Consider the following 111647-nt stretch of genomic DNA (forward strand, 5'->3'; position numbering starts at 1 on the left):
GTTCTACACCGAGGAGGGCAACTGGGATCTCGTCGGCAACAACACCCCGGTGTTCTTCATGCGCGACCCGTTGCGCTTCCCCGACCTCAACCACGCCGTCAAACGCGACCCGCGCAGCAACCTGCGCAGCGCACAGAACAACTGGGACTTCTGGACCCTGCTGCCGGAGGCCCTGCACCAGGTCACCATCGTGATGAGCGACCGCGGCTTGCCGGACGGCTACCGCTTCATGCACGGCTTCGGCAGCCACACCTTCAGCCTCATCAACGCCGCCAGCGAACGGCACTGGGTGAAGTTCACGCTGAAGTGCCGCCAGGGCATCCGCAACCTCAGCGACAGCGAGGCCGCCACCATCGTCGCCAGCGACCGCGAAAGCGCCCAGCGTGACCTGTTCGGTGCCATCGAGCGCGGTGAATTCCCGGCCTGGACGCTGTACATCCAGGTGCTGAGCGAAGCGCAGGCGAAGGCGCTGCCCTACAACCCCTTCGATCTCACCAAGGTGTGGCTGCACAAGGACGCCCCGCTGATCGAAGTCGGCGTCATGGAGCTGAACCGCAACCCCGACAACTACTTCGCCGAAGTGGAGCAGGCCGCCTTCTCGCCCGCCAACATCGTGCCGGGCATCGGCTTCTCGCCGGACAAGATGCTGCAGGCCCGCCTGTTCAGCTACGGCGACACGCAGCGCTACCGCCTGGGCGTGAACTTCAACCAGATCCCGGTCAATGCACCACGCTGCCCCTTCCACAGCTACCACCGCGACGGCGCCATGCGCGTGGACGCGAATGCCGGCGCGCTGCCCGCCATCGTGCCCAACAGCCGCGGCGAGTGGCAGGACCACCCGGAACTCGCCGAGCCGCCCCTGGCCATCGAGGGCGCCGCCGACCACTGGGACCACCGCGCCGACGAGGACTACTTCACCCAGCCCGGCCTGCTCTTCCGCCTCATGTCCGACGCCCAGCGCCAGGCCCTGTTCGACAACACTGCCCGCGCGCTGGGGGATGCGTCCGCCGAGGTGAAGTCGCGGCACGTCGCCAACTGCAGCAAGGCCGATCCGGCTTATGGCGAAGGGGTGAAGCAGGCGTTGATGCGGCTGGAGTGAAGGACTCACCGGTCTGTCTCGACAAGAGAAGGGGCTGCGCAATGCGCAGCCCCTTCTGCATTCTTGCCGTGTCAGCCACCGCCAGTTCTCAAGTCCCGAGCGTGTGGCTCTTGCGCAGTGCGCCCTCCAACCGACAGGTCTTCGGCCAAAGCAGCCTTTCGCGACATCAGAATGCCTGTCTGCCTGGTGGTTGAAAGCGGCTTGCGCGGCCAGAACCGCCGGGCCAGGTACGTCTCGATACTCCGCTCAAAGAAAAAGCCGCAGATGCGGCTTTTCTCTCGTACGAACAGACGACGTCAGAACTCGTATCGCAATCTGAAGTCGGCTGTGTGGGAGGTGTAACCATTGGCAGCGTTCAAGGTGTAGTTCGCAGCCAGCGTCAGATTCTGGCTGCGCGCCAGCGTGGCACCCAATACCAGTACTCCGGTATCTGTCTGACCTGTCGAACCTCGCGTCGTGAAACTGGTTGCGCCGCTGGTATCCGCCGCGAAATTGGCGACCGACTGCACGCTGGTATCGCGGAACTCGTGCCGCCAGATCAACTGCAGCTGTGGCGTGATCTCGCCATATGAGGTCTTCACGGTATGTTCCAGCTTCGCGCCCAGGGCACTCATCAGGGAAGTGGCACTCGTGGCGTCGACACGCAGGGCGGTGGTGCCGCCGGTTTCCGTATAGGCATCCTGGCGTAGATGGCTATAGGTCAGGCCCGTGATCGGCGTGAGTGTCGTCATGGCGGCGAGCTTGACCGGAAAGCCAGCCAGCGCCGATGCAATATATTGCGAGCCCTCGAACCTGGCCGTCGCGTTGTCGCTGAAGCCGGTATAGCTGACGCTGCGCAGCGTATTGTATTTTTGCTGCACGACGCCGCCTGACAGGTTCAGGTACCAGCGTTCCGCCGTATAGCCGCCGTAGCCGAGCAGGCCGTACCCCTTGATGTCCGCCGAGCTGCCGGTATTGTCGCCGGTGGAGTCGACCGAAGTATTCGCATAGTTGACCAGGCCGCCGATGGTCCACTGACGGTTGAGTTCGGTGTCGACGCCAATCAGCAGGCCACTGTAGTCCGCACGATAGCCACTGACGTCGCTACGGTCGTCCTGACGTGCGCGGCCTCCGAATACCTGACCCCACAAGGCAGTATTGCTGCCTTGTTCGCCGGTCGACACACCGCTGCCGGTGGCCTGCGCGGTGCGCAAGAGATCGGTACGGGACGATGCAACGTCGACCACCGCTTGCGTGGGTGCCTGTGCTGACTGAACAGTCGAAGCCGTACTTGCGGCGGGGCTCAGTTGCGCCCCGGCGCGGTTGGCTTCCGCTGTGGAGCCAAGAGCCGCTGCGGCATTGAACATGTGGAGCATGGTCGCATTGGTACCGCCATAGCGGAACAGACCGGACAAGGACGAGATGGCGTCCGGCGTGGTTGCCGCAATATTCGGTGTCGTTGCGATGGGTGCCGGTGTGGGAGTCGGCGTTGGAGTCGGGGTGGGCGTAGGTGCAGGAATCGGCGTGCCTAATGTGACGACCAGATCAGTCTTGGTGTTGTCGTCGCTGTCAGTGACGCTCGTGCCGATGAAGCCGCCACTGTAACCATCCGCCGAATAATTCAGCGCACCGGCGTTGAAGTCTGCATTGCCATTGCTTGCCTGCGCCACGACAAATCTCTGGCCTTGTGCGAAGGCATAGCTGCCGAGTTTCTTGAGCGCGACAGAGGCGCCTGCATTGAATGTCGCGACGCCCGATATCACGAGTCGCCCATAGCCACTGTCGGCGCTGACGACACCGGTCGCCGCGGCCCCGTTCGCTACGCCGATGTTCAGGGTTGAGCCGGCGTTCTGGGTGTAGTTGCCGGTGATGTTGATCGTGTTATTGACTTGCAGCGTTCCGCCGGAATGGGTCACCGTGTTGCTGCCGACATTGATATGGTCGTTCAGGATCAGGTTGCCTGAACTGAAGACCAGATTCGATGAAGTACTGGTGATGGTGCCGATGCTGCTGCCTGAGCCAGTCAGCGTGCCGAAGGTCGATCCCGTACCGCCAGTGATGGTCAGGGGCGAACCGGATGTGCCCTGGATGTTGCCGGCAATGGTGCCGCCATTGTTGGCGATCGTGCCAAACACCCCCTTGAGGGCAAAGCTGCTGCCGCTGATGAGCCCTGTGTTCGTCAGCGTGCCGATCGTGCCCGCGCTGCTGAGGATCGCGGTCGCGCCGCTAATGGTGCCACCGGCATTGTTGATCAGCGAGGTGATGCTGGCCCCGGAGACAAGCTTGATCCCCAGGGTGGCTCCGGTGATATGGCCGGTGTTCGTCAGCGTGCCGATTGTGCTGTTGCTGGCCGAGATCGCGGTCTGACCATTGATGGTGCCGCCTGTGTTGTTGAGCAGCGAGGTAAGGTTGGCCCCGGAGAGGAGGCTGATCCCCGACGTAGTTCCGCTGATCATGCCGGTATTCGACAGTGAGCCGATCGTACCGGCGTTGCTGAGGATCGCGGTCGGGCCGCTGATGGTGCCGCCGGCACTGTTGATCAGAGAGGTAATGCTGGCCCCGGAGACGAGCTTGATCCCCAAGGTGGTTCCATTGATCTGGCCGGTATTCGTCAGCGTGCCGATTGTGCTGTTGCTGGCCGAGATCGCTGTCTGACCATTGATGGTGCCGCCAGTGTTGTTGAGCAGCGCGGTGAGGTTGGCCCCGGAGAGCAGGCTGATCCCCAGGGTCGTTCCGCTGATCAAGCCGGTATTCGACAGCGAGCCGATCGTACCTCCGCTGCTCAGGATAGCGGTCTGGCCACTGATGGTGCCTGTGAGGGTGCCGCTGACGTTATTGAACAGCGAGGTGATGCGGGCTCCTGAGCCAAGACTGATGCCCGATGTCGCTCCCGTGATCCTGCCCGTATTTGTCAGCGTGCCGATGGAGCTCCCTGCACCACCGGACAGTGCCACCCCTGTGCCGGTGATTCTGCCGCCGTTATTGTTCACTGTCGAAATGGTGCCGCTATTCAGGACGCCGATGCTTCCACCACTGATCAACCCGCGGTTGGTCAAGGTGCCTGCGAGCGACCCGGTTGCCTGCACTTGCGGACTCGAAGGGCCGTTGAGGGTCCCGTTATTGGTCAGACTCAGATTTCCACCGGCCCAGGTCAGGCAAGTTGAGGTCGGGCCGGTCACCGTGGCGTTGCTGCTCAGGGTTATGCATGCTGCCCTTACTTCGGCAGATGCCATCATCGCCAGCGCTGAGGTCAGAGCCACGCTCATCAAGGAGCGTTGGAAAGGGAGAGCTTGCCTTGGCTGGATTCTTGTATGCATGTGTTTCTATGAGCTCTTGATTGGTTGCGGGCACCTGCGTCTTCACGTCTATCGACCTCGCCGCCGCATTCTGAAGACCGTTTTTGATGCAAAACAAGGACTGCGCATGGAGACTGTGGTAATGCCGGGATTTGGCGCCTTTTTCGAGCTTTGCACGGATGGCTGCTCTGCCCGCACACCCACTAGACTCTTCGGCTTGCGTGTCTTGACCGCTGTGGAGCACCTTTGAGCAAGACTAACTATCCTGTCGCCTCGCCCCTCACGGTCGACGAGGCGCTCAATCAGGCTTACGCGCACTGGAATGCCGGCCAGGCGCAGCAGGCCGAGTATCGTTGCCTGCAAGTGCTGCAGGTCATTCCGCATCATCCTGATGCGCTGCACCTGCTGGGCTTGATCGCACACGCCTATGGCAAGCTCGACCTCGCCATTGAATATCTGCGCAAGGCTTGCCTGTCCCCCGTCGTACCTGCCACGTATTGCAGCAACCTGGCAGAAATGTGTCGCCAGAAGGGCTTGCTGACAGAAGCGGAACAGGCCGCTCGTCGAGCAGTGGAACGAGAGCCGCAACTGGTTGCAGCCTGGAACAACCTGGGCATCATCCTGCAGGAAAGCGGCAAGTTCGAAGCGAGCCTGGAATGCCTGCAACGTGTCGTGTCGCTACAGCCGGACAACGCAGAGGCGTACAACAACCTTGCCAATACTTACAAGCGCATGGGGCAGCTGGAACTGGCACAGACGGCCTACCAGCGTGCGCTAGTTCTGCGCCCCGACTATGCCGAGGTGTACAGCAACCTCGCATATCTGCTGAACGATCGTGGTCAATTCGATGATGCCGTCGCGGCTGCGCAGCGCGCCATCGATATCAACCCGCAACTGGCGGATGCGTACTTCAATCTGGCCCAGATCGAAATGTCGCGCATGCGTTATGCCGATGCCCGCCGCTGGATCGATGCCCTCATTGCATTTGCGCCACAGCATGCTGGTGCGCTGACCGCACGTGCCCAACTACTGCTGAAAAGTGACCAGCTTCAGGAAGCGCTTGCGTACGCGCGCCAGGCCCTGAGCATCGCACCTGACAATGCCAATGGCCACAATGTGCTGGGGCAGGTCTTGCAGGCACTGGGTCAGCACGACGAGGCCGGAGTCTCTTTCGAGCGCGCTGCCGCGTTGCCGGGGACGATCGCCGAAGAAGCCCTGGTCGGGCGTGCGTTGCTGTTCATGGAAGCCGGACGTAATGACGATGCAATAGCTGCTTTTGAACTTGCGCTGGAGCGTTTTCCCGGTTCGGCGCGCGCCCTCGCCGCGAGCTCCGATACCAAGACCTACCGCAGTGATGATCCGGATATTGCTGCCATGGAAGCCGCGCTTGTTCGTGAGCTGACGCCGACGATCAGTGAGCAGATGAGTCTGCATTTCGCGCTTGGTAAAGCCTATCTGGATACCGGCAATTCGGAACGCGCTTTCTTCCATCTGAACAAGGGCAACGCCATGAAGCGCGCCACGTTCAACTACGACGCGGCGCAGACCAGCGCCTGGATGCACAAGATTGCTGCGGCTTTCACCCCGGCACTGATGGAAAAGTTCAGGAATGCTGGCGTGGCCTCCCAGCGGCCGGTGTTCATCGTCGGCATGCCTCGTTCCGGCACGACCCTGGTGGAACAGATCCTGGCATCACACCCCGGTATTCACGGCGCGGGAGAACTGGGCGCCTTGCGCCAGGCCGTTGAACGAGCCGGCGCGTTTCCCGATGCGTTGGCACACTGGGACAGCGAGGCCTTTGCGCGAATCGGGCGCGACTACCTGACACATACAGACGGCCTGGCGCCTGATGCCCTGCGCCTGGTCGACAAGATGCCGGGCAATTTCCTGTACGCCGGATTGATACCGCTGATTCTCTCCGGCGCACGCATCATCCATTGTCGCCGCGACCCGGTGGATACCTGCCTGTCCTGCTACAGCAAGCATTTCATGGGCGAACAGTTTTTTGCCTATCGCCTCGATGAACTGGGCGCCTTCCATCGCGACTATCAGGTTTTCATGGAGAGCTTGCGCAAGGTCCTGCCGCCAGAGCGTTTCCTTGAAGTCGACTACGAAAGCGTGGTGGACGATCTGGAGGGCGAAGCGCGACGCCTCATCGCTTTCGTCGACATGCCATGGGATGACGCTTGCCTGAGCTTCTACAAGACGCGCCGCGTGGTGCGTACCGCCAGCGTGAGCCAGGTGCGGAAACCGATTTATGCGACCTCGAAGGGCCGCTGGCATCGCCATGCTTCGCAGCTTGGCCCCTTGCTGGCGGCGTTGGGGGTAGCTCAGCCTGCTGAAGAGGCGCGATGAGCGCGCAGGCGGGAGCCACATTCGACTACGACGCGATCTTTCAGCAAGCAGCTGCCTTGCTCAAGGAAGCGCGTTTCGAGGAAGCCGAGGCACTGCTGCGACCGGTATTGGCAGGCGGATCGGGCCCTATCCCGCTGTGGAAGCAATTGGTCTATGCCATTCGCCCGCAAGGCAGGTTCGAGGAAAGCCGGCAGATACTGGAAATGGTCGTACAGACCACGCCAGGGGACATGGGCGCCCGGTTCGACTTCTCGGAAATCCTGCTCTTGCAGGGCGAGTTCACTCGCGGTTGGCGTGAATACCGTTTCCGCTACAGGCTTGACCATACGCTCATGATCGAGCGGCACATGCAGAAGCCGCGCTGGGAAGGCCAGCTCATCAGCGGCAAGACCTTGCTGATTCACGATGAGCAGGGTTTCGGCGACACCTTCCAGTTCCTGCGTCTGGTGGCCCGGGCGCGCGAGCGTAGCGGCGCCCGTGTGATTCTGGAGGTCAATGCCGAGAGCCTTGCGTTGGCCAGACGCTGTGCGGGCTATGACGAAATCATCGCGCGAGGCACGATTCCGCCGGCGTTCGATTTCCACTGTGAGCTGATGAGCCTGCCCATGGCCCTGGGCCTGCAATTGAGTGACCTTCCAGTGAGCGCGGGCTATCTGAGTGCCGATCCTGCGCGCGTCGAGGAATGGCGTACACGCCTGGCCGCCTTGCGACGTCCCCTGGTCGGCCTGGTGTGGGCGGGACGGCCAGCGCACGGCAATGACGCACGACGTTCCATGACGCTGGCCGACTTTGCGCCACTGGCCCAGGAAGGAATCAGCTTCGTTTCGCTGCAGAAAGGCCCGGCGGCAGCGCAAAGTGCGAACCCGCCAGAGGGAATGGCGCTGGTTTCGCTGAGCGAGGAGATCCGGGATTTCGATGACACGGCAGCCATCATGACACTGCTCGACGTCGTGGTATCCGTAGATTCCTCGCCCGTGCATCTGGCGGGCGCCCTGGGCTGCCCCGCGTGGGTGTTGTTGCCCTTCCTGCCGGACTGGCGCTGGTTGTTGCAGCGTGAGGACACCCCCTGGTATCCGTCAGTACGCCTGTTCCGGCAGCAAAGACGCGGGGAGTGGGGGCCTGTACTGCAATCCGTTTCCGCTGCGCTAGGCGGATTGCGAGACGGTGTGGCATAAATCGCCTGACTGATGATGCTAAAGGCATGCAAGAGTGTCTCTTGATTTCCGCAACCTGACCGCCACTGCGCATGCTTTGACTGCCGCTGACCGTCGTGCCCATTACGGTCACGACGGGGCCGTGCTCTGGCTCACCGGCCTGTCCGCATCAGGCAAGTCCAGTCTGGCGATGGCTCTGGAGCAGGCGCTCACCAGACTGGGCTACTCCTGCTACGTGCTCGATGGCGACAATATCCGCAGCGGCCTGAACGCCAACCTCGGCTTCAGCGCAGAAGACCGAAGCGAGAATGTCCGTCGTGTCGGCGAGGTCGCGGCCTTGTTCGCTGACGCCGGCTTGATCTGCATCACGGCGTTCATCTCCCCGTATAGCGCAGATCGCGCCCGGGCGAGAGCGCGTTGCAAGCAGGCGTTCCATGAAATCCATATCGCAGCGGATCTGGCAACCTGTGAGGCACGAGATCCCAAAGGGCTGTACAGGAAGGCGCGCCTTGGCGAGATTGATGACTTCACCGGAATCAGCGCGCCATACGAGGCGCCTGAACATGCAGAGTATGTAGTCGCCAGTGGCGCTGAACCATTCGATGAAAGCCTGGAGAAGCTGCTTGCCTATGTGAAGGCGGCACTGCCTCTCGGGCGGTGAAGCGCTCATGAAGCTACAGGAAACGTCTGTATTGGCATTCTGTGCCGCGATGTGCGCACTGATATCCGCTTGTACGACGGATCCACGTACGCACGCGAATGCGATCGCCCAGGCAGCCGATTTGCGTCGTGAGCAGATAGCGGCCGGGGCATTTCTGCTTACGACTTATGTGCGTCTTTCTGATGTCGGCCTTCCGCTCACCGTGTACATCGAAGGTGATGGTCTGGCCTGGCAAACGCGAAATCAGCCCTCGGATGATCCGACCCCGCGCAAGCCGATGGGGTTAAGACTGGCCGCTGCCGATCGCAGTGCAAATGTCATCTACCTGGCGCGGCCGTGCCAATACACCCCACTTGGTGACAGTCCGTATTGCAACGTCACGTACTGGACCGGCAAGCGTTTTGCCCCGGAAGTCGTCGCTGCGATGGATGAGGCCATCACGCACTACATGGCTCGAATGCCCGGGCAGCGCGCGAACCTCGTCGGCTACTCCGGAGGTGCTGCAATTGCCGTCCTGCTCGCGGCCCGGCGCCATGATGTAGCGTCGTTGCGCACGGTGGCGGGCAATCTCGATCATGATGCCGTCAATCGTTTTCATCATGTCGCCCTCATGCCGGATTCGCTCAATCCTGCCGACGTTGCGACAAGCGTGGCGAACATTCCACAGATCCATTTCGCCGGCTCGGACGACACCATCATCCCGCCGATGATCGTGCATGGTTTCGCCAGCAAAGTTGGCGCGTGCGCGCAAGACAGGGTGATCGAGGGCTTGTCGCACGAAGGCGCATGGGATGTGCTCTGGCCGCAATTGTTGGCTTTGCGGCCCCGCTGCGCTCCGGAAGAGGCGTCGCGATGACAGCATTCCGTTACAGCCGGAGTCCGGGATTGTCCAGCTCATCCTCCCGCGTGCTCCTTGTCCTCAAGTGCTGGCCGCTTTTAGCTATCAAGGAGAAGTACATTCCTGATAGCGCGAAGGGATGCTCAGGCTGACTTCGCAGACGCGGCGGCTACGCCGCTGAGCAGGCCGCAACCGCCCTGCGCAAGCCTTCAGGACATCGCGGAATGGCTTGCACCCAGGCCCGCCAGCCGCTCGGAGATCCTGACCAGATCCGCCAGCGAACTGGCCTCCATCTTCCTCATGACGGAAGCACGATGAAGCTTGATGGTGATCTCGCTGAGGCCGAGCTCGTAGGCGACCTGCTTGTTGAGGCGACCCGCCGTCACCAGCTTCATGACCTGGCGCTCCCTGTCGGTCAGTGCCTGGAAGCGCTCCACGATGGCCGAGAAACCGTACTCCGCGTGGCGTCTTGCGGCATCCCGCTGCAGGGCGGAGTTCACCGCATCCAGCAGGTCCTGGTCACGGAACGGTTTCGGCAGGAAGTCTATCGCCCCGGCCTTCATGGCCTGGACGCTCATGGAGATGTCCCCATAGCCGGTCATGAAGACCACCGGCATGTGGATGGCGTGGGAGGCGAGCTGGGACTGGAATTCGAGGCCGCTCATGCCGGGCAGGCGTACGTCGAGCAACAGGCAACTCTGGACGTCGGGTTTCGCGCTGCCGAGAAATTCGGTGCACGACTCGTAGGTTCGCGAGTCGAGATTGACCGAGCGCAGCAGGCCGGCCAGCGCCCCTCTGAGGGAGGGGTCGTCGTCAATGATGTGAACCATCGCGCATGCCATGGCACTCACTCCTGGCCACGCCCTGCAGGGGCCGTGGCCTTTTCGATCCAGAACAGCAGGTCCGCCGCGTTGAAGGGCTTGGACAGGAAGCAGACCGCACCACGCGCCATGGCCCGTTGGCGCAGGGCATCTTCCGGGAACGCCGTCATGAACAGCACCGGAAGGTCGGGTTGCCGGTCCTTCAGGGTCTCCTGCAGATCCAGCCCGCTCATGCCTGGCATCTGGATGTCGGTGATCGCGGCATCGGCCTTGCGCGCCACGCCCTCGTTCAGGAAGGACTCCGCGTTCTCGTAGAGGCGGACGTCCAGCCCCGCTGAACGCAACAGGCTGGACACACCATTGCGGATGGCCCGGTCATCGTCGATTACGGCAATTATCTTTCGCATGCTTCTTCAGGGGGTGCCCACAGGCAAGGTGATCTTGAACTCGGTGCCCACCCCGACTTCGCTTCTGACTTCGACCCATCCGCCATGTGCCTCGATGCAGGACCGCGCGATCGCGAGCCCGAGTCCCATGCCGTCGCCCTTCGTCGAGAAGAAGGGGTCGAAGATCTCTTCCAGGACTGCCGGCGGAATGCCGGGCCCGGTGTCCGTGACGGTGACGGCGGCGCCCTTGCGGTCGCGACCGGCATGGATGGTCAGGAGGCGGGGATGGCCCGATTCGCTCATGGCCTGGATGGAGTTGATGCAGAGGTTCACCAGCGCTTGCTGGATCTGGATCGGATTGCAGCGGGCCCTGATCTCGTGGTCGACCAGCAAGGTGACCGCGACGCCATGGCGGATGGCCTCGTTCTCGAACAGGACGGCGGTGTCGTTGATCAGGCTGCGCAGATCGATTTCCGACGACACGCCCTTGGCACGCGTGAAGTAGGACTTGGTGTGCGCCACGACTGTCTGCGTCCTCTCGATGGCATTCACCGCCGCCTGTGCGGCGTCACGCGCCTCGCGAAGGTCGGGCGGATCCCGGTCGAGCCAGCGCAGGCAGGCTGCCGAGTTCGCCGCCACGGCCGCCAGGGGGGAGTTGATCTCGTGCGCCAGGGTGGCCGCCAGCGTCCCTGCCGTGACGATACGCTGCGCCCGGGACAGGTCTTCCTGGGCCTTGGCCAGCTTCTGGGCATCACGCTTGTACTCGGTGATCTCCAGCATGCTCACCATGATCTGGCGATAGCCTTCCTGGTCCGACGGAATGGCCGCCGTCACGTAGCAATCGAAGGCCTCTCCGTCCAGCCGCCTGACGCGGTTCTCGCCGACATACACCCTGTCTTCCGAGCAGAACGCCGCCAGCCACCGGGGGAACGACGCGAAGCTGCCCGGCACGACCTCGTGCAGCTTGCCGATCAGCCGCGACGGATTGTCCGCACGCATGAGGTAGCAACCATGCAGGTTGACGTCGGTGATGAGTACCTGGGCGTGCAAGGCACGCGCTTCGTCCGGGCGGTCCCGGTACCAGCCGACGATGTCCTCGACGCCGTTCTTCCGCAGCGCCTGGATCGCCTCGGCGACCGCTGACCAGTCCTCCTGCCAGATCGATACGCCAGCCCGACCGAACATGTCCTGGTAGCGGCGTTGCATCTCCACCATGTCACGACGCATCTGCGCGTCGATCCGCCATCCCTTGATGACGAACGCGGTGGCGATCACGAAGGCGATGAGGGACAGGAGCGTGATCTCCGACCGGAAGCCATCGTGTTCGGCGAACCAGGTGGTCGACGCGCCCAGCGTCGCGAGCAGCAGCAAGGTGCAGCCAACCAGCCACACATGCTCCGGCCCCCACACCATGCGCTTCGGCATGGGCCCCAGCTGCGGCGGCTGGGCCAGGGAGTCGCTGCGAATCGCCTTCGCCAGTGGGGGATTGCTCATCGAGCCTGCCGTCCTGTGGATCGTTGCAAACCAGTAGTGGGAACAGCAAGCGAGCCGCGGCCCCCTGCACACGAATGCGACGTCGGGCCTGCTTCATCATGGGAGGCCCGACCGGGCCGGACAACTATACTTTGGTTCAGCCCGGCCCCGCCTCCACCCTCGCACGTCCCCCCGCCTGATCGCAGGCTCCGCGGACGCTCTCCTCCCCCGACTCGCGTGACCCCCTCGCACCTATACCAACGTATAGGTGTTGTGATCTCTTGGGTGGTTGAAGCTGCAATCCGCCACGGCAATACTCCAGCAGCCGGAATGCCATCCATGCAGGAGCGCTTCCTCTCTGCGCAACCCTCGGTGTTGGCGGGATTCGCGACAGACCGGTGCAGCGGCCACGAAGCTTCATCGGTCCGGATTGATCGCACGGCTTCAGATGACAACGTTGGGGGGTGCGGACCATGACGTCGGGGAACACACGGGACCATGCGGAAGGATGCGCTGGGAGTCCGGACGACGCCATGATCCATGCGCGGATCTGGCGACCGCGTGCGGCGCCCCGCGCAATCGTCGCCATCTGCCAGGTGCCCGGCCAGCGTGCGGAGCGGTGCGCCTGGCTGGCGGAGCAGCTCGCCTCCCGCAGGTTCTCCGTCTACACCCTGGGCCCGGCGGAGAGCGGTGAGCACGCCGTGCCCGGCCTCGCCGGAATGACTACCCATGAGCACGTGACCAACATGGCCACGCTGCTCCAGCAGGCCAAGGCCCTCGAAGGGCAGCTGCCCGTCTATCTGCTCGGTGACCGGCCCGGCGGAGCCGTGTCCAGCGTCTTCGCGCTGGACACCTTCATCAGGGGATTGAGCCATGCCTCGCCGCAGGCAGCGCCACCCCGGCGGGACGATGATGGCCCGGCGCAGACGATGGCTGCTTCGACCCCCGACCAGGACCGGTGGAAGTGCCAGTTCAGTCACGTCACCCTGCCGGTGCCGGTTGCGCGGGGCACCGGCACTCATCCGGGGCGATCACGTGGTGACGATCCGGCTGAAAAGACAGCGGTATATGGCGACAAGACGCTTCGCCTCTACCACGGGCTGTTCCGCGACCTGCTCGGCCCCCACGAGCAGGGCAGAACCCTTTCCGAAGTCCGGCAATGGATCGAGGAGCGGTTGCCGCTGGCCTCCGGGTCTTCGGACGAGATTACCGGCAGGCCGGGAATGGCGATCCCGCTGGGTGGCCGGTAGCTGATGGCTCAGGGATGCAGCGTCCGCAGATCCTTGCCTTTCGTCTCCGACAGCAGCAGGGCCGCGGCAATCACCATGCCGTAGGCCACCACGGCGAACAGGGCAATCGCGTTGGTGACGCCGAAGGTAGTCGCGGCCCATCCGATCACGGCCGGTGAGAAACCCGCCAGACCGCGCCCGCAGTTGTAGCAGAAGCCATGACCGGCGCCGCGGGCCTCGGTGGGAAACAGCTCGGCCAGCGTGCTGCCGATGATGCCGTACATGCCGGTGGTGACGAAGCCGAGCGGAAGGCTGAGCAGCAGGAAGGACATGCTGGCCAGTGGAAGCTGGGCATAGACCAGCACCAGCACGATTCCGCTGAAGGCAAACAGGCCGAGCGTGATGCGACGACCGGCCCTGTCGCCCAGGCAGGCCCCGGCGACGTAGCCCAGGAACGAGCCTGCAATGAGGGCGGCAAGGTAGGGAAGGCTGCCGACCAGGGTCAGGCCCCGCTCCGCCAGCAGCACGGACGGCCACCAGGTGGCGATGCCCCAGTAGCCGCCATGCACGCCGATGGCGAGGACGGTCCCCTTCATCGTCGCCGCGAGATTCCTGCCGGAGAAGATGGCGGTCCACCGCAGCTTCGTCTGCGGGGCCCGGAACATGGCTGGTTCGACAAGGCGGCCACGCAACAGGTAGATCGCTGCCGCGGGCAGCAGCCCGACGAAGAAGAGCAGGCGCCACGCCTGTTCATGCGGCAGGAGCGACAGCATCACCGACGATGCCGCGGCGGCAATCGCCCATCCGAGCGACCAGCCGCTCTGCGCCAGCCCGACCAGCCGGCCCCTCGACCTCGCGGACGCCACCTCGCCGAGAAACACCGCGCAGACCGCGAGCTCGCCGCCAAGGCCGATCCCCTGCAGGACGCGTGCGGCGAACAGCTGTTCGAAGTTGCTGGCCAGCCCACAGAGACAGCTTGCCGCGGCAAACCACAGGACAGTCAGCTTCATCACCCTGACGCGCCCGAATCGATCCGCGAAGTAGCCGGCACTCCAGCCACCGAGCGCGGACCCGACGAGCACGGCAGTGGCCAGCATGCCGCCCTGTGCATGGCTGAGGCCCCACAAGGCCATCAGCACCGGAAGCACGAACGCGTACACCTGGATGCTGAGGGCATCCACGGCGATGCCACCGTACACCGTCCAGAACGCACGGCGCTCGTACCCTGTGCTGAACAGACTCCACTGCGATCCCTGTGCTTCCAAGCTGCCTCCCGGGGCTGGTTTCCCTTGTTGTTGTCCTGGTGGCCAGCACGTGAAGCTCGATGCTCGGCTCTTCCGTGCTTGCCACGGCGGGAGTGTGCCTGAGCTTGTGCCGGACAAGCGGCGCAGGACGCGGATCGGTCAGCGGGGAGGGATACAACAGGAGGATTGCGGCACCGGCGGTGCCACAGGCGCCAGTGCCTTGCCTACGGATTGCCAGAAACCGGCGAGCGGACGGCAGCACTGCGGACGTGCGGGCATGTGCCTGTCGCGACGGAGCGCGGGCCGTGAGGCGACGACTCCGCGACGACCGCGTCAGGAAAGGCCCGCGCCGACCCAGGAAACGATGCCGAGGGTGCGAGGTGTCAGGCAGACTTCGACGGCGCCACCGGCTTCGTCACGGCGCGCGCCGATTCGCCGACCGGCAGATGGCCGAAGATCGAGGGCACGCATTCGCGCCTGAGCCAGGAGACGTTGAGTGGCTCCGGCGACAGCACGCGCTTGACCAGCGGCACCGCCTGCTCGCCCAGCAGGATGCCGAGCAGGCCCACCAGCGCGATGACCGGCGGCGCGGGCGAGCGCACGTTGAGCACGCCGTAGATGACGCCGACCAGCACACCGGCGCCCAGTGACAGCAGGTACATCTTCATGACGGATCTCCTGGCAGACCGGGGCGCCGGATGGCGCGCGGTCGGATCGGGCGAGAGTCTGGTATCCGTCGTTGTCCGCAATGTGGCAGGGCGGTGCGCGCACATGTCAGATGCAATGCAGCCTGCTGCGGTCGCGCCTCTCGCGGGAGTACGTCTGGCGGGCGCAGGTGTGGCGGAACTCAGCCCTCGCGATCCAGCGCTTCCGCCAGGCTGTGCGCCAGGTCGGCCAGCGCGAGGGGCTTTTTGAGGATGCGGTCGGGCGGGAAGTCCTCCGACTGCCGCGCGGCCAGGTCGCCGATGTAGCCGCTCATCAGCAGCACCGGGATTTCCGGCCGCATGCGGCGCACCTGCTCGATCAGCGCGGTGCCGGTCATGCCCGGCATGCGCTCGTCGGTCAGCACGGCATCGAAGCCGGCCGGGTCCTGGCGGAAGGCCTCCAGCGCGATCAGGCTGCTGCCGAAGGACGAGGGGGCGTAGCCGAGCTCCTGCAGGGTTTCCTCGGTGAGGCGCAGCAGGGCTTCCTCGTCGTCGACCAGCAACACCCGCTCGCCACGGCCCTGCGGCAACAGCTCGCGCGTGTCGACGCTGCCGGCTTCGGCTTCACCGCACCACGGCAGGTACACCGCGAAGGTGCTGCCCATGTCCGGCACGGTGCGCACGTCGATGCCGCCACCCACGTTCAGCACGATGCCATGCACCAGCGACAGGCCGAGGCCGCAGCCGACACCGACCTCCTTGGTGGTGAAGAAGGGGTCGAAGATGCGCTCCAGCACCTCCGGCGCGATGCCGCTGCCGGTGTCGGCGACCTGCAGCACGATGTAGCGGCCGGGGGGCAGCACACCCGTGGTGATGATGAGCGCGGCGCTGGCGTCGCTCACCCCCAGCGTGACGTCGATGGTGCCGCCGGCAGGCATGGCCTGCATGGCGTTGGTGACGAGGTTCATCACCACCTGGTGGATCTGCGTGGGGTCGCCCTGCATGGCGGCCACGCCGGCGTCCAGCGCGGGGTGGATGCGGATGTGGCGCGGGCGGGTGGCCTCCAGCAGGTCCAGCGACTCCTGCACCACGGCTTCGACGTGCACCGCCACGCGTTCGATGCTGCCGCTGCGGCTGAAGGCGAGGATGCGGTCCACCAGCGAGCGGCCGCGCTCGCCGGCGCTCATGATGTTGTCCAGGTCGCGGCGCAGGCGGCTGCCGCTGGCGGCGCCGCGCAAGGCCATCTCGCCGTAGCCGAGGATGACGCCGAGAATGTTGTTGAAGTCGTGCGCGATGCCGCCGGCCAGCGTGCCCATCGCCTCCAGCCGGCGCGCCTGCTGCAGCGCGGACTCCGTGCGCTTCTGCACGTTGATGTCGCTGATCGACCCGATCATGCGGGTCGCCGCGCCGCTGGCATCGCGCAGGCAACGGCCGCGCAGGCGCACCCAGCGCGTGGTGCCGTCGTCGTTCATCAGGCGCCAGTCGCCGCCGAAATCCGGCACCTTGCCGGCGAGGTAGCGCGCCTGCAGGTCCTGGTAGGCCTCGAAGTCTTCCGGATGCATGCGGTACACCTGCCGCCAGGCTTCGCGCGGCCGCGTCGTCTCGCCGACCGGGATGCCGAAGATGACCTGCGCCTGCTCCGACATGAAAACCGTGCCGCGCTGGATGTCCCAGTCCCAGATGCCATCGGAGGAGGCGGACACCGCCAGCGCGAAACGCTCCTGCGATTCCTGCAGCGCCTCCTCGGCCAGTTTGCGCTGGGTGACGTCGGTGGAGATGCCGCTGACACGATGGGGAGAGGCGTCGCCGTTGGCGATGAAGGCCGCGCGCTCGTTGATCCAGCGGATGCTGCCGTCGGCGCGCTGCAGGCGGAACTCGATGTTGTAGGCGCTGCTGCCCTTGCCGTGGATGCCGCGGGTGAAGGTCTCCACCACCATTCCGATGTCATCGCGATGGATGACGGACGTCCACAGCCGCGCGTCGCGGTACAGCTCCTCGACGGTGTGGCCCCACAACTGCTCGAAGCTGGGGCTGCAGTACAGCACGCGCTCCGGGTGCAGGTCGGTGATCCAGATGACGTCGGGCGTGGTTTCCGCCATGCGCCGGAAACGCTCCTCGCTGTCGGCCAGCGCGCGGTCCATATGCTTGCGCTCGATGGCCAGCGCGGCGAGATGGGTGAAGTGCTCGACGATGGAGCTCTGGTAGGGCGTCGGCTCGCCGACCTCGCGCGACTGCAGCACGAACATGCCGAGCATCTCGTCCTGCGAGGAGGTGATCGGCGCGCAGACCACCGCCTTGAAGCCGAAGGGGATGGCCACCTCGCAGTACTCCAGCCAGCCCTTGCTGTGGGTGATGTCCGGAATGACGATGGTCTTGCGCTTCTGGATGGCGGTGGCGCAGGGGCCGGCGTACAGGCTCATCTTGCCGTTGCCGGTGGCCGCGATCAGCGCGTTGAGATCGTCGATGAAGGCGCGCGGCAGGCCCGGCGCCATGAAGTCCGACACCGTGCTGCCGTCCTCGTCGAGCAGCCACACGGAGGCCGTGCAGCCCTGCAGCATCGCGTCCACCCTGCGGCAGGTGGCGTCCAGCGTGGCTTCGAGCGAAGCGCTGCGCGCCAGCATCTCCAGCACGGTGCGCTCGGCGGCCAGCAGGTCCTCGGCACGCTTCAGGTCCTCGATGTCGATGCTCTGGCCGTACCACTTGACCAGGCGTCCCTCCGCATCATGGAAGGGCATGGCGCGGAACAGGAACCAGCGGTAGCTGCCGTCATGGCGACGCAGGCGCGCCTTGGCCTCGCCCGCCCGGGCGGAGCTGAGCACGCGCTGCCACGCGCCGACCAGCGTGGAGCGGTCGTCCGGGTGGATGGTGACCTGCCAGCCCCAACCGGCGCTGTCCTCCATGCGCGTGCCGGTGTACTCCAGCCAGCGCTGGTTGAGGAAGTCCACGAAGCCGTTGGGCAACGCGCTCCACAGCAGGCCCGGCGCCTGGTCGACGGTGAGGTGGAACTGCTTGGCCTCGGCACGCGCCTTCTGCAGCTCGGCGGCGCCCTGCACCAGCGGGTTGCCGGCATCCATCACTTCGTTGATGAGGCCGACGTGCTCGACGCAGCCGCTCTCCGCGGTGACCGGCTGGGCGCTCACGCGCACCACCTTGACCGCCTCGTCGCGCATGAGGAAGCGCCACTCGTAATCGAAGCCGGTGTGGTCGCGGGTGGCCGTCGCCAGCACGGTGCCGATCTCCGCCTGGTCGAAGGGCAGTGCGCGCTGGAACAGGTAGGCCAGCGTGGTCGGCGGTGCGGCCGGCGGCAAGTCCATGAGCGTCCACGCCTCGTCCGACACGAACACCCGGCCCGTGGCGGAATTCCAGCGAAACGCGACGATCCCTTTCATTCGAAGCTCCAGCCGACGGCTACATCCCGATGGTTCATTCCCCCGCGCTGCCCGGTTCTGTCGCCGGATCTAGCGCACCGTCTCCGTTCGCTCCACGAACACGTAGCCCGCGCCGCGCTCGGTGCGGATGAGTTCGCCGTACTCCTTGCCGGGGCGCAGCTTGCGCCGCAGGCGGCCGACCTGCACGTCGATGGCGCGGTCATACACTTCGTCGTTGTGCAGCCGTGACAGCTCCAGCAACTGCTCGCGGCTCAGCACGCGCTGCGGCGCCGCCAGGAAGGCGGCCAGCAGGTTGAACTCGGCATTGGTGAGCGGCACGGTGTCGCCCATCGGCGTGGTCAGCCTGCGCATGCGCACGTTGAGTTCCCAGCCTGCGAAGCGGTAGGCGCGGATGCGCGCCAGTCCGTCCGCCACCGACTCCTGTCCCCGTGTCCGGCGCAGCAGCGCACGTACCCGCGCCAGCAACTCGCGCGGCGAGAAGGGCTTGGTGAGGTAGTCGTCGGCGCCCAGCTCCAGGCCCAGCACCCGGTCGGCCTCTTCAGTCTTGCCGGTCAGCATGATGATGGGCACGTCGGAGTCGTCGCGCAGGCGGCGGGTGATCTGCATGCCGTCCTCGCCGGGCAGGCGGATGTCGACGATCAGCAGGTCGACGTGGCGGTTGGCCAGCACGTGTTCGATGTCGCGACCGTCGGGCAGCGCGGTGACGCTGATCCCGTTGTCCTCCATGTAGTCGACGATGAGCTGACGGATCTGGGCGTCGTCGTCGATGGCGAGGATGTGGATGGGGCTGGCGGGTGATGGCAGCTTCATGGGTCCATTGCCCGGGCTGGAGGGGGTTGCGACGCTGCAATGGAATCACACATCAGGTAAGCGGTAAACGTGACCAGATGTCATCTGACACACTGCCGGCGGCCACGCCACTTTCGGCGCCCGGGTGATCCACGCCCGTACCGCATCCGTACACCAGGAAACACATGATGGCGGAGGGTGACGATGGCCATGGCGCGCGCAGTGAATTGGGTGGAACAGGGCCTCGTGCCCGACAGCGTCGTCCGCATGGGCATCCGCCGCCTGCTGCGGGAGCGGTTGGCGGAGGTCCGTGCCGACGACGCGGAAGCGGCTGCTGCCCTGGGCGAAGTCTTCTTTGCCGACCTGTCGCAGGCACCGCTGGCGCCACTGCCGGAGAAAGCTAATGCCCAGCATTACGAGGTGCCGGCGGCCTTTTTCGCCGCCGTGCTCGGCTGGCACCGCAAGTACAGCTGCTGCTTGTGGGACGCCTCCACCCGCACGCTCGACGACGCCGAGGCTGCCGCCCTGCGCGCAACCTGTGAGCGGGCCGGGCTGGCGGACGGCCAGCGCGTCCTGGAACTCGGTTGCGGCTGGGGCTCGCTGAGCCTGTGGATGGCGGAGAACTACCCGCATTCGCAGATCACCGCCGTGTCCAACAGCGTGTCGCAGCGCCTCGCCATCGAGGAACTGGCGCGCCATCGCGGGCTCAGCAACCTGCAGGTCATCACGCAGGACTTCAACCACTTCGACACGCCGGAGCGCTTCGACCGCGTCGTTTCAGTGGAGATGTTCGAGCATCTTCGCAACTGGCCGACTGCATTCCGGCGCGTCGCCGGCTGGCTGGTACCGGGTGGCCACTTCTTCATGCACGTGTTCGCGCACGGTGGCGCACCGTACGCATTCGTCGAGCGTGATGCCAGCGACTGGATGAGCAGCCATTTCTTCTCGGGCGGCATGATGCCGAGCGACGACCTGGCGCTGCGTTGCCAGGACGACCTGCGTCTGCTGCAGCGCTGGCGCTGGGATGGCCGTCACTACCAGCAGACCGCCGAGGCCTGGCTGACGCGCATGGATGAGCGGCGCGACGAGATGGCGCCGCTGTTCGCCGCCACCTACGGACAGGACGCCGAACGCTGGTGGATGCGCTGGCGCCTGTTCTTCATGTCGGTGGCCGAGCTGTTCGGCTTTGACGAAGGGCAGCGCTGGTGGGTCAGTCACTACCTGTTCGAGAAGCGACCCTGAGGCACGCTGCCATGCATGACATCAGCTCCTTGTGGAACAGCGCCGCCATGGCGCTGGCTGGCATGTTGGTGCTGACGGTGATGGGCTGGGTGTGCAGCCTGGCACGGCACGATGCGAGCCTGGCAGACCGCATCTGGCCGCTGTTTTTCGCGCTCGCCGCAACGACCGCAACGGTCGTCCACCTGCCGCTCACCACGCGCGGCGTCTGCCTGCTCGCGTTGGTGACGGCCTGGGCCCTGCGGCTCGGCGTCTACATCACCTGGCGGAACTGGGGGCACGGCGAAGACCGTCGCTACGTACAGATGCGCGAACGTCATGGCAAGGCCTTCACGTGGCGTAGCCTCTACCTGGTGTTCGGCCTGCAGGCGGTGCTCGCCTGGGTGATCAGCGCGCCGCTGCTGACCGGCATCGCCAGTCGCGCACCGCTGACCACCGTGGACATGTTTGGCATGGCGCTGGCCGTCTTCGGCATCCTCTTCGAGACGGTGGCCGATGCACAGCTCTCGACTTTCAAGCGCGATCCCGCGCATCGTGGCCAGGTGATGCAGGGCGGTCTGTGGGCCTACAGCCGGCACCCCAACTATTTCGGCGAGGCCTGCACCTGGTGGGGCTTCGGCCTGGTCGCCTGCGCGACCGGGTACTACTGGACGCTGCTGTCCCCGCTGCTGATGACGGTGCTGCTGCTACGCGTGTCCGGGGTCAGCCTGCTGGAGCAGGACATCACCGAGAGGCGGCCGGCCTATCGCGAGTACATGGCACGTACCAACGCCTTCATTCCGGGGCCGCGCCGTAGCGGGACCTCGCGCGGCAGATCGACATGAGCCGCGGCGCGTGCTGCCTGCTCGCACTGGCCAGCGTGTTCCATGCGCCGGCCAGCCGGTGCGAGGAGTCACCCCTCCAGCCGCGGCAATGGGACTTCGCGGTGATGCTCGACGGCAAACCCATCGGGCGCCATCGCTTCCTGCTGTCCAGCCTGGACAACGAGCCCGGCGGATGGCAGCTGAGCAGCCGGGCCGAGTATGACGTGCGTATTCTCGGCATCACCGTCTACCGCTATCAGCACGAAGCCCGCGAGCGCTGGCGCGAGGGCTGTCTGAGCGCACTGTCGTCGACGACGGATGACGACGGGACGGTCTCGGTCGTTGACGGCCGGCAGGACGGCACGGCCCTGCGCATCACCATGCAACGCGACAGGGAACGGCAGATTTCGACGGTGGCGGGCTGCGCGTTCAGCTATGCCTACTGGCACCCCGCTCTGCGCAGACAGTCAAGGCTGCTCAATCCACAGACCGGCAAACTCGACACCGTGAGCATTACGACCGGGCGTAGCACCGCGCTGACCGTCGCCGGGCAGCCGGTACCGGCGACGGGTTGGCAACTGCAGGGGCCGGAGGGGCCGCTGGAAGTCTGGTACGACAACCGCGGCGAGTGGATCGGGCTGGATGCCCTCGTGTCCGGCAAGCACGCGCTGAGCTACCGACTTCAACCCTGAAACCACCACGATGAGCCGACAGCCATGACATCCCTGCGCCCCTACATGATCGCCTTCGCCGCCACCGCCGCCGTGTTCCTGCCCCTTGATGCCGCCTGGCTCGGATTCATGGGCAGCCGGCTCTACCAGCCGGCACTCGGCCTCCTGCTGGCCCCCGAGCCGGACATGCTGGCAGCGGCATGCTTCTATCCGCTGTACCTGATGGGGGTCGTGGTGTTCGCGGTGCGGCCGACCGTGCGCGACGAAGCAGCGGCTGTGAGTGCCCTGCGCGCTGCCTTCTTCGGACTGGTGGCCTATGGCACTTACGACCTCACCAACCAGGCCACGCTGCAAGGCTGGCCGTGGCGGCTCACGGCGATCGACCTGGTGTGGGGAAGTTGCCTCACTGCGCTGAGCGCGATGGTGGCGCGGCACGCGGTGCGCTGAACCTGATTGACGGCGCCGCTGCTACCTAGATGCCCATCCACGCGCCGAGTGCGCGCGCGATTAGGCCGTCGAAGCGGGTGCGGCCGCCGGTCAGTGCCACCAGGCAGATGCATTCGCTGTCTGCCGTGACCACCGGGCGGTGATGGACGTCCCCGTCCGTCTCGTCCAGATCACCGGCACGCCACACATCACGGCCGTCATCGAAGGCGCCGTACAGCACCTGCGTCAACTCGCGGCCGCCGTGGGTATGTGCAGCCAGCTGCATGCCGGCCGCCATGCGCAACAGGAAGGCGTTGGCCTGCGGGTCACCCGGCACCGTGATGCGGCTCCAGCGCATGCCCGGGCCGAGGCGCTTCCACGGCGTGATGTCGCAACCCTCCAGGCTGCGCGGCCAGTGCATGCCGGCTGGCAGGTCCGGGCGCGGCCGTGCAGAGGCCGCCGGTGCCGTGGGGAGGGCTGGCAGCGGATCGAGACGTTCCAGCGTACGGCTGAAGGCGCCGACCTCCATCTCCACCGGCTCGATGTCCGCCAGCATCTCGCCGCCCACTGCCTCCAGCAACTCCAGCCTCTGGCAGCAGTCGGTGCAGCCTTCCAGGTGCGCAGCGATGACAATGGCACTGGCGCGGTCCAGCGAGCCGACCGCGAGCGACAGCAGGAGATCGTCGTCGGGATGATGCATGCTCATGATTTCAGGTGCTCCAGCCGCTGGCGCAACTGGCCGACGGCAAGACGGATGCGCGATTTCACGGTGCCCAGCGGAATGCCCAGGGCTTCGGCAATGGCGACGTGCGGCTGTTCCTCGTAAAAGGAAAGCTGCAACACACGCGCCTGCTCCGGCGGCAGGCTGTCGATGGCGGCGCGCACGCCCTGCCCGATCTGCGCGCTGGCCGCGTGGTCGCAAGGCAGCGCGCCGGTGTCGACGATGTCCTGCACCTCGTCGGCGTCATCCCCCGGCAGGGTGGCGGACGGCACCGCGTCCCGCTCGTGGCGCAGCTGGTCGATGCGCAGGTTGCGCGCGATCGTGAAGATCCAGGTCGAAGCTGCGGCGCGGCTGCGGTCGAACGAGGCAGCCTTGCGCCAGACGTTCACCATCGCTTCCTGCGCCAGGTCCTCGGCCTGCCCGGGCGCGACGCCACCGCGGATCAGGTAGGCCTTGATGCGCGGCGCGAAATGGCGGAACAGCGCAGCGAACGCGGCGTGGTCGCGCGAGGCGCTCACCGCGTACAGCAGGTCGGCCAGGGCGTCCGGCGTGGGCACGGCTTCCCGGCGGTCGGTGGGCGTCAGCATCGTCAGATGGCTCGGCCGCGGCCGGCCGGAGGCGGACGCGGGCAGTTCGCGAGGCGGGATTCCTGGCTGCGGATGGTTCATGGCGATTGTACGTAAAGCCCGCCCGCGCGGATCACCGTGCATGCCAGTGATCCAAGCGCCGGCCTTGCGCGTAGAAGGGCCACAAGGCATGCGGACGACCGCGCGCGAGACACACACCACGGGGAAGGCCCAGCTTGAATGCGCCGATGACACTGTTGCGGGAGGGAGGGAGAGCCGACGCGGTCCAGGACATTGCGGTCATTGGCAGTGGCATCTCCGGCCTGTCCGCGGCCTGGCTGCTGTCCCGCCGTCATCGGGTGACGCTGTTCGAAGCCGCCTGGCGCGCCGGCGGTCACAGCAATACCGTGGTGGTACGTGATCCCCGCCAGGCGGAAGTGCCGGTGGATACAGGCTTCATCGTCTACAACGAGGCGACCTACCCGAACCTGCACGCGCTGTTCAGCCACCTCGGCGTGCAGACGCGCGCGACCGACATGAGCTTCGCGGTCAGCCTCGGCGACGGCGCGCTGGAGTATGCGGGTACCGACCTCAACGGCCTGTTCGCCCAGCGTCGCAACCTGTTCAGCCCCCGCTTCTGGTCAATGCTGGTGGAATTGGTCCGCTTCTATCGGCAGGCACCGGGCGAAGCTACACAGTGCGGGCACCTGTCGCTGGACGAATACCTGGACCAGCGCGGTTATGGCGCCGCCTTCCGCCATGATCACCTGTACCCGATGGCGGCGGCCATCTGGTCGGCGCCGGCCACGGACATCGGACGCTATCCGGTGGCCGCCTTCGTCCGCTTCTGCGAGAACCACAACCTGCTGAAGCTGAGCGGGCGCCCGCCCTGGCGCACCGTCGTCGGTGGCAGCCGCGAATACGTGCAGCGCATGAGCTCGGCATTGGGCGATGGCGTGCGCCTGTGCGAGCGTGTGTTGTCGGTGCAGCGCGATCCGCGGGGCGTCAGCGTCGCCACCGCCGCCGGTACGCAGCGCTTCGACCACGCCGTGGTCGCCACGCATGCCGACGAAGCCTTGCGCCTGCTCGACCAGCCCACGACAGAAGAGCGCGCGTTGCTGGGTGCCTTCGCCTACAGCGACAACCGGGCGGTGCTGCATTCCGATCCTGCCCTCATGCCGCGGCGTCGCCAGGTGTGGTCGAGCTGGAACTACCTCTCCAGCCGGCGCGACGCCGGCCAGGACGACGACCTGTGTGTCACCTACTGGATGAACCTCCTGCAGGGCCTGCCTCAGCAGCAGCCCTTCTTCGTCACCCTGAACCCGGTGCGCGAGCCCGCGGCGGAACGCGTCTGGCACAGGGAGCACTACACACATCCACTATTTGACACCACCGCGCTGGACGCGCAGCAGCAGCTATGGTCGTTGCAGGGACGCCAGCGCACCTGGTTCTGTGGCGCTTACTTCGGCGCCGGCTTCCACGAAGATGGCCTGCAGGCGGGTCTGGCCGTTGCCGAAGCCCTGGGCGGCGTGCGCCGTCCGTGGTCCGTCGCCAACGAATCCGGTCGCATCCCCTTGCCGGTTGCGGCCATGGCACAACCATGACACAGGCCTCTGCCCTCTACGCCGGCTCGCTGATGCATCTGCGCCTGCGGCCAAGGCGCCACCTGTTGCGCTATCGCATGTACTCCGTGCTGTTGGACCTTGACGCACTACCGGCCACGGCGGCACCGCTGCGTCTGTTCTCGCTCAACCGCTTCAACCTGTTCAGTTTTCACGAGCGGGACCACGGAGCGGGCGACAACACAGGCCTGAGCGACTGGGTGCGCGGCCGTCTGCGCGAAGCCGGTCTGCCGCATGACGGGCGCATTCTGCTGTTCGCCATGCCGCGCGTGATGGGTTACGTCTTTAATCCCCTCAGCGTGTACTTCTGCCACGACACGGAAGGCGCGCTGCGGGCAATCCTGTACGAGGTGAACAACACGTTTGGCGAACGGCACGGGTACCTGCTGGAAGTCGCCCAGGGCCAGCGCGGCGGCCAGGCCGTGCGCCAGCACAGCGCCAAGCGCTTCCATGTCTCACCCTTCCTCCAGCTGGACATGGAGTACCGCTTCCGCGTGCTGCCGCCCACGCCAACGCGCCCACTGATGAAGCTGCTGGTGGACGTCCACGATGCCGACGGCCGCACGCTGGTGGCGGAGTACGGGGCCACACGCCGCACGCTCGACGACGCCAACCTGCTGCGTCTCTTCTTCAGCCATCCGCTGCTCACCTTCAAGGTGATCGCCGGCATCCACTGGGAAGCACTGCGTCTGTGGCTGAAGGGCGTGAAAGTCATCAATCGGCCGGCGGAAGCGCCGGTCGCCATCACCGTGCTACGGGCGGAACCCGAGGGGAACTGATCACATGGATTCTGGAACACGCGCCCTGCCGCACGACGGCCTCACGTTCGATGCGGAGTCCGCATCGCGCGCCCCCCGTGTACCGCGCAGTCTGCTGGGCCGCTCGCTCACGCGTCTGGCAAGGGAGTTGCTAGACCACGTGCAGGCCGGCCGCATCGAACTGCGCCTGCCCGACGGCCAACGCCTGCACGGCGAAGGCGCGACGCACGGCCCGGAGGCGGCGATCCACCTGCATCGCTGGCGCCCGCTGTGGCGCATGCTGCTGCGCGGCGACATCGGCCTTGCCGAGTCCTATCGCGATGGCGACTGGAGCACGCCGGATCTCACCGCGCTGCTGGAAGCAGGCATCCGCAACGACGCCACCTGGGACAACCGGCTTGCTGCTGCGTGGCCGCTGCGCCTGCTGCTGCGGCTGATGCACCTGCGTCGCGACAACACCCGGCGCGGCAGCCGGCGCAACATCGCCTTCCACTACGATCTGGGCAACGACTTCTACCGGCAATGGCTGGACGCCGATCTCATTTATTCCAGCGGCATCTACCGTCGCACGGACGACACGCTGGAGCAGGCGCAGGCAGAGAAGCTGCGCCGCATCGTCGAGCTGCTCCGCCTGCCGGCCGGCGACGCGCCGGTCGACGTGCTGGAGATCGGCTGCGGCTGGGGCGCGCTGGCCTGCAGTCTGGCGCAGACCAGTGGTGCTCGCGTCACCGGGCTGACCTTGTCCTCCGAACAGCTCGTACATGCGCAACAGCGCGTTGAGCGCGAGGGCCTGGCAGGGCGCGTCGACCTTCGCCTGCAGGATTACCGCGCGGTGGATGGCCAGTACGACCGCATCGTGTCGATCGAGATGATCGAGGCAGTTGGCGAACGCCACTGGCCGACCTACTTCCGCACGATGTACGAGCGCCTGAAACCGGGCGGCATCGCCGTCATCCAGGCCATCACCATCGACGACGAGCGCTTCGAGCACTATCGCCAGAACGTGGACTTCATCCAGCGCTTCATCTTTCCCGGCGGCATGCTGCCGTCACCTGGAGCGCTACATCGCGAGACAACGTGCGCTGGCCTGGAACTGGAGGCCAGCGAGACCTTCGGGGCCAGCTATGCGGCGACCCTGGTCGAATGGCGTCGCCGTTTCCGCACTGCGTGGCCGCAGATCGCCGCCCTTGGTTTCGATGCTGCGTTCGCACGCCTGTGGGAGTACTACCTGTGCTACTGCGAAGCGGGCTTCCGCAGCCGGCGCGTCGACGTCGGCCTGTATGTGATGCGGCGTCCGGCATGAACCGGCCCTGTGCGGGCGCTCAACCCCGCACGCGCACCGCGCGGCCGATGTAGAGGATGGGCCCGGTCGGGCGGCCGATCGGCGAACCGTTTTCCGGCTCCAGGGTGAGTTCGAACAACTGGTTGTGCTGCAGCGGCGGCAGGCGGTCGATGGGGACGCGCATCGGCTCCCCGGGCTGCACCAGGCCGAGCGACACCGGTCCGCTCCAGTCGTCGGCCTTGGTCCAGAACTGCAGCGAGCGCGCCGCGGGCACCGGCGTCATGCCCAGCGGGATGAGGCTCAGTTCGCGCGGGCTGCTGGCCTGTATCACCCAGCCGGGCGCCTTGTCCTGCGGGGCGACCAGCACCACCATGTACTGCGGCCCGGCCGGCGCGCCTAAACGGAAGCCGAGCGCCACCGCCAGCAGCAAGGCAACGGCCACTGCGCCGGTGGCGAGGCCGCGCCATAGCGCGAGGCTGTTCCACCAGCGCTGCCAGCCATCCGCCCTCGCCGCGGGCTTCGCGGCGGGGCCGGCGGCGCGGGCGCCAGCGATGTGCAGGCTGCGCGCAATGCGCGGCCACAGGTCCGCCGACGGTTCGTCCGCCGGGGCCAGTGCGGTGAGCGGCAGCAGGCGCGCTTCCCATGCGTCGACGGCCGCGCGCAGCGGCACGTCATGCGCCAGGCGCGCCTCGACCTGTGCGCGGGCCTCGGCCGACAGCGTGCCCAGTACGTACTCGCCGGCGAGCAGCTCGTCCGGGCTGCCGTCGTGGTGCATGTCATCGCGGGGCGGGTTCTGTGGCGTCATCCCATGCACTCCCGCAAGGCGCGCAGGCTGCGCTGTATCCAGGCCTTGACGGTGCCCAGCGGGGTGCGGGTCCGTTCGGCAATCTCGCCATGGCTGCAGCCTTCCACGTAGGCCAGGAGCACGCAGTCGCGCCGCGCAGGCTCCAGCGCCGACAGGCAGTCGCCCAGCCTGCCCAGCATGGCGCGATGCACGAACGGGTCGTCCGTCATGGCGTCACCTGCAGGCAGGCCGCCCTCGCCATCGGACGGCACCTCGTCATCGTCGAGGCTCACTTCGCGCGAGGCGCTGCGCATGCGGTTGAGTGCCGCATGCCGCACCACCGTGAACATCCAGCCACGGCCGGCGCCACGCGCCGGGTCGAAGCTCGCGGCGCGCTGCCAGATGCTGACGAAGGCATCGTGCAGCACGTCCTCGGCGACCTGCCGCTGGCGCACGATGCGCAAGGCGACGCCGAACAGGTAGCGATGCTCGCGCTCGTACAGTCGCTGCAAGGCCTGCTGGTCACCGCGGGCACAGGCCTGCAACGCGGCGTCGTGATCGAAGGCGTCGGCGTGGAAATCAGACAAGGACGGGGCGTGCGGCGCGGGGTGGTGGAGCACGCATCCTACCCCGCGCGGTGAGCGCCCGTACCAGGCCCGGGATCAGGAAGCCTTCCAGAAGATGTAGTCGGCCTGGTACTTCACGACCTGCTTCTGCCCCTTGTTGGCGGCGGTGCAGGCCATCGCCGGCGCGACGCCACCCTGCAGGGCCACGCGCTGGATGTAGGTCACGCCTTCGAGGGCGCCCTTGCCCATCGCCGGGTTGGCCTTCACCAGCTGGTACGGCAGCGCGCTGGGGCTGGACGGTGCCACGGCCAGCTGCGTGCCGGTGAGCTTCGATCCGTCCATGGCCTCCCAGGTGGCGGGCGGGCCGTAGTACTTGCCGACCTGCTTGCCGTGGCGGTCCATCAGCCTGGCGTCCGGCCCGACGAACACCCATTCGGTCTGGCCGGGGGCGTTGGCCTTGTCGCGACACTCGTAGGTGATGTCGCCGGCGCCCACGGTTTCCCAGGCCACGCGGTTACCCGCCGGCACCTGGATCGTGGCCGGCAGGCCGGACTGGGAAAACGCCGGCATGGCGTGCGGGCCGGACATGCTGCTGCAGGCGCCCAGCAGGGCGATGGCCGGTACGGCCAGAAGGAGCGGGAGGACGTTGGTGTTGCGGATGGCGGTGGTCGACATGGTTTTTCTCCTGTATGGAAGAGTCGGTCGCGAAGGGAACAACCGCGATGGCTGCGCAGCGAAGAGGGCTGCTACGTGCTCTACCCGCCACGGCGCCGACTGGATGCAGGCTGGCAGAAATTTTTCTGCGTCGACGCGCCGGTGCGCTGCGCACGTCGTGGGGAGCGCGACCAAGGCCGATCGAGGCTATAGTCGCTCGCGCTCCGCCATGCCGCGATCATCCTGTCCGGGAACACGTCCATGCGCCTCATCTCTTTCGCCCTTCCGCCACGCCTCGTCACGGTGCTCTCGTCCGCACTCCTCCTTGCCCTGCAGCCGCTGCCGGTGTCTGCCGCGCCGCGCGTCTCCTGCACGCTGGAAGAGAAAGGCAGCGAGAAGCGCATGTCGGTCGCTACAGGCATTGACGCATTGCAGGGCGAATGGACCGGGATGGGCGTGTTCAGGGTGCGCACCCTGCTGGCGGCCCCTCCAGGGCGTGAGCCCTGGTTGCTGGTCGAGGTGTATGCCGAGGCCGCGGATGGCGACTACCGCATCCTCTCCTCGCAGAAGGTGGGCGCGCCCTTTGCCACGGGCAACATGGAGGTCGTGGAGCCAGGCCTGGGCCGCAGCTTCCACTACGCCTGCGGAGCAGCAAAGTGATGGCCCGCACCCACTGGCGGACGCGGCGATGCGTGCTCGGCGCAGTGCTCCTGCTCACCGCCATCGCGACCGCGCAGGCAGCAGAATCCGAAGGCGCAGGCAGGCTCGTCATCGTCGGTGACGTCATGCTCGCGGAGTCCGAGGGCACCGGCCGCTTCATCGCCAGCGGGGGCGACCCGTTTGCCGGCGTGCGCAAGATGCTGGCCGACGCGGACCTGCGGGTCGCCAACTTCGAATCCTCCGCCGGCACGACGGGCAAGGCGGACCCGGACAAGCCGTACTCTTTCAGGACCCGTCAGGCCGCGCTGCCCGCCTATGCGGCCCTGTTCGAAGCGACCAGCCTGGCCAACAACCACGCCGGTGACTTCGGCCGGCAGGAGTTGCTGGAAACGCGCGCGGCGCTTGAGAAGGCGGGCAGCCGGACGTTCGGCGCCGGCGCCACGCCGGGTGAGGCGCACAAGGCCGCCATCATCGAGCGCAAGGGCGTGAAGATCGCCCTGCTCGGCTACCTGGATTTCTTTCCACGCTGGTTCAGCGTGGCGCCCGGCCTGCCCGGCGTCGCCTGGCTGGACGAGCAGCAGGCCGCGCTGGACATCGCAGCAGCCAGGGCGGACGGCGCGGACATCGTGATCGTCATACCGCACTGGGGCGTGGAGTTCGAGCCACGGGCCAGCGACCGCCAGCGCAGGCTGGCGCGGGCGCTGCTCGACGCGGGTGCCCACGCGGTGATCGGCGGGCATCCGCATGTCGTGCAGGACTTCGAGGTCTACAAGGGCAAACCCATCATCTACTCGGTGGGCAACTTCGTCTTCGATGGCTTCGATGATGAAGACTCGTTGACCGGTTGGGCTGTCTTCGCCGACTTCGATAGACAGGGCATCGCGGCGATCAGCACACGCGCAGTGAGAATCGACAGCCATGGCTCGCCAGTGCCGCACCCGAACCGCGATGGGCCGTGCTGGAAGCGTGGCACGCCGGAGATGGTCCCGTGCGCGCGTGCCCGCGGTGGCTAAGCAGACAAGGCGAAGAAAATAAAAAGGGCGACCACGCGGTCGCCCTTTGCTTTCGTCGCGACAGACTCAGCGCAGCTTGCCCAGGCGCAGGAACTGCGTCTCGCCGCTGGCCTTGTCGACACCGTCGTTGTCGGTGACGGCGAAGGCGTTGCCGGCGGCGTCCAGGGTGAAGCCTTCCAGCTTGTCCAGCACGTAGCCCTTGGGCGCGGCCAGCGCGGGTTCGAGGTCGCGTACCAGCTGCTTCTTCACCACCGGCACGTTGCCGATGCCGGGAATGACCGGCACCTGCCCGCGGACGGAGAAGCTGTACAGGCGCTTGAAGGTGCCGGCGCCGAACTGGTTGTCGCGCTCGATGACGATGAAGTTGTCGTCACCCGCGTAGGTCAGCTCGGACAGGCCCATCCAGGCGTCCTTGCCGCGGGCGGCGTCCAGCGGGTAGTGCAGCACGCCCCAGCTCTTCAGCGCCGGGCGATACACGAGGATCTTGGCATGGCCCTTGGGGTCGTCCTTCCACTCGCGCTGCACGGCCAGCCACACGGCCTCGTCGTCACCGCTGCCGGTCACCGCGACGCCTTCGAAACCGAAGCGCACGGCATGGCGGGCGATGTTGTCCGGCAGGGCGATCTCGTCCTGCACGGCACCGTCGGCGTTGGTGCGGATCAGCAGGTTGACCGTCGGCTCCTTCAGTTCCGGGTTGCCTTCGGAGGCCAGCCAGAAGCCGCCGTCGGCGCGACGGGCAATCCCTTCCAGGTCATAGCCGAAGGGCTTGCCGGCCTTGGTGACGGCGATGCTGCGATTGATGCGGGCCGGCGTCGCGCTGGCGTCGATGGCGTAGATGCGCGACTGGCTGTAGGCGCTGTCGCTGATGCCGAAGAGCTGGTTGGGTGCGGCGCCGGCAGTCAGGCCGGACAGCGCGCTCCAGGTGACCGGCAGGCCCTGCGCGTCACGCACGGACTCGATGGTCGGATAGCTCGGCAGGCCTTCGTCGCGGCGGTAGATGGTCACCATCGAACGTACCAGGCCGGGGCCGAGGTCGGATTCGCTGGCGGTCACGAACAGGCCGCGCGAGGGGATGGCCAGCAGGCCTTCCGGCGCGATGGGGCCGGGCAGCGCCTGCAGGAACAACGGCGCCTTGCCGGCGCCCTGGTCGCGGAACACGAAGACCAGCGAGGCGCGCTCGGCGCCGACGAAGATCAGCGTCTCGTCGCCGAAGCGGGCGACTTCCACACCCTCCGGCTCCACGCCCTTGGCGGCGGAACGCGCTTCCGGGTAGTGGCCCAGCTGCATGGCGATGTGGTCGAGCAGGCTGCCGGAGTCGTACTCCACGCTGCCGTCCACGTTGAAGATGCTGAAGCTGCGCGAGCCGCCTTGGTAGTCACCTTCGTTGGCGCTGACGAAACGCTTGTCGTCCAGCCAGGCGACCGCGTCCGGCTCGCGCTTCACCGCGTCGAGGTTGTCGGTGGGCGAAATGACGCCGTCGCGCTTGCTGTCGACGTTCTTCAGGTCCACGGTGCCGGCGCTGAAGTGGCGCGTCACCTTGCCGCTGCGGGTGTCGACCAGCGCGAAGTGGTTGTTCTCCTGCAGGGACACCACGGCCAGGCCCTTGCTGTTGATCTTCACGAACTCCGGCTCGGCGTCGTCGGCAGCGATGCCGGCGAGGCCCGCCAGCGTGACGTCCTTGCGGGTCTTGCAGTCCGGCGCGCCGTCCTTCACGCGGAAGGTCGTCAGCCAGCCGCTGGGCTGCTGCGGAATGGCGCCCTTGTTCAGCTTCTCGTCGCGCTCGTTCTCGATCACCACGGCCAGCGTGCCCTTGGTGTGATCCAGCGTCACCGAGTCCGGCTGGCCGCCGAGTTCGCACTTGGCAACCACCTTGCGGCTCTGCAGGTCCACCACGGCCACATGGCCGGAGGGCTTCACGAAGCTCTCCGACGTGACGACCGCCACCAGCGCATGCGTACGCGTCAGCGCCACCGAGGTGCTTTCACCCTCCAGCGCGACGAAGCCGGCGGCCTGCGGGCGCACCGGGTTCAGGATGTCGATGAAGCCGATGCCTTTCTGCTCCGCGTCCGTGTAGACCAGCAGGCGGCCATCCTCGCTGGCGGCGATGATCTCGGCCACGGTGGCCTTGGACGGGTCGCGGTCGGCCGGCAGGTTCTGCAGGACCGGAAAGGTCGCGATGCGCTGGAAGTTGGGTGCAGCCGTTGCGGCACCGGCCAGGGCAGCGAGCACGGCACCGAGCAGGATCTTCTTTTTGTTCATGACGGGTAGCGATATGACAGTTGACGGTGACAGGTAACAGAACCGTCACAGTCTCGCTGCCGTCGATGACAGGGGTGTTACATCGCGGGTCGCCCGCCGGACCCGGCAAGCCCGGTCAGATCAGGCACATGCCGAGCAAGAGCGTCGAGGAATCGGCGGATTCGTCCAGCATCCGTTGCGAGATCGACCCGCCACCCGGGTGCTCATCCATCTCGCACACCTCCGCCAGGAAACCCACGCGCTCCTGCAAGGCGTCGCCATACAGCGGACGCTGGCCGTGCTGCATCGAAAAGCTGTCGTAGAGGTACATCTGGAACCTCGCTGGAACAGGGGCGTTCCGGGGTACGCCCCCAAAGTCATCCATCCGGCTACCGCAGCAGCCCCGCATTTCTTCGAGGTGTTTGTTCCAGCCTACGCGCTGTGGCGCCAGACTCAAGAAGCAATGGGTCGTGTATTTCCCCAATTGCCGCCAATTTGCGTGCTGCGGCGCAACGCGAGATTGGCGGAATTAAACCGGATTAAATACGCCCATAAAGAAAGCCCATCTTTCGATGGGCTATTGATAACCGGGGAGGAGGGTCCGGTTATTTTGCTACCGTGCTACGCTCAGACGCCCGAGAAGCTCAGGAAGCTGCCGGAAACCGAGCCGGACGAGTTGCTGATCCACGCGTCGTTCGCGGCTTCGCGAGCGGAAATGTGGGTGATTTCAGCCAGCAGGGCCTCATGTTCGCGTTCGGCCGGGCTGGCGTAGGCGCGATGGCTGGAATAGCTGTTGATAAAGGCAAGGATCGCGTTCATGGCAGTTCTCTCTCGTGTTCGTCTCGGGGTTTGTTGCATTGCCGCTGGGGCATGGAACGAACTTTATTGAAACGCGATTTGGTTGACCAATCGCAATTTCCGATCAATCCATAAATTTACTTATGGTGCGTCGCACCATCTAAATACGGCGAATAGGCCGATAAATTTCATGGATTGCCGGCGCGCGATTTCTTCAATTGCCCCGGCAGGAAGCCGGTGGCCAGCGCGGTGCCCAGCAACACGACCGCCGTTCCGGCAAAGGTGTGCGGGCCGAGCGGCTCGCCGAGTACCGCGTGCCCCCACAGCACGCCGAATACCGGCACCAGGAAGGTGACCGTCAGGGCGCGCATGGCGCCGGCGCGCTCCACGAGGCGGAAGTACATGACGTAGGCCACGCCGGTACACAGCAGGCCCAGCACCAGTACGCCGAGCAAGGCCCAGATGCCCGGCATCGAACGCGGCGGCGCGACCCCCAGCCAGGGCAGGATGGCGATGGCCGCCCACCACATGCTGCCGTGGGCAAGCTGGAAGGGCGCCACGCCCTTGCCGTACCAGCGGATCAGCTGACTGGACAGGCCATAGCTGAACGTGGCCGCCAGCGCGGCGCCGACCGCCAGACCGCTGCCGGGCGCGCTCAGCACCCCGTCCAGTCCCACCACCAGACCGACTCCCAGCATGCCCAGCGCCAGCCCGCAGCCGACCCGCCAGGGCGGCAGGCGGCGCGCATGCAGGCTGCCGATGAGCGCGCCCCAGATCGGCGCGGTGGCGTTGAGGATGGACAGCATCGAGGCGGTCAGACTCTGCGCCGCGAACGCCAGCAGGAAGAACGGCAGCGCGGTGTTGAGCACGCCGATCGTGAGCAGGAAGCGCGTCGGCCGCAGCGGGTTGCCATGCTGCCGGTACAGCCGCGCCAGCGCAGCCAGCAATGCGGCGGCAAGCAACACACGCAGGGCGATCAGGGCCACGGGGCCCAGGGCGGGCACGGCGACGCGGGTGAACAGGTGTGACGCGCCCCAGATCGCGCCCAGCGCGATCAGCAGGCCGGTGCTCTGGCGATCCATGATGGCGGGATTGTGCCTGCCGCAGTCGCCTTCAGCTATCCGGTGCGTGCGTCTGCCGTGCGGCCGGCGCATGCACCGACCACTCGATGAGGTGGTGCTGACGTGGCGTCAGCGGCCACAGGGCGTACTGTGCCGTGCCCGCCATCAGGCGGTAGGTGTGGTGGTCGACGAGGGGCAGTTCACCGCCGCGCCAGAAGCGTGCGAGCAGGGACTCCAGCGGCAGGTCCTGGCTGAGACGCGCGGTGAGCTGCTGGTCGGGCTTGCGGGCGGTGGACACCACGTCGTGCCAGCTGGCCCAGTGATGATCGGCAAGCTGGTCGCGCAGGTTGCCACGCAGCTCATCGGCATTCGTGTCGTCCGTGCGCTGGCCGATGACGTTGGCAAACAGCAGGGCGGCGTCCGGGTAGCGCCAGGCGAGGGCTTTCAAGCCGCCGGGCGCGAAGCAGTCGAGGTCGTCGAAACGCCAGCGCACCCCGCGGAAGCGGCGCGGCAACAGGCTGCGCGCCAGGCGGTCGGGTTCCAGTGCCACCACTTCCTCGAAGCGCGTGAGCAGGGCCGCCGACAGGCAGTAGCCGGCACTCGGGCCGATCACCACCAGGCGTTGTAGTGGCGGGTGCCAGGACTCCTGCCAGGCGCCCAGGCTGTCGATGAAATCCCGCCACAGCCGGCCCCGGTAGCGCAGCGCACGCAGGTGGTAGCGCAGGCCGCCGCTGTCGTGCATCCACCAGCTGGGCAGCCGCGGGCTCACGCTGACGGCTGCCGCCGCGCGGCGATCCAGCGGAACAGCCAGCTACGGGCCGGCTCGATGCCGGTGCGCACGAAGCCGAGCGGGCTGGGGTCGAGCAGGAAGCGGCGTTGCAGGGCTTCGACCCCCGATGCGCCCGCCATCAGGATCTGGTCGCCGGCGTGCAGCTGCATGCCGGTCTCCGGCAGCACGAATTCCTCATTGCCGCGCAACACCATCAGCGGCACGGCGCGCAGCTTCTCCGGTGGCGACAGCGGGTTCACGAGCAGGTCGGCCAGGCTCAGGGGCGGCTGCGTGTCGGGGCCGAGCACGTCGCGCAGGCCCGGCTGGCTGACGTCGCAATCGAAGGTCCACACGCTGGGCACGCGTTCGTCCAGCTTGGTCAGCAGGCTGACGATGAGTTGTTCCGCACAGTCCTTGCCGCGTTCGCGCACACGCATCAGGAAGCGGTTGAGCAGCGGCGTCACCAGCAACTGCAGGCACTCATGCACCATCACGTCGGCCTTCACGAACTGCATGTCGGCACGGGCGGCCTCAATCAGCGCGCGGTCGGCCACGTGGTTCTGGCGGATCGCGACGAACAGGCTGGGCTTCAGGCGCCGCGCCCGCGACACGATGGCGAGATTGATCGCGTCGCGGTTGGTGCAGGCGACGATGCCGACGGCATTCTCGATGCCGGCCTCGACCAGTGCCCGCTCGGAGTTGTCGTCCTTGTGCAGATGGCTGTCCTGGGCTGCATGCCGGTCGGAATCCACCGCCGTCCAGGTTGCGCCGGCACGTTCCAGCGCATGGCCCACCGAGTGGCCGAAGCGACCATAGCCGAGCACCACCCAGTGGCCCTCCGGCACGTTCAGCGCATGCGGGCAGGCGCCCCCCGGCACGCCGGTCAGCCATTCCTCGGCCCACAGCACGGCGGGCGAAGCGAGCGCCAGGGCAAGGTTGGTGGCGAAGGTCTCGAAGGGATCGATGACCGTGATATGGGGGAAGGGGTCGAGGTTGGTACAGGCTTCCTCGCTGTGCACGCGTGCCAGCGTGTAGCGGCCGGGCTGCAGCACCGACACGCCGATGGCGATGGCCTGCGCCACCTCGTCGTCGCCGACCTGGATCACCACGGCCTTGCAGTGCGGGCCGCGCACGCCGGCGTCCTGCAGCACGTCGGGCCAGCGGGCGTCGCCGACCAGCACCAGCGGTGGCTGCTGGAAGCCTTCGATCTCGATGTGGCGGGCGCGGTCCGGGCGGGTCTCCACCACCACCGTGCGGAAGCCGAGATCGTCCAGTGCATGCGCAAGTGCGGCATTGCTCTGGCCGTAGCCCAGCAGCAGGAAGTAGGCCTCCTCCAGCCGTTCCACGCGGTTGCGGAAGCGGCTGCGCGCGAAGGCGGCGCGGAAGGCTTGGTCCTGCGCGAGTGCGATGACGCTGCCCAGCGTGAACGCCCAGCAGGTCACCGACAGGTAGATGCTGAAGGTGACCCAGGCGCGTTGCGCATCGGTGAAGGCGAAGGGAATCTCGCCGAAGCCGATGGTGGTGGCGGTGTAGCTGACGACGTAGAAGGCGTGGAAGAAGCCGAGGTGGTACGGATTGCCGGCGGGGTCCGCGCCCGGAATCGCCACCAGGCCGACGACGGAGAAGGCGTACGCCAGGATCAGCGCGATGAGCGGCGTGCGCAGGCGCCGCAGTGCGAGGAAGAGGACGTCACCCACGGGGCGTGCTCGCGCAGTGGCCTGTCAACGCGTGTGGCGCAGGGTTTCGCCGATGAGCAGGATGACCGACACGACGTTGGCGAGGAGTGCGCCGGCCGCCAGCGACACGATGACCGACATGCTGCTGGCATCGAGGTCGGGCTGCTGGGCGATGTAGACATGCCACATCCACACCAGCGATGCGCCGATGAGCTGCAGCATGGCGACCAGGCTGGTGGCCAGGTGGGTGGCGCCGATGTGGGTGCGGTCGCCGAACTTCAGCACGGTGGCGATCAGGTTCACGACGACCGCCATGAACAGCTCGGAAGGATGGTGAAGCTCGGGCCGGCTGATGTCGCCGATGACGAAGCCGAAGTTCAGGGTGCAGGACAGGATGATGAAGAAGCCGAAAACAACCTTTTCGAGGTTCATGCCTTGTCTCCGCCAAGTTCTTCCACGCGCGCCTGCAGCGCCAGCAGCTGCTCGCGCAGCATCGTCACCTCGGCACGCAGGGCGGCGATCTCGTCGGCCTCGCGCGGGTCGTGCGGGGTGGCGCTGGCCATCACCGGCTCACCGCACAGGAGGTGCGCCCAGCGATGCTCGCGGCTGCCGGCGGCCTTGGGCAGCATGACCACCAGGGCGCCGGTCGCGCGCTGCGCCAGCTCTTCGAGGAAGGCCTCCACCGAGGACTGGTCGGCGAACTTGTACAGGCGCTCGCTGTTGTTGCGCAGCTCGGCGGCGGTCTGCGGGCCGCGCAGCATCAGGGTGGCGAGCAGCGCCACCGAGGGCGTCGGCAGGTTGAGCACGCGGCCGATGTTGTGGGAATAGCGGCTGACCCGGCTGCCGGAACTCTCCACCACCCAGTCGCTGCTGCGCAGGTTGTCCAGCGCGGTCAGCACGTAGGACTCGCTCAGCTCCATGACCGGTTCGCGGCTGGTCTTCTGGTTGCAGCCGGCCAGCAGCGCGTTGACGGACAGCGGGTAGGTGTCGGGCACGGTGTGCTGCTTCTCGACCAGCACGCCGAGTACGCGGGCTTCGGCGGCGGCAAGGGGAAGGCGGGAGTCGCTCATGAGGGCAGATGGGAATGTGGGTGGGAGTGCGGTAGCCCTGCGGCGAGGCGGGCTGCTCATCGCAGCTTAGCTCAGTCCGCCGGCAACCAGACCTCGATCTGCCCGGGAGGGGCAGGCAGCTTCAGCAGCCGCGGCGCGGCGGCCATCGGCATGGTGTTGAACGGTGCGGTGGCGGACAGCAGCCTCAGGGTTTCATTGGCGGCGGCCTCGTCGGCCGGGCTGAAGTAGCGCACCTGCAACTGGGCCGGCGCCTTGCCGCCGATGTTCTCGGCCGCTGGCACGATCCAGCCGCGGGCCGAGTAGAGGCTGCGCAGCTCCGACACCATCTGGCGCTGGGCCTCGCTGGCGTACTGGATGTAGATGCGCTTGGGCAGGGCCTGCGCCAGCGCCTGCTGGGCGGCCGACGGCGGCGGTGCAGTGGGGGGCGTGGTGTCGGGGCCGGCCAGCGCGACCTGTGCGATATCCGGACGGCGGTCCAGCTCCGCGACGCTGCGTACATCCAGCCCGCCCTTCGCGGCGCAACTGCCGGTCTCCTGGGCCAGGCCCTGGCCCAGGGTCTCGTTGATGGCGCCGGTGGCGATCATGTGGAACAGCACGCGACAGGCGAGGCCGCGCTCCGGCGAATCCGGAATGGCCAGCAGCGGCAGGAAGGGCGATACGTTCTGCACGTCGGCCAGCGCCTGCAGGCGCGCACGCTCGGCATCGCGCGCGGCCTTGTTGAAGTGGTCATCCAGCGTGGTGAAAGCCCAGGTGCCCACGCTGACCAGCAGGGCCGCCACGGTGCCAATGCCGACGTTGGTGTTGAGCAGCGCCAGCAGCTTGTCGAATCGGCTCCTCGGCGGCGTTGGTGCCGCCAGGCTCGCGCGGACCTCCTGGCGCAACAGCTCTTCCTTGCGCAGGCGGGCAAGCAGTTCAGCGTCGGCCGGATCGGGCAGGCTCATCGTGCGGGTCCTTGCGGGCAGTTGCGGGATGGGCCTTGATGGTCGTCAAGGCGGCGCTGGAATGGCCGCCCATACTGCCAGCATGGGCGCAAGCCTGCCACCGGAGCCGGCAATGGAGCTGCAGCAGCTTTTCGTCGAAGACCACCGCCATTGCGAAGCGCTGCTGGACGCCCTGCGTGACCACGTGCGCCGCGGACACATCGTGGACGCCTGGCGTGGATGCGTGAGCCTGCGGCTGACGCTGGAGAACCACCTGGAGGCCGAGGAGGAAGAGCTGTTCCCCTGCTTCGAACGGGTAACCGGCATCACGCATGGCACCACCGACCTGATGCTGGCCGAGCACGGCCGGATGCGCGAACTGATGAACCAGATGGCCGGGGCGCTCGGCGCCGGTGACTGCGAGGCAGCCATGGACCGGATCGCCTCGCTGGAAGCCCTGCTGGCCCAGCATTCCCGCAAGGAGGAGTACCTGGTCTACACCGTCTGTGCCTCGCCGGAAGCGGATCTCGGAGCGCTGGAGCGGGCGCTGCGCCATCACTGGCATCGCACGCCCACGCAGGGGCCGGATAGTCCCAGACAATAAAAACGAGATTTATTATCAATTGGAACGATCGCGGCGCGCTCCGTAAGCTGGTGATACGCAATCCACAGCAAGGAGCCGCACCATGGCCCACACCAAGACCTTCACCTTCGCCGCCGTCCACTTCAGCGTGGCTTTCTCGGTGGCCTACCTGCTTACAGGCAGTCTCGCGGTGAGTAGCGCCCTCGCACTGGTGGAACCCCTGTGCAACACGGTGGCCTATTATTTCCACGAGCGCATCTGGGAGCGCTGGCGCAACCGGGCCGGCGCGGAGGCGCGTAACATTGCCCCTGCATAGTCATCCACCTTGATGGGAGAGCAGCATGAAGATTGACATCGGCATCAGCGAACAGGATCGCAACGAGATCGCGCAGGGACTGTCGCGCCTGCTGGCGGACACCTACACCCTGTACCTGAAGACGCACAACTACCACTGGAACGTCACCGGGCCGATGTTCAACACGCTGCACCTCATGTTCGAGACGCAGTACACCGAACTGGCACTGGCAGTGGACCTGGTGGCCGAGCGCATCCGCGCACTGGGCCATGTGGCACCAGGCACCTACGGCGCCTACGCGAAGCTCAGTTCGATCAAGGAAAACGAAGGCATCCCCAAGGCCACCGACATGATCCGCGAGCTGGTGGAAGGCCAGGAAGCCGTGGTGCGCACCGCGCGCTCCATCTTCCCCGCTGCCGAACGCGCCAGTGACGAGGCCACGGCCGACCTGCTGACCCAGCGCATCCAGTTGCATGAGAAGACGGCGTGGATGCTGCGCAGCCTGCTGGAAGACTGAGCAAGCAACAGCCAGCATCAGGCGGCAGCAACAAACGAAAGGCGCACCCGCGGGTGCGCCTTTTCTGTTTTCGTCGGTAGCGAAGACCCGCTCAGTGCGTGGGCATCAACTGCGGTAGCAGCTTGCGCGCCCACACCCATGCCAGGAACCCGCCGACCACCAGCGACGACAGGAAGGGCCAGGCGCCCCACGCCTTCAGGTAGCCGGACAACATGAGCAATACCACGGTGGCGATCTGCGTGAGCCCGCTGTGTTCGCCGGCCGCCTGCCAGGCCTGGGCCAGCAGCGCGGGTGCCTGCGGGTTGAACAGCGCATTGAGCACGCTGCCCAGCGCCAGCAGGCCGAACACCGACAGCAGGTGCGGCACCACGCCAAGATCCCAGTCCAGCCAGCCGCGCAGCAGGGCGATGCCGTACAGCGTGACAGCGGCACACAACGGCGCCGTGAGCAGGATCAGCCGGCCCATCGACAGCACGCCCTCGCCGTCCAGCATGCCGCCCGCGAGCACCTTGTTGAGCAGGGCCGGTGCGGCCAGCGTGGGCAGGCTCATGAAGAGCATCACCCAGAAACCGACGCGGCGGATGTCACCCAGCGTCGCGTTCCATCCCGGCGTGGTGGCCGGCTTCGGCAAGGGATAGCCGCAATGGGGGCAGGCGGCCGCCAGGCTGCTGATCTGGCCGCTGCATTCAGGACAGGGAACGAGCGCCAAGGCCGGCGCTCAGATCGACATCTCGCCGGAGATGTAACCCGACAGCGCCTTGATGGTCTCGGCCTGCTGGTCGATGACGGTCTTCACCGCGTCGCCGATGGTCACGATGCCCATCAGCACGCCCTTCTCCACCACCGGCAGGTGACGGAAGCGGTTGTCCGTCATGATCTGCATGACGTCGTCGACGGTATGGCTGGGCGACACGGTGAGCAGGTTCTGCGTCATCAGTTCGCCGACCTTGGTGTCCTTCGAGGTGCGGCCCTTCAGCACCACCTTCCGCGCGTAGTCGCGCTCGGTGAAGATGCCGACCAGGCGTTCGCCCTCGGTGACCAGTACGGCGCTGATGTCTTTCTCGGCCATCAGGCCCAGCGCTTCGAGAATGCTCTGCTCGGGGCTGACGGTGATGATCTTCTGGATGTTCTTCTTCTGCAGGATCTGGCGGACAGTGGTGGTCATGCGTGCCTCCTGTGGTGGGCGCGGTGTTGGCCTGGCGGTCATGCGTCGCACATAGCTTGGCGCAGCGCGCCGCACGGCGCAATAGCCGGAAGCCCGGCGTCCCGCGCAGGGTTCAGCGACGGCCGAGCACCAGCAGATTGCGCTCCGCGGTCAGACCGGGCACCTGCAGATGGTGCGTGCGCAGCACCTCGACGCCGGCCGGCAGCGCGGCCACCTCGGCAAGCGGATCGACGCCCTTCATGGCAAGCCAGTGGCCGCCGGGCGCCAGCAGGTGGTCGGTCAGCGACACGAAGTCCGCGAGGCTGGAAAACGCGCGCGAAACGATGGCCGGAAACGACCGCTCGACCTGGAGCTGCTCGACGCGGGTGTTGTGCACGCTGACGCGGTCCAGCTTCAGTTCGATCTTCGCCTGCTGCAGGAAGCTGGCCTTCTTGCCGACCGTCTCCACCAGCGCGACCTCCAGCTCCGGCCGGCAGATCGCCAGCGGAATCCCCGGCAGGCCGCCGCCAGCGCCGATGTCGGCGATGCGGTCCATGGTCACATACGGCAACACGGTGAGCGAATCCAGCAGGTGCAGGTCGATGAGCGCCTGCTCGTCGCGGATCGCCGTCAAGTTGTAGACCTTGTTCCACTTCATCAGGAGCCCGCCGTAGGCGAGCAGGCGCTGCTGGGTGGCTGCGTCGATGTCGAGACCGAGTGCCTTGATGCCGTCGGCCAGACGTGCGGCCGCGCTCACGCCGCGCGCTCCGTGGCCTTCTGCGCGAGCTCGCGCTTCTTCAGGTGCACCAGCAGCAGCGAGATGGCCGCCGGCGTCATGCCCTGGATGCGCGAAGCCTGGCCCAGCGTCTCGGGGCGCTGCGTGCTCAGCTTGGTCTGCAGCTCGCGCGACAGGCCGCTGATCACGGTGTAGTCGATGTCGTCCGGCAGGCGGGTGTTCTCTTGCGTGGACAGGCGCGCCACTTCGTCCTGCTGGCGGTCGATGTAGCCCTGGTACTTGGCGGAGATCTCGATCTGCTCGACGACTTGTGGATCGGTCTCGCGGCCTTCCGGCGCGGTCGACAGCGACATGAGCCCGTCATAGCCGATATTGGGGCGGCGCAGCAGGTCGAAGAAGCGGTATTCACGTTCCAGCGGCACGCCGAACAGGGCTTCGGCCTCGCCCGCCTGCAGCTTGTGCGGTACCGCCCAGGTGGCGCGCAGGCGGGCGCTCTCGCGCTCGATGGCCTCGCGCTTGCGGCTGAAGGCCTCCCAGCGCGCGTCGTCCACGATGCCGATGCGACGGCCGTGTTCGGTCAGGCGCAGGTCGGCGTTGTCTTCGCGCAGGCTCAGGCGATATTCGGCGCGTGAGGTGAACATGCGATAGGGCTCGGACACGCCGCGGGTGATGAGGTCGTCCACCAGCACGCCAAGGTAGCTCTCGCTGCGTGCCGGGCACCAGGCGTCCTTGCCCTGCACTTGCAGCGCGGCATTCACGCCGGCCAGCAGGCCCTGTGCGGCGGCCTCTTCGTAACCGGTGGTGCCATTGATCTGGCCGGCGAAGAACAGGCCGCCGATGCTCTTGGTTTCCAGCGAGGCTTTCAGATTGCGCGGATCGAAGTAGTCGTACTCGATGGCGTAGCCGGGACGCAGGATGTGGGCGTTCTCCATGCCGCGGATCGAACGCACGATCTGCAGCTGCACGTCGAAGGGCAGCGAGGTCGAAATGCCGTTCGGGTAGAACTCGTGCGTCGTCAGGCCTTCCGGTTCGAGGAAGACGTTGTGGCTGTCCTTGTCGGCGAAGCGGTGGATCTTGTCCTCGATCGACGGGCAGTAGCGTGGCCCCACGCCTTCGATGACGCCGGTGTACATCGGCGAGCGGTCGAGGTTGGCGCGGATGATCTCGTGCGTCTGCGCATTGGTGTGGGTGATCCAGCACGGCAGCTGGCGCGGATGTTGGCCACGCGAGCCGAGGAAGCTGAACACCGGCGCGGGGTCGTCGCCCGGCTGCTCTTCCATTACAGAGAAATCGATGCTCTTGCCGTCGATACGCGGTGGCGTGCCGGTCTTGAGGCGGCCGACCGGCAGCGACAGTTCGCGCAGGCGATGCGACAGCGTGATGGCCGGCGGATCACCGGCGCGGCCGGCGGAATAGTTCTGCAGGCCGACGTGGATCAGCCCGTTGAGGAAGGTGCCGGCGGTGAGCACCACGGCGGGCGCCTCGAAGCGCAGGCCGATCTGCGTCACCACGCCGGTGACGCGATCACCCTCCACCGTGATGTCATCGACCGCCTGCTGGAACAGCGTGAGGTTCGGCTGGTTCTCCAGGCGATGGCGGATCGCCGCCTTGTACAGCACGCGGTCGGCCTGCGCGCGGGTGGCGCGCACCGCCGGGCCCTTGCTGGCGTTCAGCGTGCGGAACTGGATGCCACCTTCGTCGGTGGCGGCCGCCATCGCGCCGCCCAGCGCGTCCACTTCCTTCACCAGGTGACCCTTGCCGATACCGCCGATGGACGGGTTGCAGCTCATTTGCCCCAGCGTCTCGATGTTATGGCTGAGCAGCAACGTGCGCGCACCCGCGCGGGCACTGGCCAGCGCCGCCTCGGTGCCGGCATGGCCACCGCCGACGACGATCACGTCGAATTTTTCCGGGTACAGCATGGTGTGCTCCTTCGGAGCGGTATTTCGGGAAGGGCGCAATGATACGCGCCTGACTCCATAAATCCTAGTCGAAACAAGTGTTTGCGACACCCTTTCCAATGAGTAAGCCAGATGGCCCAAATGAAAACGGGGCGCCGCAGCGCCCCGTTCATTGTCCCGAAAGGGTCTGTCAGGCGGACTTACGGGCGCGAGCGCCAATGCCTGCCAGCAAGCCGATGCCCAGCAGCGCCAGTGCGCCGGGTTCCGGCACCTGGCTCACCGGGTTGAGGTTCGGGTCGAACCAGATGTGGTGGTTGTCGAGCACAGGGAAAAGGCCGGCAGTGTTAGAGCCTTCCAGAACCTTGGCGTTACCCTGACCATCACCGAAGCCTACTGCCGCCGTGGTGCTGGTAGCGGTTCTTTCCCAACCCATGTCCTTATAGAAGAAACCGATGGAGCCTTCACCGACCGGCACGCCATAGTCTTCGCCACGCAGCACGAGTTGGAAGCTGTTGGTGGGGGCGCCTTGCAGGTTGTAATAGCCGACGTTGTCCCAGGTCACGATGATCTGGTTGGCAACGTCAGTGCGAACATGCACCACACCGCTCGCAGTGTTGCGGGTATCGACATCACCAAAGAACGGCGAGATGAGCGGTGCATTTGCACCCGTCGGACCGGTCGGCACATAGGCGGAAATACCGTTGCCGAAGCTGACGTTGCCGTTGGTGTTGATGTAGAGGCTGCTGTAGGTGTTGCCGAAGAAATTGACGTTGAAGCCCAGGTTCACGAACCTGAAGCCATCGTCGTTGCGGCCATCGGCTTGACCGACGTTGGCGGCGTTACCGCCACCGGTCGTGACGACGACATTACCGATGCCACCCCCGATGAGATCGGTGTAGTAGTAGTCGGAAGCAACCAGGGCAGATTGCGGTACGGTGGTGACGGCAGCCTGTGCGGCGCCGATCGCTACCACGGCGACCAGCGCGGTGGCAAGACGGCTCAGAGTGAGACCCAGTTTCATATGCATCCCTTATCGATGAGAATTGTTCGTCTCCCGGCCTGACCGGTCCGGCCAGCTGAAGAGGGCCTCAATGAAAGCAATTAATTTGCCAGGCGCTGAAAGCATTGAAAATGCTGGGGCCATGGTGGCTGAGATCAGGGCTCGTAAATTCCATCGACATCGCCAAGCAGGGATGTGTGGCTAAGCGTGTCCACGTCAGCTGCAGGAAGGGGCGACAAACGTGCCGAACCGGCGGTCGAATGGCTGGCTGATGCACATGACCTTGCCGCCGATGAACTTGAAAGAACGCATGAAACCTGCCGCCCGTGAACAAAGCGACGGTGTCTTTCCAGCGAATTCCCTGCGGGCGATCTGGCGCTGGTTGCTCCTCGCATTCGCGGTGTGCTGCCTTTTGCTGGGCATCGTCGGAGTCTTCGTGCCCGGGCTGCCGACCACAGTCTTCATCCTGATGTCCGCCTGGGCCGCGTCCCGCAGCTCGCCACGCTTCCTGGCGTGGCTGGAAGCGCACCGCCTGTTCGGTCCCAGCTTGCGCAACTGGCGTGCGGGACGCTACGTCAGCCGGCGCGCCAAGATCAGCGCAGCGCTGACCATGGCGCTCAGTTCGGCACTGCTTTTCTGGATGCAGCCCCACCCCTGGCTGGCCGAAGGCGTCACCGTGTTCATGGCGTCGGTGCTGGTGTGGCTATGGCTTCGGCCGGAGCCGCCTGCGGACTAAGCGGCCGGAAGCCGTCGCGTGGAAGTTCAGCGCATCATCCGCCCGCCGCGGCGTCGGCGCAGATCGGCGAGTTCGCCGTGCGCCGCTTTCAGCGAGCTGGCGTTGGCGTGGCAGATCGCGCAGGCCAGCGCATCGGCCGCGTCGGCCTGCGGGTCGCCGGGCAAGTCGAGCAGGCGGCGCACCATGTGCTGCACCTGTTCCTTGTTGGCCTTGCCGTAGCCGACCACGGCCTGCTTCACCTGCAACGCGGTGTACTCGGACACCGGCAGGGCGCGGCTGACCAGGCCGCAGATCGCGGCACCGCGTGCCTGGCCCAGCAGCAGCGTGGATTGGGGATTGACGTTGACGAAGACGATCTCGACCGCGGCCTCCTGCGGCGAATAGGTGTCGACAACCTGCTGCACACCCTCCAGCAGTACCCGCAGGCGTTCCGGCAGGCTGCCATCCTGCGGGCTGCGGATGCAGCCGCTGGCGACATAGCGCAACTGCGTTCCGATGCGCTCGATGACGCCGAAGCCGGTGACGCGCAGGCCGGGGTCGATGCCGAGGATGCGGGTGTTCATCGGAGCCTTGCCGCTACAGCCATCCGCTCACGGGAGCGTGCGTACATAGCGCAACTCGCGCAGGGGGCGGCCGCACAGGGTGTCGTCCATCCGCTCGATGCCATCCGGTGTGAAGCCGCTTGCGGCATATAGCGCCCGGGCCGCGGCATTGTCTGCCAGCACCCACACGCTCAGGGTGCGGCAACCGCGCTGGCGGGCCTCGTGGATAATCTGTTCGCACAATGCGCGCCCCAGGCCCTGGCGCCAGAATGCGGGCGCCACGTTGAGCACATGCAACTGGCCCGTGGGTCCCACCGTGGGTGCCGGGTCGCGGCTGGGGCCGCAGGCTGCGAAGCCGGCGATCCGGCCATCACACTCCACGACGTAGATCGAGCGTCCCGAGCTGCGGCGCAGGCGCTCATGCCAGGACGCGGCGGACTGCTCCACGGAGAAGCGCGCGATTAAGTCGGCCGGCATGATGTCGCGGTAGGCCGTCTGCGCGGCAGCGACGTGCACCTCCGCGATGCCGTGGGCATCGGTCACGACGGCGTTGCGGACTTGTGCTGCAACCTGCGTGATGCTCAGAAGACGGGTGTTCATGGGTCAGTTCGGCAGGCGTCAGTGAGGCCACTCAGGCAGGGATCGTGGGGAGTACGTAGTGATGCGCGGGGCGCGTCAGACGTCAACCTTGAAGCCAAGCTCCAGGTCGCAGGCCGCCTTGCCGCCGAGTCCCCAATTTTCCTGCGGCTGCTCGTTCAGCACGACGAAGACGTCATTGCGCGCGATGCCCAGCGCGCCGAGCTCGTCGACCAGCAGCGCGTAGAGCTGGCGCTTGGCGTCCAGCGAACGGCCGGAGAACAGGGTGATCTCGATGACGGTGAAATCTGCGCTGCGATCAGCGGGCACCGCGAAGTGCTCCGGCCGATGCGTGACGTAGCGGATCTGCCGATCGCCTTCGGGCAGCTTCAGCGCGACGCGCTGGGCACGCTCGACGGCAGCGATGATGGCCTGCACTTCCTCGGCGGGGCGTTCGCGGCGGGTTTCGATGCGGGTCAGCGGCATGTTCAGATTCCGCGGAACTGGTTGATCTCGTCGCGCGTAGCCAGCGCGACGGCGCGTGCGGCGGCGGCGAAGTGCTCGTCCTTGCCGGCGTAGAGGATGGCGCGCGAGGAGTTGATCATCAGGCCGGTGCCGTTGGGCGTGCGGCCGGCGGTCACGGTGGCCTGCACGTCGCCGCCCTGGGCGCCGACGCCGGGCACCAGCAGCGGCATGTCGCCGACGATGGCGCGCACCACGCCGAGTTCCTGCGGGAAGGTGGCGCCGACGACGAGGCCGCACTGGCCGTTGCGGTTCCACTTCTCGGCGACCAGCCGCGCGACGTGTTCGAAGAGCTTCACGCCGCCGCCGATGTCGAGGTTCTGCAGGTCCGAGCCGCCGGGGTTGGAGGTGCGGCACAGCACGATGAGGCTGCGGTCGCTCCACTCCAGGTAGGGCTCGATGGAGTCGAAGCCCATGTAGGGATTGACGGTCAGCGCGTCGGCGCCGAAACGGTCGAAAGCCTCGACCGCGTACTGGCTGGCAGTGGCGCCGATATCGCCGCGCTTGGCGTCGAGGATCACCGGGATGCCCGGGTGGCGCTGGTGGATGTAGGCGATCAGCGCTTGCAACTGCTCTTCCGCCTCAGCAGCGGCGAAATAGGCGATCTGCGGCTTGAAGGCGCAGGCGAGGTCGGCGGTGGCATCGACGATCTCGCAGCAGAAGCGGTAGATGGCGTCCGGCTGGCTGGCGAGGTGCGCCGGCAACTTCTTGACGTCGGGGTCGAGGCCGACGCAGAGCAGCGAGTCGTTGCGTTGCCAGGCGGCACGGAGGGATTCGATGAAGGTCATGGCGGGGGAAACAGGGGAACTGCAAACCCCGGCAGTTTACCGCGCGGCCATGAAAAAGCCCGGCCTTGGTCGCGCTGCTCAGCCCACGAGGCAGGGTCGGGGGATTCACTTCCACCAAGGCGCGGGGAATGCGTGGTTGGCGCAGCGGCCCGTGCCAGGCGTTTCCGTGAAGCGAAGCCCCGGAACGCAAAACGCCGACGGAAGCCCGTCCTCTGGACGAGCCCCATCGGCGTTTTCGTGGCCGCTACGCGGCCGCGTGCGGGACCGACTTACAGCTTGCCGGCGCCTGCGTTGGTAGTGGTGTAGGCCTTCACGGCGGCCTTGTCACGCACGGTGTAGCTGTAGCTGGCGGAGGGCTTCCAGAACACCGTCGGGCTGGTCGGGTCCAGCCTGGTCAGCGGGGCATTGCTGCCGACCTTGGCGACCGCCGCGGCGTAGACATCCACCACGGCGCCGTTGAGTACGGTGTCCGCTTCGTAGAAGTAGGTGCCGCAATCGGCTGCGGAGAAACCGGCTGCGGTGCACTTGTCGCGGTTGGATGTGGAAGAGCTGTAGCCGATCAGCTTGGCCGCCGTGGGGCTGGTGCCCGGCGCCACTTCGAAGACGTTGCTTTCCGCATAGATCTTGGCGGAAGTACCCAGCGTCCAGGCCTCGCCCAACTGGTACTTGGCCGACGCATTCCAGTCGACGTTGTAGTAGTTGTTGTAGACGTGCACCCGGCCGAAACGCACACGCGGCATGCGCTGGATGGTGTTCTCCCAGTAGTTGCCGTGGAAGGTCACGTCGATCTTGCCGGGGCCGTAGCTGGTCAGCGCGCTGGCCGTGTCCGAGCCGCCGAGCAGGTTCGTCTTGTCATGCTCCTTGAAGACATTGTTGGAGATGGTGACCTTCGTGCCCCCCATGGTCACGTCCACGGCGCCGTCATGGTGCTGCACCTTCTGGGTCTTCTCGTTGTACGGCGTGGCGAACGGTACCGGGAAGGTATCGTCGGTGCGCGCGCCGTCGCTGAAGGTGTTGTGGTCGATCCACACGTTTTCGGCGTTCTCCACCGAGATCAGGTCGTACTCGGAGTTCCAGCGGCCGCCCTTGACGCTGGGACAGCCGTTCGGATTCACGGTGGCGTTTACGTAAGTCTTGCTGCAGTTGCCCGTGCCCCACTGACTGCTGGTGACACTGTACGAATCCTTCGAGTCCCATCCCGGGAACATGTCATATGAATCCTCGAAGGTAATGTTGCGGATGACGACATTGGTCGCCTTGTAGTTGTTGGCCGTGTCCGCCGTCGCGGCGTCCAGCGTGCGCAACTGACCGATGCGCAGGTTGCCGTTCTTGATCAGCGCCGTGGCGCCCTTGCCGATGATCGAGGTGTTGGAGCCCACGCGCAGCACGACACGTTCGGCCTGCTTGCTCTGGAAGCACACACGCGCATCTTCGAGCACACCGCTGACCGCCGGCGGCTTGTTGTCCGATTCGACTGACTGGTCGTTCCACACGTTAGGGTCGTATGCGGCGGTATAGGCCGCAAAGTACGCCGCATGCGTGGTGTGGGCCGTGTAGTTGCACATCGCCATGTAGTTCTCTTCGGTCAGCGGCGTGTTGGCGTTGTTGACGTTGAGATCGATGGTGCCCTGCACGTAGATGATCTTGCGGCTGTTGTCGGGCGCAACAAGGCTGCCGTCTGCGTTGGTGGTCTTGTCGCCGCCGTACAGGGCCTGTACGAGTTGCAGGCGGTTGGTCACGGTGAAGATCTTCGCGGGGGTCGCGCCGCAACCGCCTTCGACGGTTGCACCCACGGCGGCCCAGCCATCCGCACCCAGCGAGCTGGGGCTGGAGTCGGTGGAGGCGGTGCAGCTCAACACGGCGCCGCCCGAAGAGGAGGACGAACTCGAAGACGAGCTGGACGAAGAGCTCGATGGCGGAGCGTTCGGGGTCGAGGTATCCGACCCGCCGCATGCGGCGAGTACGAGGGTGGCGATGATGCCCAGAGTCCAGGGCTGGCTTGCGCGAAACATTTTTGTCTTCCTCCGGAATTGCGGTGTTGTTCTGGCGACCGCTGCCGGAGGAGTGCTGCGCGTCCCCGGCATTGGGGCCGGGGATGGAGGCTAAAGGCCAAACAGTGTCGGGAAACTGGCCTGCGCAAATATATTGTTTGCCGTACCAACTAAATCACAGACCTCCTCCTGAGCCAGGGTTTTCCCGGATTGGTATCCGGCAACGCCTGGCGGGAGGGGCCTTTGAAAAGAAAAAAGCCGCGTATCGCAACGCGGCTTTTTTCTTGTCTGCGGAGGGGCGTCAGGCCGGCACGCCGGCTGCATGCGCCTGCTGATCCGCCCAGTAGCTCGAACGCACCATGGGGCCGCAGGCGGCGTTCTTGAAGCCCATCTTGTAGGCCTCGGTCTCGAACATCTTGAAGGTGTCCGGATGCACGTAGCGCAGCACCGGCAGGTGGCCGGCGGAGGGTTGCAGGTACTGGCCGATGGTCAGCATGTCCACGTCGTGGGCGCGCATGTCGCGCATGACTTCGAGGATTTCCTCGTCGGTTTCGCCCAGGCCCAGCATCAGGCCGCTCTTGGTGGGCACGTCCGGGTGGTTGGCCTTGAAGTCCCTCAACAGCTTCAGCGAGTAGGCGTAGTCGGAACCCGGGCGGGCGGCCTTGTAGAGGCGCGGCACGGTTTCCAGGTTGTGGTTCATGACGTCCGGCGGCGCTTCGGTGAAGATCTTCAGCGCGACTTCGGCGCGGCCGCGGAAGTCCGGCACCAGGACTTCGATCTGGGTGCTGGGGCTGGCGGCGCGGGTTTCGCGGATGCAGTCGACGAAGTGCTGGGCGCCACCGTCGCGCAGGTCGTCGCGGTCCACCGAGGTGATGACGACGTAGCGCAGGCGCATCGCCGCGATGGTCTTGGCGAGGTCAGCCGGCTCGTTGGGGTTGAGCGGGTCAGGGCGGCCGTGGCCGACGTCGCAGAAGGGGCAGCGACGGGTGCAGATGTCGCCCATGATCATGAAGGTGGCGGTGCCCTTGCCGAAACACTCGTGGATGTTGGGGCAGGAGGCTTCCTCGCAGACGGTGTGCAGCTTGTGTTCGCGCAGCGTGTCCTTGATCTCGTTGAAGCGCGAGACTTCTTCGCCGGTACCCAGGCGGATGCGGATCCACTCCGGCTTCTTCAGCTTCTCGGCCGGCACGATCTTGATGGGGATGCGTGCCGTCTTGAGTTCGCCACGCTGCTTCTTCACGTTCTGATCCATCTGCCTTCTTTCTTCTTCAGTGCCCGCCTGGTACGGGGTAGTGCTCTTCAAGCAAGCCGGCCAGTCGTGTGGCCAGTTGCTCATGGGCTTGGGCGACGGTAATCGCCAGGCCCGAATTCTCCGCTTTCTCCACTTCGGCCTTCACCTGCGTGGTGGCCAGTCCTTCATAGCCGCAGGGGTTGATGCGGCCGAAGGGGGACAGGTCCATGTCCACGTTCAGCGCCAGGCCGTGATAGCTGCAGCCACGGCTGATTTTCAGCCCCAGCGCGGCGATCTTGGCCTCGCCGACATACACGCCGGGCGCGCCCTCGCGGCGCTCCGCGGCGATGCCCCAGCCGGCCAGCACGTCGATCAGCGCCTGCTCCATCAGCCGCACCAGCTCGCGCACCTTGAGGTTGCGGCGGTGCAGGTCGATCAGCAGATACACCATGGCCTGACCGGGCCCGTGGTAGGTGATCTGGCCACCGCGGTCGATCTTCACGACCGGGACTTCGCTGGCCTGCAGCAGGTGTTCCGCCTTGCCGGCGAGGCCGAGTGTATAGACCGGGGGGTGCTGCAACAACCACAACTCGTCCGGGGTTTCCGGGCCGCGGCTGGCGGTGAAGGCCTGCATGGCCTGCCAGGTGGGGGCGTAGTCGGCGGTGCCGAGCTGGCGCAGGAGGATGGGCGAAGCCGGGGCGGGCGCAGCCGGAGCCTGCCCGTCACCCGTCGTCACCGCATCCGCCAGCAGCATTACAGGACGACCTTCACCATCGGATGGCTGCTCAGCTCGCGGTACAGGTTGTCCAGCTGGTCCTGCGAGGTGGCGTTGATGGTGCAGGTGAGCGCAAGGTAGTTGCCGTTGGAGGACGCGCGCATCTCCATGGTGGCGCCGTCGAAGTCCGGCGCATGGCGCTGCACGACGGCGAGCACCACCTGCGCGAAGTCGTCCGCGCGCGCTCCCATGATCTTCAGGGGGAAGTCGGTGGGAAATTCCAGCAGGGTGGTGCGTTCGCTCATGGTCGTGTGCTGCTCGTTGCTTGGTTACTTCAACATCGCTTCGACATCGTTACTTCAGCATCAGGCGGATGCTGTCCCACGCGCGGCGGAAGATGCCGGCCGGGGCCACGTCCTGCAGGGCCACCACCGGATACTCGCCAAGGCTCTGCCCGGCCAGGCTCAGCTTCAGCGTGCCGACGCGGTCGCCCGACTTGACGGGGGCGATCAGCGGCTGGCGGCTTTCCAACTGTACGGCGAGCGCATTGGCCAGGTCACGCGGCACCGCGACGACGAAATCGTTGCGGAAGCCGACCTTGAGCTGGCGCTCGGCACCTTTCCAGACCTCGAATTCCTTGACCGGCTGGTTGGCACCGTAGAGCTTCACCGCGTCCCAGGCCTGGAAGCCGTAGTTCAGCAGCTTCTGCGATTCCTGCGCGCGTGCAGATTCAGATGTGGTGCCGGTCACCACGGAAATCAAGCGGCGCGGGCCGCGCTTGGCCGAGGCCACCAGGTTGTAGCCGGCGGCATCGGTGTGGCCGGTCTTCATGCCGTCGACGCTGGGGTCGGTCCACAGCAGGCGGTTGCGGTTCTCCTGCTTGATGTTGTTGTAGGTGAAGTCGCGCTTGGCGTAGATCGGGTAGTACTCGGGGAAGTCGCGGATCAGCGCGGCGGACAGGTTCACCAGGTCGCGCACGCTGGTGGTGTGGCCCGGCTCGGTGAGGCCGGTGGTGTTGGTGAACCTGGTGGCCTTGAGGCCCAGGCGCTGGGCTTCGCGGTTCATCATGCCGACGAAGCGCTCTTCCGTGCCGGCGACCGTCTCGGCCAGCGCGATGCAGGCGTCATTGCCGGACTGGATGATCATGCCGTGGATCAGATCGTTGACGCTGACCGGCTTGCGGATGTCGATGAACATGCGCGAGCCGCCGGTGCGCCAGGCCTTTTCCGACGCGGTGACCAGCTGGTCGTTCGTGATGCTCTTGTTCTTCAGTGCATTGAAGACCACGTAGGCGGTCATCAGCTTGGTGAGCGAGGCCGGTTCGACGGTCTGGTCCGGATTGCTGGACGCCAGGATCTGCTGGGCGTTGACGTCGTAGAGGACCCAGGCACGGGCGGCGACCGTGGGTGGCACCGGCATCTGCGCGGCGGCGACGGTCGGCGTCTGCGCGGGGGCGGTCTGGGCAAGCGTGGTCAGCGGCAGCAGGCCGGCGATCAGGGTGAGAAAAAGCTTCTTCATCTGGATAGGCAATTGGCAGGTAGTGTGCAACGTGGCAATGGGAAAAAGGGATCGGGCTTGGGGTTGCCGCCCGCTGCGTCAGCGCTGGACCACCAGCGGCTTCAGCTTGAGCTTGCGGGCAATCGCCGCCGCATCCGCCTGCGCCGCCTGCGCGGTGCCATAGGGCCCGGCCTGCAGGCGATGGCGGTCGGATTCGGACACCACGTGCAGCGGGACGTTCAGGTCGCGGACTTCCTGGCGCACGTAGTCGCGGAAGCTCTCGGCGTTGCGCAGCGTGCCGAAGGCGCCCAGTTGCAAGTAGGTGCCGGGGCTCAAGGCCTCGGGTGGCATGGCGGTGATGGCGGCTTCATGCGCCTGCGCATTGGCGCTCTCGGTGAGCACCACCATGGCGGGCACCGGCGGTGGGGGTGACGGATCCGGCTTGCGGATCGGCGGGATGTTCTTCGCCAGCACCGTGACCTCGCCCGGAATGATGGTTTCGACGATCACCTCGGCATGGCCGTTGTCGATGTAACCGAGCTTCCAGGCGGCGGCGTAGGAAAGGTCGATCAGCCGGCTGCGCAGGAAGGGGCCGCGGTCGTTGATGCGCACCACCACCGAGCGGCCGTTGCTGAGCAGCGTCACGCGGGCGTAACTGGGGATCGGCAAGGTGGGGTGGGCGGCCGTCATGGCGTACATGTCGTACACCTCGCCGCTGGAGGTCTTCTTGCCGTGGAAGCGGCGGCCATACCAGCTGGCGATGCCCTCGGCGCGATAGGGGGCGATCTCCACCATCGGGGTGAAGGTCTGGCCGAGGGCCGAGTACGGACGGTTGGCGAAACGGTGCAGGGGCTCGCTGCGTGGCTCGGCATCCGGAATCGCCGCCAGGTCGGGGGGCGGATTACTGCCCGGCCCGTCGTCCATGTAATAGCCCCCGCCTTTCCCGCCGGTCGGCGCGGGCTGCGGCGTGGGGGCGTCCGTCCGGGTGGCAGGGGCTGTCGGCGCTACCGGCGGCTGGCTGGTACTGGCGCAGGCGGCCAGCAACAGGCTCAACACCAGTGGCAGCAGGCGGGACGGCGTGCGGAGCGAAAGAAGTGACAGGGGCAGGACGGGCACGGGCGGGTAAGGAACAGGCCTGCAAAGCAGGTGCAGCAAGCGGTCGCCATGATACCGCAGGCCTTCCGACCCATCCCGGCTTCAAAAACCGCGTTTTGCGCAGCGCGGCATGGGAAAAACGCAACGGATTGGGTCAAATGAATGGTTTTCCCGATGGCCTAATTCAGTTATGGTGCTGAAACCGTTGCGAACAGCCCTGTTCGTGACGAGAAAAATACAAAAATCGAGACAAAATCTTGAAATTGACCACAATTTCTGGGTTCCACACCGAGTCGGTGTCACTGCGCGTCGTACCGAAGCCTGCTCCGGCAGGCTGAGTCCGGTTTCCTGGAAATCCCGGTCCATCGTCCGCAGCCTCGGCAGGTGCGGGCCTTTTGACGCTCTGCGTCGCTGGACCAGCCGGGGATTTCTGTCGTGAGTGCCATCAGTTCCGCGCCTTTGCCGGGCGCCGTCATCGCTTCACCCACCCGCCCGCCGCTGGCATTCGCCAGCAGCAATGCCTTCGGCATCTTCATGGCCGTGGTCGCCTTCGTGGTCGTGGCCGGCTATGTGTTCTGGCTGACGCCGTACCAGGAGTTCATCTTCAGCGACATGAAGAACTACTGGACGCAGGCCATGAAGCGTCTGGCCGGCAACGAGTTCGACGATTCCCAGTTCGTGGCCTGGCCGCCGATGTTCCACATCGTGCTGGCGGAGATCTTCCGCATCCTGAAGAACATCGGGCTGGAAAACTGGATCCGCATCGAGACGCCGCTGGTCCTCAACGTGCTGATCTTCTCGGCGTCGGTCTACGCGGTGCACCGGGTGGCCGCGCGCTGGTTCGACCAGGCCTGGCTGGTGCTGCTGGTCAGCGCGCTGTATGCCTTCGGCTTCCCGGCGCTGTACTTCAACGCCTTCCTGCTCGGCGAGAACATCGGCGGCCCGTTGCTGGTGATCGCCATCTCCATCCTGCTACGGCGCAACACCTGGACCTGGGTGGTCGCCTCCGCCGTGCTGTTCGGCCTGGCTACCATCATCCGGCCGTCGCTGGGGCCGTACGGCCTGGCCTTCGTCGCGTTCCTGCTGGCCCGCGACGGGCTGACGCGGCGCTTCATCGCGCAGGCCGCAGTGTTCACCGCCGTGTTCTTCGCGCTGGTGACGCTGGCCAGCGCCGAGGTGTCGCGCATATCGGGCGGTCGCGTAAACGCCTTGTCGGCCAACGGCGGGCTGGACTTCTTCATCGCCAACTCGGACTACCACCGCGTCGACCTGAGCTACGACGGCTGGCATTTCTTCGTCGTGGTGCCGGCGCAGTCCTGGAAGCCCGAGAACGGCGTGTTCTACACCAACGTGCCTTTCTACAAGCAGGACTACTACTTCTCGCTTGGCTGGCAGGCGGTGCAGCGCAACCCGATGCGCCTGCTCTACAACGTGGGCGAACTGCGCAACCTGTTCTTCGCCGACATGCTGCCATCACGTTACGACGCGCCGGGCTTCCGCTTCTGGCGGCCGGTGTGGGACTGGTTCAAGTTCCTGATGTTCGTGCCGCTCGGCCTGTTCTTCTGGGCGCGGCGCGACGTGCTGGCGGGCCACAACGGGCGGGAGCGGCATGCCGCCTTCGTGATGCTGTCGTCGATCCTTGGCGTGACCTTCGTGGTGAGCTTCATCTTCACCGGCGAGCCGCGCTACACCTACACGATCATCTTCGTGTTCTACCTGCTGTTCTTCAAGCTCGTGGAGCTGGTGGCGATCGACTGGCGGAAGTGGGTGCGGCCCGCCCTGATCTACAGCGTCATCGTCGCCGTGTTCGCAACGACGATGGCCTTCGCGATTGCTGCACTGCGGCCTGTGTATCCCGTCACGATAGAGGGGACGTTCGCCCCGGCCACCACTGAACCGGTCACAACGAAGGCTGCCGAAGCCTCATCGTCCGGGCCGTTCCTCATCGGCCGTGTGCGCTTCCCGTTCAATCGCAAGAACGAGGCGCTGGTGCATGAGGACCGGCCGGAGATTTCGACGGAGAAGGCGGGGAAGGTGCGCTTGCGCACGCGCATGGAAGTGCTGGGGGAGGCGCCGCTGCAGATCGGTTTCCGCGTCTATAGCAGCTGGGGGTTCCAGCTCAGGGTGAACGGGCAGCCGACGGTGACCAACGAGGCGCCGGACTACTTCCACGAAACGGAAGGTTCGGCGGTGCTCAGCCCGGGCATGTACGACCTGGAGCTGGAGGCCGACTACCTGCCGCGTTCGGGCGGGCTGTCATCCAACTACTTCTACTACGACTCCGAAGACGACTGGCGTCTGCGTCGCGCATTGGGGGTGAGCTCCGATCGGGTGCGTTTCCACCTGCCCGGCTCGCAAACGCCGTGATCGACGGCGGCGACAGTACGACAAGAACGACAATGATGGAGACTGGGCCACACCATGACTACGCAGCTTCAGGATGCGGTGATTCCCGCGCTGAGCATCGTCCTGCCGACCTATAACGAGCGCGAGAACATCCAGCTGCTGCTGGCCGAGCTGCCGAAGGTGCTGACGATTCCCTACGAGGCGATCGTCGTCGACGACAACTCGCCCGACCTCACCTGGCAGGTGGTGCGCGACATCGCCGCCACGCAGGCGAACGTGCACCTCCTGCACCGCACCACGGTGCGCGGCCTCACCTCGGCGATCAACGACGGCATCAAGCTGGCGCGTGCGCCGCTGGTGATGTGGATGGACGTGGACCTGTCGATGCCGCCGGCGAAGATCAACGACCTGCTGGCGGCGATCCGTGCCGGCGCCGACGTGGCCGTGGGTTCGCGCTACGTGCCGGGCGGCGGCGACGCACGCGCGGTCAGCTTCCATCTCACCGTGCAGCTGATGCTCAGCAAGGTGCTGTCCATCATCGGCGGCTGGTTGCTGGGCTGCCGCTTCCGCGACTGGTCCTCGGGCTTCATCGTGCTGAAGCGCGACCTGCTGCGCGACTACGACCTGCGCGGCGACTACGGCGAGTACTTCATCGATCTCATCTACACGCTGATCAAGCACAAGCGCGCGAAGGTGGTGGAAGTGCCCTACGTGCTGACCGCCCGCCAGATCGGCGAATCCAAGACCGCCACCAACCTGTGGGGCCTGGTACGGCGGGGCCGCAAGTACCTGACGACGGTCTGGCACCTGCGCTTCGGCAAGGCGGCGGCATGAACACGCTGGCGCTCATCCTCGTATCGTGCGTGCTAACGGCCATCGGCCAGATCGCCTTCAAGTGGGGCATGCAGGGCTTCGCCGACGTGCAGGTGGCGAGTGTCGGGCTGCCGCGCCTGCTGTGGAACATCTTCACCACGCCCAGCATCGTGATCGGCTTCGCGGCCTTCGGCCTCGGCGCGGTGCTATGGTTGTTCGCACTGGCCAAGGCGGAGCTGTCCTACGCGGTGCCGCTGGCCAGCATCACCTACGTGCTGGTGCTGGTGGCCGGGGTACTGCTGTTCAAGGAGCCGCTGACGCTGGGCAAGATTGCAGGCACCGCGCTGGTCGCCGCCGGGGTGGTACTGGTATCGATGAAGTAAGCCGTGCAAGGAATGTTCAGGGAGACATGACCTGCCTATAGACCGACGACAGTCGGCACAACTATAAAAAGTCGGAGAGGCCCGACAGCAAGACAGCCAAAGGAGCCAGGCATGATCGAGGAAATCGTCGACCGGGGTATGTTGCTCGCCATCATCGTGCGCAACGAGTACGACAAACCGGGCATTTCGTTCTTTACCCCCAACGAGCTGTCGCAACAGCTCGCCTACATGCATCACCCGCAAGGCAAGCTGATCGAACCGCACGTTCATAACGAAGTGAAGCGCGAGGTCAGCTATACGCAGGAGGTGCTGTTCATCAAGCGCGGCAAGCTGCGCGTGGACTTCTACAGCGTGGAGCGCGAGTACCTGCACAGCCGCGTGCTGCTGCCGGGCGACGTCGTCCTGCTGGCCACCGGCGGCCACGGCTTCGAGGTGCTCGAAGAGCTGCAGATGATCGAAGTGAAGCAGGGGCCCTACTCCGGCGATCACGACAAGACCCGCTTCAAGCCCGAAGTGGATCAGCCACTGCGCATCCTGGGGTGAGCATGAGCGACAGCAACCAGGCGCCAGCGCCGATCCCGCCGATTCCGGTTAATGAGCCCCTGCTCGACGGACGCGAGAAGCAATACCTGCTGGAGTGCATCGAGACCGGCTGGATCTCGTCCGAAGGGCCTTTCGTCGCCCGTTTCGAGCAGGCCTTCGCGGCGCGTGTCGGGCGCAAGCACGGCATCGCCGTGGCCAACGGCTCGGTGGCGCTGGATGCCGCCGTGGTGGCGCTGGGCATCGGGCCGGGTGACGAAGTCATCGTGCCCACCTTCACCATCATCTCCTGCGCGGCCGCCATCGTCCGCGCAGGCGCGGTGCCGGTGGTGGTGGACAGCGACCCGCTCACCTGGAACATGGATCTCGACCAGGTGGAGGCACGCATCACACCGCGCACCAAGGCAATCATGGCGGTGCACATCTACGGCCTGCCGACCGACATGCTGCGCCTGCAGGCGATTGCCGACCGCCACGGCCTGGCGATCATCGAGGACGCCGCCGAGGCGCACGGCCTCACCTGCGCCGGCCGGCCCTGCGGCAGCTTCGGCAACCTCTCCACCTTCAGCTTCTACCCCAACAAGCACATCACCACCGGCGAAGGCGGCATGATCGTCACCGACGACGATGCGCTGGCCGAGCGTTGCCGCAGCCTGCGCAACCTGTGCTTCCAGCCGGCGCGCCGCTTCGTGCATGAAGAGCTGGGCTGGAACTTCCGCCTCACCAACCTGCAGGCCGCGCTCGGTGTGGCGCAACTGGAGCGGCTGGACGAGTTCGTGCCGATCAAGCGTCGCATGGGGGCCGCCTATACCCAGCGCCTGAGCGACCTGCCCGGCGTGCAGCTGCCGCTGCCGCGCACCGACTATGCCGACAACATCTACTGGGTGTTCGGCGTGGTGCTGGGGCCGGAGCACGACATGGACGCAGCGGCGGCGATGAAGAAACTGGGCGAGTACAGGATCGGTACCCGTCCCTTCTTCTGGCCGATGCACGAGCAACCCGTGTTCCACAAGATGGGTCTGCTCAAGGGCGAGTCGCATCCGGTCGCGGAGAACATCGCGCGTCGCGGCTTCTACGTGCCCAGCGGGCTGGCGCTGACCGAGGCGCAGATCGACCGCGTCAGCACGGTCATGCACGAAGTGTTCGGCAAGTCCTGAGAGGCTGAGAGGAATCCATGAGCGTTTTCGGAGACACCTACGCGCGCTACTACGCGCTGTTGTATCGCGACAAGGATTACGCGGGCGAGGCGGACTTCGTCGCCACCCTGTTGCGCGAACATGCGCCAGAGGCACGCAGCATCGTGGAGTTCGGCTGCGGTGGCGGCAAGCACGCGGCCCTGCTGGGCGAGCGCGGCTTTGCCGTGACCGGCGTGGATCGCAGCCCCGGCATGCTGGACGAGGCGCGCGCCTTCGCCGCCACGCGTGCGACGGACGTCACCGCGCGGCTGGATTTCGCGCAGGGCGACTTCACCTCCGCGCAGCTGGGCAAGCGCTTCGACTGCGCCATCTCGCTGTTCCACGTGGTCAGCTACATGCCGGACAACGCGGCGCTGAAGGCGGCCTTCGCCACTGCGCGCCGCCACATCGAGACCGGCGGCGTGTTCCTGTTCGACGTCTGGCACGGCCCCGCCGTGCTGACCGAGCGCCCGAGCACGCGCATCAAGCGTATGGCGGACGAGCGCATCGAGGTGACGCGACTGGCCGAGTCCACGCTGCATCCGAACGAATGCCTGGTGGATGTGAACTACCAGGTCTTCGTGCGCGACCGCTCCGACCGCACGGTGGACGAAATCCGCGAGACCCATCGCATGCGCTACCTGTTTCCGCCGGAGATCGAGCTGTTCGCCGACCTGTCCGGCTTCAGGGTCGAGCACAGCTGCGAGTGGATGACCCGTAAGCAGCCGGACGACCGCAGCTGGGGCGTCTGCTACGTGCTGCGCGCCGTATAACAGACGCGATCGCCGGAAGACAAAGGGCCGCATGCGCGGCCCTTTGTCTTTTGAGGATTCGTTTCCCCGGGCCCGCGCCGGGCCTCAGCTCACCCGCTTACGATGCCGCTGCACGCTCATCAGGATGCCCATGCCCAGGCACAGGGTGACCAGCGCGGTGCCGCCATAGCTCACCAGCGGCAGCGGCACGCCCACGACGGGCAGCACGCCGCTCACCATGCCCATGTTCACGAAGGCGTAGGTGAAGAAGTTCATTGTCAGGGCGCCGGCCAGCAGGCGCGAGAACAGGCTGGAGGCGCTCAGCGCGATCATCAGGCCGCGCCCGATCAGCAGGCAGTACAGCACCAGCAGCAGGATGACGCCGAGCAGGCCGAATTCCTCCGACAGCACCGCGAGGATGAAGTCGGTGTGGCGCTCCGGCAGAAAGTCCAGGTGGGTCTGCGTGCCCTGTTGCCAGCCCTTGCCGACGATGCCGCCGGAGCCGACCGCGATGGTGGACTGGATGGTGTGGAAGCCCTTGCCGCGCGGGTCGGAGCTCGGGTCCAGCAGCATGCACACGCGGTGCTTCTGGTACTCGCGCAGGCCCGGCCATTCCACGCCGTCGGCGCAGATCTGCTTCTCGTAGGCCACCACGCCGACGATGACCGCGACGCCCAGCAGCATCACCGGCACGATCAGCTTCCAGGACAGGCCACCGAAGTAGATGACGAAGATGCCGGCAGCGGTGACCAGCAGCGAGGTACCGAGGTCGGGCTGGATGGCGATCAGTCCCACCGGTGCGGCCAGCAGGGCGGTGGCCACGAGGAAGTCGCGGAACTTCAGGCTGCCCTCGCGCTTCTGGAAGTACCAGGCCAGCATCAGCGGCATGGCGATCTTCATGATCTCCGAGGGCTGCATGCGGATGAAGCCGAGATCCAGCCAGCGCTGCGCGCCCTTCGAGATTTCGCCGAACAGTTCCACCGCCACCAGCAGCAGCACGCCGATGACATACAGCGGCAGGGCGAACATCTGCATGCGCTGCGGCGGCAGGTTGGCCACCACCCACATGACGGCCAGGCCGATGACGAGGTTGAGGTTGTGCGCCGGCAGCCGCTCCGGCGAGGCGCTCATCATCGCGACATAGGCCCCCCCCAGCAGCAGGGCGAGGATGGCCATCAGGAAACCGTCGATGGGGGCGGTGAAACGCTGCCAGCCGCGACTCAGGATGAGAAAGGGATCAGTCACTGCCTTCTGGGTCCGGTTGGGCGGCGCCTGCCGGGCGCTTGCCCATCAGGTAATAGTCGAGCACCTGGCGCGCGATCGGAGCCGCGTGCTGGGCACCGAAGCCGACGTTCTCGACCAGCACGGCGAGTGCGATCTTCGGGTTGTCGGCCGGGGCGAAGGCGACGTAGAGGGCGTGGTCACGAAGGTGCTTGGCCACTTCGCTCTCGACGTACTTGGCGCCCTTCAGCGAGAACACCTGCGAGGTACCCGTCTTGCCGGCGGTCACATACTCGGCCCCCGCGAATGCGCGCGTGCCGGTACCCCATTTGTTCACTTCCACCATCGCGCGCTTGATGACCTCGATGTCCTCGGGCTTCAGGTCGATGGTCTTGATCGGGGTCGGCTCGATCATGCGGCGCTTGCCGCTGCGCACGTCCTCCACGTACTTCACGAGGTGCGGCTTGAACATCACGCCGTTGGCCGCCAGCGTCGCGGTGGCGTGGGCAATCTGCAGCGTGGTGTAGTTGTTGTAGCCCTGGCCGATGCCGATGGAGATCGTCTCGCCGGCATACCACTTCTGCTGCTCGGGCTTCTTGAAACGCGCCTTCTTCCACGCCTGCGAGGGCAGCACGCCACGCGCCTCGCCCTGGATGTCGATGCCGGTCAGCGAGCCGAAACCGAACTCGCCGATCTGCTCCGAGATCATGTCGATGCCCATCTCGTTGGCGAGGATGTAGTAGTAGGTGTCGCAGGACACGACGATGGACTTCACCATGTCCACCATGCCGTGGCCGCCCACCTTGTCGTCGCGGAACACGTGGTTGCCGAAGGGGAACAGGCCGGCGTCGTGGATCGCCTGGGTCGGCGTGCGCTTGCCGGTGCGCAGCGCGGCCAGCGCCATGAAGGGCTTGAAGGTGGAGCCGGGCGGGTAGGCCGAGTAGATCGCCCGGTGCAGCAGCGGCTTGTCCGGCGAGTTGTTCAGCGCGTTCCAGTTCTGCGTGTCGATGCCATCGACGAACAGGTTGGGGTCGTAGGTCGGCTTGGACACCAGCGCGAGGACACCACCGGTGCCGGGCTCGATGGCCACCAGCGCGCCGCGGCGGTCGCCGAAAGCCTGCTCGACGATGCGCTGCAGTTCCGCGTCCAGCGTGAGGATGAGGTTGTTGCCCGGCACCGGCGGCGTGCGCGACAGGCTGCGCACTGCGCGGCCGGAGGCATCGACCTCGACCTGCTCGAAGCCGGTGACGCCGTGCAGCTCTTCCTCGTAGTGCTGCTCCAGGCCAGTCTTGCCGATGTGCTCGGTGCCGCGATAGTTCTCCGCCATCTCCTCGTTCTGCTCGATGGCCTCCGCTTCCTTGCGGTTGATGCGGCTGATGTAGCCGAGCGCATGCGAGGCCAGCTCACCTTGCGGGTACTGGCGGAACAGGCGGGCCTTGATATCGACGCCGGGAAAGCGGTAGCGCTGCGCGATGAAGCGTGCGACTTCCTCGTCCGACAGGCGGGTGCGGATGGGCAGCGACTCGAAGTTCTTGCTCTCGTCCAGCAGCTTGCGGAAGCGGCGGCGGTCCTTCAGCTGGATGTCGATGATGCCGGCCAGCTCGTCGATGGTGCCTTCGAGGTCGCCGACTTTCTGCGGCGTGATTTCCAGCGTGTAGGCCGAGTAGTTGCGCGCCAGCACCACGCCGTTGCGATCGAGGATCAGCCCGCGGTTGGGCACCACCGGCAACAGCGAGATGCGGTTGTCCTCGGCGCGGGTGGCGAAGTATTCGTAGCGCACCACCTGCAGATAGACGAAGCGCGCAACGATCAGGCCGAAACAGACGAGCACGAAGATCGCCGCCACCGCGACGCGGTTGCGGAAACCGGAGAGCTCCTGTTCGGGGGTCTTGAGTTCCATGTCTTCGTGAGGCGTGAAATGTGAAAGTGAAACGTGGCGGGTGCAGTGACTGACGTTTCACCTTTCACGTTTCACATCTCACCTCCTAGATCGGCCGGTTTTCGTCGCGATCCACCGGGCGCATCTGCGGCAGCAGCAGCAGGTAGTGCACCGGCAACCACAGCGCAGCGGTGGTGAACGTGGCGAAGAAGTATTCCCAGCCCGGGAAGCGCCCTCCCGCCATCAGACGCACGACCAGCATGATGAGTTGCACCATCAGGAACAGCGGCACCATGTGCAGCGCCTGGATGGCCGGCGAGAACCACAACAGGCGGCGCGACATGCTGGCGCAGGCGAAGGCCAGCGCGACGTAGGCCAGGGCGTGCTGGCCCATGGCGGCGCCGTGCGCCACGTCGACCGCCACGCCGAGCAGGAAGGCCGTGCCCATGCCGACCAGGCGCGGCTCGCGCACGCACCAGAACGCCAGCACCAGGGCCACGAAATCCGGCACCGCGTAGAAGCGGCCGATCGGCACGAAGTGCAGCACCAGCGCGACGGCCAGGCTGATCCAGATGAAACCCATGCGCACCGGCAACAGGATGCGGCTGGAACGGTGATTGATCATGGTTGGCTCTCCGGCTCGCTCTGCTTGCGACCGATGCGGCCGGCGGCACTGCGTTCAGGCGACGCATTCTCGGCGGCCGGGCGTTCCGGCAAAGGCTCGGCACGGCCGAGCACCAGCACGCTGCCGCTCTTGGCCACGCCGCCGATGGGTTTGCAGATGATGCGGCCGAAGGATTCGCCGCTGTCGCGGTCGGCGCGAACCACGGTGGCGACCGGCAGGCCGGGCACGAAGACGCCGTCCAGGCCGGAGGTGAGGATCTGGTCGCCGAGCTGCACGTCGGCATTGGCGGCGAGGAAGCGCAGCTCCATCAGGCCGGTGCCGGTGCCGAACATCACCGCGCGCAGGCCGCTGCGGGCGACCACCACCGGGATCGCCTGCTCCTTGTCGGACAGCAGGGTGACTTCCGAATGCAGCGGGAAGACGCGCGTCACCTGGCCGATGACGCCTTCCGCGTCGACGACCGCGAGCCCCGGCCCGACGCCCTGGCTGGTGCCCTTGTCGAGGATCACGCGGTGCGAGAACGGGTCGCGCGCGGTGAACAGGATTTCCGCCGCGATGCTGTTCACCTTCACGCGCGCGCGCATGTCCAGCAGGCCACGCAGCTGCGAGTTCTCCGCCTTCAGCTGCTCCAGGCGCAGCAGTTCCTGCGCCGCGACGAGCTGGTTGGCGCTCAGTCGTTCGTTTTCACGCTGCAGGCCGACCAGGCCGGAGAAGTAGTTGCCGGTGTTGCGCACGAATTCCGCCGGCGTGGCGGCGGCAATCTGCAGCGGGTAGGTCAGGATCGCCACGCCCTGGCGCAAGGTGTCCAGGTAGCGCAGGCGCAGGTCGGCGACCAGCAGGGCCAGCGACAGCGCGAGGTAGATCGTGAGCTTGGCCGACAGCGGCAGGCCGCGCTTGAAGAAGGGCGGCGGCTGGTGACCTGGGACGGGCATGGGGCGGTGCGGACGGGGCGGTCAGGTGTTGGGGGCAAATGCCGGGGCGGAGGCCGAACGGTTCACTGGCGGATGCTGCCGTTATCAGATGAGCATAGGCGCAGACCCGCATGAATCAAGGCCGCCCCGCAAGGGACGGCCGCGGCGGGCCTCATTCGCTGGCGAAGATCGCACCCAGCTTGTCCATGCGCTCCAGCGCGAGGCCGGAACCACGCACCACGCAGGTCAGCGGGTCGTCGGCGACGATCACCGGCAGGCCGGTCTCTTCCATCAGCAGGCGGTCCAGGTCACGCAGCAGCGCGCCGCCACCGGTCAGCACCATGCCCCGCTCGGCAATGTCGGCGCCCAGTTCCGGCGGCGTCTGCTCCAGGCCGATCTTCACGGCGGAGACGATGGAGTTCAGCGGATCGGTCAGCGCTTCGAGGATCTCGTTGCTGCTGATCGTGAAGCTGCGCGGAATGCCTTCGGCCAGGTTGCGCCCCTTCACTTCCATCTCCTTCACCTCGGAGCCCGGGAAGGCGGAGCCGATTTCCTTCTTGATCGTCTCGGCGGTGGTCTCGCCGATCAGCATGCCGTAGTTGCGGCGGATGTAGTTGACGATGGACTCGTCGAACTTGTCGCCACCGACGCGCACGCTGCCCGCGTACACCATGCCACCCAGCGAGATGACGCCCACTTCCGTGGTGCCGCCGCCGATGTCCACCACCATCGAGCCGGTGGCGTCAGACACCGGCAGGTCTGCGCCGATCGCGGCGGCCATCGGTTCCTCGATCAGGTACACCTGCGAGGCACCGGCGCCCAGCGCGGATTCGCGGATCGCGCGGCGCTCCACCTGGGTCGAGCCACAGGGCACGCAGATGATGATGCGCGGGCTCGGCGAGAACATCCGGCTGTCGTGCACCTTCTTGATGAACTGCTTGAGCATCTGCTCGGTGACGGTGAAGTCGGCGATCACGCCGTCCTTCATCGGGCGGATGGCGGTGATGTTGCCCGGCGTCTTGCCGAGCATCTGCTTGGCGGAGTGGCCGACGGCCTGGATGGTCTTCTTGGCGTTGGGACCGCCTTCGGTGCGGATCGCCACCACCGAGGGCTCATCCAGCACGATGCCCTTGCCGCGCACGTAGATCAGCGTGTTGGCGGTGCCAAGGTCGATGGCCAGGTCGTTGGAGAAGTAGGAGCGCAGAAAACCGAACATGGACACATTCCTGCAAACGGCGGCCGCGATGCCGGCCGCTTGCTGTAGTAACTCGTTGATTGGAGGAAAAATAGTCGGCTATGGTACCCTATTTGCCCCCTGCAATTGAACCGTCGGGACGGCCCTTTCCCTAGTGTTTGCGGATTGCCTAGCGGAATATTTAGCCCCGTCCCGTTTTTGGCCCGTTTTCAGTCCAACCTGGCCGGCGCCGTCTGCCTGGAAGCCACCCATGTCCCTGTCCCTAGACGACGTGCAGCGCATTGCGCGACTTGCGCGACTGGAGATCAGCTCCAGTGAAGCCGAGGCCACCCAGGCCAAGCTCCATGGCATCTTCGACCTCATCGCCCAGATGCAGGCGGTGAATACCACTGGCGTCGCGCCCATGTCCCATCCGCAGGACGTGGTGCAGCGTCTGCGCGAGGACGCGGTGACCGAGTCCGACCGCCGCGAGGCCTTCCAGGCGGTGGCGCCGGAAGCGGAAGCCGGCCTCTATCTCGTCCCCAAGGTGATCGAGTAAGCCATGGCCCGCATCGCCCAACACCTGCGCGAGGCACACGCCCTGCTGGAAAAGGTGCTCGCCGACGACAGCCTGCTGGCCCAGACCGAGCGCGCCGGCCAGTTGCTGGTGGATTGCCTGAAGGCCGGCGGCAAGGTGATTTCCTGCGGCAACGGCGGCTCGCACTGCGACGCCATGCACTTCGCCGAGGAGCTGTCCGGCCGCTACCGCGACAACCGTCCGGCGCTGGCCGCCCTGTGCGTGTCCGACCCGTCCCACATCACCTGCGTGGGCAACGACTACGGCTTCGAGTTCATCTTCTCGCGCCAGGTGGAGGCACTGGGCCGGCCGGGCGACGTGCTGTTCGCCATCTCCACCAGCGGCAACTCCGGCAACATCCTGGCGGCCATCAAGGCCGCGCGGGAGCGCGGCATGCAGGTCATCGTCTTCACCGGCAAGGATGGCGGCAAGATGCGCGGCCTGGGCGACGCCGAGATCGTGGTGCCGCACTTCGGCTATGCCGACCGCATCCAGGAAATCCATATCAAGCTGATCCACGCGCTGATCGACCACGTCGAGATCGGCCTGGGCTACGTACAAGAACCCGTGCAAGACAAATGAGCCTCGACACCCTCAAGTCGCTGCAGCAGCAGCTGGCCGCGAAGCAGGTTTCCGCCCGCGAGCTGGCGACCGATTACCTGGCGAAGATCGACGCCGCCAACCCGCAGATCAACGCCTTCATCACCGTCGACCGCGACGGCGCGCTGGCGGCCGCGGACGCGGCCGACCGCGCCATCGCCGCGGGCAAGGCCGGCCCGCTGACCGGCCTGCCGATCGCGCACAAGGACATCTTCTGCACCGAGGGCGTGCTGACCACCTGCGGCTCGAAGATGCTCGCCAGTTTCACCAGCCCCTACGACGCCACCGTGGTGGCCAGGCTGAAGGCGGCCGGCGTGGTGAGCCTGGGCAAGACCAACCTGGACGAGTTCGCGATGGGCTCGACCAACGAGAGTTCACACTTCGGCGCGGTAAAGAACCCGTGGAACCTGGCCCATGTGCCGGGCGGCTCGTCCGGCGGTTCGGCGGCGGCCATCGCGGCCGGCATGGTGCCGGCGGCGACCGGCACCGACACCGGTGGCTCGATCCGCCAGCCCGCGGGCTTCTGTGGCATCACCGGCATCAAGCCCACCTACGGCACCGTGTCCCGCTACGGCATGATCGCCTACGCCAGCTCGCTGGACCAGGGCGGCCCGATGGCCCGCACGGCGGAAGACTGCGCCCTGCTGCTGGATGCCATGACCGGCTTCGACGAACGAGACTCCACCAGCCTGCAACGCGCCGCCAGCAACACCGCTGCCGAACTCGACAAGCCCCTGGACGGCCTCAGGATCGGTCTGCCGACGGAGTACTTCGGCGAGGGCCTGGCCGACGACGTGCGCACCACCATCGAGGCCGCGCTCGCCGAGTTGCGCAAGCTGGGCGCCACCACGGTGGAAGTCAGCCTGCCCAACACCCGCCTGGCGATCCCGGCCTACTACGTGATCGCCCCGGCCGAGGCCAGCTCCAACCTGAGCCGTTTCGACGGCGTGCGCTACGGCCACCGCGCCGCGGCGTACAAGGACCTCGCCGAGATGTACAGCAAGAGCCGCGCGGAAGGCTTCGGCGCCGAGGTGAAGCGCCGCATCCTGGTCGGCACCTACGTGCTGTCGCATGGTTATTACGATGCGTACTACATCAAGGCGCAGCAATTGCGCCGCCTGATCGCGGAAGACTTCAAGCAGGCGCTGACGCAGTGCGATGTCATCGCCGGCCCGGTGGCGCCGACCACCGCGCCTGCCCTCGGCGCACTGGCGGACGATCCGGTGCGGATGTACCTGTCCGACATCTACACCATCGCGGTGAACCTCGCCGGCCTGCCGGCCCTGTCCGCGCCCTGCGGCTTCGGTGCCGACGGCCTGCCAGTCGGCCTGCAGCTCATCGGCAACTACTTCGCCGAGGGCCGCCTGCTCAACGTGGCCCACCGCTTCCAGCAAGCGACCGACTGGCACGCACGCCGCCCGGCCTGATACCCCGCCCCCGGCGTCGCCCGGTCGTCCGGGCGGCGCTGGCAGCACGCAGGGCGGCATGCGAGGATGCCAGGGTGTCCTGCGACGGAGTTCCGCGATGCGCCCGTTCCTGCGTCCCTTCCAGCGTCCTTCGCTGCGCCGTTTCCTGATCCCCGTACTGGCCGGCCTCGGCGTGGCGTCATCCGCCCAGGCCCAGCTCCAGAGCCAGTCCGCCGATCCGCAGAACGGCAATCTCGTCGAGGCGCTGGCCGCCTGCGACGGTACTTTCTTCAAGGCGCTGCTGGCCGATGCGCTGCGCTGGCGCAACGAGACCAACTACCTCAAGCGTGACGGTCTCGCCCAGTTCTTCGTTGTCAACCGCCTGCCCCCGGCGCCCTATGCCATCAGTACCAGCGAGACCCGCTTCGAGCAGCCGGTGGGCATCAACGGCCTGTGGCTGGTCTCCTTCTTCGACGCCGACCTGTCGAAGTGGGACCACTTCCAGCGCCACGACATCCGCTTCATGACCTGGGGCTTCTACGCCGATCCGCCGCCGGAGCAGACCATGCTGTGGCTGGCCCGCCAGGCACCGGACCTCGCCCTGCGCCTGGCAAAGAAGCATCCACGCACGCCCCAGCGCGTGTTCTGCACCGTCGATGCCTGGGAAGCCGGGCCCGCCGGCGGACGCTGGCGGGCGGTGGACGAGCCCTGCGATACCGGCCTGCCGACCGCCAAGGCGCCGCGTCGCGTCTTTGCGGTGCGTGAAGCCCCGGTCGAACACGCCGGCAGCGTGCTGGCCTGCGAGGTGTGGGGCGCACTCACGCCGGACATCATGAATGCGCTGCGCCCGGACCTGCCGGGCGCTCCGCGCTGAACCACCTCACCCGATCCCGACAGCTTCTTCCATCCATGCCGCTTGAAACCTGGCTCGCCTTCTTCGCCGCCGCCTGGCTCATCAGCCTGAGCCCCGGGCCGGGCGCCCTGTCCTGCATGGCCGCCGGGCAACGCCACGGCTTCCGCCGCGCCTGCTGGAACATCCTCGGCCTGCAACTGGGGGTGATGCTCCTGGTGAGCGTGGTGGCCCTGGGCCTGGGCGCCGTGCTGGTGGCCTCCGCCCTGCTTTTCGACGCCATCAAGTGGGCGGGCGCGGCCTACCTCGTCTGGCTGGGCATCCAGCAGTGGCGGGCCGCACCGCAAGCCCTGCAGGTCGTCGCCACGGCCGATGGCGGGCGCCGCCAGCTGGTGCTGCGCGGCTTCCTGGTCAATGCCAGCAACCCGAAAGGCATCGTCTTCATGCTGGCGGTACTGCCGCAATTCATCGACCCGGCACTGCCGGCCTGGCCGCAGTACGCCGCCTGCGCCGCCACCCTGTTCTTCACCGACGCGGTGGTGATGAGCGGCTATACCCTGCTGGCTGCGCGGGTGCTGCGCCTGCTGCGCGAGCCCGCCCAGCAACGCATGGCCAACCGCGTCTTCGGTGGACTCTTCATGGCCGCCGGCCTCGCGCTGGCCGGCTTCCGCAGGAGCTGAGCGCCCATGCGCCAGATCGCCTCGGCCATCCTCCTGCTGGGACTGGCAGCCTGCGCCACCCCCGAACCACCGCTGACAGAGCCGGCGACCACGCCCGCGCCCCCCTCCACCGCGCTGCAGGACGCCGTGAAGATGGATGCGGTGAAGCCGGAACAGCTTCCGCCGGCCGCCAAGGCCGCTGCCACGGCCCGCCCCGGCAGCGCCACGGCGGCGCGGCGGACCAATCCGCGCAACCTCAAGCCCATGCCGACCCGCCCGCTGGAAGTGTCCATGAACTGCCGCTTCCGCAACGAGACCGGCTACAACGGCGAGGCCCGGGTGGAAGTACGCGATGGCGCCGTCCGCCGCCTGCACGTGGAGTACAACCTGCCGGGGCGCGGCAGCTGCCAGATGGTTTTCGACCCCGACCACCAGACCAGGCGCCTGCCGTCGGTGGAGTTGCGCCATGCCTCCACCGGCTGTACCGCGCGGATGTGGGAACAGGGCGACCAGGCCACGGTCTCGTTTACCGGCTGTGCCGCGCACTGCACCAACGCCGAAGCCTTCCAGTACGTGTGGCCGGTGCTGATGAACCGTCGCAGCGGCCGTTGCGACTGACTGCGGCGGCAGCGGCCAGCCCCCAGACGCGGTATCTTTCGGAACATCTCCAGGAGCTTTCCATGCTGATCACCTTCCAGTCCCCTGCCGGTGCGGACGTCATCATGTTCGGCGAGATCGCGCAGCAGTTGCTGCAGGTTCTCGGCAAGGACCCGCAGGACCGCCAGGGCATCGTCACCGAGGCGCAGTTGCCGGCCGCCATCTCCGCGCTGCAGGCCGCCATCGCGAACGACCGTGCCCAGGCGCGGCCGGAGCCCGAGGACGAAGAGGGTGAAGAGCGCCCGCGCGGCATGGCCGCGCCCGTTTCGCTGGCGCAACGCGCCGTGCCCCTGCTGGACCTGCTGGGCCACGCCCAACGCGAAGGCAAGCCGGTCACCTGGCGTGCCAGCTGAGTGGCCCCGGCAGGCACGGTGACGCCGCAGATCGTCATCCTCGGTGCCGGTCCGGCCGGCTTGTCGGCCGCCTTGTGGCTGCACAAGCTCGGCCTGCGTCCGCTGCTGCTGGAAGCCGCCGGGCAGGCGGGCGGCATGCTCAACGAGAACCTGCTGCCGAACGACTGGGTACTGGGCCAGGTGGGCCTGACCGGCCCCCAACTCGCCGGGCGCTTCGCCGGCCATGTCGCCGGCCTCGCCCTGGCGCCACGCCTCCACTGCCAGCCATCGGAGATCCGTCGCCATGAACACGGCTGGCGGCTGGCCCTGCGGAATTCCGGCGACGCGGAGAGCATCGATGCCGCCGCCGTGCTGATCGCCACCGGCACCCGGCCACGTGCGCAGGATGCGCTGCCCGGCGTCGAAGGGCTGGCCGCGGCGGCCCCGTACATCGTCTATGGCCCCCCCGCCTTCGCTGGCCTCGATGGGCTGCGTGGCCAGCGCGTGCTGGTGGTGGGCGGCGGCGACAACGCGCTGGAAAACGCCCGTTTCCTGCTGGATCAGGGCTGCGAGGTGTGGGTGGCGGCGCGTTCCCGCTTCCGCGCCCAGCGCGCCATGATGGAAGCCGTCGTCGGCCACCCGCGCGCCCACCTGCTGAGCCCCGTGCGCCTGCGCGCCCTGCAGCCGGCCGGCGGTGGCCTGCGCGTGCTGCTGGACGCCGCGCCGCACGAACTGGTGGTCGACCGCATGCACGTGCTGGCAGGCTACGCCCCGAACACCGATTTCCTGCGCGACGCCCTGCCGCCGGCGCTTTTCGCGCAGCTGGGCCTGGACGCCGAGGGCTACCTGGGCGTCGACGCCGCCGCCCGCACCGGCTGTGCCGGCCTGTATGCCGCCGGCGACGTCTGCAACCCGCTGTTCCCCAGCGTCGTCAGCGCCATCGCCCAGGGCGCGCTGGCCGCCAAGACCATCGAGCTGGACCTGCGCCAGCCACCCGCCACGCCCTGACTCCTCGAAGACCCCTGAAGCACATGAGCCTGCAATACCGCATCGTCCCGGTGACCCCTTTCCAGCAGAACTGCAGCCTGCTGTGGTGCGACGAGACGCTGGAGGCGGCCGTCGTCGATCCGGGCGGCGATCTCGGCCGCATCGAGGCCGCCCTGGCCCACAGCGGCGCGCGCCTGACGCAGGTACTGCTGACCCACGGCCACCTGGACCACGTCGGCGGCAGCGTGGCGCTGGCAAGGGCTCATGGCGTGCAGATCATCGGCCCGCACCGCGACGAACAGTTCTGGCTGGATGGCCTGCCGCAACAGAGCAAGATGTTCGGCTTTCCGCATACCGAGGCCTTCCTGCCCGACCGCTGGCTGGACGAGGGCGAGCAGATACAGGTCGGCAAGGTGGTGCTGGACGTCTTCCACACCCCCGGCCATACGCCCGGCCACATCGTCTTCGTGGACCGCGCCGGCCGGCTGGCCATCGTCGGCGACGTGCTGTTCGCCGGCTCCATCGGCCGTACGGACTTCCCGCGGGGCAACCATGCCGACCTGATCCGCTCGATCCGCGGCAAACTGTGGCCTTTGGGGGATGATGTCGAATTCATACCCGGCCACGGCCCGATGTCCAGTTTCGGCGAGGAACGTGCCCACAACCCCTACGTCGCCGACGGCGCCTGAGCCGCCGGACACCGGCCGGCACACAAAATCTGCCGATCCGCATTTTCCACCCGCGCCACGACCTGCCTGCCGGCGCTAGAATGAATCCACCGTAGCCAGGGAGAAAAATTTTGCGAATCGCCGTCCTGGAAGACGATGCCACCCAGCTGGCGCTGGTCAGCGCCTGGTTGAAGGAAGGCGGTCACGACGTCCATGCCTTCAGCATCACCCGCGAGCTGCAGCGCTTCGCCTCGCGCGAAAGCGTCGACCTCTACATCCTCGACTGGATGCTGCCCGAGATGTCCGGCGAGGATTTCCTGCGCTGGTTGCGCGAAGAGCGCCGCGACACCACGCCGGCCATCTTCGTCACCGCGCTGGACGACGAGGACTCCATCGTCGGTGGCCTGGCCATCGGCGCGGACGACTACATCACCAAGCCCGTCTCCAAGCGGGTCATGATGTCGCGCATCGACGCCGTGATGCGCCGCTACCGGCCGCGCAACGAGGAGGATGTGTTCGAGGTGCCGCCTTACCACATCGACCTGGTGCGCAAGCGCGTCACCATCGGCGAGGAGGCGGTGGAGCTCACCGACAAGGAATTCGAGGTCGCCGCCTTCCTGTTCCGCAACCTCGGCCGCCTGCTGTCGCGCGGCCACCTGCTGGAAGCCGTGTGGGGCCGCAACCCGGACCTCGCCACGCGAACCGTCGACACCCATGTGTCGCGCGTGCGCAGCAAGTTGCGCCTGCGCCCCGAGAACGGCTTCCGCCTGGCGCCCGCCTACAACTACGGCTACCGCCTGGAGCGGGCCGAGCCGGGCGAGGCCGACGTCGCCGAGTGAGCGGGTACGCCCGGCAAAAAAAGGCCACGCGTTGCGTGGCCTTTTTTACGTCCCCGGCGGGCTGCCGGCTTACTTCTTCAGCGAGTCGCGGATCTCGCGCAGCAGGACGATGTCCTCGGGCGTCGCGGCCGGGGTCGGCGGCGCTTCGTGCTTCAGGCGGTTGATCTGCTTGATCATCAGGAAAATGATGAACGCCAGGATGATGAAGTTGATGGCGATGGTGATGAAGCTTCCGTAGGCCAGCACCGGCACGCCGGCGGTGCGCAGCGCGTCCAGGGTGCGCGCCGTCCCTTCCGGCACCGTGCCAAGGACGATGAAGAGATTGGAGAAGTCGATGTCGCCGACGATCAGGCCGACCACAGGCATGATTATGTCCTTCACCAGCGAGTCCACGATCTTGCCGAAAGCGGCACCGATGATCACGCCAACGGCCAGATCGACGACGTTCCCCTTCAGGGCAAACTGTTTGAACTCCGACATGAAACTCATGCTGTGACCTCCAGTAAAGTGACTTCGGGAAACCTTGCGGCGCAGCCGCTTGCGCGCAAGTTTGGCGCACATTCCGCGCCGAGGGCAATCCACCTGCAAGACCGTCGCCCCACTTGCCGAGCCGCGCCTGCTTCGCTATACGTCCTGCCCTGATTTCCCGCACCCGGTTTTACCTGCATGAACAGCCCCAGCTCCGCCGCCATCGCCATCGTCAACATCTCCGCCTACAAGTTCGTCGCCCTGGCGGACATCGACACCCTGCGCGAGCGCCTGCTCGCCGAATGCCAGCGGCTGACGCTGAAGGGCACGGTGCTGCTGGCACCGGAAGGCATCAACCTGTTTCTCGCCGGCAGCCGCGAGGCCATCGACGGGATCGTCGCCTGGCTGCATGCCGACGCCCGCTTCGCCGACCTTGCACCGAAGGAGTCGCTGTCCGGCCACCAGCCCTTCCGCAAGATGCTGGTGAAGAAGAAGCGCGAGATCATCACCATGAACCACCCGGCCATCGCCCCCGAGAGCGGCCGCGCGCCGGCGGTGGACGCGCCGACGCTGAAGCGCTGGCTCGACCAGGGCCACGACGACGCCGGCCGCGAGGTGCTGATGGTCGACACCCGCAACGCCTTCGAGGTCGACTACGGCGCCTTCGAGAACTGCCTGGACTGGCGCATCGAGAAGTTCAGCGACTTCCCGGCCGCCGCCAGCGCCCATGCCGACGAACTCGCCGGCAAGACCGTGGTGACCTACTGCACCGGCGGCATCCGCTGCGAGAAGGCGGTGCTGGTGATGCAGGAGGCGGGCATTCCGAACGTGCTGCAATTGGACGGCGGCATCCTCAAGTACTTCGAGGAAGTCGGCGGCAGCCACTATCGCGGCGAGTGCTTCGTGTTCGACGAGCGCGAAGCCCTGGACCCAGGGCTCGCGCCGACCACGCAGCCGCGCCGCTAGGCGCCCCGGTTTTCCACTGTCATGATGCGGGCGGGGGTCGGTCAGTCTCCGGCGGTACCGTCATGCAACTCACCAACAGGGAGAAACAGATGGATTGGTATCTGGGCGTGCTGAAGAAGTACTTCGTGTTCGAGGGTCGGGCGCGACGCAAGGAACTGTGGATGTTCACGCTGTTCAACTTCATCGCCATCATCGTGCTGTCGATCATCGACGGCATGCTGGGCCTGAAAGTGGGAGACATAGGCATCCTGGGCGGGATCTACAACCTGGCAGTCCTGCTGCCCAGCCTGGGGGTCGGCGCCCGCCGCCTGCATGACAGCAACCACAGTGGCTGGTGGCTGCTGCTTTGCCTGGTTCCCATCGTCGGCGCCATCGCGCTGCTCGTTTTCTTCGTGCTCGACAGCACGCCGGGAAGCAACCGTTTCGGCCCGAACCCCAAGGGGGTGGAGGCGATCGCCTGAACCCCTCCGCGTTGATGCGACGGGTCGCTTCGGCGGCCCGTTTTCTTTGCATCAAGCATGTTTGCCCGTATCGATCGCCGCGCGTGCTGCACTGCCAACAAAGTCGCGTTTGTGTCGATTACGGAGATTCTGGTGTCTTGCTGACCGCATAAGATCGCTACATCCCAAGCAGTCCGGAAAGTCATCTCATGCAAGCAAAGAAACTGATCGCCGCCGTGGCCCTGGCCGCAAGCTGCAGTGCCGCCAGCGCCACCCCCGTGCTGCTGGGCCAATACACCCACGCCTATGGCTCGGCCAGCGGCCGCCTCAACCCGGGCGGCAACGATGCGCTGGCCAGCGGCTACGTCACCGTCAGTGATCAGTCCAGCGCGCGCTTCAACGACAGCTTCGACTTCAGCGCGCTGAACTACGCGTCGATCTCGTCCTTCGTACTGACGCTGAGCTTCTCGCAGACCTTCACCGACGCCGGCATCTTCTCGGCGCTGGCCGAGAGCTGGTCGGTGCGCCCGGGCAACTCGGATTCGCACCAGCTGATGGCCTGGGCCAACACCACCATGGGCCAGACCTTCACGTTCACCAGTGCCAACACCGATACGTTCGCCAGCATGATGGCGGCCGAGCGCTTCGACCTGTGGTTCTCAGAATGGACCTCGGGCGCCGACGCCTTCCGCCTGTATGACGCCAGGCTGGCGGTGTATGGCGAAGCTGCGACGGTGCCGGAACCGACCAGCCTGGCGCTGCTGGGACTGGGCGCGCTGGGCATCGGCCTGGCGCGTCGTCGCAAGGCCAGCGAGGCGTAAAGCACGGTAAGGCAGGTCACGGGACAGGCCGCCTTTCAGGCCTGTCGCAGCCAGAGTTAACGGGCCGCAACTGCGGCCCGTTTTCTTTGCCGCCGCCCGGCACGCCGTGGGTGGCTGCGGTACCCTTCGCTCTCCTTATGAACCCCTTCCCGGAGCAGTGATGAGCACCTTCACCCAAGTCATCCTCTATACCGATACCGACGGCCGCGCCAAGTTTCGCGAGGAGCAGATCGCACTGACGGAAGGGAACCCGAACGCCCGCCTGTCGCAGATCACCGGCGCCACCGGCGTGCAGTTCCGCGAGAGCCCGGTGGGCTTCCGCAGCCAGGTGCATTGCACCGGCGCGCCGCAATGGCTGTTCGTGCTCAGCGGCGCGATGGAAGTCGGCCTGCTGGATGGCACTTCGCGCGTGTTCATGGCGGGCGAGCATTTCTACTCCGCCGACACGCTGCCGGAAGGCGCCACCTTCGACCCGACGGTGCATGGCCACTGGAGCCGCCAGCTCGGCAGCCAGAAGCTGGTCACGCTGTTCGTGAAGAGCTGAGGCGTCTTTCTTTGTCTCCCCGGCGTCACCGACGCCGGGGAGCACGAAGGGCCACGAGTAAACCGCCGAGGTTTCTTCGTGGCCCTTCGTTTTTTAACCACATGCCCTGCGCGAGAGTGCCTAGACTTCCCGCCCCACCAGCTTGTCCATCAGCCAGGCGGCGCGCGCGCCGCTCTCGCCGGTGCTGGGGCAGGTACCGATATCGTTAAGGGCCGCGTTGATGGTCTGGATCAACGGTTGATGCACGTGGGGCGGGTGGTCGATCTGGAAGCTTTCCACCAGTTCGCCATCGCGCCACAGCTCCACCGGCGCGTTGTCGAAACAGGCGAAACGCAGGCGGCCGGTACTGCCGACGATCTCGATCTCGTCGCGCGAGCAATCGGCGCCGAAGCTCCACAGGCCGGTGCCCTGCACGCCATTGGCATGCACCCAGCCGCCGCTGACGATGTCCTCCGCCTTGTACAGCCCCTGCTGGTTGCCGGCACGGCCCCAGGCACTGCTCACCGGGCCGAGCAGGAAGTCCACCAGGTCCACCTGGTGCGGGGCGATGTCGAAGAAATACCCTCCGCCGTTGATGGCCGGGTCGATGCGCCAGTTGTCGGCGCCCGACCTGTCGGCCTCCGACGGTGGCCGCAGGACGCTGATGCTGACCGCACGCGGCGTGCCGATGGCGCCGGTTTCCAGCAGCTCGCGCACCTTCAGGAAGCGTGGCAGGGCGCGGCGATACAGCGACACGAACAACGGCACGCCGGCGGTGCGGCAGGCAGCGATCATGCGCTGGCATTCCGCATGGTCCATGCCCATCGGCTTCTCGACGTACACCGGCTTGCCTGCCGCGGCCACGCGCAGCACGTAGTCCAGGTGCGAGGAAGTCGGCGTGGCGATATACACCGCGTCCACCTCCGGGTCGTCGATGAGCTGCTGCGCATCGCCATAGGATCGCGCCACGCCATGACGACGCGCGAAATCGGCAGCCTTGGCGGCATCCCGCCGCATCACCGCCACCAGCGCCGAATGGGGCGCCTTGTAGAAGCCGGGGCCGCTCTTGACCTCGGTCACCTCGCCGCAACCGATGATTCCCCAACGAATCGTCCGCATGCCTGAATCCTGTCGCACTGGTATGGCAGCCTGCCAAAACCGGATTGTCTGACAAATCGGCGGGTTTTCCAATGCAGCGCGTCAAACGACCGCTCAGCGCCCGTCCCCGGCAGGGAGTGGCAGCGCTACGCCATTGACGCTGCGCGGGCTGCCGGCAGGCAGGGGCGACATGCCTTCGCGCAGCAGGCGCTCGCCGCGCTGCACGTCGACCCGCAGGACCAGCGGCGCGCCCTCGCCCCCCTTGCTATCCATCTCGCCCACCCGGCCCTGCAGCAGGCGGCCATCGAAGGCGACGTCGGCCCGGCGTGCCCGTACCGCCGCGCGGAAGCGGGCGAATGCCGCGTCGTCGCGCATGCCTTCGGCGCCCCAGGCCCACAGCAACGTGGTGCCACGGTCGCTGGTGGCGCCTTCGGCATGGGTGGCGGTCAGGCGCAGGGCCTGCACGGACAGGCCATCGTTGTGGAGGCTGAAGGGCACGGCCTTGCCGTCCCCACGCCACGCGCCGAGCGGCCGCAGGGCCACGGCCGCGTCCTGCAGGCGCAACACCAGGGTGGCATCTGGCCGGATGCCGATGTGCTGGGCGCGATGGGCGCGGAAATCGAAGCCCGCCAGTTGCTGCGCCGGCTGCCCATCGGCAGCGAGGCGGTCGACGCGCAGCTCGCTTAGGGTCACGCGGCCGCGCGCCGCGATCGGCGAATACAACCAGGCCCGCACGCTGTGCGTACCCGCCGGGGCCTGCTGGGTGAACTGCACCGTGCGTACCGCCTCGCTGGCCGGAACGCCCTGCATGCGCTCGCGCTCGATGACGCGTCCCGCGGTGTCGAGGAAGTTCAGGTACAGCGACACCGGCCCGCCACCCAGTGTGGCCGCGATGCGCAGGGTGTCACCCGCTTTCGCCGGCAGCACGCGAGCCAGGCCGAGGCCCTGCGCGGAATCGTCGTCCTGCAGCATCACGGTGGCGCGGCCGTCCTGTTCGCGGATGTCCATGTGCGTGCCGCGCCCGTCCGGCGCCGGTTGTGGCAACCAGGCGCTGCGGTGTGTGAAGAGGTCCAGCTTGCGGTCATCCAGCCAGTATTCGGCGTCTGCCGGCAGGGTCAGCACCGACTCCAGCGCCACGTTGTCGGTCTTGTCCTGCGTGCCGCTCATGGCGACCAGCACTTCGCGCTCGCGCTGCACGCTGGCGACGAAGGGTTTCAGGTGCAGTGCCTTCGGGTGGCCGGAGCCGGCCTCGATGATGCGCTGGTTGGCGTAGTAGTCGCGGCGGCCATCCATGAACCAGGTGATGACCGGCGGCGGCGTGTCGTCGTCCGCGCCAGCCAGGCTCACCGCCAGCGATGCGGTGTCGGTCGTGCCGTAGGCCGCATCGCTGGACGCGATCGACAGGCTGCGGCCCAGCCAGTGGGTGTGGGTCTGCTCGGCGCGCTCGCCCCAGCGCGACACCATGAGGCGGGGCAGCGGCGACTGCAGCAGCGCGCTGGCCTCCGCGTCGGGCGCGGCAAAGGCATGGGCCGCGTACGGGCCGATCTCGCGACGCCCCCAGGGCGACGACGGCCAGCCGGCCTGCAGGGCCAGCGCATTGATGTCGCCGACGCCGGCCAGCCGGTTGTAGTCGCGGCTGTGCGTGCCCCCCATCCGCCGTGCAGACGCATGCCAGTGCAATGCCGCGTCCTGCCACACGACCACCAGCCCCTGGTGCGCCAGCTTGCGCGTGGTGGCGTCCCCGCTGGTGTTGGCGATCAGCGCGAGGTTCTCCAGATCCACGCCGTAGTACGTCGGGCTGAGGTACTCGGTGATGCCGTTGGCCGCCGTGTACGCCAGCCATCGGCGCAGCATGTCCTGACCTTCGGCCGCGAGCTTCGCGTCGGGCAGGGATTCGCCCAGTGCGACCAGGTTCCAGGCCTTCATCAGGTAGATGTTGGTGTAGCTGACCTGCACCGGGTGGCGCGTGATGCCGGTGGCCGCCAGTTGCAGCATGGCCTGCATCGGCTCGCGCACGCTGGTGGGCAGGCTGTCGCGGTACAACATCCACAGCAGGCCGGCATGGCGGAGGGTGAACTCCACGCCGTTGCGGTCCACCAGTTTGGTATCGCCGGCGTACCAGTGGAAGTTGCCGTGGGTGCGGCTCTGCGGGTCGGCGTCCTGCAGGCTGCGCAGCGCCTCCAGCGTCTTGCGCAGGCGTGGTTCGTCGGCGCCCGCTGCGGCGGCATCCAGCAACAGGGCCACCAGCTCGCGGCTGGTGGTGCGCGGCCTCAGCTCACCGGCTGGAAAGAAGCGCTGCCAGCGGGCATCCACCGATTCGCGCAAGGCCGCTCGCTCGGCCGCGTCCGGTTGCCACACGGGCACCGTCTGGGCCTGAACGTACGCACATGCCAGGAGACTCGCCAGCCACACTGCTGCCACACCCGCGCCTCGCCACACGCCTCCCCGCCGCCACTTCATGCCTTGCCGCTCCGCTAAACTGACGCACCCCACTTTGCCAGCCCGCCATGAAGATCGCCACCTGGAACGTCAACTCATTGAAGGTCCGTCTGCCGCATCTGCTGGACTGGCTCGCCACCACGCAGGTAGACGTCGTCGGCCTGCAGGAGCTGAAATGCGAGGACAAGGCCTTCCCGCTGGCTGACATCGAGGCCGCCGGCTACAAGGCGGTGTTCAGCGGGCAGAAGACCTACAACGGCGTGGCCATCCTGTCGCGTCACGCCATCAGCGACGTGGCGATGGGCATCCCCGGTTTCGAGGACGAACAGAAGCGCGTCATCGCCGCCACGGTGAATGGCGTGCGCTTCATCTGCGGCTACTTTCCCAATGGCCAGGCGGTGGGCTCGGAGAAGTTCGCCTACAAGCTGGACTGGCTGCGCGCACTGACGGCCTACCTGCACGCCGAACTCGCGGCACACCCGCAGCTGGTGCTCGGCGGCGACTACAACATCGCCCCGGAAGACCGCGACGCCCACCCCGACTGGAAGGAAGAGATCCACGTCTCTCCACCGGAGCGCGAAGCCTTCCGCGCACTGATCGCCGCCGGCATGACGGATGCCTACCGCCTCTTCGACCACCCCGAGAAGAGCTTCTCCTGGTGGGACTATCGGATGATGGCCTTCCGCCGCAACTTCGGCCTGCGCATCGACCACCTGCTGGTGTCGCTGCCGCTGGTCGACAAGGTGAAGAGCTGCGAGGTGGACAAGGCGCCGCGGAAGCTGGAGCGGCCGTCGGATCATGCGCCGGTGGTTGTCGAGCTGGACGTCTGAACGAGATCGTTGCAGCAAGCAAGGGTCGCGTGAGCACGAGTTAACGAAAAAGGCCCCGCATTGCTGCGGGGCCTTCAAGTCGTGATGACGGATCAGAAGACCGGACGACCCTGGTGCGACCAGTTCTGGATCATGCGCATGCGATCGCCGCGCTGCTCGATCTGCAGACCGCGCGATCCCTGCGTGGTCGACATCGCGGGAACGGTGTTCGAGGAGCAGGCGTTGCCCAGACCATCCCTCTCTTCAGACTGGACCAGCGTGATGCTTGTAGCCCCGACCGGACGCACGGCTTCGCCCATGTTGAAGCGTACCGCGGGCGAAACGCTGCTACCGCTCAACGAGACCTGGTTGATCAGCGGGCCTGCCACCGGATTGGTCCAGCTGATGGTGGCATCCGTGATCGCACCACCCTTGACGGTGTTGGGCTTCAGGTAGTCCAGGCTGGCGGCGTCGATCGTCGCCCAGGCGAAGGCCTTGGCGAAGCCGACGCCAACCGGCTTGTCGGTCAGGCGGGTGGTGAAGCTCTCCGTGGTCAGCGCACCGTTGGTCTCGATCGAGAAGACCTCCCAGGTGTACTTGGCGAACTCCTGGATGCTGGCAACGTCGTAGCCGGTCTCGACGTAGTTTGTCGGGTTTGCGATTCCGCTGCTGAGTTGCGGACCCATGGTCGTCGTCCAGCCACGTACTTCCCGCAGCAGGTTGCTGCCCTTGTACTCACCGGCGTTCAGCGGCTCCACGTGTAGCCGCCAGGTGCCTCCAGTGGAGCTGGTGGCGAAGAAAGGCGCGGTCTTGCCCGTGTGATCAGGCAGGCTGCCATCGGCGCTGTAGGCGTACAGGTTGCCGCCCGTGCCGCAGGTATTGGTACGGGCCAGCACCAGTCCGGCTGCGGGCAGCCCCGGGCCCTTCACGCGGGCTGCAAAGACCTTTTCTGCAGATGCACTTTCGGTGGAGATGGCGAAGTTGATGGCCGTTTCCCAACGCGACAGGCGACCGATGTTCTTGAGTGCAATCGTGTTGCCTTCAGTGCTGTAGCGGTCATTGGTACTGACATCGACGATGCGGTAAACGCGGGTCGTGATGTTCAGATCGTACTTGCGCTGGTTGCCAGTCAACTTGAATGCGCTGCCAGCGCCAGCAATGATGGCTTCGTTGTACGAAGTGCCGCCCTGCTCGACGTTGAACGGCAGGCGCAGCACGACGCTGGTGTCGCCATTTGCCTCGGCAAAGCTGCCGATGATCTCGGCCTGCGCCATCGTCGCGCCCTTGGGCAGGTCGCGCAGGCGCGGGCCCCAGCGGCCGATCAGGTCGAAGCCGCCCGACAGGTAGTTCGATTCGAAAGCCGCCAGCTTGGCCGTGGTGCACTCGCCCTTCAGGCCGGTGACCTTGTTGTTGCCATCCAGCGTGACACGGTCCGCCGGCGCCTGCGCCAGGCAGTTGTTGAGCTGCGTGCGCAGCGTCGACAACAGCGTATTGAAGCTGGGCGTGACGCTCGCCGCAGGCAGCGCCGTAACAGCGGTGTCCGGGTTGCTCAGCGTGATGGTCGCCGACGCGGCATTCGCCGAATCCGCCACCGGCGCAAGAGCATTGGTCAGCGTCACGCCCACATCGGTGACGGCGACCTTCACGGTCTCCAGCAGCGTGTCGGCGGGCTGGCCCAGGGTGGCCTGGAAGCTGCTGCTCACCGGATTGAAGTTGGCCGGCAGGCCAAGATTGGTGGCCACCGTGGCGATGATGGTCTTGATGGCGGTCTCGGCCTTGCCCAGCCTGGCGGTATTGAGGGCCTTCAGCTTCGCGGCGTCACCGAACTCGGTCGGCGAGGCACCGTTGCTGGACGCCAGCGCAACGATGGCGTGGGTCAGCGGTGTGACGTTCACGTTGGCCACTACACCCGCTGCAGGCGCCGTGGCGAGCAGGGCGTTGTAGGTCTTGACGGTGTCGCCGGACACGCCGCTGGCAGTCAGCAGGAAGGGCGCCGTCAGGCCATTGACGTCGATGGAGTAGCTTCCATTGGCGGCGGCCACGGTGCTTTTCTTCGTGCCATTTGCATCCATCAGCGTGATGGTGGCGCCTGCCATCGGCGCACCGAAGGCGGCCACGCCGGAGACGGTGGCGGCGGTCACGCCTCCACTACTGGACGAAGTGGAAGAGCCGGTACCGCCGGAAGGGGCTGCCGTTCCGCTACCGCCGCCCCCACCACCGCAAGCTTGCAGTGCGACGACCGATACAGCCAGAGCCATGACGCTCAGCTTGTGTTGCACGTTCATTGTTTTCATCTCCCTGCGCGGGGTGCCTGTCGGCACCGCTGTTTTTGTTCGGGCAAAGCTGCTTGGCCCGACTGATTTCGCGCCAGCCTTCTATACCGATGATTGACGCGCGCGGGAATGTAAATGAAGGTGAAACTTCCGGGGGCGCGGAATCGCAAGATCGGTGAATTATTCCGGTCGTCATGCCCACTCGGGCAGGCAGAAACACGCAGAACGCGCTGCAACACCGGGGCTCCCCGGTTCAGCGCTGGCGAATCAATGTTCGCTGAAACCTTGTTTGCAGCCGCGCATACATGTGCCGCTTAGTCCCACCACAGCTCCACGCAATTGCCCGAGCTGGTGATCATTTCCTTGATCAGCCCCACGGTTTCCAGATCCATGCAGAAATCCAGCAGCTCCTGCGCAAAGGCATCCAGATCTTCGGGCAGGCGCCGCAATGCGAAGCCGACGGAGTCGGTCTCCGCACCGTAGATATAAATGCCGAAGCGGCGATCGTAGTCCTGCAGCGTGCGGATGATGTCCTCGGTGTCGAGGTCGTGGTTCACCGCGTCGGTACGCGCGACGCGCAGGCAATCGAACTGTGAGTCGGCCTGGATGGCGACCAGCTCGGCCATGCCGTCGTGCTTCTCCTCGCCCAGCCAGCGGGTGGAGCCGATGAAGCAGCGCCAGCCCCTTGGCAGCGCCCGTGCCAGCTTGTACTGGAGGTTGCGGGCCTGCGCTTCCGGCACCAGCACCATACTCACGCTCTCGTCGCGGGCGCGGCCGAAGTCCCAGGTCGCGTAGCGGCGCAGGACACCGTCGGTGGTCTTCACCATCAGTGCGTCCACCTCCTCGCGTGTTGCCAGCACTGCGAGCTGTGTGTTGGCTGCGGTCACCATGTTGTTTGCCAGCACGGTCTCCAGGTTCATGCGCGCTGCATGAGTATCTGGATGATCAGCACCCAGACGTTGTTCGCGGCTGGCCAGTACCAAGCGCGCCACCTGCGCGGCGCGCGCCGTATCTCCAAGCCGCGCATAGACCGAACCCAGGTTGTGGCGGCCGGTCTCCAGCGTTTTGTCGTCCGCCGGCAGGTGCTTCTCTTTGAGGGCCAGCGCGCGTTCGAACATGTCCTGCGCCTGGGCCAGCTTGCCGAGATGGTCGGACACCATCCCCAGCCCGTTGAAGGCGCTGGCCACCGCCGCCATGGGGATGTCCAGGCCGGCCTTCCTGCCCTCGATCACCTTCTGGTAGATGCGGCCCGCTTCCAGCAAACGCTTCAGGTTCACCAGCGTGACGCCATGGTTGTTCAGGGTGTCCGCCCACACGCGCGGATCAACGCCCTCGCCTTGCGGCGACAGCGCCAGTGCCTCGGCATAGGTCTGCGCGGCCGTCTCGTCGTCACCCCGGTTGGACTGGCTCACCGCGAGGTTGTTGAGCGCGTTGAAGCGTGCGCCGACACTCGCTCCGCCGGACTGCAGGATCGCCATCTGGCGGTTGCGCCACTTCGCGGCGTCATCCGGCCGGCCGCATTCGTCATACAGCAGGGCTAGGTTGTTGCAGGCGATGCGCAGGCCTTCGCTGCTGCCCTTGCCGTCAGCCAGTCGCTGCTCCTCCTGCGCAATCAGCTGCAGGAGCTGTCGCTCGGCTTCCGCGAAGCGGCGGTTACGACGCAGCATCTCTGCAAGGTTGCTGCGGCAGACGTAGGCGTTGTCATCCTCCGGCCCGTGCGCTGCCGTCACCAGCAGCACGGCGTTCTCCGCCGCGGCCCAGGCGTCGCGTACGCGACCCTCACGCAATGCGTCGCCGACCTCGGCATTGGCCTCGTTGGCAAGTTCCACCACGGCGTCCTGCGGCAGCGTCCTGGCCGTCGCGGTGATGTCCTGCCGCAGGGGCTCGGCCATGGCCGGCTCTTCAAGCGTCAGCGCCAGCAACTTGCACTGCGCGCGCAGCAGCGCTTCGTCAGGCGGGTTGTGGCGGCGGCGCAGCTCCACTTCACGGCGGATCAGGGGCAGGGCCTCGCGCGACTCACCACGCTGCAGGTGCAGCGCCGCCAGCTCGCCAAGCGCCTCGATCTGGTCGGCATGCAGGGCGGGAAACTTGTCGCGCAGTGGAATGCTGCGCTTCAGGTACGGCATGGCCTTCAACGGCTGGCCGGTGATGCGATGGAAGTTGGACAGCGCGCTCAACAGTGGCAGCAGCAACTCGCTGTCCGCGGCAAGGTGCTCGTCCGTCAATTCCAGCATGCGTTCGCTGACGAGGATGGCCTCCGCATAGTCTTCGCGCTTGATGGCGCTGGCCACACGCCCCTGCAGCGCCTGGATCTCGACGAGCACCTGCTCCATGCCGTCCGCGCCCGTCGCCACCTCATCATCATCCGGTGCCTGTACTCCACGGCGCACCCACAGCCACCACGCGACCAGCGCCCCCACGAACACCAGTACGGAGAAAGCGTCCATTTGTCCTCGTCATTGTTGGCCGCGAGCGGGAGTCGCGGCTGAAGGGGAATTCTGGGGCCGATATTTATCGCGGCACAATCGCATTCGTGCGGCGAGAGCCCGCGTCTGGCGGACACCTCAGAATCAGCTTGCGCCAACCATCGAACGTTGTGACGTTCTGGCCGCTGCGCTGCGGAATACCGCGCGCCCACGCGAGCTTCACCGGTGGCGACTGCGCGGCCTACATTGCCCGTACAGAAGGGCGCAAGCCCGAAGGCGAGGCATGACAGTATTCTCTGCGGATGCTGGATTCATGGAGAATCCGGTCTGACCAATATCTGCGATGGAGTCTTGGGCACGTCTCCATCTCACATGAGTCGCTGCAACGAAACGCATGGCTAGATATGAATACTGTTGCAAAGCTACATTAATGCAGGATGGATTAATGACGAAGATCAGGAGAGTCCTGGCAGCGGTTGCTCTCGCGTGCCCGGTGACCGCACTGGCCAACGCTGACCCGACCGGGGTCGGCGAACTGATTCTCTGGGCAGTGATAGTAGCCTTTGGCCTCTGGGTGCTGGTCGCGTTTGGCGGCGCCCTGGTAATGACAAAATCATGGCCCATTAGCTTGATTCTTGGAGCGGTAATTGCTGCCGCGCCACTGGCGTATTTGGGCATCAAGGATTACCAGTACAGGAAGCATAACGATGATCTGGCACATCTCAACAAGCTACTGTCAGATGCCACCGAGGCTTATCTGCTTGATGTCTGCAAGCAGGAACGTCGATTGATCTCCCATCGCAGGGTCGACCCCTCGGGCGGTGTGCTCGTGAACATCAGTCCTGCATCGACTCCAGACAGAGGGCTGCTTAGTTGGGATCGTCAGATGCATCCTGCCTCGATACTGGCTGCTTCGCGTTTCCTGTATGTTGAAGACGTTGCCAAGTCCTCTAGCAAGGTTGTTGCACGCAAGCAATGGTGGCTCGGAGATGGTCACAGGCACGCCAAGGATCCAGCCGAACTTGACCGGCGTCTTGAGACTCTTCAGGACTCAGAGAACCACTGGTTGTCTCAAAGAACCATCTCCAGCATCGCAAAGTACGAAGTATCTGTTGCCGATGTATCCACCAGTACGGATCGCTCAAACTGGGTCGCACGGGGCCATATAAAACTCACTCACCGGGAAACAGGCGAAGTTGTCGCAGAGTACGTCGGCTTTGCGGCAAACAAGGCTCCGGCCTATGGAGGGCAGCACGGAAAACATTCATGGGAGAACGCGAGCGTATGCCCCGGACCTGAGAGGAAGTACGAACGAGCACCGTACTGGGATGTGGTCGGCTTCTTCTTTCAAGAGGTCGTTCAGTACGAGAATCCATCGAAATGACGGGCTTGGCGGTTTGCCGGATGTCAAACGTAATGTCAGAACGCCACCAGCAGGGTGCCGGAGCGCGTAGCGAAGAATAGAATCGTGCGCTCCCATCCCCCGCAGAGCGCGGCCCGGACTCCCGACATCCCGCTGGCTAGCGCCTCCTGAAGCACCCGACATGACTACCGACACCATCGCAGCCGCCCCGTCCCGCCCGCTGGGGCGTGATGACTACAAGACCCTTTCCCTGTCCGCGCTGGGCGGCACGCTGGAGTTCTACGACTTCGTCATTTTCGTGTTCTTCTCGGCGGTGCTGGGCCACCTGTTCTTTCCGTCCACGCTGCCGGACTGGATGATCCAGCTGCAGACCCTCGGCATCTTCGCCGCAGGTTACCTGGCGCGGCCGCTGGGCGGCATCATCATTGCGCACTACGGCGACAAGCTGGGGCGCAAGCAGATGTTCACACTGTCCATCTTCCTGATGGCGGTGCCGACACTGGTCATCGGCCTGCTGCCCACCTACGAGACCATCGGCATGGCCGCACCGCTGCTGCTGCTGGCCATGCGCGTGCTGCAGGGCGCGGCCATCGGCGGCGAGATGCCGGGTGCCTGGGTGTTCGTGTCGGAGCACGTGCCGGCGCGCCATTCCGGCTTCGCGGTCGGCGTGCTGACCGCCGGCATCTGCGGCGGCATCCTGCTCGGTTCGTTGATCGCCATCGCCATCAACCGCAGCTACGCGCCGGAGGAGATCTCCGGCTTCGCCTGGCGCATCCCCTTCATCCTCGGTGGCGTGTTCGGCCTGGTTTCGGTGTACCTGCGCCGCTTCCTGTCCGAGACGCCGGTGTTCCAGGAGCTGGCCGAGAAGCGCGCGCTGGCCAAGGAGATGCCGGTCAAGACGGTGATCCGCGAGCACCGTGCCGGCTGCCTGCTGACCGGCGCCTACACCTGGTCGCTGTCCACCGCGGTGGTGGTGCTGATCCTGATGACGCCCACCCTGCTGCAGAAGATGTATCACATCGCTCCGGCCGACGCGCTGGAGGCCAACTGCGTGGGCACGCTGATGCTGGTGCTGGGCTGCGGCTTCTTCGGCTGGCTGGCCGACCGCGTCGGCATGCGCCTGACCCTGCTGTTCTGCTGGGGCGGCCTGGCGCTCTCCGCCTACCACTTCTTCACCGCACTGCCCGGCGGCGTGAGCTACGGCGAGCTGGTGTTCAACTACGGCCTGATGGGCTTCTTCGTCGGTGCCATCGCCACCATGGCCATCGTCGGCGTACGCGCCTTTCCGCCCGCCATCCGCTACTCCGGCCTGTCCTTCTCCTACAACGTGGCCTACGCGATCTTCGGCGGCCTGACGCCGGTGCTCACCCAGCTGTGGCTGCAGAAGGACGCACTGGCCGGCGCGCACTACGTGGCCGTGGTGTCGGTGCTGGCGATGGTGCTGGCTTTCACCTCGTTGGGGGCCTACGGCTGGGCGAATGCCTACCGCAGCAAGTAGGCGCGGGCGGCTTCGGCATGCGAACGGGCGCCACACGGCGCCCGTTCTTCTTGGCGTCGCCTGGATCAGGAGAAGCAGGCAGTCCGGTGATCGTTCACATCTTCATGATCTGCGCCCTTCCCGCGACACAAAACCTCATGTCATTCTCCGCAGCTGACCGGTCACCTCCAGCGCGGGAGTTTCCATGAAGGCCTTGATGATCTGCTGCATCCTGCTTGTCCCCTGCATGTCGTTTCCTGTCCAGGCGCAGGCTTACAAATGCAAGCAGGCGAATGGCCGGGTGAGCTTCCAGGACCAGCCCTGTGACGACGCCGGCAGCGGCTCCGCCATCGCGCTGCCGTCAGGCGGTAGTACAGCAGCACCGACGCGCCCGCCCTCATCGAAGGCCGTGCCCCCGAAGCTCTCGCCACAGGACCAGTGGCGCGACGCGCAGCGCCAGCGCGAAGAGCGCGAGATCCGCGAGCAGAACGCGAAGAACGACGCCTACAACAGGTCGGTCCGCTGCAACAACGCCCGGCAACAGCTCGGCGTGGCCAAGAGCGAACGGCCGATCTTCAGCTACAACAACGCCGGAGAGCGGCAGTACGTCGACGACAAGAACCGTGCTGCCACCATTGCGGCAGCCGAGCGGCGCGTCGCGGAGGATTGCCGCTAGCCCGGCCCCCGACGGCTGATCTCGCGCGGCACCGCGCCGGAAACGCCTTTCGGCTCTTGCCGTGCTTGCCCGCATTGCCAGCAGGCGATGCTTGTCCGATGCTGTGCGCCTCCCGTTCCGCCGCAGCACCATGATCCGCAGCCTCCTTGCCGTCGCTCTCCTCACGCTGTCCGCCTTCGCCACCGCGCAGAGCGACCGCGACATCGTCACCGCCCGCGTCGCGAAGATCGACACCGCACTCGCCAACCAGCACCCGCGCCTGCTGCTGCGTCCCGCCGACCTGCCGGCGCTGCGCGAATTCGCGCGCACGCTGGACAAGCAACCGGGCATGGCGGACTTCGGCAAGCTCATGCTGCCGCCGCTGGACGCGCCGCTGATTCCGCAACCGGAGGCGGTGAAGAACGGAACCACCGAAGGCTCGTCGAAGTGGCGCGCCGGTTACCAGGCGGCCAACGACGCCGGCAACACGGCACAGCGGCATGCGCTGGCCTGGCTGATGACCGGGGACGAGCGCTACGGCCGCGAGGCAGCGCGCTGGTTGATGCATCTGGCGAGCTGGCGCATCGATGCGAACGTCTATCGCACCAACGACGAGCTGTTCATCCAGCATCTGCGGCCGATGATCTTCGCCTACGACTGGGCGTGGAACGCGCTGACTGCGGACGAACGCAAGACGGTGGGGCGGGCGCTGGAAGAGCGCGTCGAGCTGCTCGCCAGCTTCGTGCAGCCGAAGTTCGCGCTGGTGAAAGCGACCGAACCGGACAACTCGCTGTCGCACCCGATGCGCTTCATCTCCACGCTGGGGCAGGGCGGGCTGGTGCTGTACCACGAGGCGAAGGCGGCACCGGGCTGGCTGGCCTGGAGCTACGAGTACTACCTGCGCCAGTTCCCGGTGTGGGGCGGTGACGCAGGCGGCTGGTCGGAGGGGCTGAACTACTGGGCCACCGGCATCAGCCAGCACCTGCGCTTCCTGGAAGGCATGCAGCTGCTGGGTTTCGACGAGCCGCTGAAGCGGCCGTTCTGGCGCAACACGGCCTACTTCGGCATGTACAGCCTGATGCCCTATGGCGGCTCGTCTTTCGGCGACCTCACCAACATCATGGGGCCGTCGCCCAGCATCGCGCTGATGGAAGAGAAGTTCGCGCTGCTGCAACGGGACCCCTACCCGCTGGCTTTCGCGCGCAAGCTGAAGCAGGGTTTGCCCCAGCGCTTCGGCTACTACGACTTCGACGCCACCGATGCGCTGCTGCACCGCTTCCGCCTCAGCCAGCAGCCGCTGCCGGAGGTGGACCTCGCGACGCTGCCGCAAAGCCGCCACTTCGACGATATCGGCGTAGTGGCCATGCATTCAAGGCTGGGCGAGCGGGATGCGGACATCATGTTCGCGCTGCGTTCCAGCCCGCAGGGTTCGGCCAGCCACAGCTTCGCCGACCAGAACAGCTTCGTGCTGAACGCCTTCGGCGAGCCGCTGGCGATCAGCTCCGGCTACCGCGAGTACTACGACAGCCCGCACCACAAGGGCTGGGCGCGCACGACGCGCGCCAAGAACGCGGTGCTCTTCGACGGCGAAGGACAGGCCATCAAGAGTGCCAACGCCACAGGGCGCATCACGCGCTTCGCGCAGGGCGACGGCTACAGCTTCGTCACCGGTGATGCCACCGCCGCCTACGGCCGCAACGCGAAGCTGGCGCTGCGTCATGCCTTTTTCGTGGATCGCCGTTTCGTCGTGATGCTCGACGAACTGGAGGCCCCGGAGGCGATTTCCTTCCAGTGGCTGTTGCATGCGCGCGAAAAGATGGGCGTGGATGCCGACAGCGCACGCATCACACAGCAGAAGGGCAATGCGCGGCTCGCCGTGCAGTTGCTGGCGCCGGCGGCGAGCGAGGTCGAATTCAGCCAGACCGACCGCTTCGATCCCCCGGTGGTCGCCAGCTACGAAAAGCGCATGCCCAACGAATGGCATGTCACCGCCAGCACCCGCCAACCGGCCGCGCAGCAGCACTTCCTGAGCGTGTTGTACCCCTCTCGCGCCGGCGAGGCTGTGCCGGTCATCAGCGCTGTGACGGCCGAACGCGGCCACGTCGTGCGTGTCGCGACTGCCGGGGGTGACACGCTGGTGTGGCTGGGTGGCGAGAAGGCTCGCGCCGCCGCGGCTGTCGGTGCGCAGTTGCAGGGCATCGCGGCCAGCCTGCGTAGTGGTGCTGAGGGCTCACAGCTGACGCTGGTTCAGGCCACCGGTTTTGCGCAGGGCGAACTGCGTGTCGCGGCTAGTGCAGCGGTCGACCTGGAGGCCACGCTGGGTGGCAAACAGGCAGCCATTCACCTCAGGGCCGCGACGCCCCTGACGCTCACGCTGCAGATGGGTTTCACTGTACAGAAGCTGAGCGGCTTGCCGGCTAATGCCTGGAAGGCAGAGGGCGGCCAGCTCACATTGCAATTGCCGGCGGGTGAGTCGCGTTTGCGGATCGAGTGAGGGCTGCGCTGAGACAGGGGATTACCCCCTCCGTCGGGGCGATCGATCCTACCTGCGCGGCGCCCTTCGACAAGCTCAGGGCACGGACAGCCGTTGGCTGAGCTCGTCGAAGCCAACACGCCGGAGCCGGTGCCGTTCTGGGGGCGCTGAGCCTATCGCAGAGCGGTCCCTGAGCTTGTCGAAGGGGTCCCAACCAACTCGCCGTAGTCCTGTTCTTCCTGCGAGGCAGACTCCGTAGGCCGCTCCCGGTCTTCACGATTGACGTTGCTCAGACGCGCCCTCTCGCTGTTCTCGCCAGCGCAGGCAACTGCTCCCAGGCCCCGGCAATCAACGCCTGTTTCTTGGGACGACCCCATCCCTGTATCTGCTTCTCGCGCTGAAATGCCTCTTCGACGCGTTCAAACGCCTCGCAGAAAACCAGCCTCACCGGCAGACGCGACCGTGTGTGGTTGGCGCCCAGCCCGTTACCGTGCTCCCACAGCCGCTTTTCCAGATTGAACGTGCTGCCGGTGTAGTAGCTGCCGTCTGCGCATTCGAGGATGTAAACGTAAGGCACTGGAGTCTCCACGTTTGTGGTTCAAGCGCTGTCCTTCGACGAACTCCGGGACCGCCCTTCGACAGGCTCAGGGCACGAGGCTTCGATCATGCATGGACGTCGGCATCGAGCCCTGAGCTTGTCGAAGGGGGTCGAACCCAACTCGTTGATTTTCAGGACGACACACCACCACGCGGTAACCTTACCACCGCGCGCAGCCCCCCGTGCCCGAGCTTCGGTCCCTGAGCCTGTCGAAGGGTCGAAGAGCGGTTCTCCAGCCTCACATCCCCGCCATGCGCACGCAGCAGGTTGCGGGCGATGGTGAGGCCCAGGCCGGTGCCGCCGGTCTCGCGGTTGCGCGAGGACTCCAGGCGCAGGAAGGGGTCGAAGACGCGCTCCAGTTGATCCGGCGCGATGCCGGGGCCGTCGTCGTCGATGAGGATCAGCACGGCGCCGTCCTCCGCGTCCTCGCGTAGCTGGATGCGCGCGCGCTGGCCGTAGCGCACGGCGTTGTCCAGCAGGTTCTGCAGTGCGCGGCGCAACGCGCGTGGTGCGGCACGCACCGGGCCGTCGGATTCGCTGTCGGTGCCACCTTCCACGCTGCATTCCAGGCCGGTGTCACGCATGTCCTCGGCCATCGCCTCGCACAGCTGGCGCAGGTCCAGCGGCTGGCGGGGCTCGCGCAGCGTGGCGCTCTCGGCGTAGTCCAGGCCGTCCTGGATCAGCGCGGCCATGGCGTCGATGTCCTGCGCGAAGCGTTCGCGGTGTTCCGGCGGCACGTGGTTTTCGGCGCGCAGGCGCAGGCGGGTCAGGGGCGTCTTGAGGTCGTGCGAGATGGAGGCGAGGATCTGCGTGCGCTCGGCCACGCGTTGCTGGATGGCGCGCTGCATGGCGTTGAAGGCGGCAGCGGCGCGGCCCATCTCGGCGGGGCCGCTCTCGTCCAGCGGCGGGGCGTGCAGGTCGCGGCCCAGTTCGCCTGCCGCCGCGGCGATCTGCGACAGCGGTCGCGTGGCCTGGCGCACGGCGTACCAGGCCACCAGCATGACGAGTGCGCACAGCACGATGATGTAGCCGAAGGTGATGAACAGCGGTGGCGGTGCGAAGGGGCGGTCGCCGAACACCACCACCAGTTCCTGCTGCGCGTCCAGCGGCAGCACCAGGCGCGGGCCGTCATAGGGTTCCTGCTGGCATAGCGCCTCCACCTTCACGGCGGTGCCGACGCGCGCATGCATGGCGTGTACCAGTTCGTCGGCGTGTGAATCGCGGCAACGTGGGAGTGGCGGCTGCGCGGGCTCCACCATCAGGCGGTAGTAGCCACGGTCCAGCTTCGACAGCCACTGCTGTCGTTCACCGGCCGGCACCGAGCCGAGGAATTGCTGCACGAAGGCGATGTCCGCACCCATGAAGGAGTACATCTGCGCGCGGCCCTGCTTGGCGGCGACGATCAGCACGAGGCCGAAGCTCACCATCTGGATGACCACCACGGCGAGCACGATGATCAGCATGATGCGGGCGGTCAGCGAACCCATCGCGCAACGCAACTTCATGGCTGGCCGCCGTGCTCGCAGCGTTTCACTTCCATGCAGAACACGTAGCCCTCGTTGCGCACGGTCTTGATGTAGGCCGGCTCGCGCGCGTCGTCGCCGAGGCGGCGACGCAGGCGGCTGACGCGCAGGTCGATGCTGCGGTCGAAGGCCTCCGCCTCGCGGCCGGCGAGCTGGGCCAGCAACTGGTCGCGACTTACCACGCGCTGCGGGTGGCGCAGCAGGAAGCGCAGCAGCGCGTACTCCGCGCCGGACAGCGGCGTCATGCTGCCCTGCGCGTCCAGCAGGTTGCGGCCCACCGTATCGAGTCGCCAGGCACCGAAGGCGAGACAGGGTGCTTCGTCGGTCGCGGCCGTTTCGGTGGGCAGGGCACGCGCACGGCGCAGCACGGCGCGGATGCGCGCCACCAGCTCGCGCGGCACGAAGGGCTTGGGCAGGTAGTCGTCGGCGCCCAGCTCCAGGCCGATGATGCGGTCCACGTCGTCACCGCGCGCGGTGAGCATCAGCACGGGGATGTGCGCCCACTCGCTGTCGCGCAACCAGCGCAGCAGGGCCAGGCCGTCCTCGCCGGGCAGCATCAGGTCGAGCACGATGAGGTGAACCGGGCTGGCCACCAGGCTGGCCCGCATCTGGCGGCCGTCGGCGGCGCAGGCGGCATGCAGGCCCTGCGCGCCGAGGTATTCGGCCAGCAGGTTGCGGATGTCCGGATCGTCGTCGACGACGAGGATGTGATCGTTGCGGTCCATGTCCAGATCGGGATCAGAAGCAGGGCGAGCGTCAGGGCCTGCGGGCGTCGCAGGCATGGCATGCATTCTCGCCATGGCCGACGGCGCTGTCAGCCGGCAGCGCCGGCTTTCTTGTATCCCAGTGTATCTACCCGCGCCGCCGATGCGCAGCGATACAAAAGTACCGGCCGGCCGACAACTCGCGGATACACGCGGCGATTTCAATGGCATCCGTCGTCACGACACCTCGCGACCTGTCGCGACATTCCTGCTACCCCCACGGAGCCCATCATGAAATCCCTGACTGCACTGCACGCCACTGCCCTTGCCGCCTTGCTGCTCGCCAGCGCGACCGTCCCCGCCTTCGCCGCCGACCTGATCGTCGAGGTCGAGGGCCTGCGCAGCAACAAGGGCAACGTTTCCGTCGGCCTGTTCGACAAGGCCGAGACCTTTCCCAAGACCTTCGCCGTCGGCCAGCGCGTGCCGGCCAATGCTCACAGCGGAAACGTCGTGGAGATCGTGTTCCGCGACCTGAAGCCGGGCAGCTACGCGCTGTCCGCCTACCAGGACGAGAACGAGAACCAGGAGCTGGACCGTGGCATGTTCGGCATTCCCAAGGAACCCTACGGCTTCAGCCGAGACGCGCTGGGCGACAAGGGCCCGCCGGAATTCCGCGACGCGCGCATCGAGCTGACCGAGGCCGGTACGCGCATCCGCATCAAGCTGCGCTGAGGAGACGGCCATGAATGCGCCTCTCAATCCCTTGCGCCCGGCGGATGCCCCGATCGCCCGCGTACGCGGCCTGCACAAGAGCTACCTGCTGGGCGAAGTGAAAGTGCCGGCCTTGCGTGGTGTAGATGTCGACATCCCGCGCGGCTGCTTCACGGTGATTGCCGGGCCGTCCGGCAGCGGCAAGAGCACGCTGCTGCATCTGCTGGGTTGCATCGACCGGCCGGATGCCGGACGCATCGAGATCGACGGCGTGTCGCCGCAGACGCTGGCCGACGATCAGCTCAGTGAGTTCCGCGCGCGTCGCATCGGTTTCGTGTTCCAGAGCTTCAACCTGCTGCCGGTGCTGAGCGCGGTGGAGAACGTGGAGTACGCGATGCGCCTGCTCGACCCGGCCCAGGGCCACAGCCCCGCGCAGCGCCGCCAGCGTGCCCGCGAGTTGCTGGGCGAAGTCGGCCTCGGCGGCATGGAGGACCGTCGCCCCAACCAGCTGTCCGGTGGCCAGCGCCAGCGCGTGGCGATAGCGCGTGCGCTCGCCAACCGGCCGGACCTAGTGCTGGCAGACGAGCCAACCGCCAACCTCGACGGCCACACCGGCGCCGAGATCATCGCGCTGATGCGCCGCATCCAGCGCCACACCGGCGCCAGCTTCATCTTCTCCTCGCATGACGCCGGCCTCATCCGCGCGGCGGACGTGTGCATCCGCGTCGCCGACGGGCAGATCGTCGGTGCCAGCATTCCGGAGGTGCAACATGAACCTGCTTGATCTCGCCTGGCGCAACCTGTTGCGCAACCGCCGCCGCAGCCTGCTGACGCTCGGCGCACTGTGCGTCGGCGCGATGGCGGTGGTGATCTTCGGCGGCTACGTCGCCGCCATGATCAACGTGCTGCAGACCGACACGGTGCGCGACTCCGGCCACCTGCAGATCATGCGCAAGGGCTTCCTAGACTTCGGTCGCGGCAACCCGGAGCGCTTCGCGATCCGCGACTACCCGGCGCTGATCAATCGCATCGCCGACGACCCCGAGCTGAAGCCGATGCTGCGCGTGGCAACACCCATCCTGCGCGTGCAGGGTGTCGCCGGCAACTTCGCGGCTGGTGCCTCCAGCACCTACGCCGGCACCGGCTGGCAGGTGGCCGAGCGCGACCGCATGCTGGGCTGGGACGGCAATGACCTGGGCCTGCCGCCGCGCGCCAACCGCCTGCAGGCCGACCAGCCGGAGTCCGGCGTCATCGGCCTGGGCCTCGCGCAGCTGCTGTCCATGTGCCAGGCACTGGAACTGCGCGACTGCGCCATGCCACCGGCAGCGGCCACACAGGACGATGCGCCGGCCATCGATGCCTCGCTGAGCCAGCTCGCCGCGCAATCGAATGCCACCACCACGCCTGCCGACGCCACCCCGGCCATCGAGCTGCTGTCCGCCACCAGCGGCGGCGCGCCCAGCGTGGTGCGCATGCAGGTGCTGCGCACCGAGCGACAGGGCGTGCGCGACCTCGACATGGTGTACGCCGCCATGCCGATCGCGCTGGCCGAACGCTTGGTGTTCGGCCCCGAGGGCAAGGGCGCCTCCGCCATCGTCGTGCAGCTGGAACACACCGAGCAGATTCCGGCGGCGCGTGCGCGCATCGAGAAGCTGCTGGCGGATTTTCCTGGCGGTGCCGACATGGAGGTACGTGACTTCAAGGACGTGCAGCCGCAGTACAACCAGGTGGTGAACATGTTCAGCGCGCTGTTCCAGTTCATCGCGTTGCTGATGGGCGCGGTGACGCTGTTCTCGGTCGCCAATGCGGTCGGCATGTCGGTGGGCGAGCGCGTCGGCGAGATCGGCACGCTGCGCTCGATGGGCTTCAAGCGCCGCCATGTGCGCCGCATGTTCATCCTGGAAGGTGCGCTGATCGGCACCCTGGGTGCGGTGATCGGCGCGGTGGCCGGGGCGCTGCTCGGCGAGTACGGCATCAACCAGGCCGGCATCACCTGGACGCCGCCCGGCCGCGCCATGCCGGTGCCGGTGGGCGTGGATGCGCTCAACCATCCGGAACTGCTGCTCGGCACCGTGCTGATCCTGGCGTTGATCGCCTGCCTGTCGTCGCTGTGGCCCGCCAACCGCGCCGCGAAGATGGAAATCGTGGAGGCCCTGCGCCATGTCTGAACGCGTCTTAAAACGCACAGTGTGTGCGGCCGGCCTTGCCTTGCTGGCAGTCGTCTCCACTCCCATCGCCGGCGCCCGCGAGCGCACGGCGGTGGAGATCCTCGAAGCCGCCGACGCGGTGCGCAACCCGCCCGGCAGCTTCTCGGTGAAGACCCAGCTCACCGAGTACCGCCAGGGCAAGCAGAGCGCCAACTCCACGCTGACGGTCTTCGCCAAGCCGAACAGTGGCAACGGCCAGTACCGCAACCTGATCCGCTTCGTGGCACCGGCGCGCGACACCGGCAAGCTGATGCTGCGCAATGGCATGGACCTGTGGTTCTACGACCCGGTCAACCGCGCCAGCGTGCGCATCTCGCCACAGCAGCGCCTGCTCGGCCAGGCCTCCAACGGCGACGTGATGACCACGCGGCTGGCGCGCGACTACGAGGCGAGTCTCGCCGGTCGCGAGAGCGTGAAGGACGGCGAGGGCGCACAGCGCGACACGCTGCGCCTGAAGCTCGTCGCACAGCGCGAGGACGTGGCCTATGCCCGCGTCGACTACTGGGTGGATGCCGTCAACGACCGCCCGGTGATGGCGCGCTACTACACCGCCGAGGAGCGCCTGCTGAAGACCGCCTACTTCCGCAAGTACCAGGAGGCGATGGGCACGCTGCGGCCGATCGAGACGGTGATCATCGACGGCCTGGATAGCAGCTGGGTGACGGTGATGCAGACCACCGGCCACACGCCGCGCGAGATCCCGGACGAGTGGCTGCAGCGCGATTACCTGCCGCGCTTCGCGGCGGACTGAGCGATGCTGTGGAGTTCGATGCTGCAGCGCTCTTCGCTGCGACTGCACCATGCATTGCTGCTGGCCGCGTGGGGGCTGTCGTCCCACGCCGCGGCACAGACCGCCGCGCCAGCGGATGCGCCGGCCTTCGATCCCCTCGCCCTGCAGGTCCAGCCGGCCGAAGCCGGTACGCGCATCGGCCTGCGCATGGAAGCCTGGGCGCAGGGTGTGGACCTGCGTGACGGCGCGTCGGCCAGCGACGATGTGCTGGGCCGCGCGGTGCTGGATTTCCGCCGCGAGTGGCGCCTCGGCGAATCCCTGCGTGCCGGCTTCTCCGACCGCATGGAAGCCGTGGAGGGCAACGGCGATGCGGCCGACCGCCAGCGCAACGCGTTGCGCGAGCTGTACCTCAACTGGCAGGCCACGCCGTCCTGGTACCTCGACGCCGGCCGCATCAACCTGCGTCAGGGTGTGGCGCTGGGCTACAACCCGACCGACTGGCTGCGCGAGAACGCGGTGGTGATGCGCAGCTCGCAGAACCCGGCGGCGCTGCGCGAGAACCGGCTGGGCGCGGTGATGCTGCGGGCGCAGGCGGTGGATGCGCGGGGCTCGGCGCAGCTGGCGCTGATACCGCAGCTCAGCGATGAGGACACGTCCGGCTCCCGTTTCGACGACCAGTTCTGGTCGCTGGGGCTGGAGCGCACCAACCGCCATCGCGCGGCCTTTCTGCGCATCTCGCCACGCACCGGCGAGCGCGTCGTGGGCGACCTCACCGCCTTCGCGCGTGCCGGCGACGCGCCGCAACTCGGCAGCAACCTGTCGTACACCGCCAGCGATTCGCTGATCCTGCAGATGGAGTGGAGCGGTGGCCGGCGTGCGGCGCTGCCCGCAGCGGGGCAGGCGCAAGGCGGAACGGGCTGGTTCAACCGGCTCGCCGTCGGTGGCTCATGGACCTCGCCCGTGGGGCTGGTGTTGACGCTGGAGCATCACTACGCGGGCGATGCGCTGAACGAGGCGGACTGGAACGCCTGGCGCGCCGTACAGGGCAGCGGCGCCCGCGCTCTGGGCGAGCTGCGACGCGGCGTCACCGAGCGACAGGACCTGCTGGTGCGCCACTACTGGTTCGGCCGCGCGGCCTGGGACCGGGCCTTCGGCGTGGAGCCGCTGGAGCTCAGCGCCTTCGTGCGCCGCAATGCCTACGACCACAGCAGCATGCTGCAGGTGGAAGGCACCTGGCACGTGAGCGACCGGCTGGATGTCAGCGCGATGTTCAACCGCATGATCGGCAGCGACAGCAGCGAGTTCGGCGCCTCGCCGGTGCGCTCGGCCCTGGCGGTGTACCTGCGCTGGTTCCTGTAAGCAGGCGCCGGCCGGCTTGCCTCAGGACGCCTCCTTGCCGGTCGCCAGGGAAACGGCGCCGGGGCTGCCGCGCCGAAGCGCCATGAAGGTCCACCGCAACATCCTGCGGCCCATCCATTGCAGGCGCCGCATGTCCTGCGGCCAGCGCCGGACCTCGCGCGCCAGCATGGTGGCGATGGACTGGCGCGGGCGCTTGCGGTTGCCGATCGTCGAAGTGCAGGGCAGTTCGCGGATCACGTGCGGTTCCACGCCGAACATGCGCAGGCCATGCACCCACTCCATGTCGATGGCATCGTCGATCGCGCAGTACATCTGCTGCGTGGTTTCCAGCAGCCGCCGTGCAGCGTGACGGGTCAGGACATAGCCCTGCGTCCCGCGCGGCTGGTCCAGGTATTCGACCAGCCAGCGTTGCTCGCGCAACGGCAGGTGGCGCAGGCTGCGACGTTCGAACACGCCGTACAGGCGCACCAGGTCCCAGTCCTGCGACTGGGCCAGCAGCGAGGCCAGTACCTGCGGAAGGCGGTCATCCAGTGCGACGTCGTCCTCCAGCACGCAGCAGTACTCGCGCGTGCTGGCCAGGAAGTCCTGCCAGATCCCGCGGTGCGACAGGTAGCAACCGGCTTCGCCGGGACGCATGTCGTAGCCGAACAGGGCCAGGCGGCGGTCGCGGTCGTAGCTCTCCGGGAAGCCCTCGGAGAAATCGGGCTCCACCGCGTCGACGAATGCGAATGGCAGGCCGAGTCGGTTGAACTCGGCGCTCATTGCGCTGCGCCGCACGCTGGCGCGGCGCAATGAAAGGCACTGCAGGGGCAGCATGCTGGCCGGCAGCCCATGCGGCAGCGGCACGACTGCATCGTGCGGGTGTGGCATTTCCGTCTCCTCCCGTGCGCGCAGATCGGGTCTGCGCTGCTTCTTCGTGCTGCCATCAAGGGCAGCTCGTCTTGCGTGGCCGCAAGCGTGGCACGGGGGAAACGGGATGCGTCGGGCTAGTTGGCGGTGTTCGTGGCAGGAGACACGTTGCCGCACTGCACGGTGCGGGCGCTGCGCGTCAGCGACGCACGGCGTGCTCGGACTCGACCAGCTCCTGGCGGATCTTCCAGCTGCCGTTGCGCTTGCTGAGGATCACGCGCTTGTACGCGGTGCTCATCAGGCCCATGTCGACGTAGTGCTGGGTGAAGCGCGCGGTGGCCAGCTCGCCGCTGTAGCGCACGCTCATGTCGCTGATCAGCACGTGACGCATCGGTTGCGTCTGCAGGCGCTCGCGACGCTGCTGCATCCACTCCGCGCGCGAGCGGCCGCCGGTGGGGACAAAGTCGTCCGCGTAGTGGGCGAGATAGGCCTCGACGTCGCTGCGGTCCCATGCCGAGGCCCAGGCACGCAGGGTGTCCTCGACGGCAATCGGCGACGCATGCGTTGCGTTCGCAACGCTGTGCGACACCGGTACCGCCATGGCGATCAGTGGCTCCGCCTGAGCCTGCCGGTGGGCCAGGCCCCACAGCAGGCCGGCTACGGTGACCAGCACGCAGAAGCGCCGGAGGTTGCGGGTGCGCGCAAGGTCCGCGCGCACCGGTTCGTGTTCTTCAGAAGCCGTCTTGTTGCCAAACATTTCACACCTGCCTTTCATCCCTTGCCTGCTCGACGCATGCCTCCGGATGTTCCGGATCTCGTCGCGGGATTTCCTTGTTGCGGATCAGTGTGCCTGCGACCTGAGAGCGGCCAGCGTGACGACTTCGCGCTGACCCGCAGATTTGTCACACTGTCACGATCGTCCGGAGCAGGATTTCCGGTGCAAATACTCTTGCGCGAAGCACCGTGTAGGAAGAATTCAGACAAACAGGCATTCATCGCCCGCCTTCATGCAAAGACGTGATCTGCTCAAGCTGCTGGTGGCCTCGGCCATGGCGCCGACGGCATCCGGCCTGCTCGCCGCGGTACCACGCTTCAGGGACGATCCCTTCGCGCTGGGCGTGGCCAGTGGCGCGCCGGATCATCGCAGCGTGGTGCTGTGGACGCGGCTCGTCCATGCCGGCCTGCTGGAGGCGCCGGCCATCGAGCGCGCGCCGATGGCCGTGCGCTGGGAGCTGGCGGAGGACGAGCACTTCCGTCGTGGCCTGCGCAGTGGCGAGGCCACCGCGCTGCCGCAGTTCGGCCATGCCGTGCATGTGGAAGTGGACGGCCTGGCGGCGGACCGCTGGTACCACTACCGCTTCAGCGCGGGTGATGCCGTCAGCATCACCGGCCGCACCCGCACGCTGCCGGCACCCGAAGTGCTGGCGCCGCGCCTGCGGTTCGGCATTGCGTCCTGCCAGCACTGGAACGATGGCTACTACGCGGCCTGGCGCCACCTGCTCGCCGAGCAGCCGGACCTCGTGCTGTTCGTCGGCGACTACATCTACGAGTCGGCCAGCCGCAAGGACGCGGTGCGTGCCCACCCGCTGAAGGTGCCGTACCGGCTGGCGGACTACCGCCTGCGCTACCAGCTCTACCGCAGCGACCCGCATCTGCAGGCCATGCATGCGGCATGCCCCTGGCTGGTGACCTGGGACGACCACGAGGTGCTGAACAACTACGCCGGCCTGCAGGGTGGCGCGAAGGGTCCGGCCGACCCGGCGGCCTTCGCGTCCCGCCGCGCCGCCGCCTACCAGGCCTGGTACGAGCACATGCCGGTGCGCGCCAGCGTGCTGCTGCGCGGCCTGGACGGACTGGGCAGGCCGGACGCCCTGCGCATCTACGGCCGCTTCGACGTCGGCCGGCTGGCGAGCTTCCACCTGCTGGACGATCGCCAGTACCGCGACTGGCAGGCCTGCCGCGACCCGGAGAACGGTGGCGATCCGGTGGAGCCGGCGCTATGCGCCGAATGGGCCGACCCGCGGCGTACCTTGCTGGGCGACGAGCAGGAAAGCTGGCTGCACGCCGGCCTGCGTCGCGACGTGCAACGCGGCACGCGGTGGACGGTGATCGCGCAGCAGACGCAGTTCACGCCGCGCGACAGCAAGATCGGCAAAGGCGAGCGCTACGGCACCGACAACTGGAACGGCTACCCGGCGGCGCGCGAGCGGCTCATCGGCAGCCTGCTGGGCAGCAAGCCGGCCAATCCCGTGTTCGTCGGCGGCGACATCCACCAGAACTGGGTGGCCGATGTGCGCGCCCGGCCCGACGGCCCGGCCATCGCCGCCGAGTTCATCGGCACCAGCATCAGCTCCGCCAGCGGCCAGGCGCAGGCGCGGCTGGACGCCACCGTGCGCGAGAACCCGCACTGCCATTTCGCCAGCAGCGAGGTGCGCGGCTACGGCCTGGTGGAGCTCACGCCACAACGCTGGACCACCACCCTGCGCGGACTGGACGACGTGAGCCGCGAGGACAGCGGCGTACGCACGCTGGCGAGCTTCGTGGTGGAGGACGGCAAGGCCGGGGTGCAACGGGCGTAGGCGGGGCCGCCGGGTCTGGCGGCCGCTGCTCAGCGCGCCATCTGCCCGCCCGTCGTGCTCGACGCCTCCGCCTCCGGCGCGGCGTCCCAGCCGTGTTGCGCCTGGCCGAGATGGAAGGCTTCGGCGTCCTCGCGCATCAGGGCCTCCACGTCGGCGGTCTGCTTGCCGAGCTGGGTGCGGTAGATCTCGAGGTTGCCCCAGTACGGCTCCAGGCGGTCGATGAGGTCGTTGTCGTAGTAGGAGAAGAGCTGGGCCGCGCGGTGGGCCTGGTGGGCGCGCATGCCGAGCAGGCGCAGCGTGCGGGCGCCGAGATTCACCGCGCCGGCAAAGGTCTCGCGCTCGATGACGTCGGCGCCCAGCTTGCGCAGTTCGTAGAGGTGACGACGGTCATAGGCGCGGGCCAGGATCCTGAGCTGCGGGAAATGCTTGCGGGCGGACTCGACGATCTCGCTGGTGCGGGCTTCGTCGTCGATGGCAATCACCAGCGCCTGTGCCGTCTCGGCGCCGGCTGCGCGCAGCAGGTCCATGCGCGAGGCGTCACCGTAGTTCGCCTGGTTGCCGGCGCGACGCACCAGGTCGATCTGGTCGGCGCTGTGGTCCAGCACGCTGCTGCGATAGCCATTGGCGCGCAGCAGGCGGCCGACGATCTGCCCGAAGCGGCCGAAGCCGGCGATGATGACCTGCGGATGCTGGTTGTCGATCTTCTCGTCCGGCCGCGGCTTGCGCGCCGGCTTGCCGCGCAGGCGCTGGGCGAGCATGAAGAGCAGCGGCGTCGCGGCCATCGACAGCGCGACGGCCAGCACCAGTGGGCCGGTGATGCCGGCGTCCAGCACGTTCACCGATTCCGCGAAGGCGAACAGCACGAAGGCGAACTCGCCACCCTGCGCGAGGCACAGGGCCAGCAGCAGCGCATCGGCATGGCCGTCGCGGAACAAGCGGGCCAGCACATACAGCACCGTCGTCTTGATGGCGATCAGCGCGACCACCAGGGCAAGGATCAGCAGCGGTTGTGCGGCCAGCAGGGCGAAGTCGATGCTGGCGCCGACCGAGATGAAGAACAGGCCGAGCAACAGGCCACGGAAGGGCTCGATGTCGGTTTCCAGCTCGTGGCGGAACTCGCTGTCGGCCAGCACCACGCCGGCCACGAACGCCCCCAGCGCGGCGGACAGGCCCACCGCCTGCATCAGCAGCGCGACGGCGACCACCAGCAGCAGGGCGGTGGCGGTGAAGATCTCGCGCAGGCCGGTGCTGGCGATGTAGCGGAACACCGGCCGCAGCGCGTAGCGCCCCGCCACCACGATGCCGGCAACCGCCCCCAGCACCACCAGGGCCTGTGCCCAGTCCGGCAGGCCGCCGATCAGGCTGTGGCCATGCGGGGCCGCCGCGTCGGCCACCACCGCCTGGGTGGCGAGCAGCGGCAGCAGGGCCAGCATGGGAATCACCGCGATGTCCTGGAACAGCAGCACCGAGAACGCCGCGCGGCCCGGCTGCGAACTGTCCAGCCCGCGCTCGCGCAGCGACTGCAGCACGATGGCGGTGGAGGACATGGCGGCGATCATGCCGACGGCCAGCGCGTGCTGCCACGGCAATCCGCAGGCCAGCGCGACAGCCGCCACCGCCAGCGTCGTGACCACCACCTGCCCACCGCCCAGGCCGAGGATCGCGGCGCGCATCTGCCACAGGTAGCTGGGGCGGATTTCCAGGCCGATGAGGAACAGCATGATGACCACGCCGAATTCCGCGACGTGCATCACGCCCTCCGGCTCGCCGAGCAGGCCCAGCACATGCGGGCCGATCAACGCCCCGGCGATCAGGTAGCCCAGCACCGAGCCGAGGCCGAGCCGCTTGGCGAGCGGCACCGACACTACCGCCGCGGCGAGGAAGATGCAGGCTTGCGCCAGCCAGGAGCCTTGATCCATGTCGTTGTCCTCGTCCCTGTCGTGGTTGGGCGCTCAGCACCCGCCGGCCGTGCCGGCATTGCCCTCTGCAGCCAGCGCAAGCAGCCGCTCGCGGTAGTCGGTCGCGCGCGCGGCCAGCGCCTCCATGTCCAGGGCATGGCCGCCCTGCACGATGAAGGGCGCCTCCCAGCTCATGCCGCAGAGATCCGCACAGCCCTCGAAGGGGCGCAGGAACTCCCCGACCGCGAAGCGCTCCGGCTCGCAATGCGCGTCGGCGAACACGCCGCCGCCGGTGCTCACCACGCTGAGCCAGCGCTTGCCGGCCAGCGCCCTGCCACCATGGCCGTAGGCAAAGCCGTTGGTCAGCACCGTGTCCTGCCACAGGCGCAACAGCGGCGGGCAGGAGAACCAGTACAGCGGGTGCTGCACCACGACGATGTCATGCGCGGACAGCAGAGCCTGCTCCCGGCGCGCGTCGATGAAGCCGTCCGGGTAGCACTCGTAGAGGTCGTGCAGGGTCAGGCCGTCGACATCGCGCACCGCTTCGACGAGGGCGTGGTTGATGCGCGAACGCTGGTAGGCGGGGTGGGCGAACAGCAGCAGGATGCGGGCTGGGTTCGATGCGGGCTCTGGGGCGGGCATGCGGCAGTCCCTGTCGGGTCGCGAAGTCGCGTGGGCGTGCCGGGGCACGGATGCGCCGATTATGCCGCCCGCAGACTCCCCGCGTGTGGCAGGCGGGTTGCCGCTACACTGGCGCAGCCGCCACCGGCCACATGACGGAGATGCCCGAGCATGGACGACCTGCCCACCACCGCCAGCAACACGCCGGCGCCTGACCCGATCCGCGCGGCGCGCAACCTGACGATGATCATCTACGTCCTGTACGCGGTGTCGTACCTGGTGGGGATCACCGCCCTCATCGCGATCATCATCAACTACGTGAAGCGTGACGACGTGGCGGGCACCTTCATGGAGAGCCACTTCCGCTGGCAGATCCGCAGCTTCTGGTTCGGCCTGCTGTGGTTCGTGATCGGCGGCATCCTCGCCATCGTCCTCGTCGGCTGGGCGATCATCTTCGCCACCTGGGTGTGGCTGGTGTATCGCGTCGTGAAGGGCATCCTGTACCTGAACGATGGCAAGCCGATGTATCCGCCCGCCGTCTGACGCGCCCCCCTTCAGGTCGCCACCGCCTGCAGCATGAAATCCACGAAGGCCCGCACCCGCGCCGACAGGTGCCGGTTGTGCGGGTAGAGGATGGAGAAGGGTCGGCTGCGGCCCGCGTAAGGCTTCAGCACCTCGACCAGTTCACCGCGCGCCAGCTGCTCGGCGACGACGAAGTGGTAGATCTGCACCAGTCCGCCACCGGCGCGGGCGAAGCTGACGCAACCCAGCACGTCCTCCAGCACCCGCACCGGGCTGTCGAGCTGCAGCTCGATGTCGGCGCCGTCGCGGCGGAACACCCAGGGCATCACGCGGCCGGTGCTGGGCCGCACGAACTGCGCGCTGGTGTGCTGTTGCAACTCGTCCAGCGTGCGTGGCTCGCCGTGGCGTGACAGGTAGTCGGGTGAGGCGAACACGCCCATGCTGGCGTCCTCCAGCTTGCGCGCGACCAGGCGCGAGTCCGGCGGCGCACCCAGGCGGATCGCCAGGTCGAAGCCCTGCTCCACGAAATCGATATTGCGGTTGGAGACCTCCACCTCCACGCTGACCGCCGGGTAGCGCGCGCGGAATGCGGGTAGCAGCGGCATCACCCGCGAATGGCCGTAGGTGGTCGGCACGCTGATGCGCAGGACGCCGGCCGGCACCATCTGGTGGCCGGTGATGGCGCGCTCCGCTTCCTCGATCTGCGCCAGCGCCTGGCGGCATTGCTCGTGGTAGAGCTGGCCGTCGTCGGTCAGGCGCATGCGCCGCGTGCTGCGCACGAACAGCCGCACTCCCAGGCGTTCCTCGATACGACCGATGGCACGGCTCACCGCCGCCGGCGTCACGCCCAGGGCCTCGGCCGCGGCGGTGAAGCTGCCCAGCTCGGCAGCCTTGCAGAACAGCTCGATGCTGCCGAGCTGGACGGGGTCGAAACTGCGGCTCATTGATTACATGGCGTTGAAGATGAATTGAGCGAAGCCTAGTTCATCGCTTCGGCTCACCGCAATAGACTGCGCTCACTCCCTCAACGACATCGAACGGAAGGAAAACACCATGAGCAAGAAAGTCCTGATGATCCTCACCTCCCACGACCGCATGGGCGACAGCGGCAAGCCCACCGGCATCTGGTCCGACGAGCTGGCCGTGCCCTACTACGGCTTCCGCGACGCCGGCATCGACGTCGTGCTGGCATCGCCGCGCGGTGGCGTGGTGCCCTTCGACCCCAACAGCCTGAAGCCGGCCGGCGAGAACGACGCCGAGGTCGACCGCATGCTGGCCGACCCGGTGGCACAGGCCGCCATCCGCAACACCGTGCCGGTGGCCAGCGTGAACGCAGCGGACTTCGACGCGGTGTTCTTCGCCGGTGGCCACGGCACCATGTGGGACCTGCCGGGCGACGCCGGCGTGACCCGCGCCGTGGAATCCGCCTGGGGCGCCGGCAAGGTGGTGGCGGCGGTGTGCCACGGCCCGGCCGGGCTGATCAGCGCCAAAGACCCGGACGGCAAGTCCATCCTCAACGGCCGTCGCGTCAGCGGCTTCACCGACAGCGAGGAGAACGCCGTGGGACTCACCAGCGTGGTGCCCTTCGCGCTGGAGACCCGCATGCGCGAACTCGGCGGCCTCTTCGAGCACGGCCCCGACTGGCAACCGTTCGCCGTCACCGACGGCAAGCTGGTCACCGGCCAGAACCCGGCCTCGTCGGGGCTGGTGGCGGAGAAGGTGCTGGGTCTGTTGCAGGCGGGTTGAGCGCCCTCTAGGATGCTGGCATGGCATTCCTAGAGGGGGCTGTAGTGAAGGTGTTCTTGAGTTGGTCTGGAAAGAGGAGTCACGGCTTCGCGGTGGCATTTCAACGATAGCTCCAAGAAGCGTTACAAGCGGTCGATCCTTGGATCTCCAGTGATATCGAATCAGGTGCGAGGTGGAGCGCGGAGCTGCAAGAACAACTCGCCAAGACAAGTTTTGGCATCCTCTTTGTGACACCTGACAATCGGCTATCGCCGTGGCTTCATTTCGAAGCGGGTGCGCTTTCAAAAAAACAGGATTCACGCGTGTGTGTGCTGTTGTTCGACATCGCAAAGACCGATTTGACGGGCCCCCTGTCGGCATTCCAGCAAACCGAAGCAACGAAAGCGGATGTTCTGAAGCTGTACCTCGGGCTCAACCAGGCGTTGACAGAGGCAGGAGCCAAAGGGCTAAGCGAAGACACAGCACAGAGTGTTTTCGAGAAGAACTGGCCGGAGCTGGAGAAGTCTTTCGCCGATGTCCGAGACTCAACTAGTACAACAGTTATTCAACAACGGCCCGAGCGTGAAATCTTGGAAGAATTGCTGGCTCTCGCACGTGACAATCAGCAACGGCTTCACGCGCTCGAGATAAGTGTGGAGGATCCGCTCGTTGCCGAACTCAAGAAGAACTTCGATCAGAAAATTAACTTCAACCGTAACTTTCATTCATCTAATTTTCACTCCTCGAATTTTCCGGCGATGCTCCCCAATAGCGAGCTTCGTGCCGCTGTGGCTGCGCTAGCCCAAGAGAGAGGATTGGGACCTGGGTTGTCTGATGTGCCTGCGAGGACGGAGAGCGGGAGCCACAACAACGGAGAATTAAACGCGTCGGGATAGCGGTTGTTGCTGACAGGCTTCGGCCGACCATTGTTTCCACCTCCCAGACTCTGCTTGAGTGAGAGCTGGTTATTCTTGGAATATTCAGCATTACTCCTGGCGGCGCTCACACTCACTCTCCTGCAGCGACGAAGCCATTCCGCGCATGCGTGCCATCGCAGAACGGCTTGTTCGCCGAGCCACCGCAGCGGCAAAGCGTGGCGTGCTCCACGCGGGCGATGGTGCGGCCGGTGCCGCAGCAGATTTCCAGGTTGCCGCTGAGCTTCAGCGGGCCGTTGGCTTGCGGGCGCACGCTCAATGCCCCGTGGCGTTGCGTCAGTGTCGGCGTGTCCAGGCTGGCGGGTTCGCCGCTGGCTTTGAAGCCGGCGTCGTTGTGCGAGCCGTCGCAGAAGGGTTTGTTCTGCGAGGCGCCGCAGCGGCACAGCGTGGCGCGGTAGCCGATGGACTGGTCACCCAGCGTGATCGGCGCGTGGATGGCGAGCGGGCCGTTCTCGCGCACGCGCAGGGTGTTGACGGCAGGTGCGGGTTCGGGGGGGCCGTCGTCGTGGCGGCGGTACTGGATGGCGCCGGAGGGACAATTCTGCGCCAGCGCGGCGAGATCGTCCGGGCGGGCTTCGTCGGGGAAGATCCAGGTGCCCGGCGTATTCGCCTTGAAGACCTTCGGCTGCGAGAGCACACAGTGACGGGCGTGGATGCAGCGCTTGCCTTCGAAGTACAGCGTGACCTGTTTGCCCTCGGCGACTTCGATGCCGCTGGCCTCTACCGGTGCGCTGGAAGTGGCGGTGGGGGCTGATGTAACAGCAGCTGGCGCGACAACCGGCTGCGCATCCTGTTCGCGCGCCAGCAGTTCGGCGGCCATGCCGTCGAGCAGCTTTGCGACGTCGGCAAACAGTTCGTGTTGCGCTGTCAGCTCGCGGCCGCGTTGGGCGAGTTCGCCGGCACGCTCGCCCAGCGTGCGCCATTCCGCCGCGCCGAAAGGCAGGGCGACGACGTTGCGCAAGGTGGCGAAGCTGATGCCGGCGTTCACGCCCGGCTGGTCTTCGCAGGCCGGCAGGGTGGTGAGGTATTCCGCCACCGGCGTCATGGCACGCATGACGCGGATGCTGGCCTGCACCAGTGTGCCCTTGGCATTCGCCAGCGCGGGCGGGCGGCCCCAGGCCTGCATCAGCAGGCGCAGCATGAAGGCGTACAGCGCGTTGGCGTAGTCCATCACCAGCACGGCCTGAGGATGCGTCACCCACACGCGGCCCTCGGGCACCGGCGGCTTGCGCATCACCGGGTTGAGGGCGGCGGGGCGGGAGGGCTCGAAGTCCGCGCGACGGGCGCGCAACTTCGCCAGCTCCTCGCGCACGCCGATGAAGCGCATGTAGTGCGAGCGTTCGCAGGCGGTGGCCGCGCCTTCGCCCTGGCGCACGATGGTGTCGATGGCGGCACGTGCATCGTCCAGCGTGGCAATGCTGCGCAGGCCGGGCAGGGCGGCGTCCAGCGGGCCGATCTGCGAGGCGCCGCGGCCGGGGAAGCAGGCGGCCTCGCCGACGCGTTCGTGCAGCATCTCGACGCCCTGCAGGATGGAGCGG

Annotated in this window: 109 protein-coding genes (2 of these 109 cut by a window edge); 53 read left to right on the plus strand and 56 right to left on the minus strand. The window is 66.6% G+C overall.

The genetic code is table 11. The features are described 5' to 3' along the window. Window positions 1–1099 carry the 3' portion of a catalase gene (locus VVD47_RS11920; protein ID WP_327603686.1) on the plus strand. Its footprint begins 338 nt before the window's first position, so 1099 of the gene's 1437 nt are visible here — the last part of the coding sequence; its start codon lies beyond the left edge, outside the window; it ends in the stop codon at window positions 1097–1099. Window positions 1100–1395: 296 nt separating this feature from the next. Here the strand turns inward: VVD47_RS11920 and VVD47_RS11925 are convergent, their stop codons facing one another. Beyond that, entirely contained in the window at window positions 1396–4344 is a 2949-nt protein-coding gene (locus VVD47_RS11925; RefSeq protein ID WP_327603687.1) for an autotransporter outer membrane beta-barrel domain-containing protein, read from the minus strand. 276 nt (window positions 4345–4620) lie between these two features. Here VVD47_RS11925 and VVD47_RS11930 point away from each other — a divergent pair, with 276 nt between their 5' ends. Genes VVD47_RS11930 through VVD47_RS11945 form a run of 4 tightly spaced genes read left to right on the plus strand, consistent with a single transcriptional unit; the run spans window position 4621 to window position 9400 of the window. Continuing rightward, entirely contained in the window at window positions 4621–6729 is a 2109-nt protein-coding gene (locus VVD47_RS11930) for a tetratricopeptide repeat protein (RefSeq protein ID WP_327603688.1), read from the plus strand. Next, window positions 6726–7904, plus strand: a complete 1179-nt coding sequence (locus tag VVD47_RS11935; protein ID WP_327603689.1) for a tetratricopeptide repeat protein — start codon at window positions 6726–6728, stop codon at window positions 7902–7904. Before VVD47_RS11930 ends, VVD47_RS11935 begins: the two co-directional genes overlap by 4 nt. Before the next feature lie 34 nt (window positions 7905–7938). Beyond that, entirely contained in the window at window positions 7939–8544 is a 606-nt protein-coding gene (gene cysC / locus VVD47_RS11940; protein ID WP_327603690.1) for an adenylyl-sulfate kinase, read from the plus strand. A gap of 7 nt (window positions 8545–8551) precedes the next feature. Then, window positions 8552–9400: an alpha/beta hydrolase gene (locus tag VVD47_RS11945; RefSeq protein ID WP_327603691.1), complete on the plus strand. Its 849-nt coding sequence runs from the start codon at window positions 8552–8554 to the stop codon at window positions 9398–9400. A 191-nt stretch (window positions 9401–9591) separates the two neighbouring features. On the opposite strand, the gene VVD47_RS11950 is transcribed toward VVD47_RS11945, so the two are convergent. Genes VVD47_RS11950 through VVD47_RS11960 form a run of 3 tightly spaced genes read right to left on the minus strand, consistent with a single transcriptional unit; the run spans window position 9592 to window position 12083 of the window. Continuing rightward, the gene (locus VVD47_RS11950; RefSeq protein ID WP_327603692.1) at window positions 9592–10212 is read right to left on the minus strand and encodes a response regulator transcription factor; all 621 of its coding nucleotides are present in this window, start codon (window positions 10210–10212) and stop codon (window positions 9592–9594) included. A gap of 17 nt (window positions 10213–10229) precedes the next feature. Then, a complete protein-coding gene (locus tag VVD47_RS11955; protein WP_327603693.1) occupies window positions 10230–10610 on the minus strand; it encodes a response regulator transcription factor in 381 nt (126 codons plus the stop codon). Between the two features lie 6 nt (window positions 10611–10616). Continuing rightward, window positions 10617–12083, minus strand: a complete 1467-nt coding sequence (locus VVD47_RS11960) for a sensor histidine kinase (protein ID WP_327603694.1) — start codon at window positions 12081–12083, stop codon at window positions 10617–10619. A 512-nt stretch (window positions 12084–12595) separates the two neighbouring features. Here VVD47_RS11960 and VVD47_RS11965 point away from each other — a divergent pair. Continuing rightward, window positions 12596–13312: a hypothetical protein gene (locus VVD47_RS11965; RefSeq protein WP_327603695.1), complete on the plus strand. Its 717-nt coding sequence runs from the start codon at window positions 12596–12598 to the stop codon at window positions 13310–13312. A gap of 8 nt (window positions 13313–13320) precedes the next feature. Here VVD47_RS11965 and VVD47_RS11970 read toward each other — a convergent pair whose 3' ends face one another. The 4 genes from VVD47_RS11970 to VVD47_RS11985 form a co-directional block, all read right to left on the minus strand. Then, window positions 13321–14490, minus strand: coding sequence for an MFS transporter (locus tag VVD47_RS11970; protein ID WP_327604646.1), 1170 nt, complete (start codon window positions 14488–14490; stop codon window positions 13321–13323). A 428-nt stretch (window positions 14491–14918) separates the two neighbouring features. Further along, window positions 14919–15203 carry a XapX domain-containing protein gene (locus tag VVD47_RS11975; protein WP_327603696.1) on the minus strand — a complete coding sequence of 95 codons (285 nt, stop codon included), beginning with the start codon at window positions 15201–15203 and terminating at the stop codon, window positions 14919–14921. 179 nt (window positions 15204–15382) lie between these two features. Next, complete coding sequence (locus VVD47_RS11980) at window positions 15383–18568, minus strand: PAS domain-containing protein (RefSeq protein WP_327603697.1); 3186 nt, start codon at window positions 18566–18568, stop codon at window positions 15383–15385. Between the two features lie 69 nt (window positions 18569–18637). Next, window positions 18638–19378, minus strand: a complete 741-nt coding sequence (locus VVD47_RS11985) for a response regulator (protein WP_327603698.1) — start codon at window positions 19376–19378, stop codon at window positions 18638–18640. Window positions 19379–19561: 183 nt separating this feature from the next. Between VVD47_RS11985 and VVD47_RS11990 the strand changes: the two genes are divergently transcribed. Genes VVD47_RS11990 through VVD47_RS12005 form a run of 4 tightly spaced genes read left to right on the plus strand, consistent with a single transcriptional unit; the run spans window position 19562 to window position 22517 of the window. Next, entirely contained in the window at window positions 19562–20599 is a 1038-nt protein-coding gene (locus VVD47_RS11990; protein WP_327603699.1) for an SAM-dependent methyltransferase, read from the plus strand. An 11-nt stretch (window positions 20600–20610) separates the two neighbouring features. After that, complete coding sequence (locus tag VVD47_RS11995; RefSeq protein WP_327603700.1) at window positions 20611–21420, plus strand: DUF1295 domain-containing protein; 810 nt, start codon at window positions 20611–20613, stop codon at window positions 21418–21420. Continuing rightward, entirely contained in the window at window positions 21417–22091 is a 675-nt protein-coding gene (locus VVD47_RS12000) for a DUF6134 family protein (RefSeq protein WP_327603701.1), read from the plus strand. The genes VVD47_RS11995 and VVD47_RS12000 overlap by 4 nt, the downstream gene beginning before the upstream one ends. Before the next feature lie 24 nt (window positions 22092–22115). Continuing rightward, window positions 22116–22517 carry a DUF2177 family protein gene (locus VVD47_RS12005; RefSeq protein ID WP_327603702.1) on the plus strand — a complete coding sequence of 134 codons (402 nt, stop codon included), beginning with the start codon at window positions 22116–22118 and terminating at the stop codon, window positions 22515–22517. Between the two features lie 25 nt (window positions 22518–22542). On the opposite strand, the gene VVD47_RS12010 is transcribed toward VVD47_RS12005, so the two are convergent. Beyond that, a complete protein-coding gene (locus VVD47_RS12010) occupies window positions 22543–23202 on the minus strand; it encodes a ChrR family anti-sigma-E factor (RefSeq protein ID WP_327603703.1) in 660 nt (219 codons plus the stop codon). Continuing rightward, on the minus strand, window positions 23199–23804 hold the full coding sequence (locus VVD47_RS12015) for a sigma-70 family RNA polymerase sigma factor (protein WP_327603704.1): 606 nt from the start codon (window positions 23802–23804) through the stop codon (window positions 23199–23201). The genes VVD47_RS12010 and VVD47_RS12015 overlap by 4 nt, the downstream gene beginning before the upstream one ends. Window positions 23805–24031: 227 nt before the next feature. On the opposite strand from VVD47_RS12015, the gene VVD47_RS12020 reads away from it, so the two are divergent. From VVD47_RS12020 to VVD47_RS12030, 3 genes are read left to right on the plus strand one after another with little or no spacing between them, the layout of a single operon-like run. After that, window positions 24032–25387 (plus strand): NAD(P)/FAD-dependent oxidoreductase, encoded by a 1356-nt coding sequence (locus tag VVD47_RS12020; protein ID WP_327603705.1) that lies wholly within the window; start codon window positions 24032–24034, stop codon window positions 25385–25387. Further along, a complete protein-coding gene (locus VVD47_RS12025; RefSeq protein ID WP_327603706.1) occupies window positions 25384–26184 on the plus strand; it encodes a DUF1365 domain-containing protein in 801 nt (266 codons plus the stop codon). Before VVD47_RS12020 ends, VVD47_RS12025 begins: the two co-directional genes overlap by 4 nt. Before the next feature lie 4 nt (window positions 26185–26188). Beyond that, window positions 26189–27466, plus strand: a complete 1278-nt coding sequence (locus VVD47_RS12030; protein ID WP_327603707.1) for a cyclopropane-fatty-acyl-phospholipid synthase family protein — start codon at window positions 26189–26191, stop codon at window positions 27464–27466. Window positions 27467–27485: 19 nt separating this feature from the next. Here the strand turns inward: VVD47_RS12030 and VVD47_RS12035 are convergent, their stop codons facing one another. The 3 genes from VVD47_RS12035 to VVD47_RS12045 form a co-directional block, all read right to left on the minus strand. Then, window positions 27486–28250, minus strand: a complete 765-nt coding sequence (locus tag VVD47_RS12035; RefSeq protein WP_327603708.1) for an anti-sigma factor — start codon at window positions 28248–28250, stop codon at window positions 27486–27488. Beyond that, window positions 28247–28816, minus strand: a complete 570-nt coding sequence (locus tag VVD47_RS12040; RefSeq protein WP_327603709.1) for a sigma-70 family RNA polymerase sigma factor — start codon at window positions 28814–28816, stop codon at window positions 28247–28249. Before VVD47_RS12040 ends, VVD47_RS12035 begins: the two co-directional genes overlap by 4 nt. A 75-nt stretch (window positions 28817–28891) precedes the next feature. Continuing rightward, complete coding sequence (locus VVD47_RS12045) at window positions 28892–29470, minus strand: DUF3455 domain-containing protein (RefSeq protein ID WP_327603710.1); 579 nt, start codon at window positions 29468–29470, stop codon at window positions 28892–28894. Window positions 29471–29710: 240 nt separating this feature from the next. On the opposite strand from VVD47_RS12045, the gene VVD47_RS12050 reads away from it, so the two are divergent. Both VVD47_RS12050 and VVD47_RS12055 read left to right on the plus strand, forming a co-directional pair. After that, the gene (locus VVD47_RS12050) at window positions 29711–30109 is read left to right on the plus strand and encodes a hypothetical protein (RefSeq protein WP_327603711.1); all 399 of its coding nucleotides are present in this window, start codon (window positions 29711–29713) and stop codon (window positions 30107–30109) included. Next, on the plus strand, window positions 30109–31122 hold the full coding sequence (locus VVD47_RS12055) for a CapA family protein (protein ID WP_327603712.1): 1014 nt from the start codon (window positions 30109–30111) through the stop codon (window positions 31120–31122). The genes VVD47_RS12050 and VVD47_RS12055 overlap by 1 nt, the downstream gene beginning before the upstream one ends. A gap of 66 nt (window positions 31123–31188) precedes the next feature. Here the strand turns inward: VVD47_RS12055 and VVD47_RS12060 are convergent, their stop codons facing one another. The 9 genes from VVD47_RS12060 to VVD47_RS12100 all read right to left on the minus strand — a co-directional run bounded on the left by VVD47_RS12060 (window position 31189) and on the right by VVD47_RS12100 (window position 39675). Continuing rightward, on the minus strand, window positions 31189–33381 hold the full coding sequence (locus tag VVD47_RS12060; protein WP_327603713.1) for an esterase-like activity of phytase family protein: 2193 nt from the start codon (window positions 33379–33381) through the stop codon (window positions 31189–31191). 115 nt (window positions 33382–33496) lie between these two features. After that, the gene (locus tag VVD47_RS12065) at window positions 33497–33691 is read right to left on the minus strand and encodes a hypothetical protein (RefSeq protein ID WP_327603714.1); all 195 of its coding nucleotides are present in this window, start codon (window positions 33689–33691) and stop codon (window positions 33497–33499) included. Window positions 33692–33987: 296 nt separating this feature from the next. After that, window positions 33988–34179: a hypothetical protein gene (locus VVD47_RS12070; protein ID WP_327603715.1), complete on the minus strand. Its 192-nt coding sequence runs from the start codon at window positions 34177–34179 to the stop codon at window positions 33988–33990. A gap of 167 nt (window positions 34180–34346) precedes the next feature. Further along, window positions 34347–35240, minus strand: coding sequence for a DMT family transporter (locus VVD47_RS12075; protein ID WP_327603716.1), 894 nt, complete (start codon window positions 35238–35240; stop codon window positions 34347–34349). 31 nt (window positions 35241–35271) lie between these two features. Next, a complete protein-coding gene (locus VVD47_RS12080) occupies window positions 35272–35988 on the minus strand; it encodes a hypothetical protein (protein WP_327603717.1) in 717 nt (238 codons plus the stop codon). Further along, window positions 35985–37685, minus strand: coding sequence for an NAD-binding protein (locus tag VVD47_RS12085; protein WP_327603718.1), 1701 nt, complete (start codon window positions 37683–37685; stop codon window positions 35985–35987). Before VVD47_RS12085 ends, VVD47_RS12080 begins: the two co-directional genes overlap by 4 nt. A gap of 24 nt (window positions 37686–37709) precedes the next feature. Continuing rightward, window positions 37710–38096, minus strand: coding sequence for a DUF6394 family protein (locus VVD47_RS12090; protein WP_327603719.1), 387 nt, complete (start codon window positions 38094–38096; stop codon window positions 37710–37712). Continuing rightward, the gene (locus VVD47_RS12095) at window positions 38093–38734 is read right to left on the minus strand and encodes a YceH family protein (RefSeq protein WP_327603720.1); all 642 of its coding nucleotides are present in this window, start codon (window positions 38732–38734) and stop codon (window positions 38093–38095) included. The genes VVD47_RS12090 and VVD47_RS12095 overlap by 4 nt, the downstream gene beginning before the upstream one ends. 71 nt (window positions 38735–38805) lie before the next feature. Then, window positions 38806–39675: a hypothetical protein gene (locus tag VVD47_RS12100; RefSeq protein WP_327603721.1), complete on the minus strand. Its 870-nt coding sequence runs from the start codon at window positions 39673–39675 to the stop codon at window positions 38806–38808. Window positions 39676–39736: 61 nt separating this feature from the next. On the opposite strand from VVD47_RS12100, the gene VVD47_RS12105 reads away from it, so the two are divergent. From VVD47_RS12105 to VVD47_RS12115, 3 genes are all read left to right on the plus strand, one after another. Continuing rightward, the gene (locus VVD47_RS12105) at window positions 39737–40258 is read left to right on the plus strand and encodes a hemerythrin domain-containing protein (RefSeq protein WP_327603722.1); all 522 of its coding nucleotides are present in this window, start codon (window positions 39737–39739) and stop codon (window positions 40256–40258) included. An 82-nt stretch (window positions 40259–40340) separates the two neighbouring features. Further along, a complete protein-coding gene (locus tag VVD47_RS12110) occupies window positions 40341–40553 on the plus strand; it encodes a DUF2061 domain-containing protein (RefSeq protein ID WP_327603723.1) in 213 nt (70 codons plus the stop codon). A gap of 25 nt (window positions 40554–40578) precedes the next feature. Continuing rightward, window positions 40579–41049 carry a Dps family protein gene (locus tag VVD47_RS12115; RefSeq protein WP_327603724.1) on the plus strand — a complete coding sequence of 157 codons (471 nt, stop codon included), beginning with the start codon at window positions 40579–40581 and terminating at the stop codon, window positions 41047–41049. A gap of 91 nt (window positions 41050–41140) precedes the next feature. Here the strand turns inward: VVD47_RS12115 and VVD47_RS12120 are convergent, their stop codons facing one another. From VVD47_RS12120 to VVD47_RS12140, 5 genes are all read right to left on the minus strand, one after another. After that, on the minus strand, window positions 41141–41758 hold the full coding sequence (locus VVD47_RS12120; protein WP_327603725.1) for a hypothetical protein: 618 nt from the start codon (window positions 41756–41758) through the stop codon (window positions 41141–41143). Between the two features lie 9 nt (window positions 41759–41767). Beyond that, window positions 41768–42214 (minus strand): CBS domain-containing protein, encoded by a 447-nt coding sequence (locus tag VVD47_RS12125; protein WP_327603726.1) that lies wholly within the window; start codon window positions 42212–42214, stop codon window positions 41768–41770. A gap of 112 nt (window positions 42215–42326) precedes the next feature. Further along, entirely contained in the window at window positions 42327–42950 is a 624-nt protein-coding gene (gene rsmG, locus VVD47_RS12130; RefSeq protein WP_327603727.1) for a 16S rRNA (guanine(527)-N(7))-methyltransferase RsmG, read from the minus strand. After that, on the minus strand, window positions 42947–44851 hold the full coding sequence (gene mnmG / locus VVD47_RS12135; protein WP_327603728.1) for a tRNA uridine-5-carboxymethylaminomethyl(34) synthesis enzyme MnmG: 1905 nt from the start codon (window positions 44849–44851) through the stop codon (window positions 42947–42949). The genes rsmG and mnmG overlap by 4 nt, the downstream gene beginning before the upstream one ends. A 169-nt stretch (window positions 44852–45020) precedes the next feature. After that, complete coding sequence (locus VVD47_RS12140; protein ID WP_327603729.1) at window positions 45021–45857, minus strand: nidogen-like domain-containing protein; 837 nt, start codon at window positions 45855–45857, stop codon at window positions 45021–45023. A 250-nt stretch (window positions 45858–46107) separates the two neighbouring features. Here VVD47_RS12140 and VVD47_RS12145 point away from each other — a divergent pair, with 250 nt between their 5' ends. Next, entirely contained in the window at window positions 46108–46566 is a 459-nt protein-coding gene (locus VVD47_RS12145) for a YbaN family protein (RefSeq protein WP_327603730.1), read from the plus strand. Window positions 46567–46592: 26 nt separating this feature from the next. On the opposite strand, the gene ruvC is transcribed toward VVD47_RS12145, so the two are convergent. The 10 genes from ruvC to VVD47_RS12195 all read right to left on the minus strand — a co-directional run bounded on the left by ruvC (window position 46593) and on the right by VVD47_RS12195 (window position 55544). Beyond that, window positions 46593–47129 (minus strand): crossover junction endodeoxyribonuclease RuvC, encoded by a 537-nt coding sequence (ruvC, locus tag VVD47_RS12150; protein ID WP_327603731.1) that lies wholly within the window; start codon window positions 47127–47129, stop codon window positions 46593–46595. Window positions 47130–47156: 27 nt separating this feature from the next. After that, the gene (locus tag VVD47_RS12155) at window positions 47157–47708 is read right to left on the minus strand and encodes a GNAT family N-acetyltransferase (RefSeq protein WP_327603732.1); all 552 of its coding nucleotides are present in this window, start codon (window positions 47706–47708) and stop codon (window positions 47157–47159) included. Window positions 47709–47783: 75 nt separating this feature from the next. Next, window positions 47784–48170, minus strand: a complete 387-nt coding sequence (locus VVD47_RS12160) for a tautomerase family protein (RefSeq protein WP_327603733.1) — start codon at window positions 48168–48170, stop codon at window positions 47784–47786. 2 nt (window positions 48171–48172) lie between these two features. Beyond that, entirely contained in the window at window positions 48173–48994 is an 822-nt protein-coding gene (pyrF, locus tag VVD47_RS12165; RefSeq protein ID WP_327603734.1) for an orotidine-5'-phosphate decarboxylase, read from the minus strand. Between the two features lie 269 nt (window positions 48995–49263). After that, window positions 49264–51006: a pectate lyase family protein gene (locus VVD47_RS12170; RefSeq protein ID WP_327603735.1), complete on the minus strand. Its 1743-nt coding sequence runs from the start codon at window positions 51004–51006 to the stop codon at window positions 49264–49266. Window positions 51007–51286: 280 nt separating this feature from the next. After that, on the minus strand, window positions 51287–52237 hold the full coding sequence (lipA, locus tag VVD47_RS12175; RefSeq protein WP_327603736.1) for a lipoyl synthase: 951 nt from the start codon (window positions 52235–52237) through the stop codon (window positions 51287–51289). A 16-nt stretch (window positions 52238–52253) separates the two neighbouring features. Then, the gene (gene lipB, locus VVD47_RS12180) at window positions 52254–52970 is read right to left on the minus strand and encodes a lipoyl(octanoyl) transferase LipB (RefSeq protein ID WP_327603737.1); all 717 of its coding nucleotides are present in this window, start codon (window positions 52968–52970) and stop codon (window positions 52254–52256) included. Further along, complete coding sequence (locus VVD47_RS12185) at window positions 52970–53236, minus strand: YbeD family protein (RefSeq protein ID WP_327603738.1); 267 nt, start codon at window positions 53234–53236, stop codon at window positions 52970–52972. The genes lipB and VVD47_RS12185 overlap by 1 nt, the downstream gene beginning before the upstream one ends. 49 nt (window positions 53237–53285) lie before the next feature. Beyond that, window positions 53286–54449, minus strand: coding sequence for a D-alanyl-D-alanine carboxypeptidase family protein (locus VVD47_RS12190; RefSeq protein ID WP_327603739.1), 1164 nt, complete (start codon window positions 54447–54449; stop codon window positions 53286–53288). A 78-nt stretch (window positions 54450–54527) separates the two neighbouring features. Then, the gene (locus VVD47_RS12195) at window positions 54528–55544 is read right to left on the minus strand and encodes a septal ring lytic transglycosylase RlpA family protein (RefSeq protein WP_327603740.1); all 1017 of its coding nucleotides are present in this window, start codon (window positions 55542–55544) and stop codon (window positions 54528–54530) included. A 414-nt stretch (window positions 55545–55958) separates the two neighbouring features. On the opposite strand from VVD47_RS12195, the gene VVD47_RS12200 reads away from it, so the two are divergent. From VVD47_RS12200 to VVD47_RS12225, 6 genes are all read left to right on the plus strand, one after another. Further along, window positions 55959–57890, plus strand: coding sequence for a hypothetical protein (locus VVD47_RS12200; protein WP_327603741.1), 1932 nt, complete (start codon window positions 55959–55961; stop codon window positions 57888–57890). A 54-nt stretch (window positions 57891–57944) separates the two neighbouring features. After that, entirely contained in the window at window positions 57945–58703 is a 759-nt protein-coding gene (locus VVD47_RS12205) for a glycosyltransferase (RefSeq protein ID WP_327603742.1), read from the plus strand. Further along, entirely contained in the window at window positions 58700–59065 is a 366-nt protein-coding gene (locus VVD47_RS12210) for an EamA family transporter (protein WP_327603743.1), read from the plus strand. The genes VVD47_RS12205 and VVD47_RS12210 overlap by 4 nt, the downstream gene beginning before the upstream one ends. A gap of 111 nt (window positions 59066–59176) precedes the next feature. Continuing rightward, window positions 59177–59608 (plus strand): hypothetical protein, encoded by a 432-nt coding sequence (locus tag VVD47_RS12215; protein WP_327603744.1) that lies wholly within the window; start codon window positions 59177–59179, stop codon window positions 59606–59608. A 2-nt stretch (window positions 59609–59610) separates the two neighbouring features. Beyond that, window positions 59611–60762 (plus strand): DegT/DnrJ/EryC1/StrS family aminotransferase, encoded by a 1152-nt coding sequence (locus VVD47_RS12220; protein WP_327603745.1) that lies wholly within the window; start codon window positions 59611–59613, stop codon window positions 60760–60762. A 17-nt stretch (window positions 60763–60779) separates the two neighbouring features. After that, window positions 60780–61553 carry a class I SAM-dependent DNA methyltransferase gene (locus VVD47_RS12225; RefSeq protein WP_327603746.1) on the plus strand — a complete coding sequence of 258 codons (774 nt, stop codon included), beginning with the start codon at window positions 60780–60782 and terminating at the stop codon, window positions 61551–61553. A gap of 84 nt (window positions 61554–61637) precedes the next feature. On the opposite strand, the gene rodA is transcribed toward VVD47_RS12225, so the two are convergent. The 5 genes from rodA to VVD47_RS12250 form a co-directional block, all read right to left on the minus strand. Then, a complete protein-coding gene (rodA, locus tag VVD47_RS12230; RefSeq protein WP_327604647.1) occupies window positions 61638–62708 on the minus strand; it encodes a rod shape-determining protein RodA in 1071 nt (356 codons plus the stop codon). 61 nt (window positions 62709–62769) lie between these two features. Then, on the minus strand, window positions 62770–64653 hold the full coding sequence (gene mrdA, locus VVD47_RS12235; RefSeq protein WP_327603747.1) for a penicillin-binding protein 2: 1884 nt from the start codon (window positions 64651–64653) through the stop codon (window positions 62770–62772). Window positions 64654–64738: 85 nt separating this feature from the next. Next, complete coding sequence (gene mreD, locus VVD47_RS12240; protein WP_327603748.1) at window positions 64739–65257, minus strand: rod shape-determining protein MreD; 519 nt, start codon at window positions 65255–65257, stop codon at window positions 64739–64741. Further along, entirely contained in the window at window positions 65254–66189 is a 936-nt protein-coding gene (gene mreC, locus VVD47_RS12245; RefSeq protein ID WP_327603749.1) for a rod shape-determining protein MreC, read from the minus strand. Before mreC ends, mreD begins: the two co-directional genes overlap by 4 nt. 151 nt (window positions 66190–66340) lie before the next feature. Next, complete coding sequence (locus VVD47_RS12250) at window positions 66341–67384, minus strand: rod shape-determining protein (protein WP_327603750.1); 1044 nt, start codon at window positions 67382–67384, stop codon at window positions 66341–66343. Between the two features lie 229 nt (window positions 67385–67613). Between VVD47_RS12250 and gatC the strand changes: the two genes are divergently transcribed. From gatC to VVD47_RS12300, 10 genes are all read left to right on the plus strand, one after another. Then, entirely contained in the window at window positions 67614–67901 is a 288-nt protein-coding gene (gene gatC / locus VVD47_RS12255) for an Asp-tRNA(Asn)/Glu-tRNA(Gln) amidotransferase subunit GatC (protein WP_327603751.1), read from the plus strand. A 3-nt stretch (window positions 67902–67904) separates the two neighbouring features. Next, window positions 67905–68501, plus strand: a complete 597-nt coding sequence (lpcA, locus tag VVD47_RS12260; protein WP_327603752.1) for a D-sedoheptulose 7-phosphate isomerase — start codon at window positions 67905–67907, stop codon at window positions 68499–68501. Continuing rightward, window positions 68498–69946 carry an Asp-tRNA(Asn)/Glu-tRNA(Gln) amidotransferase subunit GatA gene (gene gatA / locus VVD47_RS12265; RefSeq protein WP_327603753.1) on the plus strand — a complete coding sequence of 483 codons (1449 nt, stop codon included), beginning with the start codon at window positions 68498–68500 and terminating at the stop codon, window positions 69944–69946. The genes lpcA and gatA overlap by 4 nt, the downstream gene beginning before the upstream one ends. Window positions 69947–70043: 97 nt before the next feature. Beyond that, window positions 70044–70799 (plus strand): hypothetical protein, encoded by a 756-nt coding sequence (locus VVD47_RS12270; protein WP_327603754.1) that lies wholly within the window; start codon window positions 70044–70046, stop codon window positions 70797–70799. A gap of 35 nt (window positions 70800–70834) precedes the next feature. After that, window positions 70835–71455 carry a LysE family transporter gene (locus tag VVD47_RS12275; RefSeq protein ID WP_327603755.1) on the plus strand — a complete coding sequence of 207 codons (621 nt, stop codon included), beginning with the start codon at window positions 70835–70837 and terminating at the stop codon, window positions 71453–71455. 6 nt (window positions 71456–71461) lie between these two features. Further along, window positions 71462–72052, plus strand: a complete 591-nt coding sequence (locus tag VVD47_RS12280) for a hypothetical protein (protein ID WP_327603756.1) — start codon at window positions 71462–71464, stop codon at window positions 72050–72052. Window positions 72053–72114: 62 nt separating this feature from the next. After that, a complete protein-coding gene (locus VVD47_RS12285; RefSeq protein ID WP_327603757.1) occupies window positions 72115–72444 on the plus strand; it encodes a DUF1840 domain-containing protein in 330 nt (109 codons plus the stop codon). After that, window positions 72445–73431, plus strand: a complete 987-nt coding sequence (locus VVD47_RS12290) for an NAD(P)/FAD-dependent oxidoreductase (RefSeq protein ID WP_327603758.1) — start codon at window positions 72445–72447, stop codon at window positions 73429–73431. It abuts the gene before it with no gap. Between the two features lie 23 nt (window positions 73432–73454). Next, window positions 73455–74099 (plus strand): MBL fold metallo-hydrolase, encoded by a 645-nt coding sequence (locus VVD47_RS12295; RefSeq protein WP_327603759.1) that lies wholly within the window; start codon window positions 73455–73457, stop codon window positions 74097–74099. Between the two features lie 110 nt (window positions 74100–74209). After that, the gene (locus VVD47_RS12300) at window positions 74210–74917 is read left to right on the plus strand and encodes a response regulator transcription factor (protein ID WP_327603760.1); all 708 of its coding nucleotides are present in this window, start codon (window positions 74210–74212) and stop codon (window positions 74915–74917) included. A gap of 69 nt (window positions 74918–74986) precedes the next feature. On the opposite strand, the gene mscL is transcribed toward VVD47_RS12300, so the two are convergent. Beyond that, the gene (mscL, locus tag VVD47_RS12305) at window positions 74987–75406 is read right to left on the minus strand and encodes a large conductance mechanosensitive channel protein MscL (RefSeq protein WP_327603761.1); all 420 of its coding nucleotides are present in this window, start codon (window positions 75404–75406) and stop codon (window positions 74987–74989) included. A 177-nt stretch (window positions 75407–75583) separates the two neighbouring features. Here mscL and VVD47_RS12310 point away from each other — a divergent pair, with 177 nt between their 5' ends. The 4 genes from VVD47_RS12310 (at window position 75584) to VVD47_RS12325 (ending at window position 78156) form a co-directional block, all read left to right on the plus strand. Continuing rightward, window positions 75584–76351, plus strand: coding sequence for a sulfurtransferase (locus VVD47_RS12310; protein ID WP_327603762.1), 768 nt, complete (start codon window positions 75584–75586; stop codon window positions 76349–76351). 89 nt (window positions 76352–76440) lie between these two features. Beyond that, window positions 76441–76812, plus strand: a complete 372-nt coding sequence (locus tag VVD47_RS12315; protein ID WP_327603763.1) for a DUF805 domain-containing protein — start codon at window positions 76441–76443, stop codon at window positions 76810–76812. Window positions 76813–77000: 188 nt separating this feature from the next. Then, window positions 77001–77612, plus strand: coding sequence for a PEP-CTERM sorting domain-containing protein (locus VVD47_RS12320; RefSeq protein WP_327603764.1), 612 nt, complete (start codon window positions 77001–77003; stop codon window positions 77610–77612). A 160-nt stretch (window positions 77613–77772) separates the two neighbouring features. Beyond that, complete coding sequence (locus VVD47_RS12325) at window positions 77773–78156, plus strand: hypothetical protein (RefSeq protein ID WP_327603765.1); 384 nt, start codon at window positions 77773–77775, stop codon at window positions 78154–78156. Window positions 78157–78276: 120 nt separating this feature from the next. Here VVD47_RS12325 and VVD47_RS12330 read toward each other — a convergent pair whose 3' ends face one another. Then, on the minus strand, window positions 78277–79254 hold the full coding sequence (locus tag VVD47_RS12330; protein WP_327603766.1) for a Gfo/Idh/MocA family protein: 978 nt from the start codon (window positions 79252–79254) through the stop codon (window positions 78277–78279). Between the two features lie 93 nt (window positions 79255–79347). Then, on the minus strand, window positions 79348–81591 hold the full coding sequence (locus tag VVD47_RS12335; RefSeq protein ID WP_327603767.1) for a hypothetical protein: 2244 nt from the start codon (window positions 81589–81591) through the stop codon (window positions 79348–79350). A gap of 149 nt (window positions 81592–81740) precedes the next feature. On the opposite strand from VVD47_RS12335, the gene xth reads away from it, so the two are divergent. Then, on the plus strand, window positions 81741–82502 hold the full coding sequence (gene xth, locus VVD47_RS12340; protein WP_327603768.1) for an exodeoxyribonuclease III: 762 nt from the start codon (window positions 81741–81743) through the stop codon (window positions 82500–82502). 92 nt (window positions 82503–82594) lie between these two features. On the opposite strand, the gene VVD47_RS12345 is transcribed toward xth, so the two are convergent. Next, entirely contained in the window at window positions 82595–84766 is a 2172-nt protein-coding gene (locus VVD47_RS12345) for a carboxypeptidase-like regulatory domain-containing protein (RefSeq protein WP_327603769.1), read from the minus strand. Window positions 84767–85068: 302 nt separating this feature from the next. Further along, a complete protein-coding gene (locus tag VVD47_RS12350) occupies window positions 85069–87201 on the minus strand; it encodes a tetratricopeptide repeat protein (RefSeq protein ID WP_327603770.1) in 2133 nt (710 codons plus the stop codon). Between the two features lie 424 nt (window positions 87202–87625). On the opposite strand from VVD47_RS12350, the gene VVD47_RS12355 reads away from it, so the two are divergent. From VVD47_RS12355 to VVD47_RS12370, 4 genes are all read left to right on the plus strand, one after another. Continuing rightward, window positions 87626–88564 (plus strand): hypothetical protein, encoded by a 939-nt coding sequence (locus tag VVD47_RS12355; protein ID WP_327603771.1) that lies wholly within the window; start codon window positions 87626–87628, stop codon window positions 88562–88564. A 160-nt stretch (window positions 88565–88724) separates the two neighbouring features. Continuing rightward, a complete protein-coding gene (locus tag VVD47_RS12360) occupies window positions 88725–90041 on the plus strand; it encodes an MFS transporter (RefSeq protein ID WP_327603772.1) in 1317 nt (438 codons plus the stop codon). A gap of 184 nt (window positions 90042–90225) precedes the next feature. Next, complete coding sequence (locus tag VVD47_RS12365) at window positions 90226–90696, plus strand: DUF4124 domain-containing protein (RefSeq protein WP_327603773.1); 471 nt, start codon at window positions 90226–90228, stop codon at window positions 90694–90696. Window positions 90697–90826: 130 nt separating this feature from the next. After that, window positions 90827–93169, plus strand: a complete 2343-nt coding sequence (locus VVD47_RS12370) for a heparinase II/III domain-containing protein (protein WP_327603774.1) — start codon at window positions 90827–90829, stop codon at window positions 93167–93169. A 268-nt stretch (window positions 93170–93437) separates the two neighbouring features. On the opposite strand, the gene VVD47_RS12375 is transcribed toward VVD47_RS12370, so the two are convergent. From VVD47_RS12375 to VVD47_RS12385, 3 genes are all read right to left on the minus strand, one after another. Beyond that, complete coding sequence (locus tag VVD47_RS12375) at window positions 93438–93725, minus strand: GIY-YIG nuclease family protein (RefSeq protein WP_327603775.1); 288 nt, start codon at window positions 93723–93725, stop codon at window positions 93438–93440. 152 nt (window positions 93726–93877) lie between these two features. Then, a complete protein-coding gene (locus VVD47_RS12380; protein ID WP_327603776.1) occupies window positions 93878–95251 on the minus strand; it encodes an ATP-binding protein in 1374 nt (457 codons plus the stop codon). Further along, window positions 95248–95994 carry a response regulator gene (locus VVD47_RS12385; RefSeq protein ID WP_327603777.1) on the minus strand — a complete coding sequence of 249 codons (747 nt, stop codon included), beginning with the start codon at window positions 95992–95994 and terminating at the stop codon, window positions 95248–95250. The genes VVD47_RS12380 and VVD47_RS12385 overlap by 4 nt, the downstream gene beginning before the upstream one ends. Window positions 95995–96264: 270 nt before the next feature. Here VVD47_RS12385 and VVD47_RS12390 point away from each other — a divergent pair, with 270 nt between their 5' ends. The 5 genes from VVD47_RS12390 to VVD47_RS12410 are packed head-to-tail and all read left to right on the plus strand — an operon-like array spanning window position 96265 to window position 100980. After that, a complete protein-coding gene (locus tag VVD47_RS12390; protein WP_327603778.1) occupies window positions 96265–96705 on the plus strand; it encodes a DUF2141 domain-containing protein in 441 nt (146 codons plus the stop codon). Between the two features lie 10 nt (window positions 96706–96715). After that, window positions 96716–97468 carry an ABC transporter ATP-binding protein gene (locus VVD47_RS12395; RefSeq protein WP_327603779.1) on the plus strand — a complete coding sequence of 251 codons (753 nt, stop codon included), beginning with the start codon at window positions 96716–96718 and terminating at the stop codon, window positions 97466–97468. Further along, the gene (locus tag VVD47_RS12400) at window positions 97455–98852 is read left to right on the plus strand and encodes an ABC transporter permease (RefSeq protein WP_327603780.1); all 1398 of its coding nucleotides are present in this window, start codon (window positions 97455–97457) and stop codon (window positions 98850–98852) included. The genes VVD47_RS12395 and VVD47_RS12400 overlap by 14 nt, the downstream gene beginning before the upstream one ends. Then, entirely contained in the window at window positions 98845–99642 is a 798-nt protein-coding gene (locus VVD47_RS12405; RefSeq protein ID WP_327603781.1) for an outer membrane lipoprotein-sorting protein, read from the plus strand. Before VVD47_RS12400 ends, VVD47_RS12405 begins: the two co-directional genes overlap by 8 nt. Before the next feature lie 3 nt (window positions 99643–99645). Next, window positions 99646–100980, plus strand: coding sequence for a hypothetical protein (locus VVD47_RS12410; RefSeq protein ID WP_327603782.1), 1335 nt, complete (start codon window positions 99646–99648; stop codon window positions 100978–100980). 21 nt (window positions 100981–101001) lie between these two features. Here VVD47_RS12410 and VVD47_RS12415 read toward each other — a convergent pair whose 3' ends face one another. Both VVD47_RS12415 and VVD47_RS12420 read right to left on the minus strand, forming a co-directional pair. Next, window positions 101002–101850 (minus strand): glycosyltransferase family 25 protein, encoded by an 849-nt coding sequence (locus VVD47_RS12415; RefSeq protein WP_327603783.1) that lies wholly within the window; start codon window positions 101848–101850, stop codon window positions 101002–101004. Window positions 101851–102028: 178 nt separating this feature from the next. Continuing rightward, entirely contained in the window at window positions 102029–102502 is a 474-nt protein-coding gene (locus VVD47_RS12420) for a YybH family protein (RefSeq protein ID WP_327603784.1), read from the minus strand. A gap of 334 nt (window positions 102503–102836) precedes the next feature. Here VVD47_RS12420 and VVD47_RS12425 point away from each other — a divergent pair, with 334 nt between their 5' ends. Beyond that, window positions 102837–104408, plus strand: coding sequence for an alkaline phosphatase D family protein (locus VVD47_RS12425; protein WP_327603785.1), 1572 nt, complete (start codon window positions 102837–102839; stop codon window positions 104406–104408). 29 nt (window positions 104409–104437) lie between these two features. Here the strand turns inward: VVD47_RS12425 and VVD47_RS12430 are convergent, their stop codons facing one another. Next, on the minus strand, window positions 104438–106327 hold the full coding sequence (locus VVD47_RS12430) for a monovalent cation:proton antiporter-2 (CPA2) family protein (protein WP_327603786.1): 1890 nt from the start codon (window positions 106325–106327) through the stop codon (window positions 104438–104440). Between the two features lie 33 nt (window positions 106328–106360). Then, on the minus strand, window positions 106361–106948 hold the full coding sequence (locus VVD47_RS12435; protein WP_327603787.1) for an NAD(P)H-dependent oxidoreductase: 588 nt from the start codon (window positions 106946–106948) through the stop codon (window positions 106361–106363). Between the two features lie 150 nt (window positions 106949–107098). Between VVD47_RS12435 and VVD47_RS12440 the strand changes: the two genes are divergently transcribed. After that, window positions 107099–107470, plus strand: a complete 372-nt coding sequence (locus VVD47_RS12440) for a DUF4870 family protein (protein WP_327603788.1) — start codon at window positions 107099–107101, stop codon at window positions 107468–107470. An 11-nt stretch (window positions 107471–107481) separates the two neighbouring features. On the opposite strand, the gene VVD47_RS12445 is transcribed toward VVD47_RS12440, so the two are convergent. Continuing rightward, entirely contained in the window at window positions 107482–108393 is a 912-nt protein-coding gene (locus tag VVD47_RS12445) for a LysR family transcriptional regulator (protein ID WP_327603789.1), read from the minus strand. A gap of 109 nt (window positions 108394–108502) precedes the next feature. On the opposite strand from VVD47_RS12445, the gene VVD47_RS12450 reads away from it, so the two are divergent. Together VVD47_RS12450 and VVD47_RS12455 are read left to right on the plus strand one after the other, a co-directional pair. After that, window positions 108503–109195 carry a type 1 glutamine amidotransferase domain-containing protein gene (locus tag VVD47_RS12450; RefSeq protein WP_327603790.1) on the plus strand — a complete coding sequence of 231 codons (693 nt, stop codon included), beginning with the start codon at window positions 108503–108505 and terminating at the stop codon, window positions 109193–109195. Between the two features lie 308 nt (window positions 109196–109503). Continuing rightward, window positions 109504–110070 (plus strand): hypothetical protein, encoded by a 567-nt coding sequence (locus VVD47_RS12455; RefSeq protein WP_327603791.1) that lies wholly within the window; start codon window positions 109504–109506, stop codon window positions 110068–110070. A 112-nt stretch (window positions 110071–110182) separates the two neighbouring features. Here VVD47_RS12455 and VVD47_RS12460 read toward each other — a convergent pair whose 3' ends face one another. Next, window positions 110183–111647, minus strand: partial view of a ferritin-like domain-containing protein gene (locus tag VVD47_RS12460; RefSeq protein WP_327603792.1) — the 3' portion only. The gene runs 488 nt beyond the window's last position; 1465 of the gene's 1953 nt are visible here — the last part of the coding sequence; the start codon falls outside the window, past its right edge — the gene reads right to left on this strand; its stop codon occupies window positions 110183–110185.

Source organism: Uliginosibacterium sp. H1, assembly GCF_036017065.1.
Lineage (GTDB): Bacteria > Pseudomonadota > Gammaproteobacteria > Burkholderiales > Rhodocyclaceae > Uliginosibacterium.

Excerpts from the sequence above, each read along its gene's own strand:
- VVD47_RS12270 (WP_327603754.1), top strand. The coding sequence starts at position 70,044 with ATGCGCCCGTTCCTGCGTCCCTTCCAGCGTCCTTCGCTGCGCCGTTTC.
- VVD47_RS12430 (WP_327603786.1), bottom strand. The coding sequence starts at position 106,327 with ATGGATCAAGGCTCCTGGCTGGCGCAAGCCTGCATCTTCCTCGCCGCG.
- VVD47_RS12275 (WP_327603755.1), top strand. The coding sequence starts at position 70,835 with ATGCCGCTTGAAACCTGGCTCGCCTTCTTCGCCGCCGCCTGGCTCATC.
- mreC (WP_327603749.1), bottom strand. The coding sequence starts at position 66,189 with ATGCCCGTCCCAGGTCACCAGCCGCCGCCCTTCTTCAAGCGCGGCCTG.
- VVD47_RS11980 (WP_327603697.1), bottom strand. The coding sequence starts at position 18,568 with ATGAAAGGGATCGTCGCGTTTCGCTGGAATTCCGCCACGGGCCGGGTG.
- VVD47_RS12385 (WP_327603777.1), bottom strand. The coding sequence starts at position 95,994 with ATGGACCGCAACGATCACATCCTCGTCGTCGACGACGATCCGGACATC.
- VVD47_RS12280 (WP_327603756.1), top strand. The coding sequence starts at position 71,462 with ATGCGCCAGATCGCCTCGGCCATCCTCCTGCTGGGACTGGCAGCCTGC.
- VVD47_RS12360 (WP_327603772.1), top strand. The coding sequence starts at position 88,725 with ATGACTACCGACACCATCGCAGCCGCCCCGTCCCGCCCGCTGGGGCGT.
- VVD47_RS12330 (WP_327603766.1), bottom strand. The coding sequence starts at position 79,254 with ATGCGGACGATTCGTTGGGGAATCATCGGTTGCGGCGAGGTGACCGAG.
- VVD47_RS12425 (WP_327603785.1), top strand. The coding sequence starts at position 102,837 with ATGCAAAGACGTGATCTGCTCAAGCTGCTGGTGGCCTCGGCCATGGCG.
- VVD47_RS12350 (WP_327603770.1), bottom strand. The coding sequence starts at position 87,201 with ATGGACGCTTTCTCCGTACTGGTGTTCGTGGGGGCGCTGGTCGCGTGG.
- VVD47_RS12050 (WP_327603711.1), top strand. The coding sequence starts at position 29,711 with ATGCGCCTCATCTCTTTCGCCCTTCCGCCACGCCTCGTCACGGTGCTC.
- VVD47_RS11935 (WP_327603689.1), top strand. The coding sequence starts at position 6,726 with ATGAGCGCGCAGGCGGGAGCCACATTCGACTACGACGCGATCTTTCAG.
- VVD47_RS11985 (WP_327603698.1), bottom strand. The coding sequence starts at position 19,378 with ATGAAGCTGCCATCACCCGCCAGCCCCATCCACATCCTCGCCATCGAC.
- VVD47_RS12025 (WP_327603706.1), top strand. The coding sequence starts at position 25,384 with ATGACACAGGCCTCTGCCCTCTACGCCGGCTCGCTGATGCATCTGCGC.
- VVD47_RS12095 (WP_327603720.1), bottom strand. The coding sequence starts at position 38,734 with ATGAGCGACTCCCGCCTTCCCCTTGCCGCCGCCGAAGCCCGCGTACTC.
- VVD47_RS12055 (WP_327603712.1), top strand. The coding sequence starts at position 30,109 with ATGGCCCGCACCCACTGGCGGACGCGGCGATGCGTGCTCGGCGCAGTG.
- gatA (WP_327603753.1), top strand. The coding sequence starts at position 68,498 with ATGAGCCTCGACACCCTCAAGTCGCTGCAGCAGCAGCTGGCCGCGAAG.
- VVD47_RS11960 (WP_327603694.1), bottom strand. The coding sequence starts at position 12,083 with ATGAGCAATCCCCCACTGGCGAAGGCGATTCGCAGCGACTCCCTGGCC.
- VVD47_RS12320 (WP_327603764.1), top strand. The coding sequence starts at position 77,001 with ATGCAAGCAAAGAAACTGATCGCCGCCGTGGCCCTGGCCGCAAGCTGC.
- VVD47_RS11965 (WP_327603695.1), top strand. The coding sequence starts at position 12,596 with ATGATCCATGCGCGGATCTGGCGACCGCGTGCGGCGCCCCGCGCAATC.
- VVD47_RS12415 (WP_327603783.1), bottom strand. The coding sequence starts at position 101,850 with ATGCCACACCCGCACGATGCAGTCGTGCCGCTGCCGCATGGGCTGCCG.
- VVD47_RS12450 (WP_327603790.1), top strand. The coding sequence starts at position 108,503 with ATGAGCAAGAAAGTCCTGATGATCCTCACCTCCCACGACCGCATGGGC.
- mscL (WP_327603761.1), bottom strand. The coding sequence starts at position 75,406 with ATGAGTTTCATGTCGGAGTTCAAACAGTTTGCCCTGAAGGGGAACGTC.
- VVD47_RS11995 (WP_327603700.1), top strand. The coding sequence starts at position 20,611 with ATGCATGACATCAGCTCCTTGTGGAACAGCGCCGCCATGGCGCTGGCT.
- VVD47_RS12220 (WP_327603745.1), top strand. The coding sequence starts at position 59,611 with ATGAGCGACAGCAACCAGGCGCCAGCGCCGATCCCGCCGATTCCGGTT.
- VVD47_RS12315 (WP_327603763.1), top strand. The coding sequence starts at position 76,441 with ATGGATTGGTATCTGGGCGTGCTGAAGAAGTACTTCGTGTTCGAGGGT.
- lipB (WP_327603737.1), bottom strand. The coding sequence starts at position 52,970 with ATGCTGCTGGCGGATGCGGTGACGACGGGTGACGGGCAGGCTCCGGCT.
- VVD47_RS12370 (WP_327603774.1), top strand. The coding sequence starts at position 90,827 with ATGATCCGCAGCCTCCTTGCCGTCGCTCTCCTCACGCTGTCCGCCTTC.
- VVD47_RS12390 (WP_327603778.1), top strand. The coding sequence starts at position 96,265 with ATGAAATCCCTGACTGCACTGCACGCCACTGCCCTTGCCGCCTTGCTG.
- mreD (WP_327603748.1), bottom strand. The coding sequence starts at position 65,257 with ATGATCAATCACCGTTCCAGCCGCATCCTGTTGCCGGTGCGCATGGGT.
- xth (WP_327603768.1), top strand. The coding sequence starts at position 81,741 with ATGAAGATCGCCACCTGGAACGTCAACTCATTGAAGGTCCGTCTGCCG.
- VVD47_RS12030 (WP_327603707.1), top strand. The coding sequence starts at position 26,189 with ATGGATTCTGGAACACGCGCCCTGCCGCACGACGGCCTCACGTTCGAT.
- VVD47_RS11950 (WP_327603692.1), bottom strand. The coding sequence starts at position 10,212 with ATGGTTCACATCATTGACGACGACCCCTCCCTCAGAGGGGCGCTGGCC.
- VVD47_RS12395 (WP_327603779.1), top strand. The coding sequence starts at position 96,716 with ATGAATGCGCCTCTCAATCCCTTGCGCCCGGCGGATGCCCCGATCGCC.
- VVD47_RS12115 (WP_327603724.1), top strand. The coding sequence starts at position 40,579 with ATGAAGATTGACATCGGCATCAGCGAACAGGATCGCAACGAGATCGCG.
- VVD47_RS12285 (WP_327603757.1), top strand. The coding sequence starts at position 72,115 with ATGCTGATCACCTTCCAGTCCCCTGCCGGTGCGGACGTCATCATGTTC.
- VVD47_RS12060 (WP_327603713.1), bottom strand. The coding sequence starts at position 33,381 with ATGAACAAAAAGAAGATCCTGCTCGGTGCCGTGCTCGCTGCCCTGGCC.
- VVD47_RS12225 (WP_327603746.1), top strand. The coding sequence starts at position 60,780 with ATGAGCGTTTTCGGAGACACCTACGCGCGCTACTACGCGCTGTTGTAT.
- VVD47_RS12190 (WP_327603739.1), bottom strand. The coding sequence starts at position 54,449 with ATGAAGAAGCTTTTTCTCACCCTGATCGCCGGCCTGCTGCCGCTGACC.
- VVD47_RS12065 (WP_327603714.1), bottom strand. The coding sequence starts at position 33,691 with ATGTACCTCTACGACAGCTTTTCGATGCAGCACGGCCAGCGTCCGCTG.
- VVD47_RS12045 (WP_327603710.1), bottom strand. The coding sequence starts at position 29,470 with ATGTCGACCACCGCCATCCGCAACACCAACGTCCTCCCGCTCCTTCTG.
- VVD47_RS12310 (WP_327603762.1), top strand. The coding sequence starts at position 75,584 with ATGAACAGCCCCAGCTCCGCCGCCATCGCCATCGTCAACATCTCCGCC.
- lpcA (WP_327603752.1), top strand. The coding sequence starts at position 67,905 with ATGGCCCGCATCGCCCAACACCTGCGCGAGGCACACGCCCTGCTGGAA.
- VVD47_RS12070 (WP_327603715.1), bottom strand. The coding sequence starts at position 34,179 with ATGAACGCGATCCTTGCCTTTATCAACAGCTATTCCAGCCATCGCGCC.
- VVD47_RS11990 (WP_327603699.1), top strand. The coding sequence starts at position 19,562 with ATGGCCATGGCGCGCGCAGTGAATTGGGTGGAACAGGGCCTCGTGCCC.
- VVD47_RS12110 (WP_327603723.1), top strand. The coding sequence starts at position 40,341 with ATGGCCCACACCAAGACCTTCACCTTCGCCGCCGTCCACTTCAGCGTG.
- VVD47_RS12215 (WP_327603744.1), top strand. The coding sequence starts at position 59,177 with ATGATCGAGGAAATCGTCGACCGGGGTATGTTGCTCGCCATCATCGTG.
- VVD47_RS12380 (WP_327603776.1), bottom strand. The coding sequence starts at position 95,251 with ATGAAGTTGCGTTGCGCGATGGGTTCGCTGACCGCCCGCATCATGCTG.
- VVD47_RS12400 (WP_327603780.1), top strand. The coding sequence starts at position 97,455 with ATGAACCTGCTTGATCTCGCCTGGCGCAACCTGTTGCGCAACCGCCGC.
- VVD47_RS12145 (WP_327603730.1), top strand. The coding sequence starts at position 46,108 with ATGACCTTGCCGCCGATGAACTTGAAAGAACGCATGAAACCTGCCGCC.
- VVD47_RS12440 (WP_327603788.1), top strand. The coding sequence starts at position 107,099 with ATGGACGACCTGCCCACCACCGCCAGCAACACGCCGGCGCCTGACCCG.
- VVD47_RS11945 (WP_327603691.1), top strand. The coding sequence starts at position 8,552 with ATGAAGCTACAGGAAACGTCTGTATTGGCATTCTGTGCCGCGATGTGC.
- VVD47_RS12160 (WP_327603733.1), bottom strand. The coding sequence starts at position 48,170 with ATGCCGCTGACCCGCATCGAAACCCGCCGCGAACGCCCCGCCGAGGAA.
- VVD47_RS12010 (WP_327603703.1), bottom strand. The coding sequence starts at position 23,202 with ATGAGCATGCATCATCCCGACGACGATCTCCTGCTGTCGCTCGCGGTC.
- VVD47_RS12355 (WP_327603771.1), top strand. The coding sequence starts at position 87,626 with ATGACGAAGATCAGGAGAGTCCTGGCAGCGGTTGCTCTCGCGTGCCCG.
- pyrF (WP_327603734.1), bottom strand. The coding sequence starts at position 48,994 with ATGACCTTCATCGAATCCCTCCGTGCCGCCTGGCAACGCAACGACTCG.
- VVD47_RS12205 (WP_327603742.1), top strand. The coding sequence starts at position 57,945 with ATGACTACGCAGCTTCAGGATGCGGTGATTCCCGCGCTGAGCATCGTC.
- rodA (WP_327604647.1), bottom strand. The coding sequence starts at position 62,708 with ATGGCCATCCTCGCCCTGCTGCTGGGGGGGGCCTATGTCGCGATGATG.
- VVD47_RS11925 (WP_327603687.1), bottom strand. The coding sequence starts at position 4,344 with ATGAGCGTGGCTCTGACCTCAGCGCTGGCGATGATGGCATCTGCCGAA.
- VVD47_RS12125 (WP_327603726.1), bottom strand. The coding sequence starts at position 42,214 with ATGACCACCACTGTCCGCCAGATCCTGCAGAAGAAGAACATCCAGAAG.
- VVD47_RS12345 (WP_327603769.1), bottom strand. The coding sequence starts at position 84,766 with ATGAACGTGCAACACAAGCTGAGCGTCATGGCTCTGGCTGTATCGGTC.
- VVD47_RS11975 (WP_327603696.1), bottom strand. The coding sequence starts at position 15,203 with ATGAAGATGTACCTGCTGTCACTGGGCGCCGGTGTGCTGGTCGGCGTC.
- ruvC (WP_327603731.1), bottom strand. The coding sequence starts at position 47,129 with ATGAACACCCGCATCCTCGGCATCGACCCCGGCCTGCGCGTCACCGGC.
- VVD47_RS12445 (WP_327603789.1), bottom strand. The coding sequence starts at position 108,393 with ATGAGCCGCAGTTTCGACCCCGTCCAGCTCGGCAGCATCGAGCTGTTC.
- mrdA (WP_327603747.1), bottom strand. The coding sequence starts at position 64,653 with ATGGAACTCAAGACCCCCGAACAGGAGCTCTCCGGTTTCCGCAACCGC.
- VVD47_RS12155 (WP_327603732.1), bottom strand. The coding sequence starts at position 47,708 with ATGAACACCCGTCTTCTGAGCATCACGCAGGTTGCAGCACAAGTCCGC.
- VVD47_RS12325 (WP_327603765.1), top strand. The coding sequence starts at position 77,773 with ATGAGCACCTTCACCCAAGTCATCCTCTATACCGATACCGACGGCCGC.
- VVD47_RS12105 (WP_327603722.1), top strand. The coding sequence starts at position 39,737 with ATGGCCGCCCATACTGCCAGCATGGGCGCAAGCCTGCCACCGGAGCCG.
- lipA (WP_327603736.1), bottom strand. The coding sequence starts at position 52,237 with ATGGATCAGAACGTGAAGAAGCAGCGTGGCGAACTCAAGACGGCACGC.
- VVD47_RS11955 (WP_327603693.1), bottom strand. The coding sequence starts at position 10,610 with ATGCGAAAGATAATTGCCGTAATCGACGATGACCGGGCCATCCGCAAT.
- VVD47_RS12005 (WP_327603702.1), top strand. The coding sequence starts at position 22,116 with ATGACATCCCTGCGCCCCTACATGATCGCCTTCGCCGCCACCGCCGCC.
- VVD47_RS12020 (WP_327603705.1), top strand. The coding sequence starts at position 24,032 with ATGACACTGTTGCGGGAGGGAGGGAGAGCCGACGCGGTCCAGGACATT.
- VVD47_RS12250 (WP_327603750.1), bottom strand. The coding sequence starts at position 67,384 with ATGTTCGGTTTTCTGCGCTCCTACTTCTCCAACGACCTGGCCATCGAC.
- VVD47_RS12000 (WP_327603701.1), top strand. The coding sequence starts at position 21,417 with ATGAGCCGCGGCGCGTGCTGCCTGCTCGCACTGGCCAGCGTGTTCCAT.
- gatC (WP_327603751.1), top strand. The coding sequence starts at position 67,614 with ATGTCCCTGTCCCTAGACGACGTGCAGCGCATTGCGCGACTTGCGCGA.
- VVD47_RS12410 (WP_327603782.1), top strand. The coding sequence starts at position 99,646 with ATGCTGTGGAGTTCGATGCTGCAGCGCTCTTCGCTGCGACTGCACCAT.
- VVD47_RS12035 (WP_327603708.1), bottom strand. The coding sequence starts at position 28,250 with ATGACGCCACAGAACCCGCCCCGCGATGACATGCACCACGACGGCAGC.
- VVD47_RS12170 (WP_327603735.1), bottom strand. The coding sequence starts at position 51,006 with ATGTTTCGCGCAAGCCAGCCCTGGACTCTGGGCATCATCGCCACCCTC.
- VVD47_RS12075 (WP_327603716.1), bottom strand. The coding sequence starts at position 35,240 with ATGGATCGCCAGAGCACCGGCCTGCTGATCGCGCTGGGCGCGATCTGG.
- VVD47_RS12365 (WP_327603773.1), top strand. The coding sequence starts at position 90,226 with ATGAAGGCCTTGATGATCTGCTGCATCCTGCTTGTCCCCTGCATGTCG.
- VVD47_RS12295 (WP_327603759.1), top strand. The coding sequence starts at position 73,455 with ATGAGCCTGCAATACCGCATCGTCCCGGTGACCCCTTTCCAGCAGAAC.
- mnmG (WP_327603728.1), bottom strand. The coding sequence starts at position 44,851 with ATGCTGTACCCGGAAAAATTCGACGTGATCGTCGTCGGCGGTGGCCAT.
- VVD47_RS12435 (WP_327603787.1), bottom strand. The coding sequence starts at position 106,948 with ATGCCCGCCCCAGAGCCCGCATCGAACCCAGCCCGCATCCTGCTGCTG.
- VVD47_RS12185 (WP_327603738.1), bottom strand. The coding sequence starts at position 53,236 with ATGAGCGAACGCACCACCCTGCTGGAATTTCCCACCGACTTCCCCCTG.
- VVD47_RS12090 (WP_327603719.1), bottom strand. The coding sequence starts at position 38,096 with ATGAACCTCGAAAAGGTTGTTTTCGGCTTCTTCATCATCCTGTCCTGC.
- VVD47_RS12100 (WP_327603721.1), bottom strand. The coding sequence starts at position 39,675 with ATGAGCCTGCCCGATCCGGCCGACGCTGAACTGCTTGCCCGCCTGCGC.
- VVD47_RS12015 (WP_327603704.1), bottom strand. The coding sequence starts at position 23,804 with ATGCTGACGCCCACCGACCGCCGGGAAGCCGTGCCCACGCCGGACGCC.
- VVD47_RS12140 (WP_327603729.1), bottom strand. The coding sequence starts at position 45,857 with ATGCATATGAAACTGGGTCTCACTCTGAGCCGTCTTGCCACCGCGCTG.
- VVD47_RS12210 (WP_327603743.1), top strand. The coding sequence starts at position 58,700 with ATGAACACGCTGGCGCTCATCCTCGTATCGTGCGTGCTAACGGCCATC.
- VVD47_RS12405 (WP_327603781.1), top strand. The coding sequence starts at position 98,845 with ATGTCTGAACGCGTCTTAAAACGCACAGTGTGTGCGGCCGGCCTTGCC.